At 64.8% G+C, this 115,343-nt stretch carries 98 protein-coding genes (2 of these 98 only partly in view); 33 read left to right on the top strand and 65 right to left on the bottom strand.

The genetic code is table 11. The features are described from left to right. The 5 genes from MB901379_RS10180 to MB901379_RS10160 form a co-directional block, all read right to left on the bottom strand. Positions 1–418, bottom strand: partial view of a DUF58 domain-containing protein gene (locus tag MB901379_RS10180; RefSeq protein ID WP_158019071.1) — the start only. 494 nt of this gene lie to the left of the window's left edge; 418 of the gene's 912 nt are visible here — the first part of the coding sequence; its start codon is at positions 416–418; its stop codon lies off the left edge, out of view. Between the two features lie 59 nt (positions 419–477). Further along, a complete protein-coding gene (gene moxR1 / locus MB901379_RS10175; RefSeq protein WP_158016597.1) occupies positions 478–1,593 on the bottom strand; it encodes a chaperone MoxR1 in 1,116 nt (371 codons plus the stop codon). A gap of 199 nt (positions 1,594–1,792) precedes the next feature. Then, a complete protein-coding gene (gene ripB, locus MB901379_RS10170; RefSeq protein ID WP_158016596.1) occupies positions 1,793–2,512 on the bottom strand; it encodes an NlpC/P60 family peptidoglycan endopeptidase RipB in 720 nt (239 codons plus the stop codon). Positions 2,513–2,537: 25 nt separating this feature from the next. Further along, positions 2,538–3,956: an NlpC/P60 family peptidoglycan endopeptidase RipA gene (gene ripA, locus MB901379_RS10165; protein WP_158016595.1), complete on the bottom strand. Its 1,419-nt coding sequence runs from the start codon at positions 3,954–3,956 to the stop codon at positions 2,538–2,540. Positions 3,957–4,190: 234 nt separating this feature from the next. Next, positions 4,191–4,769: an Rv1476 family membrane protein gene (locus tag MB901379_RS10160; protein WP_158016594.1), complete on the bottom strand. Its 579-nt coding sequence runs from the start codon at positions 4,767–4,769 to the stop codon at positions 4,191–4,193. Positions 4,770–5,005: 236 nt separating this feature from the next. On the opposite strand from MB901379_RS10160, the gene MB901379_RS10155 reads away from it, so the two are divergent. Both MB901379_RS10155 and MB901379_RS10150 read left to right on the top strand, forming a co-directional pair. Then, positions 5,006–7,837, top strand: coding sequence for an aconitate hydratase (locus MB901379_RS10155; RefSeq protein WP_158016593.1), 2,832 nt, complete (start codon positions 5,006–5,008; stop codon positions 7,835–7,837). Between the two features lie 9 nt (positions 7,838–7,846). Further along, on the top strand, positions 7,847–8,410 hold the full coding sequence (locus tag MB901379_RS10150) for a TetR/AcrR family transcriptional regulator (RefSeq protein WP_158016592.1): 564 nt from the start codon (positions 7,847–7,849) through the stop codon (positions 8,408–8,410). 64 nt (positions 8,411–8,474) lie between these two features. Here the strand turns inward: MB901379_RS10150 and MB901379_RS10145 are convergent, their stop codons facing one another. The 6 genes from MB901379_RS10145 to MB901379_RS10120 form a co-directional block, all read right to left on the bottom strand. Further along, positions 8,475–8,666, bottom strand: coding sequence for a helix-turn-helix domain-containing protein (locus tag MB901379_RS10145; RefSeq protein WP_158016591.1), 192 nt, complete (start codon positions 8,664–8,666; stop codon positions 8,475–8,477). 84 nt (positions 8,667–8,750) lie between these two features. Further along, the gene (locus tag MB901379_RS10140; protein WP_158016590.1) at positions 8,751–10,388 is read right to left on the bottom strand and encodes an ABC-F family ATP-binding cassette domain-containing protein; all 1,638 of its coding nucleotides are present in this window, start codon (positions 10,386–10,388) and stop codon (positions 8,751–8,753) included. A gap of 24 nt (positions 10,389–10,412) precedes the next feature. After that, on the bottom strand, positions 10,413–11,222 hold the full coding sequence (locus tag MB901379_RS10135; RefSeq protein WP_158016589.1) for an enoyl-CoA hydratase: 810 nt from the start codon (positions 11,220–11,222) through the stop codon (positions 10,413–10,415). Positions 11,223–11,306: 84 nt separating this feature from the next. Further along, a complete protein-coding gene (gene trxA, locus MB901379_RS10130; protein WP_158016588.1) occupies positions 11,307–11,636 on the bottom strand; it encodes a thioredoxin in 330 nt (109 codons plus the stop codon). Positions 11,637–11,710: 74 nt separating this feature from the next. Continuing rightward, positions 11,711–12,067, bottom strand: coding sequence for a thioredoxin family protein (locus MB901379_RS10125; RefSeq protein ID WP_158016587.1), 357 nt, complete (start codon positions 12,065–12,067; stop codon positions 11,711–11,713). Positions 12,068–12,180: 113 nt separating this feature from the next. Continuing rightward, positions 12,181–14,154 carry a heavy metal translocating P-type ATPase gene (locus MB901379_RS10120; protein ID WP_158016586.1) on the bottom strand — a complete coding sequence of 658 codons (1,974 nt, stop codon included), beginning with the start codon at positions 14,152–14,154 and terminating at the stop codon, positions 12,181–12,183. A gap of 330 nt (positions 14,155–14,484) precedes the next feature. Between MB901379_RS10120 and MB901379_RS10115 the strand changes: the two genes are divergently transcribed. Together MB901379_RS10115 and MB901379_RS10110 are read left to right on the top strand one after the other, a co-directional pair. Beyond that, positions 14,485–15,582 carry a PE family protein gene (locus MB901379_RS10115; RefSeq protein ID WP_158016585.1) on the top strand — a complete coding sequence of 366 codons (1,098 nt, stop codon included), beginning with the start codon at positions 14,485–14,487 and terminating at the stop codon, positions 15,580–15,582. Positions 15,583–15,696: 114 nt separating this feature from the next. After that, positions 15,697–17,538: an acyl-CoA dehydrogenase gene (locus MB901379_RS10110; RefSeq protein ID WP_158016584.1), complete on the top strand. Its 1,842-nt coding sequence runs from the start codon at positions 15,697–15,699 to the stop codon at positions 17,536–17,538. Positions 17,539–17,680: 142 nt separating this feature from the next. Here MB901379_RS10110 and MB901379_RS10105 read toward each other — a convergent pair whose 3' ends face one another. From MB901379_RS10105 to MB901379_RS10075, 7 genes are read right to left on the bottom strand one after another with little or no spacing between them, the layout of a single operon-like run. Further along, a complete protein-coding gene (locus MB901379_RS10105; RefSeq protein ID WP_158016583.1) occupies positions 17,681–18,028 on the bottom strand; it encodes a metal-sulfur cluster assembly factor in 348 nt (115 codons plus the stop codon). Next, positions 18,021–18,518: a Fe-S cluster assembly sulfur transfer protein SufU gene (gene sufU, locus MB901379_RS10100; RefSeq protein ID WP_158019070.1), complete on the bottom strand. Its 498-nt coding sequence runs from the start codon at positions 18,516–18,518 to the stop codon at positions 18,021–18,023. Before sufU ends, MB901379_RS10105 begins: the two co-directional genes overlap by 8 nt. Continuing rightward, positions 18,515–19,768 (bottom strand): cysteine desulfurase, encoded by a 1,254-nt coding sequence (locus MB901379_RS10095; protein WP_158016582.1) that lies wholly within the window; start codon positions 19,766–19,768, stop codon positions 18,515–18,517. Before MB901379_RS10095 ends, sufU begins: the two co-directional genes overlap by 4 nt. Before the next feature lie 3 nt (positions 19,769–19,771). Beyond that, complete coding sequence (sufC, locus tag MB901379_RS10090; RefSeq protein ID WP_158016581.1) at positions 19,772–20,542, bottom strand: Fe-S cluster assembly ATPase SufC; 771 nt, start codon at positions 20,540–20,542, stop codon at positions 19,772–19,774. Then, on the bottom strand, positions 20,539–21,723 hold the full coding sequence (gene sufD, locus MB901379_RS10085; RefSeq protein WP_158016580.1) for a Fe-S cluster assembly protein SufD: 1,185 nt from the start codon (positions 21,721–21,723) through the stop codon (positions 20,539–20,541). The genes sufC and sufD overlap by 4 nt, the downstream gene beginning before the upstream one ends. Further along, positions 21,720–23,165, bottom strand: coding sequence for a Fe-S cluster assembly protein SufB (gene sufB, locus MB901379_RS10080; protein WP_158016579.1), 1,446 nt, complete (start codon positions 23,163–23,165; stop codon positions 21,720–21,722). Before sufB ends, sufD begins: the two co-directional genes overlap by 4 nt. Beyond that, positions 23,162–23,953 carry a helix-turn-helix transcriptional regulator gene (locus tag MB901379_RS10075; protein ID WP_158016578.1) on the bottom strand — a complete coding sequence of 264 codons (792 nt, stop codon included), beginning with the start codon at positions 23,951–23,953 and terminating at the stop codon, positions 23,162–23,164. Before MB901379_RS10075 ends, sufB begins: the two co-directional genes overlap by 4 nt. Before the next feature lie 133 nt (positions 23,954–24,086). On the opposite strand from MB901379_RS10075, the gene mptB reads away from it, so the two are divergent. The 4 genes from mptB to MB901379_RS10055 all read left to right on the top strand — a co-directional run bounded on the left by mptB (position 24,087) and on the right by MB901379_RS10055 (position 28,555). Next, positions 24,087–25,784, top strand: coding sequence for a polyprenol phosphomannose-dependent alpha 1,6 mannosyltransferase MptB (gene mptB, locus MB901379_RS10070; protein WP_158016577.1), 1,698 nt, complete (start codon positions 24,087–24,089; stop codon positions 25,782–25,784). Continuing rightward, positions 25,781–26,731 carry an ABC transporter ATP-binding protein gene (locus tag MB901379_RS10065; RefSeq protein ID WP_158016576.1) on the top strand — a complete coding sequence of 317 codons (951 nt, stop codon included), beginning with the start codon at positions 25,781–25,783 and terminating at the stop codon, positions 26,729–26,731. The genes mptB and MB901379_RS10065 overlap by 4 nt, the downstream gene beginning before the upstream one ends. A 77-nt stretch (positions 26,732–26,808) precedes the next feature. Then, the gene (locus MB901379_RS10060; RefSeq protein WP_408632374.1) at positions 26,809–27,519 is read left to right on the top strand and encodes an ABC transporter permease; all 711 of its coding nucleotides are present in this window, start codon (positions 26,809–26,811) and stop codon (positions 27,517–27,519) included. A gap of 109 nt (positions 27,520–27,628) precedes the next feature. Then, positions 27,629–28,555, top strand: a complete 927-nt coding sequence (locus MB901379_RS10055) for a COX15/CtaA family protein (RefSeq protein ID WP_174237084.1) — start codon at positions 27,629–27,631, stop codon at positions 28,553–28,555. On the opposite strand, the gene MB901379_RS10050 is transcribed toward MB901379_RS10055, so the two are convergent. Beyond that, the gene (locus MB901379_RS10050; RefSeq protein ID WP_158016574.1) at positions 28,505–29,359 is read right to left on the bottom strand and encodes an ATP-grasp domain-containing protein; all 855 of its coding nucleotides are present in this window, start codon (positions 29,357–29,359) and stop codon (positions 28,505–28,507) included. The two genes, MB901379_RS10055 and MB901379_RS10050, sit on opposite strands and share 51 nt — an antisense overlap. A 19-nt stretch (positions 29,360–29,378) precedes the next feature. On the opposite strand from MB901379_RS10050, the gene MB901379_RS10045 reads away from it, so the two are divergent. Next, the gene (locus MB901379_RS10045) at positions 29,379–30,380 is read left to right on the top strand and encodes a quinone oxidoreductase family protein (RefSeq protein WP_158016573.1); all 1,002 of its coding nucleotides are present in this window, start codon (positions 29,379–29,381) and stop codon (positions 30,378–30,380) included. 64 nt (positions 30,381–30,444) lie between these two features. Here the strand turns inward: MB901379_RS10045 and MB901379_RS10040 are convergent, their stop codons facing one another. Then, entirely contained in the window at positions 30,445–31,686 is a 1,242-nt protein-coding gene (locus MB901379_RS10040) for an Rv1453 family transcriptional regulator (RefSeq protein ID WP_158016572.1), read from the bottom strand. A gap of 204 nt (positions 31,687–31,890) precedes the next feature. Between MB901379_RS10040 and MB901379_RS10035 the strand changes: the two genes are divergently transcribed. Beyond that, complete coding sequence (locus MB901379_RS10035) at positions 31,891–32,241, top strand: PE family protein (RefSeq protein WP_158016571.1); 351 nt, start codon at positions 31,891–31,893, stop codon at positions 32,239–32,241. Between the two features lie 301 nt (positions 32,242–32,542). Here MB901379_RS10035 and otsB read toward each other — a convergent pair whose 3' ends face one another. From otsB to MB901379_RS10020, 3 genes are all read right to left on the bottom strand, one after another. Beyond that, entirely contained in the window at positions 32,543–36,226 is a 3,684-nt protein-coding gene (gene otsB, locus MB901379_RS10030) for a trehalose-phosphatase (protein ID WP_158016570.1), read from the bottom strand. 241 nt (positions 36,227–36,467) lie between these two features. Next, on the bottom strand, positions 36,468–36,650 hold the full coding sequence (locus MB901379_RS10025; protein ID WP_158016569.1) for a hypothetical protein: 183 nt from the start codon (positions 36,648–36,650) through the stop codon (positions 36,468–36,470). A gap of 115 nt (positions 36,651–36,765) precedes the next feature. Continuing rightward, positions 36,766–37,740: a heme o synthase gene (locus MB901379_RS10020; protein ID WP_158016568.1), complete on the bottom strand. Its 975-nt coding sequence runs from the start codon at positions 37,738–37,740 to the stop codon at positions 36,766–36,768. A 263-nt stretch (positions 37,741–38,003) separates the two neighbouring features. Between MB901379_RS10020 and tkt the strand changes: the two genes are divergently transcribed. The 6 genes from tkt to MB901379_RS09990 all read left to right on the top strand — a co-directional run bounded on the left by tkt (position 38,004) and on the right by MB901379_RS09990 (position 44,979). Continuing rightward, on the top strand, positions 38,004–40,097 hold the full coding sequence (tkt, locus tag MB901379_RS10015; RefSeq protein WP_158016567.1) for a transketolase: 2,094 nt from the start codon (positions 38,004–38,006) through the stop codon (positions 40,095–40,097). Positions 40,098–40,113: 16 nt separating this feature from the next. Then, entirely contained in the window at positions 40,114–41,232 is a 1,119-nt protein-coding gene (gene tal / locus MB901379_RS10010) for a transaldolase (protein WP_158016566.1), read from the top strand. Then, positions 41,229–42,773 carry a glucose-6-phosphate dehydrogenase gene (gene zwf, locus MB901379_RS10005; protein ID WP_158016565.1) on the top strand — a complete coding sequence of 515 codons (1,545 nt, stop codon included), beginning with the start codon at positions 41,229–41,231 and terminating at the stop codon, positions 42,771–42,773. The genes tal and zwf overlap by 4 nt, the downstream gene beginning before the upstream one ends. A gap of 102 nt (positions 42,774–42,875) precedes the next feature. Then, entirely contained in the window at positions 42,876–43,787 is a 912-nt protein-coding gene (opcA, locus tag MB901379_RS10000) for a glucose-6-phosphate dehydrogenase assembly protein OpcA (protein ID WP_158016564.1), read from the top strand. After that, positions 43,784–44,527 (top strand): 6-phosphogluconolactonase, encoded by a 744-nt coding sequence (gene pgl / locus MB901379_RS09995; RefSeq protein ID WP_158016563.1) that lies wholly within the window; start codon positions 43,784–43,786, stop codon positions 44,525–44,527. Before opcA ends, pgl begins: the two co-directional genes overlap by 4 nt. Positions 44,528–44,580: 53 nt before the next feature. Then, complete coding sequence (locus MB901379_RS09990) at positions 44,581–44,979, top strand: ATPase (protein WP_158016562.1); 399 nt, start codon at positions 44,581–44,583, stop codon at positions 44,977–44,979. 148 nt (positions 44,980–45,127) lie between these two features. Here the strand turns inward: MB901379_RS09990 and ppc are convergent, their stop codons facing one another. Beyond that, the gene (gene ppc / locus MB901379_RS09985; RefSeq protein ID WP_158016561.1) at positions 45,128–47,935 is read right to left on the bottom strand and encodes a phosphoenolpyruvate carboxylase; all 2,808 of its coding nucleotides are present in this window, start codon (positions 47,933–47,935) and stop codon (positions 45,128–45,130) included. A 69-nt stretch (positions 47,936–48,004) separates the two neighbouring features. Between ppc and secG the strand changes: the two genes are divergently transcribed. Then, positions 48,005–48,238 carry a preprotein translocase subunit SecG gene (gene secG, locus MB901379_RS09980; protein WP_158016560.1) on the top strand — a complete coding sequence of 78 codons (234 nt, stop codon included), beginning with the start codon at positions 48,005–48,007 and terminating at the stop codon, positions 48,236–48,238. 87 nt (positions 48,239–48,325) lie between these two features. Here the strand turns inward: secG and MB901379_RS09975 are convergent, their stop codons facing one another. Further along, a complete protein-coding gene (locus MB901379_RS09975) occupies positions 48,326–49,033 on the bottom strand; it encodes a GntR family transcriptional regulator (RefSeq protein ID WP_232022030.1) in 708 nt (235 codons plus the stop codon). A gap of 182 nt (positions 49,034–49,215) precedes the next feature. On the opposite strand from MB901379_RS09975, the gene MB901379_RS09970 reads away from it, so the two are divergent. Together MB901379_RS09970 and MB901379_RS09965 are read left to right on the top strand one after the other, a co-directional pair. Further along, entirely contained in the window at positions 49,216–50,625 is a 1,410-nt protein-coding gene (locus MB901379_RS09970; protein ID WP_232022029.1) for an APC family permease, read from the top strand. After that, complete coding sequence (locus tag MB901379_RS09965; RefSeq protein WP_158016558.1) at positions 50,622–53,561, top strand: aminotransferase; 2,940 nt, start codon at positions 50,622–50,624, stop codon at positions 53,559–53,561. The genes MB901379_RS09970 and MB901379_RS09965 overlap by 4 nt, the downstream gene beginning before the upstream one ends. 37 nt (positions 53,562–53,598) lie before the next feature. Here MB901379_RS09965 and tpiA read toward each other — a convergent pair whose 3' ends face one another. Genes tpiA through gap form a run of 3 tightly spaced genes read right to left on the bottom strand, consistent with a single transcriptional unit; the run spans position 53,599 to position 56,638 of the window. Then, entirely contained in the window at positions 53,599–54,384 is a 786-nt protein-coding gene (gene tpiA, locus MB901379_RS09960) for a triose-phosphate isomerase (protein ID WP_158016557.1), read from the bottom strand. After that, positions 54,381–55,616, bottom strand: coding sequence for a phosphoglycerate kinase (locus MB901379_RS09955; RefSeq protein WP_158016556.1), 1,236 nt, complete (start codon positions 55,614–55,616; stop codon positions 54,381–54,383). The genes tpiA and MB901379_RS09955 overlap by 4 nt, the downstream gene beginning before the upstream one ends. Positions 55,617–55,618: 2 nt before the next feature. Continuing rightward, on the bottom strand, positions 55,619–56,638 hold the full coding sequence (gene gap / locus MB901379_RS09950; RefSeq protein ID WP_158016555.1) for a type I glyceraldehyde-3-phosphate dehydrogenase: 1,020 nt from the start codon (positions 56,636–56,638) through the stop codon (positions 55,619–55,621). Positions 56,639–56,992: 354 nt separating this feature from the next. Here gap and MB901379_RS09945 point away from each other — a divergent pair, with 354 nt between their 5' ends. Continuing rightward, positions 56,993–57,727, top strand: coding sequence for a beta-xylosidase (locus tag MB901379_RS09945; protein ID WP_158016554.1), 735 nt, complete (start codon positions 56,993–56,995; stop codon positions 57,725–57,727). Between the two features lie 55 nt (positions 57,728–57,782). Here the strand turns inward: MB901379_RS09945 and MB901379_RS09940 are convergent, their stop codons facing one another. The 3 genes from MB901379_RS09940 to MB901379_RS09930 form a co-directional block, all read right to left on the bottom strand. Next, positions 57,783–59,204: a phytoene desaturase family protein gene (locus MB901379_RS09940; RefSeq protein WP_158016553.1), complete on the bottom strand. Its 1,422-nt coding sequence runs from the start codon at positions 59,202–59,204 to the stop codon at positions 57,783–57,785. Beyond that, positions 59,201–60,958, bottom strand: coding sequence for a DUF3556 domain-containing protein (locus MB901379_RS09935; RefSeq protein WP_158016552.1), 1,758 nt, complete (start codon positions 60,956–60,958; stop codon positions 59,201–59,203). Before MB901379_RS09935 ends, MB901379_RS09940 begins: the two co-directional genes overlap by 4 nt. 442 nt (positions 60,959–61,400) lie before the next feature. Further along, positions 61,401–62,663: a PucR family transcriptional regulator gene (locus MB901379_RS09930; RefSeq protein WP_158019067.1), complete on the bottom strand. Its 1,263-nt coding sequence runs from the start codon at positions 62,661–62,663 to the stop codon at positions 61,401–61,403. 243 nt (positions 62,664–62,906) lie between these two features. Between MB901379_RS09930 and MB901379_RS09925 the strand changes: the two genes are divergently transcribed. From MB901379_RS09925 to MB901379_RS09915, 3 genes are read left to right on the top strand one after another with little or no spacing between them, the layout of a single operon-like run. After that, the gene (locus tag MB901379_RS09925; protein ID WP_158019066.1) at positions 62,907–63,647 is read left to right on the top strand and encodes a lysophospholipid acyltransferase family protein; all 741 of its coding nucleotides are present in this window, start codon (positions 62,907–62,909) and stop codon (positions 63,645–63,647) included. Between the two features lie 3 nt (positions 63,648–63,650). Next, positions 63,651–65,273 carry an acyl-CoA ligase FadD12 gene (gene fadD12, locus MB901379_RS09920; RefSeq protein ID WP_158016551.1) on the top strand — a complete coding sequence of 541 codons (1,623 nt, stop codon included), beginning with the start codon at positions 63,651–63,653 and terminating at the stop codon, positions 65,271–65,273. Further along, positions 65,270–66,550, top strand: a complete 1,281-nt coding sequence (locus tag MB901379_RS09915) for an alpha/beta hydrolase (protein WP_158016549.1) — start codon at positions 65,270–65,272, stop codon at positions 66,548–66,550. The genes fadD12 and MB901379_RS09915 overlap by 4 nt, the downstream gene beginning before the upstream one ends. Positions 66,551–66,573: 23 nt before the next feature. Here the strand turns inward: MB901379_RS09915 and MB901379_RS09910 are convergent, their stop codons facing one another. From MB901379_RS09910 to MB901379_RS09870, 9 genes are all read right to left on the bottom strand, one after another. Further along, positions 66,574–67,953 (bottom strand): WS/DGAT/MGAT family O-acyltransferase, encoded by a 1,380-nt coding sequence (locus tag MB901379_RS09910; RefSeq protein ID WP_158016547.1) that lies wholly within the window; start codon positions 67,951–67,953, stop codon positions 66,574–66,576. A 141-nt stretch (positions 67,954–68,094) separates the two neighbouring features. Further along, positions 68,095–69,072 carry a DNA-binding protein WhiA gene (whiA, locus tag MB901379_RS09905; protein ID WP_158019065.1) on the bottom strand — a complete coding sequence of 326 codons (978 nt, stop codon included), beginning with the start codon at positions 69,070–69,072 and terminating at the stop codon, positions 68,095–68,097. After that, complete coding sequence (locus MB901379_RS09900) at positions 69,069–70,154, bottom strand: YvcK family protein (protein ID WP_158016546.1); 1,086 nt, start codon at positions 70,152–70,154, stop codon at positions 69,069–69,071. Before MB901379_RS09900 ends, whiA begins: the two co-directional genes overlap by 4 nt. Further along, positions 70,151–71,071 carry an RNase adapter RapZ gene (gene rapZ / locus MB901379_RS09895; protein ID WP_232022028.1) on the bottom strand — a complete coding sequence of 307 codons (921 nt, stop codon included), beginning with the start codon at positions 71,069–71,071 and terminating at the stop codon, positions 70,151–70,153. Before rapZ ends, MB901379_RS09900 begins: the two co-directional genes overlap by 4 nt. After that, positions 71,068–73,011: an excinuclease ABC subunit UvrC gene (uvrC, locus tag MB901379_RS09890; protein WP_158016544.1), complete on the bottom strand. Its 1,944-nt coding sequence runs from the start codon at positions 73,009–73,011 to the stop codon at positions 71,068–71,070. The genes rapZ and uvrC overlap by 4 nt, the downstream gene beginning before the upstream one ends. A 678-nt stretch (positions 73,012–73,689) precedes the next feature. Further along, on the bottom strand, positions 73,690–74,148 hold the full coding sequence (locus tag MB901379_RS09885; protein ID WP_232022101.1) for a PH domain-containing protein: 459 nt from the start codon (positions 74,146–74,148) through the stop codon (positions 73,690–73,692). A gap of 8 nt (positions 74,149–74,156) precedes the next feature. Continuing rightward, positions 74,157–74,639 carry a 6,7-dimethyl-8-ribityllumazine synthase gene (ribH, locus tag MB901379_RS09880; protein ID WP_158016540.1) on the bottom strand — a complete coding sequence of 161 codons (483 nt, stop codon included), beginning with the start codon at positions 74,637–74,639 and terminating at the stop codon, positions 74,157–74,159. Further along, a complete protein-coding gene (locus MB901379_RS09875; protein ID WP_158016538.1) occupies positions 74,636–75,922 on the bottom strand; it encodes a bifunctional 3,4-dihydroxy-2-butanone-4-phosphate synthase/GTP cyclohydrolase II in 1,287 nt (428 codons plus the stop codon). Before MB901379_RS09875 ends, ribH begins: the two co-directional genes overlap by 4 nt. A gap of 197 nt (positions 75,923–76,119) precedes the next feature. Then, entirely contained in the window at positions 76,120–76,737 is a 618-nt protein-coding gene (locus MB901379_RS09870) for a riboflavin synthase (protein WP_158016536.1), read from the bottom strand. A gap of 110 nt (positions 76,738–76,847) precedes the next feature. Here MB901379_RS09870 and MB901379_RS09865 point away from each other — a divergent pair, with 110 nt between their 5' ends. Together MB901379_RS09865 and MB901379_RS09860 are read left to right on the top strand one after the other, a co-directional pair. Beyond that, positions 76,848–77,552, top strand: coding sequence for an LppX_LprAFG lipoprotein (locus tag MB901379_RS09865; RefSeq protein ID WP_408632343.1), 705 nt, complete (start codon positions 76,848–76,850; stop codon positions 77,550–77,552). Next, positions 77,549–79,126, top strand: coding sequence for an MFS transporter (locus tag MB901379_RS09860; RefSeq protein ID WP_158016533.1), 1,578 nt, complete (start codon positions 77,549–77,551; stop codon positions 79,124–79,126). Before MB901379_RS09865 ends, MB901379_RS09860 begins: the two co-directional genes overlap by 4 nt. Here the strand turns inward: MB901379_RS09860 and ribD are convergent. From ribD to fmt, 4 genes are read right to left on the bottom strand one after another with little or no spacing between them, the layout of a single operon-like run. Next, the gene (gene ribD, locus MB901379_RS09855; RefSeq protein ID WP_158016531.1) at positions 79,107–80,126 is read right to left on the bottom strand and encodes a bifunctional diaminohydroxyphosphoribosylaminopyrimidine deaminase/5-amino-6-(5-phosphoribosylamino)uracil reductase RibD; all 1,020 of its coding nucleotides are present in this window, start codon (positions 80,124–80,126) and stop codon (positions 79,107–79,109) included. The genes MB901379_RS09860 and ribD overlap by 20 nt on opposite strands. A gap of 40 nt (positions 80,127–80,166) precedes the next feature. Beyond that, positions 80,167–80,865 carry a ribulose-phosphate 3-epimerase gene (gene rpe, locus MB901379_RS09850; RefSeq protein ID WP_158016529.1) on the bottom strand — a complete coding sequence of 233 codons (699 nt, stop codon included), beginning with the start codon at positions 80,863–80,865 and terminating at the stop codon, positions 80,167–80,169. A 57-nt stretch (positions 80,866–80,922) separates the two neighbouring features. Further along, positions 80,923–82,332, bottom strand: coding sequence for an RsmB/NOP family class I SAM-dependent RNA methyltransferase (locus tag MB901379_RS09845; RefSeq protein WP_158016528.1), 1,410 nt, complete (start codon positions 82,330–82,332; stop codon positions 80,923–80,925). Next, entirely contained in the window at positions 82,329–83,267 is a 939-nt protein-coding gene (gene fmt / locus MB901379_RS09840) for a methionyl-tRNA formyltransferase (RefSeq protein WP_158016526.1), read from the bottom strand. The genes MB901379_RS09845 and fmt overlap by 4 nt, the downstream gene beginning before the upstream one ends. 206 nt (positions 83,268–83,473) lie before the next feature. Between fmt and MB901379_RS09835 the strand changes: the two genes are divergently transcribed. Then, positions 83,474–84,298 (top strand): class I SAM-dependent methyltransferase, encoded by an 825-nt coding sequence (locus MB901379_RS09835; protein WP_158016524.1) that lies wholly within the window; start codon positions 83,474–83,476, stop codon positions 84,296–84,298. 70 nt (positions 84,299–84,368) lie between these two features. On the opposite strand, the gene MB901379_RS09830 is transcribed toward MB901379_RS09835, so the two are convergent. Next, complete coding sequence (locus MB901379_RS09830; RefSeq protein ID WP_158016522.1) at positions 84,369–84,851, bottom strand: MarR family transcriptional regulator; 483 nt, start codon at positions 84,849–84,851, stop codon at positions 84,369–84,371. 290 nt (positions 84,852–85,141) lie between these two features. On the opposite strand from MB901379_RS09830, the gene MB901379_RS09825 reads away from it, so the two are divergent. Beyond that, complete coding sequence (locus tag MB901379_RS09825; protein WP_158019063.1) at positions 85,142–85,909, top strand: class I SAM-dependent methyltransferase; 768 nt, start codon at positions 85,142–85,144, stop codon at positions 85,907–85,909. A gap of 15 nt (positions 85,910–85,924) precedes the next feature. Here the strand turns inward: MB901379_RS09825 and MB901379_RS09820 are convergent, their stop codons facing one another. Then, the gene (locus MB901379_RS09820) at positions 85,925–87,880 is read right to left on the bottom strand and encodes a primosomal protein N' (protein ID WP_158016520.1); all 1,956 of its coding nucleotides are present in this window, start codon (positions 87,878–87,880) and stop codon (positions 85,925–85,927) included. Between the two features lie 108 nt (positions 87,881–87,988). Then, positions 87,989–88,726: a lysoplasmalogenase gene (locus MB901379_RS09815; protein ID WP_158019062.1), complete on the bottom strand. Its 738-nt coding sequence runs from the start codon at positions 88,724–88,726 to the stop codon at positions 87,989–87,991. On the opposite strand from MB901379_RS09815, the gene MB901379_RS09810 reads away from it, so the two are divergent. Together MB901379_RS09810 and MB901379_RS09805 are read left to right on the top strand one after the other, a co-directional pair. Then, on the top strand, positions 88,725–89,699 hold the full coding sequence (locus MB901379_RS09810; protein WP_158016518.1) for an alpha/beta hydrolase: 975 nt from the start codon (positions 88,725–88,727) through the stop codon (positions 89,697–89,699). The two genes, MB901379_RS09815 and MB901379_RS09810, sit on opposite strands and share 2 nt — an antisense overlap. Before the next feature lie 25 nt (positions 89,700–89,724). Beyond that, entirely contained in the window at positions 89,725–90,696 is a 972-nt protein-coding gene (locus tag MB901379_RS09805) for an alpha/beta hydrolase (RefSeq protein WP_158016516.1), read from the top strand. A gap of 72 nt (positions 90,697–90,768) precedes the next feature. Here MB901379_RS09805 and MB901379_RS09800 read toward each other — a convergent pair whose 3' ends face one another. Then, complete coding sequence (locus tag MB901379_RS09800; protein WP_158016514.1) at positions 90,769–91,803, bottom strand: helix-turn-helix transcriptional regulator; 1,035 nt, start codon at positions 91,801–91,803, stop codon at positions 90,769–90,771. Between the two features lie 74 nt (positions 91,804–91,877). On the opposite strand from MB901379_RS09800, the gene MB901379_RS09795 reads away from it, so the two are divergent. From MB901379_RS09795 to MB901379_RS09785, 3 genes are all read left to right on the top strand, one after another. Next, positions 91,878–93,275, top strand: coding sequence for a cytochrome P450 (locus tag MB901379_RS09795; RefSeq protein ID WP_158016512.1), 1,398 nt, complete (start codon positions 91,878–91,880; stop codon positions 93,273–93,275). Beyond that, positions 93,272–94,756 carry a flavin-containing monooxygenase gene (locus MB901379_RS09790; RefSeq protein ID WP_158016510.1) on the top strand — a complete coding sequence of 495 codons (1,485 nt, stop codon included), beginning with the start codon at positions 93,272–93,274 and terminating at the stop codon, positions 94,754–94,756. Before MB901379_RS09795 ends, MB901379_RS09790 begins: the two co-directional genes overlap by 4 nt. Positions 94,757–94,843: 87 nt before the next feature. Next, entirely contained in the window at positions 94,844–95,419 is a 576-nt protein-coding gene (locus MB901379_RS09785) for a pyridoxamine 5'-phosphate oxidase family protein (RefSeq protein ID WP_158016509.1), read from the top strand. 19 nt (positions 95,420–95,438) lie between these two features. On the opposite strand, the gene metK is transcribed toward MB901379_RS09785, so the two are convergent. From metK to pyrR, 12 genes are all read right to left on the bottom strand, one after another. Further along, the gene (metK, locus tag MB901379_RS09780) at positions 95,439–96,650 is read right to left on the bottom strand and encodes a methionine adenosyltransferase (RefSeq protein ID WP_158016507.1); all 1,212 of its coding nucleotides are present in this window, start codon (positions 96,648–96,650) and stop codon (positions 95,439–95,441) included. Between the two features lie 129 nt (positions 96,651–96,779). Continuing rightward, the gene (gene coaBC, locus MB901379_RS09775; RefSeq protein WP_158016505.1) at positions 96,780–98,021 is read right to left on the bottom strand and encodes a bifunctional phosphopantothenoylcysteine decarboxylase/phosphopantothenate--cysteine ligase CoaBC; all 1,242 of its coding nucleotides are present in this window, start codon (positions 98,019–98,021) and stop codon (positions 96,780–96,782) included. 15 nt (positions 98,022–98,036) lie between these two features. Then, positions 98,037–98,369 carry a DNA-directed RNA polymerase subunit omega gene (gene rpoZ, locus MB901379_RS09770; RefSeq protein ID WP_158016503.1) on the bottom strand — a complete coding sequence of 111 codons (333 nt, stop codon included), beginning with the start codon at positions 98,367–98,369 and terminating at the stop codon, positions 98,037–98,039. A gap of 73 nt (positions 98,370–98,442) precedes the next feature. Next, on the bottom strand, positions 98,443–99,036 hold the full coding sequence (gene gmk, locus MB901379_RS09765; RefSeq protein ID WP_158019061.1) for a guanylate kinase: 594 nt from the start codon (positions 99,034–99,036) through the stop codon (positions 98,443–98,445). A gap of 167 nt (positions 99,037–99,203) precedes the next feature. Continuing rightward, on the bottom strand, positions 99,204–99,521 hold the full coding sequence (mihF, locus tag MB901379_RS09760; RefSeq protein WP_015355818.1) for an integration host factor, actinobacterial type: 318 nt from the start codon (positions 99,519–99,521) through the stop codon (positions 99,204–99,206). 429 nt (positions 99,522–99,950) lie between these two features. Continuing rightward, entirely contained in the window at positions 99,951–100,784 is an 834-nt protein-coding gene (pyrF, locus tag MB901379_RS09755; protein WP_158016501.1) for an orotidine-5'-phosphate decarboxylase, read from the bottom strand. Then, entirely contained in the window at positions 100,781–104,155 is a 3,375-nt protein-coding gene (carB, locus tag MB901379_RS09750; protein WP_158016499.1) for a carbamoyl-phosphate synthase large subunit, read from the bottom strand. Before carB ends, pyrF begins: the two co-directional genes overlap by 4 nt. A 76-nt stretch (positions 104,156–104,231) precedes the next feature. Beyond that, entirely contained in the window at positions 104,232–105,350 is a 1,119-nt protein-coding gene (gene carA, locus MB901379_RS09745) for a glutamine-hydrolyzing carbamoyl-phosphate synthase small subunit (RefSeq protein WP_158016497.1), read from the bottom strand. Positions 105,351–105,505: 155 nt separating this feature from the next. Further along, complete coding sequence (locus MB901379_RS09740; RefSeq protein WP_158016495.1) at positions 105,506–106,018, bottom strand: PH-like domain-containing protein; 513 nt, start codon at positions 106,016–106,018, stop codon at positions 105,506–105,508. Continuing rightward, positions 106,015–107,319 (bottom strand): dihydroorotase, encoded by a 1,305-nt coding sequence (locus MB901379_RS09735; RefSeq protein ID WP_158016493.1) that lies wholly within the window; start codon positions 107,317–107,319, stop codon positions 106,015–106,017. The genes MB901379_RS09740 and MB901379_RS09735 overlap by 4 nt, the downstream gene beginning before the upstream one ends. After that, positions 107,316–108,278, bottom strand: a complete 963-nt coding sequence (locus MB901379_RS09730) for an aspartate carbamoyltransferase catalytic subunit (protein ID WP_158016491.1) — start codon at positions 108,276–108,278, stop codon at positions 107,316–107,318. Before MB901379_RS09730 ends, MB901379_RS09735 begins: the two co-directional genes overlap by 4 nt. Then, the gene (pyrR, locus tag MB901379_RS09725; RefSeq protein ID WP_158016490.1) at positions 108,275–108,847 is read right to left on the bottom strand and encodes a bifunctional pyr operon transcriptional regulator/uracil phosphoribosyltransferase PyrR; all 573 of its coding nucleotides are present in this window, start codon (positions 108,845–108,847) and stop codon (positions 108,275–108,277) included. The genes MB901379_RS09730 and pyrR overlap by 4 nt, the downstream gene beginning before the upstream one ends. A 254-nt stretch (positions 108,848–109,101) precedes the next feature. Here pyrR and MB901379_RS09715 point away from each other — a divergent pair, with 254 nt between their 5' ends. Then, on the top strand, positions 109,102–109,743 hold the full coding sequence (locus MB901379_RS09715) for a class I SAM-dependent methyltransferase (RefSeq protein WP_158019060.1): 642 nt from the start codon (positions 109,102–109,104) through the stop codon (positions 109,741–109,743). 3 nt (positions 109,744–109,746) lie between these two features. On the opposite strand, the gene MB901379_RS09710 is transcribed toward MB901379_RS09715, so the two are convergent. From MB901379_RS09710 to MB901379_RS09690, 5 genes are all read right to left on the bottom strand, one after another. Further along, positions 109,747–110,739, bottom strand: a complete 993-nt coding sequence (locus MB901379_RS09710) for a sulfotransferase domain-containing protein (RefSeq protein WP_158019059.1) — start codon at positions 110,737–110,739, stop codon at positions 109,747–109,749. A gap of 10 nt (positions 110,740–110,749) precedes the next feature. Then, positions 110,750–111,658, bottom strand: a complete 909-nt coding sequence (locus MB901379_RS09705) for a sulfotransferase domain-containing protein (RefSeq protein WP_158019058.1) — start codon at positions 111,656–111,658, stop codon at positions 110,750–110,752. 110 nt (positions 111,659–111,768) lie between these two features. Next, positions 111,769–112,950, bottom strand: a complete 1,182-nt coding sequence (locus tag MB901379_RS09700; RefSeq protein ID WP_158016486.1) for a type III polyketide synthase — start codon at positions 112,948–112,950, stop codon at positions 111,769–111,771. Further along, the gene (locus tag MB901379_RS09695; RefSeq protein WP_158016484.1) at positions 112,947–114,416 is read right to left on the bottom strand and encodes a fatty acid desaturase; all 1,470 of its coding nucleotides are present in this window, start codon (positions 114,414–114,416) and stop codon (positions 112,947–112,949) included. Before MB901379_RS09695 ends, MB901379_RS09700 begins: the two co-directional genes overlap by 4 nt. A 272-nt stretch (positions 114,417–114,688) precedes the next feature. Next, a protein-coding gene (locus MB901379_RS09690) for an LppX_LprAFG lipoprotein (RefSeq protein ID WP_158016482.1) crosses the window boundary here: on the bottom strand, positions 114,689–115,343 show its 3' portion. Its footprint extends 218 nt past the window's final position; 655 of the gene's 873 nt are visible here — the last part of the coding sequence; the start codon falls outside the window, past its right edge — the gene reads right to left on this strand; its stop codon occupies positions 114,689–114,691.

Below are 115,343 nucleotides of genomic sequence, written 5' to 3'. Positions count from 1 at the left end.
CCGGCACCCGGGTCAGATTTGCGCCGTTGGAGACCAACGCCCCAAGGCGGTTGCCACCACCGCTGTTGAGATAGGAAATTGCCGCGGCCGCCGCCACCGCGAGGTCCCGCTTCTCGCACACCGCGGTGCCGAAGTCCAGGCTGGCCGACATGTCGACCACCAGCCAGGTTTCCAGTTCCCGGTCCGCGATCATCTGGCGGACGTGCGGCGTGGTGGTGCGAGCGGTGACCGACCAGTCCATCCGGCGCACGTCATCGCCGGGCTGGTAAATGCGGGACTCCCCGGGCTCGGTGCCCGGACCTGGCAGCAGGCCCAAATGGTCGCCGTGTAGCACACCGTCCAGCTTGTGACGCACAGTTAGCTCAAGCGTCTTCAGCGCCGCCGCCAGCTTGGGATCGTTGATGTCTCCGCGCTGCATCGACGGCGGATGAACGGCAGCTGGCCCCACCGCCTCCTGGGCCACCGGGCCCGAATCGCTCACCGACCGCCAGCCGCGGCGGCGGCCTGCATCACCGGGGGCACCGAATGACCTTGCTGGGGTACGGCATTCACCTGCGGCAGGGCAACCGTCTGCAGGACCCGGTTGATGACAATCTCCGGTGAGATCTCGTCGGCCAACGCGTCGTAGGTGAGTACCAGGCGATGCCGCAGCACGTCCGGCACCACCTCGATGATGTCCTGTGGGATTACATAGTCGCGACCGCGGACCAGGGCCAATGCCCGGGAGGCGGCGATGATGCCCAGCGACGCGCGCGGGGAAGCGCCGAACGCGATCCAGGTCTTGACGTCGTTCATGCCGAGTTGCTCGGGCTGGCGGGTCGCCATCACCACCCGAACCACGTAGTCGACCAGCGCATGGTGCACGAAGTTGTTGGCCGCGATGCCCTGCAGCCGCAGTAGGTCACCCGGGTTCAGGATCTGTTTGGGCTGAGGTGGGGTGACCCCCATCCGGTAGATGATCTCCCGCTCCTCTTCGGGTGACGGATAGCCGACGTTGATCTTGAACAGGAAGCGGTCTCGCTGCGCCTCGGGCAGTGGGTACACGCCTTCCTGTTCGATCGGGTTCTGGGTCGCCATCACCAGGAACGGGTTGGGCATCGGGAAGGTCTTGCCGCCGATGGACACGTGGCGTTCGGCCATCACCTCGAGCAGCGCCGACTGCACCTTTGCCGGCGCACGGTTGATCTCGTCTGCGAGCAGGAAGTTGACCACCACCGGGCCGAGCTCGGTGTCGAATTCCTCTTTGCCCTGCCGGTAAATGCGGGTACCGACGATATCGGTGGGTACCAGGTCGGGCGTGAACTGAATGCGTGCGAATGACCCGCCGACCACCCGGGCGAAGGTTTCCACCGCCAACGTTTTGGCGACCCCGGGAACACCCTCGAGCAGCACATGCCCTTTGGCCAGCAGGCCCACCAGCATCCGCTCCACCAGCTGGTCCTGGCCGACGATGATGCGCTTGACCTCGAAGATCGCCCGCTCGAGGGTGTGTACCTCGGCAGCCAGCCCGTCCGGGCCACCTGAAGGCGCCTCATGGGCCGGGGGACTTGACTGCCCACCCGGACCCGAGTAACCGCCACCTGCTGATGTCATCAACAACCCTCCACCGCTCGATCAGACACGACTGCTGACACGACAAAATCGCGGTAGCGACGACGTGCCCGCGTTCAACTATTCCAGGCGTCCTGGATTCCGTCGACGCCGCGGTTCCCGCCCGGCTCACCTGGCCGGACGACCACACCTCGCTACGTCCCAAGCGTCCGGCCCGTTGCCCGAGCCGACACACCTGGCTTTAGTACTCGATGATCCTAGTCACGAACGGCGTCATTCCCGCCTTGCGCACCGGACTGACCGTGACTTTGCCGGCGAGGCTGCTTGCCTCGAGCATCTGCCCATTGCCCAGGTACATGGTGACGTGTTGACTGCCGTTCGGCCCGTAGAAGATCAGGTCGCCACGCTTGGCCTGGTCGGGTGGAATATGCTGGCCCGCGTTGTACTGGTCACCGGAGTAGCGCGGGATCAGCACTCCCACCCCGGCAAAGGCGTATCGCATCAGACCCGAGCAGTCGAAGCCGACGGTATTGGCCCCGGAGTCGACGCCCTTGCTGGGACCCTGCAGGCTGCCGCCACCCCAGGAGTACGGAACCCCCATCTGCGAACCACCCCGGCGGATTACATACTCGATCGCCTGGCGGCCGTAGACCCGCGGGATCCGGCTTGCGCCGGTGTTGGCGGCGCTGGGGGCGGGGTTGCCCCCCAGGTTGATCCCTAGCCCGCCCAGAAATTGCCGGCCCAGGTCCAGCGTGGTCTGGGTGGCCTGGGCGGTGGCCTGTAACGACGCGTTGGCCATGGCCAGCGCATCGCCAGGGGCACCCGCACTGGCGGTTGCCGGCAAGGTCGGATCCCACGGTCCGGGGTCGGCATCGGCCGGCGCCGCTACCGCCAACAGCAGCCCGGTGGCGATCGCGATGATCCAGGCGAGGTTGATCAGGCGAAATCGTTTGTGACGCATGGTACCTCGATAACTACTCATCTTCTTAGTACTCGATGTAACGGACCACGAAGGGCGTCATGCCGCTGGTCCGCACCGGCGCAACGCGGACCTTCAAACCGATGTCGGGAGCCTCGAGCATCTGGCCGTCGCCGAGGTAGATGGTCACGTGCTGGCTGCCGCCCGGGCCGTAGAAGATGACGTCGCCGCGGCGCATCTGTGCGGTCGGGATCTTGCGGCCCAGGTTGTATTGCGAGCCGGAGTAGTGCGGCAACTTGATGCCTACCCCGGCGAACGAATACAGAACCAGCCCGGAACAGTCGAAGCCGGTGATACTGGCGCCGGAATCGATTCCTTTACTGGGGCCGGCGGCGTTGCCGCCACCCCACGAGTAGGGCACTCCGATCTGCGACATGCCGCGACGGATCACATATTCGGAGGCTTGCCGCCCATAGACCCGGGGAATCCGTCCCGAAGCCGAACCTGCCGCAGCGTTGGTGATACCGGTGTCGGTGGGCTGCAGGATGCCCAGCTGCTCCAGAAACTTGCGCCCCATGTTCGCGGTGACCTGCGCCGAAGTAGCCGAGATCCCCAACACCTGGTTCACCACCGCAATCGGGTCGCCCGGGATGTTGGCGCTGGGAATCATCGGCAGCGTGGGGTCCCAGCCATCCCAGCGGCGCCCGCCTCCCGGCCCCGATGCGGGGTCCCACATGCCGTCCGATGGCGGCGCACCTTGCCCACCGGCCGACGTCCAGGCGACCAGCCTGGCCGCCTGGAGCTTTGCTTGCGCCTCGTCGCGCTCGGCGGCCAGGCGATTGACCTCCTCACGCTGTTCGTCGAACTTCCGTTGGGTGTCGGTGAGCGCCGCCACCGCCGCATCCTGGCTGGCCTGGGCGTCGGCGGCGGCCCGGTCGGCATTCTGCTTGGCTAGCCGCGCCGCCGACTCCTTGTTCACTTGTTCGGTACGGGCCCGCGCCAGGTTGGTCATCACGGCCTGGGCGCTAGCGGCCAAAGTCTTGGCGGCAGTTGCCGCGGCGATGATCTCGTCCGGGCTGGTGGCGGTCAGGTAGCTGTCGGAGGGGCCATTCATATAGGTGGCCGCCGCGAACGTATCGAACCGATGTTGCGCCGCGCCAATGGCAGCGTTGGCATCCTGGACCGCCTGCTCGCTGACCTCTAGCTGGTGTCCGGCGGCAACGGCCTGCTCCCGGGCGGTCTCGACTTCGACCATCGCCTTGTTGACGCTCTCTTGCTCCATCTCGACGGTGGCGCTCAGATCCTCTAACCGTTGATTGGCCCTCGCGACCTCCGCGATCAGGGACGCGATGGTGTCGGTACCCGGGTCCGCGGTGCCCAGTCCGGGGGTCGAAACCAACATCGCCACACTCAAGACCGACGGAATGGCCGGCCGCACCAACCTCGCGGCCGATCGTGAAGCAGAGCCACGGCGGGTCCGTCTCATTCGACTCAGGTCTCCTAGGGCTTAAACCGGACGGACGGCGCCCGTTTTTACCGAAAGCGCCAATGGCATCAGAAGCATCATTTGCACCGTACGTCACACTCGACGCTAAAGAAACGTATGTCACAAAGTGCACCCGGTACGTGCAATGAATGTGACCGAACGGTTACCTGACGCGTTTGCCAACCGTGCACACCCCGGCCGGTGCGCCAACACCGTCCGGGTGCCTCTACCTGGTCAGACTGACCGATCAGGCCGTTCTGGCGGCACTTCGGCGTCGCCGGCAGATGTTGCTGATTGCCGGGCGCGGAGCTGCATGAACCGGGTGCCGACGGCGGCGGCGAGCACACCAATCAGCAGGAAAATGGTCAACCCAGTCCAGGGAAACTCGGGGGTATTGAGCTCGTGTAAAAAGTTCTGCGCCGACTGCACCGGGTTACCGGTCTTGGAATGATCTTCGCCCGCCTCGAGCGTGACACGCGGGAACTGTGCGCTGTAGCTGCCGACAAAGTTCGGGCTGAGCGCCAACACCGTTGCGTCCGGGTAGTCGGCGCCGACGACGGTCGCAATGTCCCGCAAGGGAGTGTCGTTGGGAGGATTGTGGTCGAGCAGCACAATCTTGAGGTTGATGCCCTCGTGATGAGCGTGACTGACCACTTCGACGAGTCCCGGCAGGGCTGGCTCCGGCGCGCTGACCCCGATGGCGGCCACCTCAGCTTTCACTGCCGTCATATCGACGTCTTGCGGAATGTAGGCCGGCAGGAACGGGATCGTCTGGGGTAACGGCAGCTGGCTTGCGGCGTCGTGCCCGGTCATGGCGTCCTCCTCTCACACCTCGGTGCTACAGGCACCGTACGCGAGGGCAAGCACTCCTGTGCACCACCCGCCGGCAAGGGGTTCCCCCACGCGCCGGGCACGACAAGACTGACCCATACGGGTGCCGTCACAATGCAGGACAAGCGTACTGTTAAAGTGGCTGCAGTTGTAGAAGGTCGTTTCACGCACCGTCGACACGGCCCGTCGGCGGAAGAACTTAATCCTCGGGAGTTGATGTGACAAACAAAGATTCGGTGAACTCATTCGGAGCCCGCGACACGCTACAAGTCGGCGACAAGAGTTACCAGATCTATCGTCTCGACGCCGTCCCCAACACGAAGAGACTTCCCTACAGCCTCAAGGTCCTCGCCGAGAATCTGCTGCGCAACGAGGACGGCAGCAACATCACCAAGGCTCACATTGAGGCCATCGCTAACTGGGATCCACAGGCCGAGCCCAGCATCGAGATCCAATACACCCCGGCGCGGGTCATCATGCAAGATTTCACCGGCGTGCCCTGCATCGTCGACCTGGCCACCATGCGTGAGGCGATCGGCGATCTCGGCGGCAAGCCGGACAAGGTCAACCCGTTAGCGCCGGCCGACCTGGTGATCGACCACTCGGTGATCGCCGACTTGTTCGGCCGGGCCGACGCCTTCGAGCGCAACGTCGAGATCGAATACCAACGCAATGGCGAGCGCTACCAGTTCTTGCGCTGGGGCCAGGGCGCTTTCAATGACTTCAAGGTGGTGCCGCCCGGCACCGGAATCGTGCACCAGGTCAACATCGAATACCTGGCCAGCGTGGTGATGGTGCGTGATGATGCCGGAACGGCGACCGCCTATCCCGACACCTGTGTGGGCACCGACTCCCACACCACGATGGTCAACGGCCTCGGCGTTCTCGGCTGGGGCGTGGGTGGCATCGAAGCCGAAGCCGCCATGCTCGGTCAGCCGGTTTCCATGCTGATCCCGCGGGTGGTTGGCTTCAAGCTGACCGGAGAGATTCAGCCAGGCGTGACAGCCACCGACGTCGTGCTGACCGTCACCGAAATGCTGCGCAAGCACGGCGTTGTCGGCAAGTTTGTCGAGTTCTACGGGGAAGGCGTCGCTCAGGTGCCATTGGCCAACCGCGCCACCCTGGGCAACATGAGCCCTGAATTCGGTTCTACCGCAGCAATTTTTCCGGTCGACGAAGAGACAATCAACTATCTGCGGTTCACCGGCCGCTCGGCCGAGCAGGTGGCGCTGGTCGAGGCCTACGCCAAAGAGCAGGGCATGTGGCACGACCCGGAGCACGAGCCGGTGTTCTCCGAATATCTCGAGCTGGATCTGTCCGACGTGGTGCCGTCCATCGCCGGGCCCAAGCGTCCGCAGGATCGAATCATGTTGTCGGAGGCCAAAGCCACGTTCCGCGAACAGATTACCCACTACGTCGGCGACAGCTCCCCGTCGCACGACGCGCACTCCAAGCTCGACGAAGTGGTGGAAGAAACCTTCCCTGCCAGCGACCCCGGCCAACTGACCTTCGCCGACGACGACGTCGCGGTCACGCACTCGGCCGCCGCGCACGCCGATGGCCGGGTGAGCAAACCCGTCACGGTGAAGTCCGACGAACTCGGGGAATTCGTGCTCGACCACGGCGCTGTCGTGATCGCGGCGGTGACCTCGTGCACCAACACCTCCAACCCCGAGGTGATGTTGGGCGCCGCCCTGCTGGCCCGCAACGCTGTCGACAAAGGCTTGACCTCCAAGCCGTGGGTCAAGACCACCATGGCTCCGGGCTCGCAGGTGGTCAACGACTACTACGACAAGGCCGGACTGTGGCCGTACCTCGAGAAGCTCGGCTTCTATCTGGTCGGCTATGGCTGCACCACCTGCATCGGCAACTCCGGCCCGCTACCCGAGGAGATTTCGAAGGCTATCAACGACAACGATCTGTCGGTGACCGCGGTGTTGTCGGGTAACCGCAACTTCGAGGGCCGGATCAACCCCGACGTGAAAATGAACTACCTGGCGTCGCCGCCGCTGGTGGTCGCCTACGCGTTGGCCGGCACCATGGACTTCGACTTCGATACTCAGCCGCTTGGCCGGGACAAAGACGGCAACGACGTCTTCCTGCGTGACATCTGGCCATCGCAAAAGGATGTCTCCGACACCATTGCCTCGGCGATCAATCAGGAGATGTTTACCAAGAACTACGCCGATGTGTTCAAGGGCGACGAGCGCTGGCGCAACCTCCCGACGCCCAGCGGCAACACCTTTGAGTGGGACCAGGATTCGACGTACGTGCGCAAACCGCCCTACTTCGAGGGCATGACGGCCGAACCCGAGCCGGTCACCGACATCACCGGCGCCCGAGTGCTGGCCCTGCTCGGCGATTCGGTGACCACCGACCACATCTCCCCTGCCGGCGCCATCAAGCCGGGCACCCCGGCCGCCCAATACCTGGATGCGCACGGGGTGGACCGCAAGGACTACAACTCCTTCGGTTCGCGGCGGGGCAACCACGAAGTGATGATTCGCGGTACGTTCGCCAATATTCGGCTGCGCAACCAATTGTTGGACGACGTTTCCGGCGGCTACACCCGCGACTTCACCCAAGACGGCGGCCCACAGGCGTTCATCTACGACGCTGCGCAAAACTATGCGGCACAAAATATTCCGCTGGTGGTCCTGGGTGGCAAAGAATACGGGTCGGGTTCGTCGCGGGACTGGGCCGCAAAGGGGACTCTGCTGTTGGGGGTGCGAGCGGTCATCGCCGAGTCGTTCGAACGCATTCACCGCTCCAACTTGATCGGCATGGGCGTCATCCCGCTGCAGTTCCCCGAGGGCGAGTCGGCGTCGTCGCTGGGGCTGGACGGCACCGAAACGTTCGCCATCACCGGCATCGACGCACTCAACAGTGGCAAGACGCCCAAGACGGTGCATGTCAAAGCCACCAAGGACTCGGGCGGGCCCATCGAGTTCGACGCGGTCGTGCGTATCGACACCCCCGGTGAGGCGGACTACTACCGCAACGGCGGCATCCTGCAGTATGTGCTGCGCAACATGCTGAAGTCGGGCTAGCCCCGAACCGTGCCCAAGGTCAGCGAGGACCATCTGGCGGCCCGCCGCCGCCAGATCCTCGACGGCGCTCGCCGCTGCTTTGCCGAGTTCGGCTACGACAAGGCCACGGTCCGGCGTCTGGAAAAGGCGATCGGTATGTCGCGCGGCGCGATCTTCCACCACTTCCGGGACAAGGACGCGCTGTTCTTCGCGCTGGCCCACGAGGATGCCGAGCGGATGGCCGATGTCGCGGCCCGTGAAGGCCTCATCCAGGTGATGCGCGACATGCTTGCCGCGCCAGACCAGTTCGACTGGCTGGCCACCCGGCTGGAGATCGCCCGCAAGCTGCGCAACGACCCGGAATTCAGCCGGGGCTGGGCGGAGCGCTCCGCGGAACTGGCCGCGGCAACCACCGATCGGCTACGTCGGCAGAAGCAGGCAAACCGGGTGCGTGACGACGTTCCCAGTGAGGTGCTGCAGTGCTACCTGGACCTCGTGCTCGACGGCCTGGTGGCCCGGCTGGCCTCCGGCGAAGACCCGCAACGGCTTACCGCGGTACTCGACCTGGTGGAGAACTCGGTGCGCCGCAGCTGATTTGGCGCGCGAGCAGACCGCGATAGCAAGACCGACGAGGTCTGGGCGGTGGCGCTGGGAGCGCTCAGCGCAGCCGGGACCGGTGATTGGGTCCGCCGCGGCTGCGCATCGCGGTACCTGATTCACGCAGCATGCTATGGACGGATCCGTAGCTTCGGCCGGTGGTGGCCGCCAAATTGCGAATGCTGGCCCCGGCCTCATAGGCGTTGCGCAGCTCATCCAACAGCTGGTCGCGTGTCTTCTTTGACTTTCGCATCGGTACCTCCATCGACCCCAGGCACCTAGCGTAAGAACCCACTGCCACCAAGGGGCTGCTTTGGGCGAAATCGCCTGCGGTTATTCAGGCCAGCTCGATGAGGTCCCGGTACTCCTGCGACCAATAGTCCTCGGTGGCGTCGGGTAGCAGCACGACGCGTTGCGGATCGAGCGCCTCGGCCGCACCGGGATCGTGTGTCACCAACACCACTGCGCCCTGATAGCTGCGCAGCGCGTCGAGGACCTGTTCACGCGAGGCGGGGTCGAGATTGTTGGTCGGCTCGTCGAGCAGCAAGACGTTTGCCGTGGAGGCCACCAAGCCGGCCAATGCCAGCCGGGTCTTCTCCCCGCCGGACAATGTGCCCGCCGTTTGGTCGAGCTGCGCGCCGCTGAACATGAACGCGCCCAATAGACCCCGCAGATCTTGCTCTCCGGATTCGGGTGCAGCGTGGCGGATGTTCTCCCAGACGGTCGCGTCGTTATCGAGCGTGTCATGCTCCTGCGCGAAATAGCCGATCCGCAAGCCGTGTCCGGGTTCCAACGCTCCGGTATCAGGTTGCTCGACGCCCGCCAACAGCCGCAGCAGTGTGGTCTTGCCCGCGCCATTGAGGCCGAGCACCACCACGCGCGAGCCCCGATCGATCGCCAGATCCACTCCGGTGAACACCTCGAGTGACCCATACGTCTTGCTCAGCCCCTTAACCACCAGCGGTACGCGACCGCAGGCAGCCGGAGTAGGGAATTTGATCCGGGCCACTTTGTCGGCCACCCGGTCTTCGTCGAGGGCGGCCATCATCCGATCGGCACGACGCAACATGTTTTGGGCGGCAACGGCCTTTGTGGCCTTGGCGCCCAATTTGGCGGCCTGGGTGCGCAGGGCGGCGGCCTTGCGTTCGGCGTTGGCACGTTCCCGGCGACGGCGCTGCTCGTCGGTGGCCCGGGCGTCGAGGTACTTGTGCCAGCCCATGTTGTAGACGTCGACCTCGCCGCGCACTGCGTCCAGGAACCACACCCGATTGACGACATCGGCGAGCAGCTCCACGTTGTGACTGATGATGATCAAGCCCCCGGTGTGCGAACGGAGGAAATCTCGCAGCCAGCCAACCGAATCCGCATCAAGGTGGTTGGTCGGCTCGTCGAGCAACAAGACCGCCCCGGAACCTGAGGCACCAGCGCCTCCCTCGGACGCGGCGAACAGAATACGCGCCAACTCGACACGGCGGCGCTGGCCACCGGAGAGGGTATGTAACTGCTGTGTCAGCACCCGCTCGGGCAAACCGAGGCTGGCACAGATCCGGCTGGCTTCGCTTTCGGCGCCATAGCCACCCAGGGCAACAAACCGCTCCTCCAGTTGGCCGTAGCGGCGGATGGCCCGGTCGCGGGCATCGTCGTCAGCAACCTCGGCCATGAGTGCCTGCTGCTTTTCCAGATCGGTGAGCAAGACGTCCAGTCCACGAGCCGACAGCACTCGGTCGCGGGCCAGCACATCCAAATCACCCTCTTTGGGATCTTGTGGCAGGTAGCCAATTTCACCGGATCTGGTGACCGAGCCGGAATAGGGTTCGCTTTCACCGGCCAGGATGCGCAAGGTTGTGGTCTTGCCCGCGCCATTGCGACCGACCAGGCCGATGCGATCGCCGGGCTGCACCCGCAAATCGGGGCCGTCAGGTGAGAGCAAGATGCGCGCGCCAGCGCGGACTTCGAGGTCCGTGGCCGTGATCACAATCTCTCTCCTGTGTTGCGGATGCTACTTATCGTCGGTGAACACCGGCGGCCGCTTCTCGGCGCGCGCGGCAACTGCTTCTTCGAAGTTTTGGGTCAGCAGGCGCACAAAAAGTTGTCCCAGACCCTCGGCCTGCATGTGCCCTTCCAGGCTAGCGGCGTCTAGTCCACTCCATAGTGTGCGTTTGGTCAACTCTATTCCCGGGCGCGAGAACGCCGCCATGCGCGCGGCGATGGCATAACAGGTATCCAGCAGCTGGCCATCAGGCACCCGGCAGGACACCAATCCGATGCGCTCGGCTTCATCCGCGCTGACGTCACGTCCGGTCAGCATGATCTCGAACGCGCGCGAGGATCCGATGGCCCGGGGCAACAGGTAGCTCAACCCCAATTCGCTCGCGGTCAGCCCGTTGTTAATACCGGCGGCTCGGAAGTAGGCGCTAGTCGATGCCACCCGGATGTCTGCGGCCAGCGCCAGACACAGCCCTCCGCCGATCGCCGGCCCGTTGACTGCGGCGATCACCGGCTGGTGCAACCGCCGCAGCATCAAAATGATGTCGTCGAGCAGTTCCATCGAACGCAGCGCATACGTGGGCCGAGTCAAACCCTCAACGTGCGGTACGACTCCGGCGGACTTGTGATCCGCCCCGGAGGAAAAACCCCGACCCGCCCCGGTCAGCACCAGCACCCGCACGGAGTTGTCGTGGGTTACCTCCGCAAGGGCCTCTTTGAGCGGCACCATGACGTCGAACGCCATGGAGTTCATCCGCTCTGGCCGATTCAGGGTGATGAGCGCAATTTCCGGGCGCGGGTGTTCGAGCAGGACCAAAGTCACTTGTGCACGGTATCGCGGACGGTTCCGATACCGCGTTGCAGCGCCGCGATCGCAACACTAGGCATAGTGAATGCCTAGGAACACCTACGCGACTTCGAAGGATTTGAGCTGTTGCACCAGGTCCTCTAGGGCCGCCGGCGGCAAGGCGCCGGGCTGATTGAACAGCAGCTGGCCCTTCTTGAAAGCCATCAGCGTGGGGATGGACTGGATCTGGGCGGCCGCGGCCAATTCTTGTTCGGCCTCGGTATCGACTTTGGCATAGACGATGTCGGGGTGTTTCTCCGACGACGCCTGAAATGTCGGCGCAAACGAACGACACGGGCCGCACCAGGAGGCCCAGAAGTCGATCAGCACCATGTCGTTACCGGTCACGGTCTCGTTGAACTGGTCAGCGGTCAAGTCTTGGGTTGCCATGTTTGCCATAACGACACACACCGGTGTCTTTGTTCCGCCCGATTTCTGTGCCGATTTCTGCGCGGTCAAGCCGTCTAGAGCAGACCCCGCCGGCTCGCCGGTGATGGCACGTTCCACACCCGGAGGTGTCCCACCAAGTCGTCCATAACGTTGGGATTGGCGATGCCGGCCTGTTTGAACACCAGCTTACCCTTTTTGAACGCCATCAATGTTGGCAAGTGCTTGACCTGAGCCATCGAAACCAGCTCTTGCTCGGTTTCGTAGTTGACTTTGCCATACACGATGTCGGGATATTTGTCCGACGACTCTTCGTAGGTCGGCGTGAACACGTCGCACGGGGCGCACAACGGCGCCCATACGTACACCAGCACGTTGTCGTTGCCGTACACAGTCTGCCGGAAATTCGCGAGGGTGAGATCTTGGGTAGCCACCTGTCCTCTTTACGTCCTCGCCGCGTGCCCTGCCTGGCACCTACGCTCGTCGTCGACCCGGCGAAGTCGAGCGTACGTCGCATGCCGCAGAATCGCCGGCGATTTCTAAGGCCTCAACGCACACCGGACGCGGCGGTACGCCAGGACCGGTTGGTCAGCAGCCGCATACCGTTGAGGGCGACGAGCACCGTAGACCCTTCGTGACCGGCCACGCCCAGCGGTAGTGGCAACGTCCCGAACAGATCCCACAACACCAAGACGGTGATGAAAGTGCCCGCGATGATCAGGTTGGCGGTCACCACGCGCCGAGCCTGCCGAGCCAGCCCGATGATCGTCGGAATCGAATGCAGTTCGTCGCGTACCGTGACGCCGTCGGCGGTCTGCAACGTCAGGTCGGCACCGGCGCCCATCGCGATCGACGTGCGGGCTGCCGCCATGGCCGGGGCGTCGTTGACGCCGTCTCCGACCACGAGCACTCGGTGGCCGCTTTCCTGCAGTGCGCGAACCGCCTGCACCTTTTGCTCGGGGAGCAATGCGGCACGCACATCGGTAATCCCGGCGTGCTGGGCCACCCGCCCGGCCGCGCATTGGTTGTCGCCGGTGAGCAACAGTGGCGGTGCGACTGTCAGCGTGGCCAACGACGCCACGGATTCCGCGGCATCAACCCGCACCTGATCGGTGAGTCCAAGCACTCCGACGGCAACGCCGTTCAGCATGACCACGGCGGCCGTGGCCCCCGCCGCCAGGATCGGTTCAAGTTCGGACAGGGGTGCACCCCGATAACTGTGCGGGCTGCACACCTCGACAAAGTCTCGCCCCACGATGGCCCGAACCCCGCGGCCGGGCAGTGCCCGGAAATCGTCGGCGACCGGGATGACGATGCCGCGCCTACGGACTTCTTCGACGATGGCTCGTCCAAGCGGGTGTTCGCTGGATTGTTCTGCAGCAGCCGCCAATTGAAGCAGTTTGCGGACCCCGACCGCTTCGGGTCTGAGCGGCTCGACCATGGTCAATTGTGGTACGCCACAGGTCAAGGTGCCGGTCTTGTCCAGCGCGACGACGCTGGTGGCGGCGAGGTGTTCAACGACGACAGCGGATTTGACCAAGACTCCGTGCCGGCCGGCGTTGGCGATCGCCGACAGCAACGGCGGCATGGTGGCCAGCACGACCGCACACGGGGACGCCACGATCATAAACGTCATGGCGCGCAACAAGACTGGCTGCAACGGGGCACCCAACATCAGCGGAATGGCGACCAGCGCAAGGGTGGCTGCCACCACGGTAATGGAGTAACGCTGCTCAATCTTTTCGATAAATAATTGAGTCTTGGCCTTGGTAGCCGAAGCTTCGGCCACCAGTTCAACGATTCGAGCAACCACGGTCTGGGACGGGTCGCGGGTGACCAGTACCTGCAGGACGCCTGACCCGTTCACGGTGCCGGCAAACACCTCGTCGCCGCGGCTCTTGGCCGCCGGCATGGACTCACCGGTGATAGAGCATTGGTCGACCTCAGAAAATCCGGAGAGCACGGCACCGTCGGCGGGTATCCGCTCCCCCGGCCGGACCACCACCCGGTCACCTACCACCAGCTCGCCGGCGGCCACCACCCGCTCGGTGCCATCACCGTCGAGCACCACGGCCCGATCCGGCGCGAGGTCCAGCAGGCCCTTGACCGAGTCCTCGGTGTGTTTGGTGGCGACGTCATCGAGCGCACCCGATGTCGCAAAGATCACGATCAACAGCGCACCATCGAAGATCTGCCCGATGGCCACTGCGCCGATCGCTGCCACGATCATCAACAGATCGACGTCAAGTGCCTTGTTCCGCAAGGCTTGTGCGCCTGCCCACGCCGAACCCCAGCCACCGGCGAGGTAGCAGGCCAGATACAGCGACCACCACACGACCTGCGGGGCGGCATTGAGCTGAGTGACCAGTCCGGCCAGGAACAACGCCAGCGCGACTGCTGCCCAACGCACGGACATCACCGACCACAGCGCGGCACGCCAACTCAGCGGTCGCGCGATAGGGCTCGAAGCACGGTCACAAGAAGTCTCGGACGCACTTACTTCGAACGTGGTCAGGGTCATTCGGCGGCCTCCCAGGGGCTAGTGGGCGTTGGTTGGGCTGAACCGAGTTTAGGGACGCAGGGATCGCCTAAAATCTCGATTGCGTTGCGGTATGCGATTGAATTGGTCACTGGCACAAGGCAAGCCGGAGCACCTCAGCAACGCTCGTGTGGCGGCGGTCCCGACCTCTGCCGGTTCTTAGGGCAGCCTGGGTTGCTCCGTCCGGGGGGCATCGAATTCTGCACGTGTGCAGATAAATTCACCCGAGGACCTGGGAAAATTGGGCAACCAGAACTGCGGAATTTGCGATAAAATTCATCGGCCGCTGACGCGTCACACTGGAGGTGCGCGATGTCTTTCGTTATTGCAGATCCGCAGTTTGTGTCCCAAGCGGCCGGGAATCTGGCCCGCATCGGTTCGGTGATCAGCGAGGCGAACTCCGCGGCGGCAGCGGAAACAACCGCCGTGGTGGCCGCCGGGGCCGACGAGGTATCGGCCGCCGTAGCGGCGTTCTTCGACGCACACGGCTTGGGTTACCAGGCACTGTCCGTGCAGGCCGCGGCCTTCCACGACCAGTTCGTACAAAGACTGTTCGGCGGTGCGGCCGCGTATGCCAGCGCCGAGGCCGCCAGCGCCAACCCCTTGCAGGCGGTGCTCGACTTGATCAACACACCCACTCAGGTGCTGTTCAACCGTCCGCTGATCGGCAACGGTACCGACGGTACGGCGGCCAACCCCAACGGCGGGGGCGGCGGGCTGCTGTTCGGCAATGGGGGCAAGGGCTTCTCGTCCTCCACCGCCGGGGTCGCCGGCGGCGCCGGTGGAGCCGCGGGGCTATTCGGCAACGGCGGCGCCGGTGGGACGGGCGGAGGGGGTGCGCTCGGCGGCAACGGCGGCACGGGCGGGCTGCTGCTCGGCAACGGCGGCGCCGGCGGTATGGGCGGCACCGGCAGTACCGCCGGCGCCGGCGGCTCTGCCCTACTGATCGGCATGGGTGGCGCCGGCGGCACCAGCGGTCTGGCTGGGATCGGTGGCCCCGGCGGCAATGGCGGGCTGCTGCTGGGCAATGCCGGTGATGGCGGCAGCGGTGTCTTTGGCGGTGGCAGCGGCGGCCGGGCGTGGCTATTTGGCAACGGTGGCGCCGGAGGGGGCGCGAGCTCCATGGGGAACTCTGGCAATGGCGGTAACGCCGGGTTCTTCATCGGCAACGGCGGCACCGGCGGCACCGGCGGGTCGAACGCCAACGGCGGGATCGGCGGTCAGGCCGGCCTGATCGGCAACGGAGGGGCCGGTGGTGATGGCGGAGGCGTGAGCGGAAACGGGGGCAATGGCGGCAACGCGTTGTTGGTCGGCAATGGCGGTCACGGCGGCACTGGCGGCGGAACCGGCACCGACGGCCTCGGCGGAACGGGCGGGCTGTTGTTCGGCCAGGCCGGCGCCAACGGCTAGTGGTAGCGGCAGGTCAGTCCGCCCCGCCGCGGGTTACGGTTGCGTACGTTTTGCCCACTCGGAGAGACTGATCCCCGAGGTAAGCGCCGCTCAGCCCAACTGAAGGGAACTGCATTGGGGCACTACATCGCCAACGTCCGTGATCTTGAGTTCAACATTTTCGAGGTCCTTGATGTCGGCGCCGTCCTCGGCACCGGACGCTACAGCGAACTCGATACCGATACCGTCCGGACGATCCTGTCCGAAGCGGCTCGATTGGCCGAGGGGCCGATCGCCGAATCCTTCGCCGCCGCCGACCGCAATCCGCCGGTGTTCGACCCCGCTACACACTCCATCAGCGTGTCCGACGAATTGGCCAAGACCGTGCAGGCGATCAAAGACGCCGAGTGGTGGCGGCTGGGCCTGGCCGAGGAGATCGGCGGTATGCCTGCGCCCCCGCCACTCACCTGGGCGGTCAACGAAATGATCTTCTGCGCCAACCCGTCTGCCTGCTTCTTCCTCCTGGGCCCGACGATGGCTCAGTCCCTCTACGTCGAGGGCAACGAGCTGCAGCGGCAATGGGCCGCGATGGGAGTCGAGCGCGGGTGGCAAGCCACCATGGTGCTCACCGAACCCGACGCCGGCTCCGACGTCGGGGCCGGCCGGGCCAAAGCCATCGAACAACCCGATGGCACCTGGCACATCGAAGGAGTGAAGCGGTTCATTTCCGGTGGCGACGTGGGCGACACAACTGAGAACATCTTCCATCTGGTGTTGGCCCGCCCCGAAGGCGCCGGACCAGGTACCAAGGGGTTGAGTCTTTTCTACGTGCCCAACTACCTGTTCGATCCCGACACCGGCGAGCTCGGGCCGCGCAACGGCGTCTATGTCACCGGCCTGGAACACAAGATGGGCCTGAAGTCCTCCCCCACCTGCGAGGTGACCTTCGGCGCCACCGATGTGCCCGCGGTTGGTTACCTGGTGGGCGGCGTGCACAACGGGATCGCGCAGATGTTCACCGTGATCGAACACGCTCGGATGACCATCGGGGTCAAGTCCTGCGGCACATTGTCCACGGGCTACCTCAATGCGCTCGCCTATGCCAAGGAGCGGGTGCAGGGTGCGGATTTGACCCAGATGACCGACAAGACCGCGCCGCGGGTCACGATCATGCACCACCCCGATGTGCGCCGCAGTCTCATGACTCAGAAGGCCTACGCCGAAGGCCTGCGGGCGCTCTACCTCTACGCGGCGGCACACCAGGATGATGCTGTCGCACAACATGTTTCGGGCGCAGACCACGACATGGCGCATCGTGTGGACGATCTGTTGTTGCCCGTGGTCAAAGGGGTCGGCTCGGAACGCGCCTATGAAATCCTTACCGAATCGCTGCAGACCCTGGGCGGTTCGGGGTTCTTGTCGGACTACCCGATCGAGCAGTACATCCGCGACGCCAAGATCGATTCCCTCTATGAGGGCACCACCGCCATCCAGTCGCTGGACTTCTTCTTCCGCAAGATCGTGCGCGACCACGGTCAGGCGCTGCAGTTTGTGACCGCTCAAATCAGCCAGACCATCGACAACATCGATCCGGCGCTGAAACCACAAGCCGCGCTGCTGCAGACCGCGCTCGACGACGTCACCGCGATGACGGGAGCGCTGACCACATACCTGATGTCGGCCGCGCAACACCCGACAGACATCTACAAGGTGGGGTTGGCGTCGGTGCGATACCTGCTCGCGGTGGGCGACTTAATCATCGGTTGGCGACTATTGGTGCAGGCCGGCGTCGCGCACGCCGCGCTGGCCGGCCCGGACACCAAGGACGACCCGAACGGTGACACCGCCTTCTACCAGGGCAAGATCGCCGTGGCGGCCTTCTTCGCCAAGAATATGCTGCCGAAACTATCCGGGGTGCGCACCGTCATCGAGTCCATCGACGATGAGATCATGCGCGTTTCCGAAGACGCCTTCTGAGGCGTCCGTCTGCGGTCGGCGCCGCACCGATGCCCGCCAAATCCGCTGCCGCCGAGGGCAACCTTGCCTTCGGCCGCGACGCCGCATGGCCGGTGGCGACCCCCCGGGGGGGCCTCGAAGTCCGGGCGCCGGTGGGCAGGAGCTAAACGGTAAAGCCGAGCGCGCGAAGTTGCTCGCGCCCGTCATCGGTGATCTTGTCCGGACCCCAGGGTGGGTTCCATACCCAGTTGATGCGGATCTCGTCGACCAGGCCGCTGCCCACCAAGGCACTGCGCGACTGATCCTCGATGACGTCGGTCAGCGGGCAAGCCGCCGATGTCAAGGTCATGTCGATCAGTGCGACGGTCCCGTCGTCGCAATCCGCCACGTCAACCCCGTAAACCAGTCCCAGGTCCACGACGTTGATCCCCAGCTCCGGGTCGACGACGTCATGCATCGCCTCCTCGACGTCGGCGAGCAACTCCTCGTTGGCAGCAGTGGTTTCACTCATTGGTGGCCTCCTCCAAATCTTCACCGTCGTCGACCAGCGCCGATGCCGCAATGGCTTGGACCAGCGCGTCTTTGAAAGCCATCCAGCCCAGCAGCGCACACTTCACCCGGGCCGGATATTTCGCGACTCCCGAAAACGCCACTCCGTCGCCCAGAACGTCCTCATCGCCCTGCACAGTTCCGCGTGAGGACACCATCTCGCTGAAGGCATCGATGGTCTTCATTGCCACTGGCACCGTTTGGCCGATCACTTGCTGGGTCAATACCGAGGTCGATGCCTGGCTGATCGAGCAACCTTGACCATCGTAGGAAACATCGGCCACCGTCGTCCCGTCGTTCGACAGCGCGACCCGCAGGGTGATCTCGTCGCCGCAGATCGGGTTCACGTGGTAGACCTCCGCGCCGAACGGCGCCCGCAACCCGCGATGCTGAGGGTGCTTGTAGTGATCGAGGATCACGTCCTGATACATCTGCTCCAGTCGCAACTTCAGGATCTCCCAAAGAAGTTCAGCGAACGGCGTATGCCGGCCAGCAAACGCTCAACCTCATCGACGGTGTTGTACACCGCGAAAGACGCCCGCGCCGTCGCGGCCACACCAAACCTGCGATGCAGGGGTAACGCGCAGTGATGACCGACCCGCACGGCAACGCCGTCATCATCGAGCACTTGACCAACGTCATGGGCATGCACACCATCGACGACGAATGACACCGGCGACCCCCGGTTCTCCATCGATGTGGGCCCGATGATGCGCACACCGTCGATACCGGATAGTCCATCGATGGCCGCCGCGACCAGCTCACGCTCATGGGCTTCCACGGCGTTCATGCCAATGGCACTCAGATAGCGTGCCGCCGCTGCCAAGCCGACCACCTGGGAGGTCATCGGGGTACCCGCCTCGAATCGCTGCGGTGCCGGGGCATAGGTACTGGCTTCCATGGCGACGGTCTCGATCATCGAACCGCCGGTGAGAAACGGGGGCATCTGGGCCAGCAGCTCACGACGGCCGTACAGCACACCGATTCCGTTGGGGCCCAGCATCTTATGTCCGGAGAATGCGGCGAAATCGACACCCAGCCCCGGAAAGTCGACCGGCTGGTGCGGTACCGACTGGCAGGCGTCCAACACGGTATGCGCGCCCACCGCCTTGGCCCGCGACACCAATTCGGCAACCGGAGCCAACGCACCGGTCACATTCGAATGATGGGTGAACGCAACGACCTTGACACGCTCATCGAGCCGCAGTGAATCCAGATCGATGCGCCCCTCATCGGTTACGCCATACCAGCGCAAGGTGGCCCCGGTGCGCCGGGCCAGCTCCTGCCAGGGAATTAGGTTGGCATGATGCTCCAGCTCGGTGGTGACAATGACGTCACCCGGCCCGACCGCAAGCTCGAAACGACTGTCCCCAAACACATAGGACACCAGGTTCAGCGACTCCGTGGCATTCTTGGTGAACACCAGCTCGTCAGGTTGGGCCCCGACGAACGTCGCAATGTCGGCGCGCCCCTGTTCATAGGCGTCGGTCGCCTCCTCCATCAGCTGGTGTGCACCGCGATGGACGGCACCGTTGCACGTGGTCAAAAATTCGCGCTCGGCGTCGAGCACCTGCAGTGGGCGTTGAGACGTTGCGCCCGAATCCAAGTACGCCAACGGGTTTCCGCTGCGCATGATGCGCTTGAGGATCGGGAAGTCAGCACGGATCGCGGCAAGATCCAGCGGAGTGACGGAAGCAGTCATGGGTCAGACCCCGGTGGCCGCCGTCTGGGTGAAGCGGACGTAGCCGTTCTGCTCAAGTTCGTCGGCAAGCTCGGGCCCGCCGGACTCGGCGATGCGGCCGCCGACGAACACGTGCACGTATTCCGGATGGATGTAGCGCAGGATGCGGGTGTAGTGGGTGATCAGCAGGATGCCACCGTGCTCTGCTTCGGCATAACGGTTCACGCCCTCGCTGACCACGCGCAGTGCGTCCACGTCCAGGCCGGAGTCGGTTTCATCGAGGACGGCGATCTTTGGCTTAAGCAGCTCTAACTGCAGGATCTCATGGCGCTTCTTTTCTCCGCCCGAGAAACCTTCGTTGACGCTGCGCTCGGCGAACGACGGGTCGATGTCCAAGGCGGCCATGGCAGCCTTGACCTCTTTGACCCAGTGCCGCAGCTTCGGCGCCTCGCCCCGGATGGCCGTCGCCGCCGAGCGCAGGAAGTTCGACACCGAGACGCCGGACACCTCGACGGGATACTGCATCGCCAGAAACAGTCCGGCCCGCGCGCGCTCGTCGATACTCATCGCCAGCACATCCGCGCCGTCCAGCGTGATCGAACCCGAAGTCACCTGGTACTTGGGGTGACCGGCAACGGCATAGGACAGGGTGGACTTGCCGGAGCCGTTGGGACCCATCAAGGCATGTGTCTCACCGGATTTCACGGTCAGGTCTACCCCGTTGAGGATCGGGATCTCGGTGGCGTCGGGGCTTTCGACGCTCACGTGCAGGTCTTTGATTTCCAGAATGGTCATGAGGCGGTTGTCTTCTCCGTTGCCTTTGCTTCTGTGATGGCCAGTTCGTGTTCGATGGCTGCGGTCAGGCGCTCGCGTATCTCGGGCACCGCGATCTTGGAGATGATCTCGCCGAAGAAGCCCCGGATCACCAGCCGGCGAGCCTGCTCTTCCGGGATGCCGCGCGAGCACAGATAGAACAGTTGCTCGTCGTCGAAGCGGCCAGTGGCGCTGGCATGTCCGGCACCAGCGATTTCTCCGGTCTCGATCTCCAGGTTGGGTACCGAGTCGGCACGGGCGCCGTCGGTGAGCACCAAGTTGCGGTTCACCTCGAAGGTGTCGGTGCCGGTGGCCGCGGCACGAATCAGCACGTCCCCCACCCAGACGGTGTGCGCGTCGGGTAGTGACGACGCCGGATCCCCTTGCAGCGCACCCTTGTACAACACGTTGGACTTACAGTCGGGGTGCGCGTGGTCCACCAGCAGCCGCGACTCAAGGTGTTGGCCGTCGTCGGCGAAATACAGGCCCAGCAGTTCGGCATCGCCACCGGGCCCGGAGAACCGCACGTTGGCCGACATCCGCACCACCTCACCGCCCAACGTGACAGAGATGTGGCGAAGCACCGCGTCCTTGCCGAGGCGAGCGTGGTGTGCGGTGAGGTGCACCATGTCGTCGGCCCAGTCGGCGATCCACACAACGGTGAGTCGCGCCGCGTCGTCAACGACGAACTCGACGTTGTCGGCGTAGGTTCCACTGCCCCGGAGGTCGATCACCACCACGGCCTCGCCGAGTTCTTCGACCCTGATCTGCAGGTGCCCGTAGGCCACCGCACCGTCGCCGGGCCCGGTGACCGTGATGTTCACCGGATCCGCAATCTGCGTGTCCCGGCCGACGGTGACCAGCGTCGCGGCGTTGAACGACGAGAACGCTTGGGCTGCAACCCGGTCGGCGGGCACACCGCCCTGACCCAGGCGATCGTCACCACGGCGGACGGTCTCGGTGCGCAAGCCGGGGTGCTCGCTGACGGTGATCTTGGCCGCACCGGTGGCGAGCGCGGAACCGTCGTGCAGGCCGCGCAGTCGCTTCAGCGGGGTAAAGCGCCAGAGTTCATCGCGTCCATGTGGAACCTCGAAAGCCTCAACGTCGAAGGATGCGAAAAGTTCGCCCTTGTTGAGTGCGGCATTGGCGGGGGCGGACGTCATCCGACCGCGCCCTCCATCTGCAGCTCGATCAGCCGGTTGAGCTCGAGCGCGTATTCCATGGGGAGTTCTTTGGCGATCGGCTCCACGAAGCCGCGCACCACCATCGCCATGGCCTCGTCCTCGGTCAGACCGCGACTCATGAGGTAGAACAGCTGGTTCTCGCTGACCTTCGACACGGTGGCCTCATGGCCCATCGTGACGTCGTCTTCGCGAATGTCGACGTAGGGATAGGTGTCGCTGCGGCTTATCGTATCGACCAGCAGCGCATCACATTTCACGCTGGACTTGGAGCCGTTCGCGCCTTTGTTCACCTGAACCAGACCTCGATACGAGGTACGGCCGCCGCCACGCGCCACCGACTTGGACACGATGTTGCTCGAGGTGTTGGGCGCCAGGTGCAGCATCTTGGCCCCGGTGTCCTGGTGCTGGTCTTCGCCGGCGAACGCCACCGACAGCACTTCGCCTTTGGCGTGCTCACCGGTCATCCACACCGCCGGGTATTTCATCGTCACCTTGGACCCGATGTTGCCGTCGATCCATTCCATGGTGGCGCCCGCCTCGGCGCGGGCCCGCTTGGTCACCAGGTTGTAGACGTTGTTCGACCAGTTCTGGATGGTGGTGTAGCGAACGCGCGCATGCGGCTTGACGACGATCTCGACCACCGCCGAGTGCAGTGAGTCCGACTTGTAGATCGGCGCGGTACAGCCTTCGACGTAGTGCACGTAGGAGCCTTCGTCGGCGATGATCAACGTCCGCTCGAACTGGCCCATGTTCTCGGTGTTGATCCGGAAGTAGGCCTGTAGCGGGATGTCGACGTGCACCCCGGGCGGGACATAGATAAAGCTGCCGCCCGACCACACCGCGGTGTTCAACGCCGAGAACTTGTTGTCCCCGGCGGGGATAACGGTGCCGAAGTACTCCTTGAAGATCTCTGGGTGTTCCCGCAGACCGGTGTCGGTGTCAAGGAAGATGACGCCTTGGGCCTCCAAATCCTCCCGGATCTGGTGGTACACCACCTCGGACTCGTACTGGGCGGCCACGCCCGCAACCAGACGCTGCTTCTCGGCCTCCGGGATGCCCAGCCGATCGTAGGTGTTGCGGATGTCTTCGGGCAGATCGTCCCAGCTCGCGGCCTGCTTCTCGGTGGAGCGAACAAAGTATTTGATGTTGTCGAAGTCGATGCCCTCGAGGTTGGAACCCCACTTGGGCATGGGCTTGCGGTCGAAGATGCGCAAGGCCTTGAGTCGGGTTTCCAGCATCCATTCGGGTTCGCTCTTCTTGGCGGAGATGTCGCGGACAACCGCCGCTGAAAGACCTCGCCTGGCCGAGGCGCCGGCGACATCCGAGTCCGCCCAACCGTAGCCGTACTTACCCAGCGAAGCGATGGCCTCTTCCTGGGTCAACGGCTCGGCCGCGGTCTTGGCCTCTGGTGTGAGTGTCATGCGGACGCTCCTCTGGTGCTCGTGATGTGTTGGCGCGGGCTGGGCGCCGGCGTTAGTGGCACATGGGTTGTGCAGGCACAGTCTCCGTTGACAATGGTCGCCAACCGCTGCACGTGGGTACCGAGCACCTCGGCCATAGCCTCCTGCTCGGCTTCACACAACTCCGGGAATTCCTCGGCAACATGGGAAACCGGGCAGTGATGCTGGCAGATTTGCACACCGTGGATCGGCAAGCCCACCCGGGTGGTGGTGGCGACGTAGCCAGCGCTGGTCAACGCAGTGGCGATCCGGTCGGCCGCGGCTTCCAGGGCGGCGTCGTCGGGACCGTCAGCCGCCGTGACATCGGCCAGAATCGCATCGATCCGGCGCCGCGCAAACGTGCGGACCGCATCCTCGCCGCCGATTTCTCGCAGTTGCCGCATCGCCGCGGCGGCCAGATCGTCGTAGGCGTGGTCTAGTTTGGCCCGGCCGCCCGCGGTCAGTCGGTAGCGTTTCGCGGGCCGTCCCCGGCCCGCTTGCTGCCACGGCGCCGCAGCCGCGGACTCCGCGTCGCCCGCTTCGATCAATGCGTCGAGGTGACGCCGTACGCCGGCGGCCGACAGGCCCAGCCGGTCGCCGATCTCGCCGGCGGTGATGGACCCGGATTCCAGCAGAAGGCGCACGATGGCGCGGCGAGTGTGACCATCCGAGCCCGCAGCGGTCGCCGGGGCAGCCTCGTGGGCAGCCGCTAGCTCCGATCGGATTTTCACAACACTAGTGTGACGCAATTCCGGGAATCGGTCCAGCAAGCGAGGTCAGGTGAGGGGTTGCATCCGTCACACATCGACCACACAACCACGACACATCGACTACGCGGAGATCGCTTGCCCGATCGCACCGCTCCGCGGCGGGCCGCGTCGTCGCCGGGGCTAGGCTGCTCTGATGGCAGCCCGCCACCACACGCTGAGCTCATCGATCGCCAGCTTGCATGGCGACGAGCAGGCGGTGGGTTCGCCGCTGAATGCCGCCGAACTCAGCGCACTGCGGCGCACCCGGTTGTTCGGCGCCACCGGCACCGTCCTGATGGGCGTCGGCGCGCTGGGCGCGGGGGCCAGGCCGGTCGTACAGGATCCCACCTTCGGCGTCCGGCTACTGAATCTGCCATCGCGAATCCAGACGGTGTCGTTGACGATGACGACCACCGGGGCCGTCATGATGGCCTTGGCCTGGCTGATGCTGGGCCGGTTCGCGCTGGGCAAACGTCGCATGTCGCGCGGCGAACTGGATCGCACCCTGCTGTTGTGGATGCTGCCGTTGTTGGTCGCCCCGCCGATGTACAGCAAGGACGTCTATTCCTACCTGGCCCAAAGCCAGATCGCACGCGACGGGCTCGACCCCTATCGGGTGGGGCCGGCATCCGGGCTCGGCCTAGGCCATGTCTTCACATTGTCGGTGCCCAGCCTGTGGCGGGAGACGCCGGCACCCTACGGTCCCCTGTTTTTGTGGATCGGTCGCGGAATCTCCCACCTCACCGGGGAGAACATCGTCGCGGCCGTGCTCTTCCATCGGCTGGTGGTATTGATCGGGGTGGCGTTGATCGTCTGGGCAACGCCGCGTCTTGCCCAGCGCTGCGGGGTCGCCGAAGTGAGCGCGCTATGGCTCGGCGCGGCCAATCCGCTGCTGTTCATGCACCTGGTCGCCGGCATCCACAACGAAGCGCTGATGCTCGGGATGATGCTGGCCGGCGCCGAATTCGCGTTGCGTGGCCTAGATGCCCCCCAACTGCTACCCACGTCGTGGCGGGTCAAGGCGCTCGCGCAATGGGAACCCCTGGGCATGCTGGCGGCGGGGTCGATCCTGATCACGCTGTCATCGCAGGTAAAGCTCCCCTCGCTGCTGGCACTGGGCTTTATCACCATGGCACTGGCATACCGCTGCGGTGGCACCATCAAGGCGCTGCTACTCGCCGGTGGTGCGATGGCCGGCTTGGCCGTGTCGGTGATGGCGATTGTCGGTTGGGCCAGCGGACTGGGGTTCGGCTGGATGTACACACTGGGCACCGCCAACGTGGTGCGCAGCTGGATGTCACCGCCGACGCTGCTGGCACTGGGCACCGGGCAGGTGGGGATCTTGCTGGGCCTCGGCGATCACACCACCGCGGTGCTGTCCCTGACGCGCGCCATGGGTGTGCTGATCATCATGGTGATGGTCAGCTGGCTGTTGCTGGCGGTCTTTCGCGGCCGACTGCACCCGATCGGAGGCCTTGGAGTGGCACTCGGTCTCACCGTGTTGTTGTTCCCCGTGGTGCAGCCCTGGTATTTGCTCTGGGCAATCATTCCGCTGGCCGCCTGGGCGACCCGCACGGGATTCCGGGTGGCAGCCATCGTCGTTACCCTCATCGTCGGCATCTTCGGCCCCACGGCCAATGGTGATCGCTTCGCGTTGTTCCAGATCGTGGATGCCACGCTGGCCAGCGCGATCATTGTGCTGGTGCTGATCGCACTGACCTACCAACGGTTACCGTGGCGCGGACTACCCGCTGACGCCGCGGAACAAGACCAACCAGCGGCGCCGGCGACTGAGCCTGCGGTGACCCGGCGTCCGACGTCGGCACCCGACGCCTACGCTGACTCCACGTGAGCTCGGCGCCCAGCGAACCCCCGGCCCCCGAAATCGTGGTGCGGCTCCGTGGGGTCGGTAAACACTATGGATCGCTAAATGCCGTCACCAACCTCGATCTCGAGGTACACGCCGCAGAGGTGCTGGCGCTGCTAGGTCCCAACGGGGCCGGCAAGACGACGACGGTGGAAATGTGTGAGGGTTTCGTACGCCCGGACACCGGCACCATCGAGGTATTGGGGCTGGACCCGATCGCCGACAACGCGCGCCTGCGCCCGCGTATCGGCGTGATGCTGCAGGGCGGCGGCGGCTACCCAGCGGCGCGCGCCGGCGAAATGCTCGACCTCGTCGCGGCCTATGCGGCCGATCCGTTGGATCCGCGTTGGTTACTCGACACCTTGGGCCTCACCGACGTCGCAAACACCACCTTCCGCCGGCTCTCCGGGGGGCAGCAGCAACGGCTTGCGCTGGCCTGTGCCCTGGTGGGCCGTCCTGAGCTGGTATTCCTCGACGAACCCACCGCGGGCATGGATGCCCATGCCCGCCTCCTGGTGTGGGAATTGATCGACGCCCTGCGACGCGACGGCGTGACCGTGCTGCTGACCACCCATCAACTCAAAGAGGCGGAAGAGCTTGCCGACCGGTTGGTGATCATCGACCACGGCGTCACGGTGGCAGCGGGTACGCCGTCGGAATTGATGCGCAGCGGGGCCAAGGACCAGCTGCGGTTTACCGCACCGCCGCGGCTGGATCTGTCGTTGTTGGCCACGGCATTGCCGGAGGATTACCAGTCCAGCGAGATCACGCCCGGTGAGTACCTGGTCGAAGGTCCAATCACCCCACAAGTGCTGGCCACCGTCACCGCCTGGTGTGCTCGCATCGACGTGCTCGCCACCGATATGCGGGTCGAGCAGCGCAGCCTTGAGGACGTCTTCTTGGACATGACTGGCAGAAAGTTGCGACCGTGACGCAAAGCAAGACCGACGGCCCCCTGTTTCCCCCGGGCACCTTCGCCCCTGACCCGCGGCCCAATGCCGTGTCCCGAATGCTGGCCGCCCAGTTCAGCCTGGAGCTGAAGCTGTTGCTGCGCAACGGCGAGCAGCTGCTGCTGACCATGTTCATCCCGATCACGTTGTTGGTCGGGATGACGCTGCTGCCGCTGGGCTCCTTCGGACCGCACCGCGCCGCTACGTTTGTTCCGGTCATCATGGCACTGGCGGTCATCTCCACCGCGTTTACCGGACAGGCCATCGCGGTCGCGTTCGATCGCCGGTACGGAGCGTTGAAGCGACTGGGGGCAACCCCATTGCCGGTCTGGGGCATCATCGTCGGCAAGTCCCTGGCCGTGGTTGCCGTGGTGTTCCTGCAGGCGGTCATCCTGGGAGCCATCGGCTTTGCGCTCGGTTGGCGTCCGGCGCCGGCGGCCTTGGCGTTGGGCGCGGCCGTTATCGCATTGGGCACCGCGGGATTTGCCGCCCTTGGCCTGCTGCTCGGCGGAACCCTACGGGCCGAGATCGTTTTGGCGGTGGCCAACCTGATGTGGTTCGTGTTCGCCGGATTCGGCGCCCTGACGCTGGAGACGGACATCATTCCGACGGCGGTCAAGTGGGCCGCTCGTCTTACTCCGTCGGGCGCACTCACCGAGGCGCTCTCACAGGCGATGACCCTGTCGATGGACTGGTTCGGCGTCGTTGTCCTGGCGGTGTGGGGAACGCTGGCGGGGCTCGCGGCGCGCCGCTGGTTCCGATTCACCTGACCGGTCGGCACACCTGGCCTGGAATCTCGGCCCGACGCCCACTTCTACTACGCGGCGTAGTTATCGCTACGATCGGGCGGTGACCCTCGGACGAGCCGTGTTGCGGTGGGTGGATCTGCTCCCCGATCCCAGCCTGCGTGTGCAGCGGATTATTGCCGCGGCCGTCATCCTGACCCAGGGGGGCATCGCGGTCACCGGCGCGATCGTCCGCGTTACCGCATCGGGCCTGGGATGCCCCACCTGGCCGCAATGTTTTCCGGGCAGCTTCACACCGGTGGCGGTCGCGGAGGTGCCACGCATCCACCAGGCCGTCGAATTCGGCAACCGGATGATCACCTTCGCGGTGGTCATCACCGCGGGGCTGGCCGTACTCGCCGTCACCCGGGCACGCCGGCGGACCGAGGTTCTGGTCTATGCGTGGCTCATGCCGGCTTCGACGGTGGTGCAGGCGGTGATCGGTGGCATCACGGTGCGCACCGGGCTGCTGTGGTGGACGGTGGCCATCCACCTGCTGGCGTCGATGACGATGGTGTGGTTGTCGGTGGTGCTGTATGTCAAGGTCGGCCAACCCGACAATGGGGTTATTCGGCAGCTGGTGGCCGGGCCGCTGCGTGCACTGACGGTGGTGAGCGCATTGAATCTGGCTGCGGTCCTGGTCACCGGCACCCTGGTAACCGCGGCCGGCCCCCATGCCGGCGACAAGAGCCCAAGCCGAACCGTGCCGCGACTAAAAATCGAAATCAACACCCTGGTGCATCTGCATTCGTCGCTGCTGATCTCCTACCTGGCATTGCTGATCGGGCTGGGATTCGGGCTGTTGGCCGTCGCCGCCGGCCGGCCAACCATGAGCCGGCTCGCAGTGCTACTCGCCTTGGTCTTTGCCCAGGCCGGTATCGGCACCGTGCAGTATTTCAGCGGTGTGCCCGCGGCCCTGGTTGCCATCCACGTGGCCGGGGCCGCCGCGTGCACGGCGGCGACCGCGGCGCTATGGGCGTCGATGCGAGAACGGGCCCAGCCCGAGGCGCTGCAAAGCTGACTCCACGCACAGCGCAAATTCACGCTGGCCCCGTTCACGGGTATCCGCGTCTAGCCGGCGCCAGCCCAGCGACGGGTCCACCAATTGCAGCTCAAGCAGCTCGCTTCCGACCAGATGCACTCGCGCATAAAGCAATTCGCCGAAGGCTACCCTCACCTGCGCCATCGCCGCGGCCAGGGCCGCGGCCCCCACGTCCCAGACTTCAAAGTCGGGCTCGCCCTGGCGCACGGCGTTGCCCTGGGTGGTAAATGCGTGTGACGGCCGTCCGCCAAGAAAAATCAACACCGTTTCGGGTAGCGACCCGCCGGCGCGTACCAACACCGTCTGTCCGCATTCGTGCAGTTCGGCGACGTGCACGGCGGCCGCCGAGTGGTCACTAAAGCGACGCGTTCCGGAGCCGAGGGCTGGGCTGACAAAGACGTGACCGGAACCCGGCGGCCGAAGCGGCTCCCCCGGCTCACACTGCTGGCCGGGCAGCATAGGCACTCCCCGATCCGCCAGGTCATCGAGATAGCGCCGGTCGGCATTCCACGCCACGACGGCGGGAGGATTCAACACGTTGGCGAGGCCGGTCGTCCACGGCAGAAACTCGTCCAGCCGGCGCGCGTAGTCGCGGGTGGCGCGCAGGATCACCAGGTCCGCGTCGCCGACGTCGGGATCGTCCCAGGACGCCCAATGGGCCGGCAAACCACGGCGGCGCAAGGCCGCAACCAGCCCAGCGTCGTCTCCGTCGCCGGTGGGATGGCGCGGCCAACCGGCCAGCACGACCCGCGGATGGAAGACGTCCGGTCGGGCAAGCTTCATGGTCGGGCATGATAGCCAGGTGCATGCAATCGAAGTCAGCGAAACCGGCGGCCCCGACGTCCTACGTTATGTCGACACGCCGCAACCCCAACCCGGGCACGGCGCACTGGTGATCAAGACCGAGGCGGTAGGAGTCAACTTCATCGACACCTATTTCCGCTCCGGAAGCTACCCCCGGGAACTGCCCTTCATCATCGGTTCAGAGGTGTGCGGCACGGTGGCCGCGTTGGGCGATGGAGCGGAGACGGCCCCGGCTGGCACGGCAGGAAGCGGCATCCGGGTGGGTGATCGGGTGGTCAGCGCTTCGGCGAACGGCGGATACGCCGAATTCTGCACTGCGCCGACCATGTTGACCGCCAAGGTGCCGGAGGGCGTCACCTCAGAAGTGGCGGCGTCGGCGATGCTCAAGGGCCTGACCGCGCACTACCTGCTGAAGTCGGTATATCCCGTGCAGAGCGGCGACACCATCTTGGTGCACGCCGGCGCCGGAGGCGTCGGGCTGATCCTGACACAGTGGGCAACCCATCTCGGTGTGCGTGTGATCACCACCGTCTCAACTCCCGAGAAGGCCACATTGTCCAGGGATGCCGGTGCGGTCGAGGTGCTGGACTACCCCAAGGACCCGTGGGAGTTCGGCGGGAAGGTTCGCGCGCTGACCGATGGCGCGGGTGTGGCAGCGGTGTACGACGGCGTCGGGGCCACCACGTTCGATGCCAGCCTGGCCAGCCTGGCGGTGCGTGGAACGCTGGCGCTGTTCGGTGCCGCCAGCGGTCCCGTTCCGCCGGTGGATCCCCAGCGACTCAACGCCTCCGGATCGGTCTATCTGACTCGTCCGTCGCTGTTTCACTTCGTCCGAACAGGCGAGGAATTCAGTTGGCGGGCAGCCGAATTGTTCGACGCGATCGGCAGCGGTGCGATCACCGTCGAGGTCGGCGGCCGCTATCCGCTGGCCGAGGCGGCTCGCGCGCATAGGGACTTGGAGGCCCGCAAGACCGTGGGCTCGGTCGTGTTATTGCCCTAGCCTGAACCGGAGTCGATCGTCGGCGCGGTGCGGTCGGCTGTGCGGCGTGCCGGCGAACTTCCGCTCAATGTTGCTTGGCGGAGTCGCCAGTTTGCCTAGCTCGCCAACGCAGGGCCTCGAGCGCGACGGCAACGCGGACCGTGGAATCGTCGAGTGGCCGCGGCAACAGCCGTTGAGCGGCCTCAAGCCGATTCATCAAGGTATTGCGGTGCGTGTAGAGCAAGCGCGCCGCACGAGACGCATTGCATTGCTGGTTGATGAAGGTCAACAGGGTGGATTGCAGAACGGGGCTGGCCGCCTCGAATTCCCCGAGCGTTTTCGCGATGAAGTCATCTGCGCTCACGGCGTTTTCGGTTAACAGCGCAACCATGTCGACATCAGCGAAAAAGGCGAAGCGTTGCGGCGACCTCAACCGGATCATCATGCGAGCTGTGGTAAGAGCATCGCCGTGGCTGCGGCGGAAACCGTCGATTCCCGGCACAGTGGTTCCGACGGCGATGCGTACCTGCGGTGCATTGTGTAGCAACTGGCGAATGTGGTCGCCATCGAGGGCATCGACGTCTCGCAGCCAGACCCAGCGCGTAGCGGTGCTGGCTACGACGGCAAGTGCGCTCGGGCATCCGACAGCGTGGTTGAAGGCATCGACGACCCGGTCCAACATGTCGGAGTCGGCGTCGGGCTGGTCACTCCAAATGATGGCGGCAGTGTGTGACCGGTCAAGGGGATAGCCCAACCGAGCTTCGGCGTACTCGCGGTTAACCGGCGCACCGTCGAGTAGCAATTCGACTATCTTGCGGCGCTCGGCGCGGATGTTGCGGGTCAGCTCGTGGTGCTCCAACTCCATCTGCGTGGCGATGCCGGCAAGGGTGGTGTCAATGAACGCGGTGGCCGCCCGAAATGGCACGTTGAGCAGATCGCGCAGCTCTTGAGGGTCAGAAGTCAGTCCGAACGCGATGTCAGTCCAGCGCTGCCAGGCCACGTTTTGCCCGACGCGATAGACGTCAGGAGTCAGCGTTTCCAGACCCAGGCGTACTAAATCCCGAGCCATGCGCAGCGGCTCGGTACCCAAATTTGCTGGAACCGGCTCGCCGGGATTTCGCAAATTGGCGGCAGCAAAGTGGCGCAGGTTCGCGCGATTGGAGCTCTTGATGACGGTGGCCAAGTCTGGGTTGTCTGCGATCGGTGGTGCCGCGGCCAGCGTAGCGCGGTCAAATTCCTCAAGCCACTGCTCACTGGGATTGAGTGCGACACGTGCCGCTTCGCGGATCAACTCGCGTACGCGCGTCGAAGGTTCCCGGGATGCCACAAGCAGATCCTAAAGCAATCGCGCACATTGCATCGCTCAATTGCAGTGGACCCAGGCGATTTGCACCCGCAAACGCTGCGAAGCGGAACTAATAGTCGTTAGAGCGCCCGGATACTGCAAACACCTTGGCGTCCGCAGAGATCGACATAACGTGCGATTACAGCGATCGTCAAGTGTGGACCGGTATGGTTGCTGGGACCTGGCATGTCGTTCGCGAACGTGGCCCCCGAATTTGTGGTCACAGCGACATCGGATCTGGTATCAATCGGGTCGGCAATCAACGCTGCCAATGCGACCGCACCGCCGATCACTCAGTTGCTGGCGACGGCGCAGCACGAAGTGTCGGCGGCGATTGCGGCGGTCGGCGGAGCCCACGCCCAGCAATATCAGGCGCTGAGCGCCCGCGCGGCAGAAATTCCTGGTCAGTTTGTGCAGGGGTTGACCCGTGATGTGCCGAACGCGCCCATCCTGCCGTTGTTTGGGATGCCCGTTGATCGGCACCGGCCGGTGGGGCCGGCGCCCACTCCGGCGCCACCAGCATGCAGGCCGTCATGATGAGGCCGGTTGCGGTGACCGACGTCATAGCACGACGACCGCCACTCCACCGACCCATGGGTTTCCCGGCGGTCGGGTGGATGGGCGACAACGGTGGACCGGTTGATAGAGCGGTACCGGCGGCACGACGCTGTGAGCGCCGCCGACATCAGCACCAAGAACGGTGGCGTGAGCGAGAGGCGCTGGCGGAGTCGGTAGGGCCGGTGGTACGGGCTGGATTTTCGGCTCCGGCGGCACCGAAGGCTCCGGTCCGGCATCAAGGCGGGCGGCACCTATCAGGTGGCCATCCGCCACCAACGTCCTAGCCAAACCGGACGACGCTGCCGGGCGTCAGCCGCTCCACTCGCCCATGGCATTCGACTTCTACCGGTGGTACATCGCGTGGTTCCACGCTAATTTCCGCGCCCTTCCCGCTCACCCGCAGGTGTAGGTGGTTACCGCGATAGTGAATCGGAAACCCGAGTGCACCAAGATATTCCGGCCAATGCGGGGATAGCACGATGCGGTCGTCACGAATCTCAAGACCGGTGAAGCAGCGCTGCACGAAATCGACACTGCCGGCCATCGCGGCCAGGTGGACGCCCTCCGCGGTGGTACCCCCTTGGATGTCGGCGACATCGGATTCGAGCACCTGCTGGAAGAACTCCAGGGCACGATCCCGATTGGCCCTGGCCAGCACCCAGCCATGGACCGCGGCGCTCAGCGTCGACCCGTGCGACGTACGCGCCATGTAGTAGTCCACCATCTCTGGGATCTGACCCGAATCCATGTGGTAGCCGAGCCGGTTCAAAAGCTCAACCAGTTCATTGGCCGACAACAGGTACAGCAGCATGAGCGCGTCGGCCTGTTTGGACGCCCGATATCGGTTGACGTCGTCGTTCTCGGCTTCCAGGATGCGGTCGAGCCGCTGGATGTTGCCGTACTTGCCCCGATACGCAGCCCAGTCCAGTTCCAACAGTTGTTGGTAGCCGTCGAACTGGCTGATCACACCGTCGTGGAACGGAACGAACATGCGTCTGCTGACGTGGTCCCAGCCGGCGAGTTCGTCGTCGGTCAAACCGAGTTTCTCGTAGAGATCCAGCCGGTTCGGCAACGGCATCAGACTCAGCGCATCGATCGCCCGCAGGATTGCCCAGGCCGCCATCACGTTGGTGTAGGCGTTGTTGTCCACGCCGTCGTATGGGCGGTCCGGGTAACCGGAGTGGAATTCGTCGGGCCCGATGACGCCGTTGATGCTGAACCGATCCGTCACGGCATCATAGGTGGTCCTGCTCACCCAGAACCGAGCAATCTCGGCCATCATCTCGGTCCCATAGTCGATCATGAAAGCCAAATCACCCGTTACTTGATAGAACTGCCACACGTTGTAGGCGACGGCGATGCCGATGTGGTGCGCGCGGTGACTCGCATCGGGTATCCAACGACCCGACCTCGGATTGAGGTGCTGTTCCGGGCTTTCCTCGCGCCCGTCGCTACCGGACTGCCACGGATACATGGCGCCGCGGTAGCCCGCCAACTTCGCCGCGCGCCGCGCCTCCATCAGTCGCCGATACCGATACAGCAGCAGTGATCGGGTCACCGTTGGCAGTCGCAGGTTCAGTACTGGGAAGATGAACAGCTCGTCCCAGAAAATGTGTCCGCGGTAGGCCTCACCGTGCAATCCACGGGCAGGTACCCCGACATCAAGATCGGCGCTGTTGTAGGAGACCGTCTGCAGCAAGTGCAGCAGATGTAACCGCAAGACCCGTAATTCTTCTGTGTGATTGGAGAATTCGATCGATAACCGTTCCCATAGGTGTGCCCAGGCAAGCCGGTGGGCGGCACAGATCTCGGCGAATCTTCCCTGACGGCCCAGCCGACGCTCGGCACCGATCGCCGGGTGCGAGGTGGCCACATCGCGCCCGCTCACCAAGGCGACAACCTTCTCCACGGTCAACGGCTGACCCTGCCTGGCTTCGGTGAAGATCTCGTGGCCGATCTCGAATTCTTCATCGAGCAACCGATACGTCGCCGAGACTGGCTCGTCACCGTGCCACAAGCTGGTCCGCACGGCGATCGCGACCGGAATCTTCGACTGGCTGGTCTCGACCGCCATTAGCACCGAATTCTCGGACAACACAGTCTTTTTCAGGCCCTGCAGGTGGTTGCCCGCCAAGTTTCGATAGCGCTCGACCCCGGAGTTGCGCACGTTGCCATCGACTGCCGACCGGATCTCGATGGCGCCCGACCAATCTTCGGCCACGACGGTGGTTTGCAACGCTGCCACATGCGCCTGGTCCATCGACACGAACCGATGCTGGGTCACCGAGGTGGTGCGCGCGGCGCCGTCCCGGAAGCTCAGCTCCCGGGTCAACACCGCACCTCGCAGGTCAAGGGCCTGGCGGTAGGACAGCAACGTCACTTCGTCGATGTCGAACCAATCACCGCCATCGATGCGGAAGGTCAATGGAAGCCAATTGGGCAGATTCACCAGGCTTTCGTGTGCGGTACGGGTACCGCCGATCAGGTCATCCAGCCTGTTGTACACACCGCCGGAATACGTTGCCGGGTAATGCACTTGGCCAGCTTTCGATTCGGGGGCTGCACCGCGGGTGGCAAAGTAGCCGTTACCGACGGTGCACAGCGCTTCGCGCAGCTTCTCGTTGGGCGGATCGTAGCCCTCGAATATGAAAGTCCATCCACGAGAATGCGTTTCGCGACCGCGCTGCAGCCAGGCAGCGCCACGCCGAATGAAATCACGGACCTCGGTTGGGTTTCGCAGCTTAAAGTTGGCTGCGGTCGGGCGATCACCGTCCTCGTCGTGGCAGACCACGATCCCGATGCCGCTGAACCGCAGCGCGTCGAAGGCGTCCTCGTCGGTGAGGTTGTCACCGACGTAGATCGGCAATACCCGATCGGACCCGAAGATGAGCGTGCGAATCCAGGCCAGGGCGGCGCCCTGGTGCCAGTCAAGGTCGGGCCGCAGCTCGATGACTTTGCGCCCGCTGGTCACCCGAAGGCCGTGCCGGCGGCCGTGGCGGTGCGCTGCGGCGATGACCTGGGCCCGCTGGTCGCGCGCCACATTGCGGAAGTGCACCGCGACGGCAAAGTGCCTGTGTTCGACCCGCGCGCCCAGAAGCTGGGACAGTTCGTCGCCCAAATCGCTGGCCGCACGGGCAAGCGCGGCTGTCGCCGCGCCCGCCGCCTCATGCTGGTGGTGGGTACCGTCGGGCGCGACCAGTTCGAAGCCGTGGCTGCCGGCGTACCAGATACCCGGCACCCCCACCCGTTCGCGGATATCGGTCAGATCGCGTCCGGACAAGATGGCGACCGGGCACTGCTTCGACAGGTGTTCGAGCGCCTCGGCGGCGCCGTCGACGAGCAGCGCGCTATCGGGGTCCGACACGATTTCCGAGAGCGTGCCGTCGTAGTCAAGACAGACCAATAGCTGCCGACCGGCGGCCATCCCGATTACCTGCCCGTAGGAATCCAGCGCGTTGGGGCGCTGCGACAAACGCTCGTCGCCGGTACGCACAGTGACTTCTACGAGGCTGGCGGCGACGACGTCGGCGCCGCATTGCTGCAGTGGGCCGGCGCATCCGTCCCGGTCCAGGCCGATGACGAGGGCGAAGCCGCACGCACGGGCCGCCGCCACTCCGGCAGGTGCTTCGGCGATGACCGCCGATCGCTTAACGTCCACTCCCAGCTCCGCGGCGGCGGTCAATAGGCCCTCCCGGTAGGGCTTCGCGGGCGAGCCAGCGACGCTGACCGATGCGTCGATCCGAGTGCCAAGAGGTTCGGCAAGTCCGGCCGCCTCCAGCACCCGTACCCTCCGGCTTGCCGGCCAATAGGCTGCGGTTGCCACCCCGGCCGACCAGAGCTGGCGGACCAGCGCGCCGATGGGTTCCCAGGCCGAGCCCGTGGTGTCCACAACCTCGGCCGCGTCTCCTTCGAGCACAAGGATCACCCCGTCGTGCAGACGCGGGTCGACGGTGACGAACCTCATCGTGGCAATCCCCTAGCCCGAATATTCCGAACAGGTAGTCACCCAATCGTTGCGCGCGCCCCCAGCGAAATGAACCTCTCCACAGCCCTCGGAGCATTTCGGCGCCTGACTGGTGACAAAGGTCCCGCCGCACGGAAGCCCACTCTGCTTGCGGCCGTCGATCCGCCTGCGGCCGTTAGCGGGTAGCTCTTGAGGAATCGCATGCACAACTCCGAAGAGTCGGTGACGCTGAAGACATCCGTCATGACGAAAGCGTGGCGAGCACCTCGGGAAGCCTCGGATCGACGCGGTGGGCGATGGTGTCCTCGCGCCGCACGACATAACGCTCGGTGCGCCCCAAAACCGGCGGCAGCACCAACGCGCTGGTGACCGTTTCGCCGGTCATCGGTAAGACCGACGATCGCAGTTCATCAGCGAGGCTCACGGTGGTGCGGTCCCCTCCCACCGCAGGTGCTCGACCACCCGCGACGGTGCCGTGCGGGCCGTGGAGAAAACGTGAATGGCTCCCGAATGTACTAGTCAGGGCCGGTGGACGGTCGTCATCCGAGCAGCGTGGGCAGCCCTATCGCCGAGTCGATCGCCAACGCGCAAAAAACCAGCGCCAAGTAGTTGTTCGATTGCAGGAAAAGCCGCAGCGGCTTGACCGGTTCACCAGCACGAACGCCGGTGTAGAGCTGATGCGCCATCGCCAGGAACCAGACTCCCGCAACCGCGGCGACCACGGCGTACAACCACCCCGTCGCCACCGCCAACACCATGGTGGCGGCCACGGTAAGCCAGGTGTAGATCAGGATCTGCTTGGTGACTTGTTGCTCTGTGGCCACGGCCGGCAGCATCGGTACGCCGGCCACTTTGTAGTCCTCCTTGTACCGCATCGCCAATGCCCAGGTATGCGGCGGGGTCCAGAAGAAGATAATCGCGAACATCACCAGCGCCGGCCAGGCGACCGTGCCGGTGATTGCCGACCAGCCGATCATTACCGGCATGCAGCCGGCCGCGCCGCCCCACACCACGTTTTGTGAGGTCCGGCGCTTGAGTAGCAATGTGTAGACGAAGACGTAGAACGCGACGGTGGCCAGCGCAAGCAAGCCGGACAGCAGATTCGTGGTCCACCACAGCCAGAAGAACGAAACCACGGTCAGCGCCAACCCGAGGGCCAGCGCGTTCCTGGTCGGCACCGCTGCGCGGGCAAGCGGCCGTCGCGCCGTTCGCTTCATCACCTTGTCGATATCGGCGTCGGCGACACAGTTGAGCGTGTTGGCGCCGCCGGCGGCCATCATGCCACCGATCAGCGTGTTGAGAATAAGCAGCGGGTGCACGGCGCCTCGATCGGCAAGCAACATCGCCGGGATCGCGGTGACCAGCAGCAACTCGATGACCCGCGGCTTAGTCAACGCCACATAGGCCAGCACCGTATCCAGCGCCCGGCTTCGCCACGAGACGCTGCGCGGTCGACTACTCCGCCGGGCGGCGCCAGTTATCCGGCCCGGCGCGACGCGCCCGTCAACGCTCACGCAATAACTCCTCGGGGAATCGCAGCCGCGCACAGCTTCTACTACGCACGATGGTAGACGGCACCGCATGGACCTTAGCGCCGCGGGTCAATTCACAGTAATTTCCCCGGCCGTGCGGCACTGATGACAAAGCGTTAACAGTCGACACGATATTTTCAGTTGGGCCCCGATGGGTATCCGAGATCGAGGCCTGCAACCGCCTGTCATCCCCCACTAGGGTGGGATTGATCAGTTTGATGATCTGAGGATTGAGGACTGAATTTGTGACCACACTCGAAGAGATCTCCGCGCTCACCCAACCGCGCCATCCCGACGACTGGACCGAGATCGATTCGGCTGCGGTCGATACCGTCCGGGTGCTGGCCGCCGATGCGGTGCAGAAGGTCGGTAACGGCCACCCCGGCACGGCGATGAGCCTGGCGCCCCTGGCCTACACCCTGTTTCAGCGCGCGATGCGCCACGATCCCAGTGACACCACCTGGCTTGGCCGCGACCGGTTCGTGTTGTCCTGCGGGCACAGCAGCCTGACCCTCTACATACAGCTCTACCTGGGCGGCTTCGGGCTGGAACTGTCCGACATCGAGTCGCTGCGGACCTGGGGATCCAAAACTCCGGGCCACCCGGAGTTCCGGCACACCAAAGCCGTGGAAATCACCACCGGGCCGCTGGGACAGGGGTTAGCGTCGGCGGTCGGGATGGCGATGGCGGCACGTTATGAGCGTGGCTTGTTCGACCCAGACGCCGAACCGGGAACCAGTCCCTTCGACCACTACATCTACGTGATCGCCTCCGACGGTGACATCGAAGAAGGGGTGACCTCCGAAGCCTCGTCGTTGGCCGCCGTCCAGCAGCTGGGCAACCTGATCGTGTTTTACGACCACAACCAGATCTCGATCGAGGACGACACCAACATCGCGCTCTGTGAGGACACCGCGGCTCGCTACCGCGCATACGGCTGGCATGTGCAGGAGGTGGAGGGCGGCGAAAACGTGGTCGGGATCGAAGAGGCCATCGCCAAGGCGAAAGCCGAAACCGATCGGCCGTCGTTCATCTCGTTGCGCACCATCATCGGCTACCCGGCACCGAACTTGATGAACACCGGCAAGGCGCACGGCGCGGCCCTGGGGGACGACGAAGTGGCGGCCGTGAAGAAGATCCTCGGATTCGATCCCGAGAAGACATTCGAGGTTCGTGCGGACGTCATCACCCACACCCGGGGTCTGGTTGCCCGGGGCAAGGAGGCACACGACAGCTGGCAGGTGCAATTCGATGAGTGGGCACAGCGTGAGCCGGACCGCAAAGCCTTGCTGGACCGACTGACGGCCCAGCAGTTGCCCGAGGGCTGGGACGTCGATGTGCCGCACTGGGAAGCCGGGTCCAAGGCACTGGCTACCCGCGCGGCGTCCGGTGAGGTGCTGGCCGCTGTCGGGCCGAAACTGCCCGAGTTGTGGGGCGGTTCGGCCGACCTGGCGGGGAGCAACAACACCACCATCAAAGGTGCGGATTCCTTTGGCCCGCCGTCGATCTCGACTAAGGATTACACCGCACACTGGTATGGACGCACGCTGCACTTCGGTGTTCGCGAACACGCCATGGGTGCCATCCTGTCCGGCATCGCGCTGCACGGCCCCACCCGAGCGTACGGTGGCACCTTCCTACAGTTCTCCGACTACATGCGCCCGGCGGTGCGCCTGGCGGCGTTGATGGATATCGACACCATCTACGTCTGGACACACGATTCGATCGGGCTGGGTGAGGACGGCCCCACCCATCAGCCCATCGAGCATCTTTCGGCGCTGCGGGCGATCCCCCGGCTCTCGGTGGTGCGTCCGGCCGACGCCAACGAGACTGCGTATGCCTGGCACACCATCTTGGCGCGGGGCAACGGCAGTGGCCCGGTCGGCTTGATCTTGACCCGACAAGGCGTACCCGTGCTGGAAGGGACCAACGCCGAGGGCGTTTCGCGCGGCGGCTACGTGCTTGGTCGCGAGCCGGAGGGAGAAGAGCCCGACGTCGTGTTGATCGCCACCGGTTCCGAGGTACAGCTCGCGGTTGAGGCGCAGAAGCTGTTGGCCGACAACGACATCATCGCGCGGGTGGTCTCCATGCCATGTGTGGAGTGGTTCGAGTCCCAGCCGGAGGACTATCGCGACGCCGTGTTGCCACCCGCGGTATCGGCCCGAGTGGCCGTTGAGGCCGGCGTCGCGCAGTGCTGGCACAAACTGGTCGGCGACACGGGCGAGATCGTCTCGATCGAGCACTACGGGGAATCCGCCGACTACAAGACGCTGTTCCGCGAGTACGGCTTTACCGCTGAAGCCGTTGCCGCCGCCGCGGAGCGAGCACTGGAAAACTGAGAAAGGGCTATTGAAGATGAGTCAAAACTCCAACCTAGCCGCGCTTAGCGCCGCGGGAGTATCCGTTTGGCTGGACGACTTGTCGCGCGACCGTCTGCAGTCCGGCAACCTGCAGGACCTGATTGACACTATGAGTGTGGTCGGCGTGACAACCAACCCGTCCATCTTCCAAAAGGCGCTCTCCGAAGGGCATGCCTACGACGCGCAAGTGGCCGAGCTGGCCGAGCGCGGCGCCGACGTGGACGCCACCATCCGCACGGTCACCACCGACGATGTGCGCAACGCGTGCGACGTGCTCGCGCCGGCGTGGGAGTCCTCCGCCGGAGTCGACGGTCGGGTATCGATCGAGGTCGATCCGCGGCTAGCCCACGAGACCGACAAGACGATCCAGCAGGCCATCGAGCTGTGGAAGATTGTTGACCGGCCCAACCTGCTGATCAAGATCCCGGCAACCAAAGCCGGCTTACCCGCCATCACCGCCGTTCTGGCGGAAGGGATTTCGGTCAACGTTACGTTGATCTTTTCCGTCGAACGACACCGCGAGGTGATGGACGCCTACCTGGCTGGAATGGAAAAGGCCGCCAAGGCCGGCCATGACCTGTCCAAGATTCATTCGGTGGCCTCGTTTTTCGTGTCCCGGGTGGATACCGAAATCGACAAGCGGCTGGAAAAGCTCGGGTCACCGGAAGCGCTTGCGTTGCGCGGTCAGGCCGGTGTGGCTAATGCCCGTCTGGCCTATGGCGCCTACCAGGAGGTTTTCCAGGTCGGTGACCGTTACCAGGCACTGAAGGCCGCCGGCGCCCGGGTGCAACGCCCACTGTGGGCGTCGACCGGCGTCAAGAACCCGGACTATTCCGACACCCTGTACGTCACCGAGCTGGTCGCTCCGCACACGGTGAACACCATGCCGGAGAAGACCATCGACGCCGTAGCTGACCACGGCGTGGTCCGCGGAGACACGGTCAGTGGCACCGCATCGGACGCCCAGGACATCTTCGACAAACTCGCGGCTGTCGGAATAGACCTCGCCGACGTGTTCGTCGTCCTGGAGAACGAGGGCGTGGAGAAGTTCGAGACGTCGTGGAATGAGCTCCTCAAGGAAACCCAGGCACAGCTCGACAACGCCGACAAATGAGCCCAGCCACCGCGGCCACCCAATGGCATAACCCGCTACGCGACAAGCTGGATAAGCGGCTGCCCAGAATCGCCGGCTCATGTGGCATGGTGATCTTCGGCGTTACTGGCGACCTGGCCCGCAAAAAGGTGATGCCGGCGATCTACGACTTAGCCAACCGGGGACTGCTGCCGCCCACCTTCGCACTGGTGGGTTTTGCCCGCCGAGACTGGGACACCCAGGATTTCGGCAAGGTGGTCTATCAAGCGGTCAAGGAGCACTGCCGGACCCCCTTTCGACAGCAGAATTGGGACCGGTTGGCGGAGGGATTCCGCTTCGTGCCAGGCTCGTTCGACGACGATGCGGCGTTCGCCCGGCTCGCCGAGACGCTGGAGAAGCTGGACGTGGAACGCGGTACCGGCGGCAATCACGCCTTCTATCTTGCGATCCCGCCCAAGTCCTTCCCGGTGGTGTGCGAGAAGCTACACAAGTCCGGGTTGGCCCGCCCGCAGGGCGACCGGTGGAGTCGCGTGGTCATCGAAAAGCCGTTTGGGCACGATCTGCAAAGCGCCCGCGACCTGAACAAGGCGGTCAATGCGGTCTTTCCGGAAGAATCGGTCTTCCGTATCGACCACTACCTGGGCAAAGAAACGGTGCAGAACATCTTGGCGATGCGGTTCGCCAATCAGCTCTTCGATCCGATCTGGAACGCGCACTACGTCGACCACGTGCAGATCACCATGGCCGAAGACATCGGACTGGGCGGGCGAGCCGGCTATTACGACGGCATCGGCGCCGCCCGGGACGTCATCCAGAACCATTTGATGCAACTGCTGGCGCTCACGGCGATGGAGGAGCCGGTCAGCTTCAACCCCGCATCCCTGCAGACCGAGAAGATCAAGGTGCTGTCGGCCACCCAGCTTGCCGAACCGCTCGATGAGACCACCAGCCGCGGCCAATACGCCGCCGGCTGGCAGGGCGGGGAGAAGGTGGTCGGACTACTCGAGGAGGAAGGGTTCTCCAAGGACTCCACCACCGAAACCTTCGCGGCGATAACGCTGGAGGTGGACACCCGGCGCTGGGCGGGTGTGCCGTTCTACCTGCGCACCGGAAAACGATTGGGCCGCAGGGTGACCGAGATCGCCCTGGTCTTCAAACGTGCCCCGCATCTTCCTTTCGACGCCACCATGACCGACGAGCTCGGTGCCAACGCCATGGTGATCCGGGTGCAGCCCGATGAAGGGGTCACGTTGCGATTCGGTTCCAAAGTTCCGGGTTCGGCAATGGAAGTGCGCGACGTCAACATGGATTTCTCCTACGGCTCAGCGTTTGCCGAGGATTCGCCGGAGGCCTACGAAAGGTTGATTCTCGACGTGTTACTCGGCGAGCCCTCCCTTTTCCCGGTCAATGCGGAGGTCGAATTAGCTTGGGAAATATTGGATCCCGTCCTGGACAACTGGGCACGGAATGGCAAACCCGAACCCTACGAGGCGGGCACCTGGGGCCCGGAGTCAGCGTTTGAGATGCTGCGCCGCACCGGCCGGGAATGGCGGCGGCCATGATCCGCGCCGACAACGATGCAGAGCGAAGCGATGAGGAGGAGCGGCGCTCATGATCCGCGCCGACAACGATGCAGAGCGAAGCGATGAGGAGGAGCGGCGCTCATGATCGTCGATTTGCCTGACACCACAACCACCGCGATCAACAAGAAACTCGACGAACTCCGCGAAAAGATTGGCGCCGTCACGATGGGGCGGGTGCTGACGCTGATCATCGTGCCGGATAGCGATGCGATGTGTGAAGAGGCGATCGACGCGGCCAACGATGCCAGCCATGAGCATCCCAGCCGGATCATCGTCACTATGCGGGGCGACCCATACGCTGACGAACCGCGGTTGGATGCACAACTGCGGGTGGGTGCGGACGCCGGGGCCGGGGAGGTCGTGGTACTGCAGCTGTCCGGCCCGCTCGCCGGTCATGCCGACAGCGTCGTTACCCCGTTCTTGCTTCCCGATATTCCGGTAGTGGCGTGGTGGCCCGACATCGCTCCCGCAGTGCCCGCCCAGGATCCGTTGGGTAAGTTAGCAATTCGTCGTATTACTGACGCGACGAACGGCATCGACCCGTTGTCGGCAATCAAGAGCCGGCTCCCGGGGTACACCGCGGGAGACACCGATCTGGCGTGGAGCCGCATCACCTATTGGCGGGCGCTGCTGACCTCCGCCGTCGACCAGCCACCCCACGAGCAGATCGAATCGGCGCTGGTTTCCGGTTTGAAGACCGAGCCGGCACTGGACATCTTGGCTGGTTGGCTGGCCAGTCGGATCGAGGGTCCGGTGCGCCGCGAGGTCGGCGAGCTTAAGGTGGAGCTGGTCCGGAAGAGCGAAACCATCTTGCTGAGCCGGCCCCAAGAGGGCATTACCGCCACGCTGAGCCGAACCGCCAAACCCGACGCCTTGGTTCCCCTGGCGCGCCGGGTAACCGGGGAGTGTCTGGCCGAAGATCTGCGTCGGTTGGATCCGGACGAGATCTACTTCGCCGCCCTCGAGGGCATCAAAAAGGTGCAGTACATATGAGCCTGGACGTCGAGGTCTTCCCCGATAGCGACGCCTTGGTCGGGGCCGCGGGTCAGCGGCTGGTGGATGCCATCGGTGGCGCGGTGGCCGCACGTGGGCAGGCGCTGATCGTGTTGACCGGCGGCGGCAACGGCATCGCGTTGCTGCGCTATCTCGGTACCCAAGGGCCACGAATCGACTGGTCCAAGGTTCATGTGTTCTGGGGCGACGACCGCTACGTGCCTGGCCACGACGACGAGCGCAACGACAAACAGGCACGCGCGGCGTTGCTCGATCACGTGGACATCCCGGCGAACCAGGTGCACCCGATGGCCGCCAGCGACGGCAACTTCGGAACCGACCTCGACGCCGCGGCACTGGCCTACGAACAGGTTCTGGCGGCCAACGCCGCACCTGGTCAACTGGCACCGAATTTCGACGTCCACCTGCTGGGCATGGGGCCCGAAGGCCACATCAATTCGCTTTTTCCGGACACTCAGGCCGTGCGGGAGACCACCCGGCTCGTGGTCGCCGTCGAGGACTCCCCCAAACCACCGCCACAGCGAATTACCCTGACGCTGCCGGCAATCCAACGTTCGCGCGAAGTCTGGTTGATGGTATCCGGCCGCGCCAAGGCCGACGCCGCCGCAGCTGCCATCGCCGGCGCCGACCCGGTGGCGTTGCCCGCGGCCGGTGCCGTCGGGCGCGAGAAGACACGCTGGCTGCTGGACCGCGATGCCGCGGCCCGGCTTGCTGGCTGATCGGACGCCGCCCGCCCGGGGGGGGGGTGTTGCCCCTCGACAAAGGGGCCATAATGACCGTCATGGCAGATAGAACCGGCCGCCCGACGCCAGCGCGACAACGAATGAAGACCCTCACCCAGGCGGCGTTGAACGCCGATAAGACGGTGGAGCAGGTCGAAGACGTCCTCGACGGGCTGGGCAAGACTATGAATGACTTGAACAGTTCGCTGTCGGCCCTCAATGCCACGGTGGAACGCCTCGAGGGCGGCCTGGACCACCTCGAGGGCACGCTGTCCAGCCTGGACGATCTGGCCAAGCGGCTTATCGTGCTGGTCGAGCCGGTGGAGGCCATCGTCGATCGGATTGACTACATCGTGAGCCTGGGTGAAACGGTGATGTCCCCGCTGTCGATCACCGAACACACGGTTCGCGGCTTCCTGGACAAGCTGCGGAACCGAACGGCGCGCTAACGGAGCCGCTGCTGGTTTCGCTACATCGAACCGATTTTGCGACGACCAACGAACTGGACTGAACCGGTGCAGGTGGTACCGGCGGTCCCGGAGATGTTGACCGCGACGGCACCGGCGCGGGTGCCCCCGGCCATCAATGCGCCACCCATCAGCCGCTGTTTCTCAGCGCACTCGCCAACCCGTTCATCGTCAACAGAATGCCCCGTTGCACGATTTCGTCGTCCTCACCGCTGCGGTACCGACGCAGCAGTTCCACCTGAAGGTGGTTCAACGGCTCCAGGTAGGGAAAGCGGTTGAACACCGAGCGCGCCAGGGCCGGGTTGTCGGCGAGCAGGTCGTCTTGTCCGGTGATGCGTTTGTACATGGTGATCGTACGGTGGTGTTCGTCGGCGATCTTGTCGAACACTCGGCGGCGCAACGCTTCATCGGCCACCAGTTCGGCGTAACGGGCCGCCAATCCCAGGTCACTCTTGGCCATTACTTGCGCCATGTTGGACAGCACGCTGCGAAAAAACGGCCACCGCTGATACAGGTCGTGTAGCACTGCGAGCCGCTCGGCTGCGCTTTCCGGCCCCGCGGCGATCCACTGCTCGAACGCCGACCCGGTGCCGTACCAACCGGGCAGCATCACCCGCGACTGGCTCCAGGCCAGTACCCACGGGATGGCGCGCAGGTCCGCGATAGACGCGGTCGGCTTGCGCGAGGTTGGCCGGCTACCAATGTTCAGCGCGCCGATTTCACTGACCGGGGTTGAAGCCTTGAAGTACTCAACGAAACCCGGTGTCTCGTGCACTAATTCGGCGTACGCACGTTGCGCCAGGGCCGCTACCTCGTCGAGCACCGCATAGGCCGGTGCCGCCGTGTCACCTAGCCCCTCGACGTCCAGTAGCGTCGATTCCAGGGTGGCGGCCAGCAAGCTCTCCAGATTGCGCCGCGCCATCTGTGGTTCGGCGTACTTGGCCGCGATCACCTCGCCCTGCTCGGTGAGCCGCAACGAGCCGCTTACCGCGCCCGGTGGCTGGGCCAGGATGGCTTGGTAGCTGGGGCCGCCGCCGCGGCCGACGGTGCCGCCGCGCCCATGGAAGAGGCGCAACCGGATTCCGGTCTTGCGCGCCGCTTCCACCAGCGCAAGCTCCGCGCGGTACACCGCCCAGTTGGCCGCCAGATACCCGCCGTCCTTGTTGGAATCCGAATAGCCGAGCATCACCTCCTGGCAGCCACCCCGGGCTGTCACCAACGCTCGATACAGCGGCAGATCCAACATCGCCTGCAATATGGTCGCCCCATTGTGCAGATCTTCGATCGTCTCGAATAGCGGCGAGATGCCCACCGGGCAATAAGGTTCCGACTCGGAAGCATCCAGTAGGCCAACCTCTTTGAGCAGGATCGCGGCTTCCAGCATGTCCGAAACCGACTGGCACATCGAGATGATGTAGTTGGGCACCGCCGCAGCGCCAAAGGTCCGGACCGCATGGGCGGCTGCCGCCAGGACATCGAGCTCGCTGCGAGCCAGATCCGACAGCGGCGCGCCATCGCGGATCAGCGGCCGGCGGGTGCTCAGTTCGGTGGCCAGCAGCTCCACCCGCTCATCTTCGGTCAGCGAGCTGTAGTCCGGGTGCACACCCGACCATGCGAATAGCTCACTGACCACCTCTTCGTGAACGTCGGAATTTTGCCGCATATCCAAGCCGGACAGGTGAAAGCCGAAGACGTGCACCGCTTCACGCAGCCGGGCTAGCCGGTCGTCGGCCAGCAGCCCAGCGCCGTGCGTGCGCAGTGAGGCATCGATGGTGTCAAGATCGGCCCGAAGGTCGTCGTGCCTGGCATATGGCGGCAGGCCCAAGGCAAGCGTGTGCTGCGGCTGCTGGTCCAGGACTTGGGCCGCGGTCGCACTGAGCCGGCCACGGACCACGTGTAACGCCCGTCGGTACGGCTCGTCCGGCCGGGCACCCTCGGGACACGCCTCGGCAAGGGCGGCCAAGTCAGGTGTGACGGTAATCAGTCGCGCCGACATCGACAGTTCTTGTGCGAGTGCCGTCAGTTCGGCCAGGTAATGCTCCAGCGCGGCGAAGGCGGCGCTACCGGTGGCCAGCCGGACCACGTCGGCGGTGACATTGGGGTTTCCATCCCGGTCGCCGCCGATCCAAGATCCCGGGCGCAAGATGGGTTCGACAAACAGCTCGGCATCGGGCCAGCGAGCCCGCAACGCCTCCCGAACCTCGGCGTTGACCTGCGGGATCACTTCGAAGAGCGCGGCCGGGTAGTACCGCAACCCCACCTCGATCTCGTCGGAGATCTGCAAGCGGAACAGCCGGATCAGCGCGGTCTGCCACAACCTCAAGACCTGGCGGCGCAATTCGACTTCGATGCCGCGGCCGTCGTCCGTCTCGGTGTGTCCTTCCGCGTGCAGTCGCATCAACTGGGTGATTCGGTGCTGGGTCTCGAAAATGGTGCGACGCCGGGTCTCGGTCGGATGCGCGGTGATCACCGGAGACACCAACGCACCCTGCAGAGCCTCGGCGATGGTTGACGAATCCAACTGGGCCGCATCGAGTTTCATATACGTGGCGGCCAGACTGCTATCTTGTGGTGGCTCGCCGGCGGCGACGTGAATGCTGCGACGACGTTCGCGGTGGATGTCCTCGGCCACGTTGGCAAGCAGTGCGAAATGACTGAACGCGCGGATGATGGGGATGGCTTGGTGGATGTCGATGCCCTCGAACATGCGAGCCATTTCGGCGCGGTCGATCTCGGAGCGCCGCACTCGGAAGGCCTCCACCCGAGCTCGCTCCACAAGATCGAAGACCTCGTCGCCGTTCTGCTCACGCACGGTATCGCCGAGGATGGTGCCCAGTAGCCTGATGTCGGCGCGCATGGGTTCGGTCGCCTCGCGGCCGATCCGGGTCCGGTGGACATCGCCGATGGGCTCCAGCGCGGTATCGGAAACCTCAACCATGCGTCCCAGTATTAAGGACCAGCGCGCCCGGCGCCTGTTGTCGATCGGTTGTTCGGTAGGCTGCTGGCCATGGAGTTGGCACTGCAGATCACGTTGGTGGTCACCAGCGTGCTGGTGGTGTTGCTGGTGCTGCTGCACCGCGCGAAGGGTGGTGGCCTGTCGACACTGTTCGGCGGCGGTGTGCAGTCATCGCTGTCCGGGTCCACCGTTGTGGAGAAGAATCTCGACCGGTTAACCCTGTTCATCACCGGGATCTGGCTGGTATCTATCGTCGGCGTGGCATTGCTGATCAAGTACCGCTGACCCACCAGCCCGGGCCGGGTTTGGGGGGAATCGCCTCCCGATGCCGGCTGCCGACTGGCCGACGCGAGGCTCACAGCCAGCGCATTGTTAGCTGGCGACAATGCGGATCAGGATGTCGCGGTTGACCCGAAGATGCTCGGAGATGAGCTGCGTCGAGCGTCGCTCGTCGCGTTGGTGAAGCGCCTCATAGATGGCTTTGTGTTCGCTCAAAGCCTTTTCCGCATCGGTCTTGTACTCGCCTTCGCTGGCCTCGAGAATGGCTAACGCATAGAGCATCTCGGCCTCGATCGCGGCAAAGAACCGATCCACGCGCGGGCTGTCCAGCAGGCCGATGATCGCAGCGTGGAAATCGAGGTCGGACTTGACGATCAGCCCGGAATCGCTCCCACGCGAGGCCTGCTCCAGCCGACCGAGCGCCTCGGTAAGGCGTTCGAACCGGTAGGCGGAGTCCACAGCGCCCGCCGCACACCACCGTTTGGCGGCATCTAGTTCGAGGACCTCGCGCGAGCGGTACATATCGGTGATATCGCCAGCGCTGAAGTCCACCACGGTCGACCCCTTATGCCGCTGATGGCGAACCAGCCCGTCGGACTCCAAGACTCGCAGCGCATCTCGAACCGTACGACGGGAAACCTGATAACGGTCGGCAATCAATTCCTCGCGAAGTGCAGCACCGCGCTTCGCCTCGCCGGACAGGATCGACTCCCGTATCAGATCCGCGACCTGTTCGCCAATGGTGCCGCGAGCCGGTAACCGCCCGCGTGTCTGATCTGGACCATCCGCCCTTGGTGCCACCACCACTTCTTTCTGAGCATTCTTCGTCTCGCAACATTGTTACCACGCCTGTTTGCACCGCTTTCGACACGCGCTGCATGGTCGACCGACAACATCGGCTCGCACATACCCAGATCGACGCGTATGGTCAACGAGCGAATCGTGTCATTGTGACATTGGTGACCAATATTGGATGAGAGCGAATGCACTCGCGTCTAGGTAGGGGGCCGACCATCGAAGGCGAACCCCGGCTGCGCCGGGCATTGGGCGTTGCCGGGCTGGTTGCGTTCGGCTTGGCCTACATCGATCCGCTGGCAATGTTCGACACGTTCGGCGTCGTCAGCCAGACGACCCACGGTCACGTGCCGACCGCTTACATCGTGACATTTCTCGCGATGCTGATTACCGCCGCAAGCTACGCCGTGCTCGTGCACGCCTACCCCAGCGCCGGGAGTGCCTATACCTTCGCGCGACGCGCGTTCGGCGGCAACGTCGGCTTTCTGACCGGCTGGGCATTGATGCTCGACTACCTGCTGTTGCCCCTGGTCAACTATCTATTGATCGGGATCTACCTCAACGCGCAGTTCCCGGCCATCCCGCGACCCGTGTTCTGCTTGGGCGCTATCGCCCTGGTGACCACCGTCAACATTGTCGGCGTCGTCATCATGAACCGGCTCAATTTCGTGCTAGTCGGTTTGCAATTGCTGTTCGTCGTGGTCTTCATTGCGGTGTCAATGCTGTTTCTGCGTGACCACCCGGACGCGTCGTTGCTGCAGCCGCTCTACAGCGCCGGATTTCAGGGCGGTGACATACTCGGTGGGGCGGCCGTCGTCGCCTTGAGCTTCGTCGGCTTCGACGCGGTATCGACGATGGCCGAGGAGGCACGTAACCCGCGCCGCACGGTTCCGCTGGCAATCATCCTTACGGTGCTCATCGGCGGTGCCATCTTCTTGGCGGTGTCCTACTGCGCAACCGTGGTCGAGCCCGACTATCGCGCAATCACCGCCCCCAACGCGGCCGCCCTGCAGATAGTGGTCGCTGCCGGCGGCAATTCGCTGCAGACGTTTTTTGTCGTCGCCTACATGTGCGCATGCAGCGCCGCGGCGCTGTCGTCGCAAGTCAGCGTCACCCGCGTGCTCTATGCCATGGGACGCGACGGTGTGCTGCCCCATGCGGTGTTTGGCCGGGTCAGCCAGCGATTCCACACGCCGATCGGAGCGGCCCTTGTCGTCTCGGTCATCTCCACGCTGGCACTGATCGCCGACCTCGAGACGATGGCATCGATCGTCAGTTTCGGCGCGTTGGCGGCCTTCACGCTGGTGCATCTCGCGGTGACCAAGCACTTCCTGATCGATCGGCGCCGACGCGGGTGGCGTAACTGGGTGTTGTACGCGGCAATGCCCGCCGTCGGGGTCGTCTTGACAGGCTGGCTGTGGACCAACCTTTCCGTTGGCGCCTTCGCCATCGGGTTTGCCTGGCTCGGGATCGGCGCCGCCTATCTGGCGGCGCTGACGCGCGGATTTCGCGGGCCAGCGCCTGCAGTGGACTTCGACGCCGATGCGGCACCCATCGATACCCACGTTGCTCTGACCAAAGAAGGGACCCTGCAGTGAAATCCGTGAAAGCCCCGACGGGCTTCGACTTCTTCGCCCATCCCGAACTGCCGGCGCCGCCGGTCACCGAGGGCGATGCCGAGAAGTTCGTCGTTGAGAACTACGGAACCACCGCTCAAGCAACGAATCTGGGAAGCCAGCAGGACGCCAACTTCCTGATGACAGATCCCCACGGCAACACCGTCGGGGTGCTGAAGGTGGCCAACGCGGTGTTCGGCACCGACGAGATCGGTGCCCAGGTCGAAGCCGTTGAATGGGTGGCTGAACGCGACAGCGCACTACGACTCCCCCGCGCCATCCCGGACCGCCGGGGCCAGCAACACACTCTCATGTCGATCGGGCAACAAGCGCTGGGAACGGCGCGCCTGCTGACCTTTCTGCCGGGCGGCACCTTATCGCAGTCGGGATATCTCGCACCCAGCGTTCTCGCCGGCATGGGGAACCTGACTGGCCGTGTCAGCCGGGCGCTGGCGTCATTTGATCATCCCGGGCTAGACCGTGTGCTGCAGTGGGATCCGCGCTTTGCGGGCGAGGCCGTCGACGCCCTCGTCGGTTATGTGACCGACCCCGCGGAGGCCCACCGCGTCTCAGTTGCCACCTCCACGGCGGTCAACACCCTTCAGCGCTTGAACCCGCAACTGCCCCGACAGGCTGTTCATCTCGACATCACCGACACCAACACGGTGGGGTCCCTGGGGCACGACGGGCGCCGCCACCCCGATGGCGTCATCGACTTCGGTGACCTGACCACGACCTGGGCAGTCGCCGAGCTGGCCACCACCGTCGCCGCCTGCCTACATCACCCGGGCGCCGAACCGGCCGCGCTACTTCCACTCATCGCGGCGTTTCACGCAATTCGTCCCCTCAGCGGCGACGAGGTCGAAGCGCTGTGGCCGATGGTGATCGCGCGGGCGACCGTGCTACTGGTCAGTGATCTCCAACAGGTCGCCATCGACCCCGACAACGAATACGCGGCCAACACCGTCCAACGCGAACGGGCCATCCTCGACCAGGCTCTACTCATACCGGTCCCCGTGATGACCGGCCTCATCAATGACCGGCTAGGCATCCCCCAACGGCCGCGCCATCGCCTTCCCACACCGCGGCGGACGATCGTCAACTTCGACCCGAACTCCGTTGCAACGCTGGATCTTTCGGTGGAGTCCGACATGGCGGACCGGGGTGCCTGGCTCGATGGCGCCCCGGCCGACCAACTGGCGCACGCCGTATTCGCGTCCCACACCTGCGCCGCAGCGACTCGCTACGCGGCCACCCGGATGGACTGCATCGACCCGCTGCACCCGCAGAGCAGCCCCACCATCGCCACCGGCATCGACTTCTGGCCGCGCGACGACGCTGACATCTTTGCGCCGTGGGACGGAGACGTCGTTGGCGGCTCTGGGACCATCACCCTGCGCACCGCCTCCCACGACCTACACCTAACCGGTGCGCGGCCGCTGCCGACGAGTGGCCCACGGGTTAAAGCGGGCCAGCCATGGGCCAAAGCAGGCGCTGGACAACGCATTCACCTCGCGCTACGCCAGACTGGAACGCCAGTCGCGCCCCACACGGTACGCCCGGAATACGCACCCGGCTGGTTGGCTATCACCGAGGATCCTGCCGTGCTATTGGGGTTGGAGCCAGTCGCCCGGGCGGCACCCGACGTGCTGGAACGGCGAGCCGCCTCGTTCGCCGACGTCCAGGAGCACTATTACGACGACCCGCCGCAGATCGAACGAGGCTGGCGGCACTACTTGCTGTCCACCGATGGGCGCAGCTATCTGGACATGGTCAACAACGTCACCGTTCTGGGTCATGCGCATCCCGATGTCGCCACGGCGGCAGCGCGCCAACTGGACCGGCTCAACACCAACTCGCGATTCAACTACGCGATCGTGGTGGAGTTCTGCGAACGACTTACCGAGCTGCTGCCGGATCCCCTCGACACCGTATTCCTGGTCAACTCCGGTTCGGAGGCCGACGACCTCGCATTGCGGCTGGCGATGGCGGCCACCGGCCGACACGACGTCGTCGCGGTTGGCGAGGCTTATCACGGCTGGACGTACGCCACCGACGCGGTATCCACGTCCACCGCGGACAACCCCAACGCATTGAACACCCGGCCATCCTGGGTGCACACCGTGGAGTCCCCGAACAGCTTCCGCGGAAAGCATCGCGGCACCGCCGCATCCCAGTACGCCCGCGATGCCGTCACCGTAGTCGAGGGCCTCATCCGCTCGGGTCGCGCCCCCGCGGCGTTCATCTCCGAAACCGTCTACGGCAGCGCCGGAGGAATGGCTCTTCCCGACGGCTATCTGGACGCGGTCTACACCGCTATCCGCGCCGCAGGCGGACTGGCCATCGCCGATGAAGTCCAGGTCGGATACGGCAGGCTTGGGAAGTGGTTCTGGGGATTCGAGCAACAGGGCGTCGTCCCCGACATCGTGACCATCGCCAAGGCGACCGGCAACGGCCATCCCGTCGGCGCCGTCATCACCAGCAGGGCCATCGCACAACGGTTCCGCTCGCAGGGCTACTTCTTCTCGTCCACAGGTGGCAGCCCGCTATCGAGCGCAGTCGGGATCGCGGTACTCGACGTGCTGAAAAGCGAGCGGCTGCAAGACAATGCCCTGGCGGTCGGCAATCACTTGGTCGCCCGCCTGCATGACTTGGCCGCCAAGCACCCCCTCATCGGAACGGTGCATGGCTGCGGCCTCTACATCGGCGTGGAGTTGGTCCGTGACCGGAACACTCTGGAGCCGGCAGCTGAAGAGACCGCCGCCATCTGCGACCGGATGCTCGAACTCGGAGTCATCATCCAGCCGACCAGCGAGCGGATGAACGTCCTGAAGACCAAGCCACCGCTGTGCATCGACATGACCGCGGCGGACTACTTCGTCGACATGCTCGACCGAGTGCTAACAGAGGGGTGGTGAGCACTCGCGTGACCGATCGCTGAGCGTGCGCCCACGATTACGGCAGCGGCCCCCCGGCAGCGATGGCCGCTAGCGTGGCAAACTGCTCCCCGTCCAGCGACGCCCCGCCGACCAGGCCACCGTCGATGTCCGGCTGGGCCACCAGGTCGCCGACGTTCTTGGCGTTCACCGACCCGCCGTAGAGTACCCGCACGGAGTCGGCTATCGCCGACGACGCGAGCGACGCCAGCTCACCGCGGATCGCCGCGCAGACCTCCTGGGCGTCGGCGGCGCTGGCCACGCGTCCGGTCCCGATCGCCCAGACCGGCTCATAGGCGATGACCACCGAAGCGATCTGCTCGGTGGAAAGGCCGGCCAACGAGCCGCGTAGTTGTTCGACGTTGTGCGACACGTGATTTCCGGCTTCGCGGACGTCGAGGTGTTCGCCAATGCAGACGATCGGCGTGAGACCATGCTTGAGCGCGGAGGCCGCCTTGGCGGCCACCAGGGCGTCATCCTCGTCGTGATAGGTACGCCGCTCGGAGTGCCCGACGACAACGAAGCTGCAGCCCAGTTTGGCCAGGAATGCCCCACTGATGTCACCGGTGTAGGCCCCGGAGTCGTGTTGCGATAAGTCCTGCGCCCCATAGGTCAGCCGCAGCTTGTCACCGTCGACCAGGGTTTGCACACTGCGCAGGTCGGTGAACGGTGGGATCACCGTGACATCAACCTTGTCGTAATACTTGTCCGGCAAGGAAAAAGCGATCTTTTGCACCAGTGCGATCGCCTCGAAATGATTGAGGTTCATCTTCCAGTTGCCCGCGATCAGCGGCTTGCGGCTCACGACTTCCCTCCACTCGGCTGCTCACGACCCAACACCTCGATGCCGGGAAGCGTCTTACCTTCAAGGTATTCCAGCGACGCACCGCCACCGGTGGAGATGTGGGAGAACGAACCCTCCGAGATGCCCAGCGTGCGAACCGCGGCCGCGGAGTCGCCGCCGCCGACCACGCTGAAAGCGCCTTTGGCGGTCGCGGCGACGATTGCTTCGGCGACACCTTCGGTGCCCGCCGCATACGCCGGAAACTCGAACACGCCCATCGGACCGTTCCAGAAGATGGTCCTGGCGTTGGACAGCAGCGTGGCGAACCGCTTGATCGATCCCGGTCCGATATCCAGCCCCATCAGACCGTCCGGGATCTCATCGGCAGCAACGGTTTGCGGCGGCGAATCGGCATCGAATTTCTCGGTCACCACGATGTCGACGGGCAACCGCAGCACATCGTGATAGGTGTCGAGCAGCCTACGACACGTCTCGATCATCTCTTCTTCCAGCAGCGATGCCCCCACCGAATAGCCCTGTGCGGCAAGGAAGGTAAAGCACATGCCACCGCCGATCACGATACTGTCAGCCTTGGTCGCCAGCGACTCGATCACGCCGAGTTTGTCGGAGACCTTCGATCCGCCGAGTACCACCGCATAGGGCCGCTCGGTCGAGCTGGTCAACTGCTCCAACACAGAAATCTCGTCCGCCACCAACGTGCCGGCGTAATGCGGCAGCAACGTCGCGACGTCGTACACCGAGGCTTGCTTGCGGTGCACCACCCCGAACCCGTCCGAGACGAAAGCACCTCCCGGCCAGACCAATTCGGCGAGCTGCTTGGCCAGGGCAAGGCGCTCGCTGTCGTTTTTGCTGGTCTCGCGCGGATCGAAGCGGATGTTCTCCAACAACAGGATGTCGCCGTCGGTCAGGCCTTCGGCGCGGGCCAGGGCGTCGGTGCCGACGACGTCACCGGCCAATTGCACATGCCGGCCCAGCTGTTCGCCCAGCGCCGCGGCCACCGGCGCCAGGGACAATTGCGGGTCGGGACCATCCTTGGGACGGCCTAGGTGCGCGGTGACCACGACTTTCGCGCCGGCATCCACCAGTGCCTTCAGGGTTGGCACCGACGCGGTGATGCGCCCCGCGTCGGTGATCGTGCCGTCCTCGAGCGGGACATTCAGATCGGAACGCACCAGCACGCCACGGCCCGAAACACCTTCGTCTAGAAGGTCTTTGAGGTTGAAAATGGACACGGTTAGAGCGACTTGCCAACCAGCGCGACCAGATCAACGAGGCGGTTGGAGTATCCCCATTCGTTGTCGTACCAGGACACCACCTTGGCTTGGTCGCCGATCACCTTGGTCAGGCCGGAGTCGAAGATCGAGCTGTGCGGGTCGGTGACTATGTCGCTGGAGACGATGGGCGCGTCGTAGTACTTCAGGATGCCCTTAAGCCGGCCCTCGGCCGCAGCCTTGAACGCCGCATTGATCTCTTCGGCGGTGGCCGACTTGGCCAGGTCGGCCGTCAGGTCGGTGACCGATCCGGTCGGGATCGGTACCCGCAGCGCGTAGCCGTCGAGTTTGCCTTGGAGCTCCGGCATCACCAGGCCGATTGCCTTGGCCGCGCCGGTCGAGGTCGGCACGATATTCAGCGCGGCCGCGCGGGCACGACGGAGATCTTTGTGTGGACCGTCCTGCAGGTTTTGGTCCTGGGTGTAAGCGTGGATGGTGGTCATCAGACCCTTAACGATGCCGAACTCGTCATGGAGGACCTTGGCCAACGGCGCAAGGCAGTTGGTGGTGCACGAGGCGTTGGAGACGATGTTTTGGCTGCCATCGTATTTGTCGTCGTTGACGCCGAGGACGATGGTCAGATCGGGGTCGGTAGCGGGCGCCGAAATGATCACTTTCTTGGCACCGGCTTCCACGTGGCCTTTGGCCTTGGCCGCGTTGGTGAACAGGCCGGTGGATTCGACCACCACGTCAACGCCGAGGTCCCCCCACGGCAGTGCGGCGGGGCCCTCCCGCACCTCCAGTGCCTTGATCTTTGCGGTGCCGACCACAATCGTGTCCTCGCCCTCGAGGGTGACCTCGTAGGGCAACCGGCCCAGGATTGAGTCGAATTTGAGCAGGTGGGCCAGTGTGCTGTTGTCGGTGATGTCGTTGACGGCCACCACCTCGATGTCAGCGGTCCCTTGCTCTTGCTGAGCCAATAAGGCCCGGTAAAAGTTGCGGCCGATGCGACCAAAGCCGTTGATGCCTACCCGGACCGTCACTTGCCTCTCCCTGCCTTTCCCTGTCCGCTTATGCGCGCTTGTCGTCAGCCTAGATCAGGTACCACCACCGCCGCCCTGCCGGTAACGGTGCCGCAACTCGGCAGCGGCGAAATGCCAGGTTCGGCCGAGTAGCGGCCGCGACGAACCTGCGCGATAGACGATTTGACGGGCAGCGATGGCCCCCACCAGGGTGGCGCCTTGACGGAATTGTGACGGCCGAACGTCACCATTTGGACACGGCGCGGTGCGGCGTGCCGCGTGTTGCACATCAGCTGCTGACAATTGTGCCGGTCGGCTAGACACGAGTGCAGTAAAGCCCACACGGTTGGGCGTTTTAGGAAAGAGGAGTCGGCGGTGACGACGGTCTTTGATCGGTTCAGCTTCAAAGTAGTGGCCTGCGCCGGGTTGTGCGGGGCTGCCCTGGCGTTGAGCCCGGATGCGGCAGCCACCCCGCTGAAAACCGACGGCTACGCGTGCATCCAGGGGATGGCGGGCGAAGGCGGCGCGCCGGCGGCCGGCGGACCCGCTGCCGCCGGCGGTCCGGCGGCCACCGGCGGGCTATGCAAAGCTAGCGCCCCGCTCACTGACATGGCCGGTGTTCCGATGGCTGTGCCGGGGCCTGCCCCGGTGCTGCCGGCCGGCGCCCCGCTGATCGACCTTGGGCCGGCGGCCGCGGCCGCCGCCCCCGTCCCCATCCCGGCCGGCGCCCCCGTCCCCATCCCGGCCGGCGCCCCCGTCCCCATCCCGGCCGGCGCCCCCGTCCCCATCCCGGCCGGCGCCCCCGTCCCCATCCCGGCCGGCGCCCCCGTCCCCATCCCGGCCGGCGCCCCCGTCCCCATCCCGGCCGGCGCCCCCGTCCCCATCCCGGCCGGCGCCCCGGCATTGGTTCCGATGCCAGCAGGTGTCCCGTTGATCGCTCTTGGGCCGGTGGCGGCGGGAGCCCCGGTGGGTGCGCCGCTACCGGTTGGCGCTCCAATCACGGAGATGTCTGGGACCGGTAAGGGTGCGCCGACTGGCCCGGCCCCGGCCGGCGGGCCGGTGGTCGGTGAGCCGGTTGCGCCCGGTCCTTCCGGCGCGGGCGGAAGCTGAACCTCTCCGCACCGTTCCGGGCGCCCAACCGCCTCATCGAGCGCAAGCGGCGCCTTCAGCGCCGCTTGCGCAGCCACCGCAACGCCGATTCGGCGGCGTGGTAACCGCACAGCCCGTGAATGCCGGCACCCGGCGGAGCCGACTGCGAACACAGGTAAACGCCCGGCACCCCGATGCGGTAGGGGTCAATGGCCACCCGCGGCCGGAGAACGACCTGAAGCCGGTCGTTGGCACCGCCGATAATGTCCCCGCCGATAAAGTTGCGGTTGTAGGACTGCAGTTCGCCCGTCGACTTGCTGACGGTGGCGATGATGCGGTCGCGGAAGCCGGGGGCGAATCGCTCGATTTGGTCAACCACGGCCCCGGTGGCATCACCGGTATAGCCGAACGGAACGTGCGCATAGGCCCATATTGGATTGAGGTTGTCCGCTGACCGCGACGGGTCGGCCAGATACTGCTGCCCCACGAGCACGAAGGGGCGCTGCACCATCTTGCCCTGTGCGCGTTGACGTTCGGTATCTGAGATCTCGGCGAAGCTGCCCCCCAAGTGGACCGTGCCGGCCCGCCCACAGTTGGCGTTGGTCCACGGAATGCCGCCCTCGATGGCGAAGTCGACCTTAAACGCCGACGAACCCTGGCGATAACGCCGATAGGACCGTTTGACCAGGCCCGGCATGAGATCGCCATAGATCGCTAGCACCTGTGACGGGCTGAGATCAAGCATGACGATGTCGGCGTCGGGGATGTCACTGCGGCTGGTGACGGTCACACCGGTGGTGATGCTGCCGCCATGCGCCGCCACGGCGGCGGCTAGGGCCGCCGTGATCGACCCGGATCCGCCCTGCGCAACGGGCCAGCCGTAGCGGTGCCCGCTGGCCAGGATCATCAGTCCCAGCGACGCCGTCAGCGGCCGGTCCAGTCGGGTGTACACGTGTGCGGCCGCACCACCGAAGAGCGCGCGGGCCTGCTCAGTGCGGAACCAGCGCGCCGCCACGGTGGCCGGCAGCGCCGCACGCGGGCCGAAGGCAGCAAGCCGGATCGGATGTCGCGGAACGTTGATCACGGGGCGGAGCAAGTCGCTTGCTAGTTCATCGAATCCGGAAGCGAGGTCGCCCACCGCCCTGCGCCATCGGGTGCCGTCCGGTCCCAGCTGCGCTGCGGTCGCATCGATCGACTGCAGCAGCACCCCGGCGCTGCCGTCGTCGAGCGGGTGCGCGCAGTCCACCTCCGGCCACTTCCACGTCAACCCGTACCGCTGCAGATCGATCTCCTTCCAGAACGGCGAACCGACGCCGAGCGGATGAAAAGCCGAGCAGTGATCGTGGATGAGCCCCGGCCTGGTCAACTCGCCCGAGCGCGCTCCCCCACCGACGGTGTCGCTGGCCTCAAGCACCTGCACGTCCAGACCCTGGCGAGCCAGGTGAATGGCGGCAGCCAGGCCATTAGGCCCGGCCCCGACCACGACCGCGGTCGTCACGGCTGTCCGGGCACCGCGCGTTGGGTCGTGACATGAACGGGGAACTCGTCATCCGGCTCGGGCCACGGCTGTCGCGTCAACATGTCCTTGACATCGACATAACCCGCCTCGATCAACCCGGTTTTGGCATCAACAATGCGATACCACTGCTTCTGGACGTGGATCGGCTGACCTTCCAGGATTATGACGCGGACGTCCCCGTCGGCGAAGTTGCATCGCCGTTGCACGGCCTCCACCAGCTGCTCGTTGTGCAGGTGCCCCTCACCGAAATTCCACCCCACCAACGGCCCGGCCACGATCTCGCCCTCTCGGATTTTGTAGTCGGCTTCGTTGTCCACCGCCCGGGGCAACAGACCGTTGAGCGCCCTGCCGTGAGTGTGCATTGCCCGGAACGCGGCGGTCTTGTCGGCCATGATTTCGGCGGTCTTGGCGTCGTACAGCTTGCCCAATTGATTGACCACCAGCGCCGAGCTTTTGACGACGTTTTCCTCGATCTTGTCCTCGGCAGCCGCGCGGAAGCACCACACGCTGGTGGCCCAGTTCCCGGCGTAATAGCGCATCGCCGGCAGGAACGAAATCTTCTCCGGGAAAAGGTTTCCCGCGATCACGACAAGCACCGCGGCGAGCACGATGACCAGCAGCAGTGGCGACCGCAGGTCGGTGGCTTGGATCGAGCCGTAGTGCCCGAACAGGTAGAACAGCGAGAAGATGAAGAACACATTCCATTCCAGCGGGACTCCCATGGGGAGGTTGGACAAGATGTTGAGGTGGAAGATCACCATGAATCCAATCAGGAACCACCGCCAGGGCTGATCACCGGCGACAAATACCAGAATCGACGGAACCAGAAATTCCGCGGTGGTCCCGCCGACGTGTGCCATGATCTTCGGCAGCCAGGACGGGCGCAAATCATTCACGTGATCCAGGTAGAGCAGGTGCTTGATCGGGTTGAACAGCCTGCCCCGCAGCAGGGCATTATTGCTGGTCATCACCGAGACCACGTACGGGAAATGGTGGTTGACCTTGGAGGTTGCCGCCCCCCACCACAACGCCAGCATGATGAGCTTGAAGGCCGCGATCTGGTCGGTGAATGGGAAGAAGAACACGAACAGCTTCAACCAATAGTGTTCGCCACGAGCGGCCAGGAAAATTGTCTTGTCCCGTAGGCCCAACAGCGCCAGGGCGACGATCGTCGGGATGAGCAGGACCGGGTTGATCAGACCCACATCGCCATCGGCCGTAACCGGTCCACCACGCCCTGGCGACAGCAGCGCCCAAACCCCGCCGATCAACACGATCGCATAAAGAGCGACATCGATCAGAGCGCGGGAATCCCCGCGGGTGAATGGCACCTTGTCCGGCCATGCCGGCAATCGAATTGTGTTGGGCCGCAACCAGTAAAGAAATCCGCCAATCGGCGGCATGAACCGCCCGGTCAAAGGACCCGATCCACAACCAAAACCCAACACCTCAAACAGCAGCGTGAAGATGATGACCTTCTGGTACACGATCGGCTGTGTCCACCAGTCGGCGATATGGGCCAGTCCGCCTAGGCCGGGGGTCAACGCGATGATCGCCGCCGGCGCGGCCACATACACACCGATCTTGATCAAGTAGAGCAGATACACCGCATACGGCGTCCCGAAGCCGTGCTCCGCCCAGTGCCGAGTGACGATTTGCAGTCGCGTGGCCCGTGGCAGGGTCTGCCAGCTGTCGTGATCGACGTCCGGAAGCTCCGGTGACATGAATCCCATGACGGCCTTCCTACGATTCGGTGCGGTACCGCTGGCCCCCAGTTTCCTTCACAAGCGATGCTTGCATCAATATTCGAAGCAGTCGATCGCGCGGTTGCCTTCGGCCGGGCAGAGATTCCCGGAGCGCGGCTATTGCTCGTCGGGCGCGGTCGATCGGCCCGGATCTGCGCCGAGCGGCGCCCTCCGCGCGACCCCTCATCGCACACGGATGGCTGCCCGAGTTTCCCAGTCGACCGATTGTCGTCCTAGCGGACCACAAACCCGCGCCCGCCGAGAGCACGGTGGGACCTTGCGGAGGCGCACAGGTCTGCCGTCACTGTCGCTCGCCTCGTTTGTCCCTTGACGTGCACAAACGTAACTTCCAGCGCCGCCGGACACCATATGAGCGGAAACCGAAAATCGCCATCGGCTTTGTGCGCACAGCACGAACAGCCAAGCCCCGCTACGTGGGTGTGCGCAGCACCGCCGGAGCCATCCATCGGCAGACCTCCAACGCGGTCTGCACCTTGAACACCGCATCCGGATCGTCGAGACTCTGATCACAGAGCTCCATCGCCTGAGCAACACGATATTGAATAGTGTTGCGATGCAGCGTCATTGCCTCGGCGGTTGCCACATAGCTCCGGTTGCGGATCAAGAACTCGCGCAGGGTCTCGCGCAACCACTCGGTGCGCTCATCGGCAATGCTGAGCTGGCCGAGCACATCGGCGACGAAGCGCCGCAGCTCATCCAGATCCGCGGCCATTAGCGCCACCGGCGCGACCTCGGTGTAACAGACAACGCGGGCGCCGCGGGCCCCACCGGCGTGCGCCACCGCCTTGACCAGCTCAGCCTCGTTCAACGAGGCCCGGAAGCCGTGCAGTCCGTGACCCACCCGACCGCACGCCAGCCGTGCCGGGAGACCTGCCGTCTCGAATGCAGCACACAAACGGGACGGGTCGGTCGGTACCCCTTCGCGAGGCGCAGCAACGGAAAACCATAGGCGTACCTCATGTTCATCGGTCGGCACCATCAATGAGCCGGTCACCTGATCCAGTTCGTCGGCCACCAACAAGCGGATACGATCGAACAGCGACACCACGTCACCGACCGGCACGGTCGTATCCGCCCACGCCAATGCCGCGAGGTGCGCCCCGTCCAACCGGTAGCCCAGCACCCGTTCCGCGCGTTGTGCGTCGACCGGGGTACCCGCGAGCACCTGGCCGACCCACTGTTGCTGCAGGCCGCTGCGCCGACTCAACCAGCGATCGTGTTCCTCTTCGTAGGCGATAATCAGCTGGTCGGCCACCATGTCGATGACCCGCGACGAGCGATTCACCAACTCGGTGATGGTCGGCACTTGCTGCGCCGGCTCCAATAGCGACACGTACTGCATCGCCACCTCGAGGAATCGCGCATGACCGAGTCGATGTGCCCTCACCAACGGCGCCAACGGCACGTCGCGTTGCGCCGAAGCCCGGGCGTACGCCAAGGCGGCCGCCGGTGCTTCGAGCACCGAGCTGGGTGTATCGCGATCCAGATAGTGGATGGCAGCGAGATAGTTTTCGGTAAGACTCGCCCGCCACAGGTCCAGCATGCGGGCGTCGTGGTTGAGCCCGCGAATCTCGTCCTTCATCATGGCGAACAACCCCGCGATGAACTCGTCGCGGATCGTGTCCATCTGCCGGGCAATCACCGAGATGCATCCGCCTGCGACTTCGGCCACCTGCACGTCCCTTCTGGGCTGGGCTCCGATCAGCACCAATGATCACCTTGCCCGCCCACAGGCCAACGCGGGAGGGTTTCGGCCCGATGCCGCCACGTCGCTTCCGCTTCGGTCGTTACCATCGAAAGACTCGACGGCAACGGAGCCGCGAGGACGGCGCGAGGGAGGAACGTGAGCACCGATAGCCCGGATATCGGAGATCCCGAGATCGGCAAGTGGGACCCAGGCCTAACCAAGCGCTTGATGGATGTGATGCGCCCAGTTTTGAAAACCTACTTCCGATGCGAGGTGCATGGCCTGGATGCCTTTCCGCCGGGCGGAGCACTGGTGGTCGGTAACCACTCCGGCGGAATGTTTCCGATGGACGTCCCCATCTTCAGCGTCAGCTTCTACGAGAAATTCGGCTACGACCGACCGGTCTACACGCTTAGCCACGACATCCTTTTCATGGGCTTGACCGGACAGCTTTTCCGGCGCACCGGCTACATCCGGGCCAGTCGGCACAACGCCGCCAAGGCCCTACGGTCCGGCGGCGTGGTCATCGTGTTTCCCGGTGGCGACTACGACGCGTACCGACCTACCTTCTCCGAGAACATCATCGACTTCAACGGTCGCAAGGGATACGTCAGCACCGCGATCGAGGCCGGCGTGCCCATCGTTCCCGCGGTGTCGATAGGCGGCCAGGAGACGCAGTTCTACCTGTCACGGGGCACCTGGCTGGCCGAGCGGTTGGGCTTAAAACGCTTGCTGCGCAGCGATATCCTGCCGCTGTCATTCGGATTTCCGTTTGGGTTTAGTGCCGCGATACCACCCAACCTGCCGCTGCCGACCAAGATCGTCACCGAGGTGCTCGATCCCATCGACATCACCGGGCAGTTCGGCGAGAATCCCGATGTCGACGAAGTCGACGCCCACGTTCGGTCGGTGATGCAGGAAGCCCTCAACCGGCTGGCCGCTACGCGACGTTTCCCGATCCTGGGGTAAACCATGTCAACTCGTATCAACCAGGCTTTCGATCTGCTCGCAACGTTACGGCGGGCCCGGATGATCGCACCGATGCGGCCGGACCGATACCTGAAGATCGCCGCCGCGATGCGTCGCGAAGGCATGAGCTTCACCTCCGGGTTTTCCGGTGCGGCGCAGCGCTGCCCGGACCGGCCTGGGTTGGTGGACGAGCGGGGCACCTTGACCTGGCGGCAGCTCGACGAGCGTGGCAACGCCTTGGCCGCTGCGCTGCAGGGGCTTCCCGGCGGAGCGCCGAAGAGCGTTGGCATCATGTGCCGCAACCATCGTGGTTTCATCGATGCACTGTTAGCGGCCAACAGGATTGGCGCCAATGTTCTTTTGCTCAACACTTCGTTCGCCGGACCGGCGCTGGCAGACGTGGTGGCCCGCGAAAGCGTTGACACCGTTATCTACGACGAGGAGTTCGCCGCCACGGTAGACCGCGCATTCGCGGATCAACCCGGTACTACCCGCATCGTGGCGTGGACCGACGCGCAGCACGAACTGACCGTCGAAGGGCTGATCGCTGACCACACTGGGCAACGACCGGTCCGTCCCGGCACCAAGGGCAAGGTGATCTTGCTGACCTCCGGCACCACTGGAACACCTAAGGGCGCCAAGCACTCTGGCGGTACCAGTGGATTGGGCACCCTCAAGGCGATTTTGGACCGCACGCCGTGGCGGGCCGAGGAGTCCATTGTGGTGGTGGCGCCGATGTTCCATGCCTGGGGCTTCTCTCAGTTGGTTTTGGCTGCGTCGATGGCCTGCACGATCATCACCCGCCGCAAGTTCGACCCGGAGGCCACACTGGACCTCATCGACCGCCATCACGCGACGGGGTTGGTGGTGGTGCCAGTGATGTTCGACCGGATCATGGAGCTGCCCACCGAAGTGCGTAATCGCTACAGTTGCCGGTCACTGCGATTTGCCGCAGCATCGGGATCCCGGATGCGGCCCGATGTCGTGGTCGCGTTCATGGACCAGTTCGGCGACGTGATCTATAACAACTACAACGCCACCGAGGCCGGCATGATCGCCACCGCTACGCCCGCGGACTTGCGGGCGGCGCCCGATACCGCGGGTCGGCCGGCGGACGGAACGGAAATCCACATCCTGGACCCGGAATTCAATCGGGTACCCACCGGCGAAGTGGGGACCATCTATGTCCGCAACGACAGCCAATTCGATGGCTATACCTCGGGCAGCACCAAAGACTTCCACGACGGTTTCATGTCGTCGGGCGACGTCGGCTACCTCGACCACGCCGGACGATTGTTCGTGGTCGGGCGCGACGACGAGATGATTGTCTCGGGCGGCGAAAACGTCTATCCGATCGAAGTGGAAAAGACGCTGGCCGGCCATCCCGGGGTGGCCGAGGCGTCGGTGATCGGCGTGGATGACCAGCAGTATGGCCAGCGGCTGGCGGCGTTCGTGGTGTTGGAGCCCGGCGGATCGGCCACGTCGGAGACCCTCAAGCAACATGTCCGCGACAACCTGGCCAACTACAAGGTGCCCCGCGAAATCACCATCCTCGATCAGCTGCCGCGCGGCAGTACCGGAAAGATCCTGCGGGCCGAACTGCACTCGATGGTCAACGGATCATGAAGGCACAGCGCCTATTACGGCTAGCGCGCCGGCCCCGGCCGCTGACCCGCGCAACGCTGGAATTCACCAACGCCGCCAATGGCTTGCGCCCGATTACTCGTAACCCCTACGCGGCCCCCGCGGTGTTCTGGTTCGGCTGGCCAACCTCCGAGGTGCCGGGAATCTACCTGACCGCTTCGCTGGTCGACGCGGTGCGCCGCGGCCGCCGCGGTGACTTCGCCGGGCCGAAGGGAAGGACGGCGTTGGCATTGACGGTTGCAGCTTGGGCGATACTGGGGGTGATCCGCCACCGCGGGATCACCACCCCCGGGCCGGTGCTGGAAGCGGGGCTCAACGAGGGACTCGGGCCCGACTACGCACAGGAGCTGGCGGCTCTCCCCACCGAGCCGACGAAGCGTGGTCGACGCAATTTGCCCCTGCGCACGACGGTGGCGCGGCGGCGCTACGTCGCAAAGAGCAACATCGTGGCGTATGGCCCGCATCGACGCGCCAACTTGGCCGACATCTGGCGTCGCCGTGACCTGCCACGCGACGGCAAGGCACCGGTGCTGGTCCAGGTGCCGGGCGGCGCGTGGGTACTCGGGTGGCGACGCCCGCAGGCGTATCCACTGATGAGCCACCTGGTTTCGCGTGGCTGGGTCTGCGTGTCGCTGAATTATCGGGTCTCTCCCCTGCACACCTGGCCCGCCCACATCGTCGACGTCAAACGCGCGCTGGCGTGGGTGAAGGAAAATATCGCGGCCTACGGAGGGGATCCGGATTTCGTGGCGATCAGCGGCGGCTCCGCCGGCGGGCACCTTTCGGCCCTGGCGGCGTTGACCCCCAACGAGCCCCGGTTCCAGCCCGGCTTCGAGGACGCCGACACCTCGGTGGTGGCGGCCGTCCCCATCTACGGTCGGTACGACTGGTATTCCACCGACGCCGACGGACGGCCCGAGTTCGTCGAGCTGCTGGAGCGGTTTGTGGTGAAGCAAAAATTCAGCACCCACCGGCAGATCTTCCTCGAGGCGTCACCGATCCACCACGTGCACGCCGACGCACCACCGTTTTTCGTCCTGCACGGCCGAGACGATTCCCTCATCCCCGTCATAGAAGCCCAGGAGTTCGTCGACGAACTGCGGGCGGTATCCAAATCTCCGGTGGCCTACGCGGAACTACCCAACGCTCAGCACGCTTTCGACATCTTCGGTTCTGCACGCGCGCATCAGGCGTCCGAAGCCGTGGCCCGATTCCTGTCCTGGGTCTACGTCACGAAGAGCCGGGAAGCCGAACGCTAGGAATCGGGTCCCGTTCTGGCCCATTACAAACCCGCGGCACGCTCGAGTTCGGCCAGCGCCGGCTCGATGAGGTCTGCCATCTCGTCGATGTCGTTGGCCACTTCGGGAGTCGTCACAAACCCGAAGTCCAGATGCTCCTGGTAGGAAAAGCAGGTGATGTTCAGCGCGACATCCATCACCGGCGGCCCGAGCGGTACCAAGGAGTCCAGCCGTGCGCCGGCCATATACAACGGGAACTGCGGACCGGGGACGTTGGAGACCACCAAATTGATGGGTGCCAGGTTCTGCGACAGCCCGGTGACCGTATAGGCGCGGGCGGCCAGCTGCAACAGACCTGGCGGGGTGGTCTCGGTAAGCCCCATGATCTGGTGCGCCGAGAGTGCCTTGGCCATTTCCTTGGCACTGCGGGTGCTTTCGTGAATGGCCGCCACCCGCTTGGCGGGGTCCTCGAGATGGGTTGCCAGCGACGCGGTCATCGAGCTGATCTGATTACCGACGTCGGCCTTCGTTTCGTCGGTGCGGGTGGACACCGGAATCTGCGCGATGAGCGGCTTGACGGGCAGCTCGTCACGCTTCTTCAGGTATTCCCGAGCGGCACCCGCCACCATCGCCAGCACGACATCGTTGAGCTTGACCCCGAAGGCGTCCTTGACGGCCTTGACCCGCGCCAGTTCCACGCGGCAACCGGTTACCCGACGATGCGGCGACACGTGCGCATTGAACCGCGTCTTGGGTGCGTCAAAGTACCGCGGTGGTCGGCGCAGGCCTAGAGCTGCGATCTGCTGACGCACCGTCTGTTCCACCAACCGTGCGATCCGGAACGGCGTCATTATTCCGACGTTGATCAAGGCGCCCACCGCGCGTCTTTCCAAGCGAGGAATGGTGGAGCCCACAAATCCCACCGTTTCCTCCTGTGGCGGTCTCGGTTCGGGCGTGATATCCAACAGGATCTCTCCCAGCCCTGCACCGGAGACGCCGTCGACAATGGCATGGTGCATCTTGGTCAGCGTCGCGATACGGCCGTCCTCGACGCCCTCGATGACCCACAGTTCCCACAGGGGCCGAGAGCGGTCCAGCTTGTAGGACATGAGTCGGCCGACCAGCTCCTCAAGTTCGCGCCGTCCGCCAGGAGCGGGAACGCCGATCCGACGGACGTGGAAGTCGACGTCGAGATCCTGATCCTCAACAAACCACGGCCGGTCCAACCCGAGCGGGGCACCGGTGACCTTCCAGCGCAGCTGCGGGAGCTCCGGCAATCGTTCGATGAGCAGTTCGCGCAGTCGCTGAAAGCTGTAGTCGGGCGCGTCGGTGGGGTCGCATATCGCCAGGGCACCGACGTGCATGTGCCATCCCGCAGTTTCCGCAGACCAAAACGCCGCATCAACACTTGAAAGCCGCCTCATGACACTCGACGCTAGCCCTAGGCCATTGGCCGCGCGCAGCTATCCCCAACAAAGCCTGTCGATGACGACCGAGCCTGACGTCTCGACAGCCCGCGGCCCGATCGGTGACCATCGATGGCTCAAGGTTCGGCGGGGACCCAGTTAGGCGTCTTCGAGCAGGTCTGGAGTCACCGCCGACTCGGTGTCGGGGATGCCTTCCACCTTCGCCTTGCGATCGGCCATCGACAGCAACCGTCGAATCCGGCCTGCCACAGCATCTTTAGTCATCGGCGGATCGGCCAGTCGTCCCAGCTCCTCCAGCGACGCCTGCCGATGTTCGACGCGAAGTTTGCCGGCCGACGCTAGATGGTCGGGCACGGTATCGCCGAGTATTTCCAGGGCACGCTCCACCCGGGCGGCCGCGGCGACCGCCGCCCGCGCCGAACGCCTCAGATTGGCATCGTCGAAGTTGGCCAGCCGGTTGGCGGTCGCGCGCACCTCGCGCCGCATCCGGCGCTCCTCCCAAACCAGCCGGGTATCCTGGGCCCCCATTCGGGTCAGCAACGCCCCGATCGCTTCTCCGTCGCGCACCACCACGCGGTCAGCGCCGCGCACCTCGCGGGCTTTGGCGCTGACCCCGAGCCGGCGTGCGGCACCCACCAGCGCCAGCGCCGCCTCCGGGCCGGGGCAGCTGACCTCCAACGCCGAGGAGCGGCCCGGCTCAGTCAGCGACCCATGTGCCAAAAACGCTCCCCGCCATGCCGCTTCGGCATCGGCGATACTGCCACCGACCACCTGCGCCGGCAGCCCCCGCACCGGGCGCCCTCGCATGTCGAGCAGTCCGGTCTGGCGCGCCAATGCTTCGCCATCATTGGCGACCCGCAGCACGTACCGGGTGTTCTTGCGTATCCCGCTGGCCGACAGCACATGCACAACAGCGTTGTAGCCGTACAAATCGAAGATGTCCTTGCGCAGCCGGCGGGCAATGCTGCCCAGATCCACTTCGGCTTCCACGACGACACGACCGGCCACTATGTGCAGGCCGCCGGCGAATCGCAACAGAGAAGTAACCTCGGCGCGTCGAGCACTGACCGCTTTGACCACCAGACGACTCAGCTCGTCCTTGACTTCGGTCGTCATCGCCACGCGTCGTCACCCCTCGGTCCGTTGCCGCCCGGCTGCTGCGCGCCGGTCTGTTGACGTCCACCTTCGATCGGTATCTCCTGTGTATTCGTCACCGGAGCCGCCGGGCCCCTGTCACGCGCCCGCACTGCATCCAGTGCGGCCGCCAATTTGCCCGGGTCATGTAAAGGTGTACCAGGTCTGGCCACATCAGCGAAGTGGACCTCGGCCTTCAGCAGCGTCGCAGTGCGGCGCAGTTGCTCGCGCTCCCGCTCGCTGGGCACTCGCTCAGCATCGATGATGATGTCGTGCACCGTAAAGCCCGGGGCATGCTGGGCCAAAACGTGCAGGTGACGCTCGACCGAAAAACCCGCAGTCTCCCCCGGTTCGGCCACCAGGTTCAATACCAGCGCTCGACGGGCCGAGGAGTTCTGCAGCGCCGTGAACAGCCCGGGCACCAGCACGTGCGGAATCACACTGGTGAACCACGAACCCGGCCCAAGCACCACCAAATCGGCCGCCATGATGGCGTCGACGGCTTGCCGGGTAGCCGGCGGATCTGCGGGCAGCAACCGCACCCGCCGTACCTTTCCCGGCGTGGTCGCGATCGCCACCTGGCCGCGAATCACGCGGAACATCCGCGGGTCAGACTCGAGGCCGGACACGTCGGCCTCGATCTGCAGGGCGATCGGACACATCGGCAACACCCTGCCCTTGACACCCAGGATGCGTCCGAGTTCGTCGAGCGCCGCAACCGGATCTGCGAGCACCTCGGACAGGCCCGCGAGCAGCAGGTTGCCGATCGGATGTCCGGCCAGCGCCCCACTACCGCCAAAGCGGTGCTGCATGATGGTCGCCCACAAACGACCGTACGGGCTGTCGGATGCCAGGGCCGCCAAGGCCATTCGCAGATCTCCCGGCGGCACCACCTCGAGTTCGTTGCGCAACCGGCCAGAGGACCCACCGTCATCGGCAACGGTCACTATCGCGGTGACGAGGTGAGTTAGCCTCCGAGCCGCGGACAACGTCGCGTACAACCCGTGTCCGCCGCCCAGGGCAACGATGCTTTGGCTGACCGGCGGGCTGGTCGGTGAGTTCATTCGCGACCCAGATCCCGATGCAGCACCCGCACCGATAGTCGCGAATTCGACCGTAGTAGCCCCATCAACGCCTCCGCGATCGCGACGCTACGATGCTTACCTCCGGTGCAGCCAATGGCTACGGTCATGTAGCGCTTCCCCTCTCGGCGATAGCCGTCGACGACCAGGGACAGCAACCGATGGTAGGTTTCCAGAAATTCAGCGGCGCCAGCCTGGCTTAGCACGTAATCGCTCACCGGCCCATGCTGGCCGGTGAGCGGCCTAAGCTCGTCCACCCAGTGCGGATTGGGTAGGAATCGCACGTCCATCACCATGTCGGCGTCCATCGGCAGGCCGTATTTGAAGCCAAAGGACTCCACGGTGACGCTTGTTGTGGCGCCGCCGTCGCTCCCGAAGGCGCGCTCGATACTCTCGCGCAATCCGCGCACCGACAGGGTCGAGGTGTCAATGATCAGGTCCGCCGTCGCCCGCACCGGAGCTAGCATCTTGCGCTCGGCGGCGATGCCCTCGGCCAGCGTGTGCCCACCCTGCAGGGGGTGGCTGCGGCGATTCTGTTCATAACGGCGCACCAGCATGTCGTCGGATGCCTCCAGGAACACCACGCGGGGCCTGATGTTGCGGGTGGCCAGTTCGTTGCGCACCGAGTCGAGGTCGCCGGTGAACCCGCGCGAACGCACGTCCATCACCACCGCCAGCTGCGTAATCCGCGATCCGGCCGTCAGCCCGAAATCCACCATGCGAGTGATCAGCTGAGGTGGCAGGTTATCCGCGACATACCAGCCCAAGTCCTCGAGCACTTTCGCCGCAGTACCGCGCCCGGCACCGGACAGCCCGGTCACCAGAACAACGTCGATGTCAGCGGGAACGTTGTTTTCGGGGCCCGGCGGATTCGGGTCATTGGCAACGTGGTTCGTCATTCCGGGGCTCCCGGGTTGTCAGGTCGCAACGCCTCCAGCACGGCGGTCGCCGTGGCCACGCCAATTCCTGGAACGGCGGTGATCTGGTCGACGGTGGCCTCCTTGATGCGGGCTAATGATCCGAAATGGGTTACCAGTGCTTTGCGACGATGCTCTCCCAATCCAGGCACCGCGTCCAGCGCTGAGGCGGTCATCCGCTTGGATCGCTTGCTCCGATGGTAGGTGATGGCGAAGCGGTGCGCCTCGTCGCGCACTCGCTGCAAGAGGTACAGGCCCTCGCTGTTACGCGGCATGATGATCGGATCGGGTTCCGACGGAACCCACACCTCTTCTAGCCGCTTGGCCAGGCCGATCACCGCAATGTCGGTGACTCCCAGCTCTTCCAGAACGGCGCTGGCGGCATTGACCTGAGGTGCACCACCATCGACGACGTACAGATTGGGCGGATAGGCGAACCGGCGAGATTTTCCTTCCCCGGAAAGCAGATTCGGATCGTTTTGTTCACTCAGATGGCGCTGGAATCGACGTCGAGTCACTTCTGCGATGGACGCGACATCATCGGAACGCCCCTGCCCGGCGGCCACCCGAATGCCGAAGTGCCGGTAATCGGATTTGCGCGGCAACCCATCCTCGAATACCACCAGCGAGCCCACCACATCGGTACCCTGCACATGACTGATGTCAATGCACTCGATGCGCAGTGGCGCATCGGCCAATCCGAGCGCCTCCTGAATGTTCTGCAATGCAGCGGATCTTGCAGTGAAGTCACCTGCCCTCTTTAGCTTGTGTTGCTGTAACGCCTCTTTCGCGTTGCGCTGTACGGTTTCAGCCAGGGCGCGCTTGTCGCCGCGGCGCGGAACCCGCAAGGCAACCCGTGCACCCCGCAGGCCGGAAAGCCAATCGGACAACTCATCGGCGTTGGATGGCAGACACGGCACCAGCACCTCGCGGGGAACGGGATTGACGGATTCGTCTGCCGCGCCGCCCAACTCCGCCTGGTCGCCGTAGAACTGCGTCAGGAATTGCTCGACCAACTGTTCTTCACCGGAATCACCAGGACCGCTTGGCTTTTCAACAATCCAGCCGCGCTGGCCCCGAACTCGGCCGCCGCGCACGTGAAACACTTGCACCGCTGCTTCCAGTTCGTCGTCGGCGAATGCCACCACGTCAGCGTCGGTGCCGTCGCCAAGCACCACGGCCTGCTTTTCCATCGCCCGCTTCAGTGCGGACAGGTCGTCACGCAGGCGAGCGGCTCGCTCGAAGTCGAGTCGCTCGGCCGCACCGTTCATCTGCTGTTCCAGCTCACGGGCATACCGGTCAGTCTTGCCGGACAGGAAGTCGCAGAAATCCTCCACAATACGGCGATGCTGCTCAGCGCTGACCGTACCGACGCAGGGAGCCGAACACTTGTCAATGTAGCCGAGCAAGCATGGACGGTCGATCTGCTTGTGCCGCTTGAATACTCCAGCGGAGCACGTTCGCGCCGGGAATACCCGGGTGAGCAGGTCCAACGTTTCACGAATCGCCCACGCGTGCGAGTACGGCCCGAAATAGCGCACACCCTTGCGTCGCGGACCGCGATAAACCATCAACCGGGGAAATTCCTCGTTGAGGGTGACAGCCAATACCGGATATGACTTGTCGTCGCGATAGCGGACATTGAAGCGCGGATCGAATTCCTTGATCCAGTTGTACTCCAGCTGCAGCGCTTCGACCTCGGTATTGACGACCGTCCACTCGACCTTGGCCGCAGTGGTGACCATCTGCCTGGTCCTGGGATGCAGATGTGCGACGTCGGCGAAATATGACGTCAGCCTGCTGCGCAGGCTCTTGGCCTTGCCGACGTAGATGACCCGGCCATGCGGATCCCGGAATCGGTACACGCCGGGCTCGACCGGGATGGACCCGGGAGCGGGGCGATACGTCGCGGGATCTGGCACGTACCCAGGCTAGTAGCCGCCAAAAGGGCGCCTAGAAAGGCGGGGGCTCGTCGGGTTCGGATCGCCGGTCTGCAGTGTCGTACGCACCGATTTGGACCGACTGAGTCAGTGCAGCTTGGGCGGCACGGCGATTTTGTCGGAGTTCGGCGTTGATGCAGTTCGCCCGGTTTGGCGCACCGGTACGACCGCGTGTGGGCATCATCACCGCACGGCCTTAGCAGCGCGTGTCGGGATTGCCCGGTGGTGCCGATGCCAGGTCTGCGGTTGGCGAATACCCTTCCCACCTCGGGCAGCCGATCGCGCATCGCCATGGCGTAGTGCGGATAGCTCAAGTCCATCGCACAATGGTCCGCCGCGCGGCTGCCACCTGTGCCGCCACCGCCTCCCAGGTGTCGGTGGCCCAGTCCGCAGGCTCACCGGAATCACGGCATCGCAGCATCAACAGTTCGCCGACCGCGACCAACCGCTGGGCGGGCGGCCTGCGCTTCCGTGCGCGCCGCGCCTCGCACCCGGTCCAGCAGCGCTTTCGACTCCGACGGGGGGCGCGACGCATACCACGATTCGAACATATGTACGGACACTGCCGGGCCGGGCTGACATAGCGGTGCCGGGAAAGCGACCCCGTCGTCGACCGATGCTCGCCTGCTGGCGACCCGGGCGCCAATCGTGCACCGCGGCTTAGCTTGTGTGCAGGTCCGGCCGGTATCGGGTCAGCAGCGAGCGCACCGTGTCCATCGAGTCCACCGCACGTTCCTTGTCCACGGCCTGAATGGCCATCACCGGGATGTACTCGTCATCGGGCAGGTCGATTCGCGCCCAGCGGCTACCCGAGGGAAACGACACGCCCATCACCTCATGCCATGGGATTAGCTTGTATCCCAACAAATTGCGTACCGAAAGGCCGGTGGCGCCCACCCGCAGTCGAGGCCGGGTGAACAGCAGCACAGTGCCGGCCAGGACCAGGCCCAAAACAGCCATCGCCACTTGATCGGCGGTCTGAAAAACCACCCCGCTGGAGCCGACCTTGAGCAGCAGACCACCGGCAACGTGCGCCAACGCGATCAGGAATGCCGCACCACAGGCAAAGATGGGCGTCCAGTAGGGACGTACCACCACGTCCCAGCCGTCCCGCTGCAGTTCCGCAGTCACGGCCCAGTACGCAAGTCGCGCAACGCGAGCGCGGTAGTGAGCGCTGCCGCGGTCGCCTGCGCGCCCTTGTCTTCGGCGGACGTCGGAAGCCCGGCCCGATCCAGCGCCTGATCTTCGGTATTGGTGGTCAATACCCCGTTGGCGACCGGGGTCGAGGCGTCCAGCGAAACCCGGGTCAGCCCTTGGGTTACCGCATCGCAAACGTAGTCGAAATGTGGTGTCTCACCGCGGATTACCACGCCAAGGGCCACGACCGCGTCATGATTGCGGGCCAACTCTTGTGTCATGACTGGAATTTCGATCGCGCCGAGCACGCGGACCACCGTTGGGTTGGCGATGCCGGCCTCGGCAGCCACTTTGCGGGCGCCGGCCAGCAGCGCCTCACAGATCTTGCTGTGCCACGTGCTGGCGACGATAGCCAGCCGCACATCGGACGCGTCGACCACCGGGATGTCCGGAACTCCGGCACCACCGCTCACAGAGCACCACCGAATTCGCCTGGAAGATTGACAGACTCGTGGAAGTCGCTAAAATCGTCCAGCCCGACTAGGTCGTGACCCATCTTGTCGCGTTTGGTCATCAAATAGCGAATGTTCTCTGCGTTGGCACGCACCGGCAATGGCACGCGCTCGATGATATGCAATCCGTATCCGTCCAGTCCCACCCGCTTAGCCGGGTTGTTAGTCAACAATCGCATCGACCGCACCCCGAGGTCGACCAAGATTTGCGCGCCGGTCCCGTAATCCCTTGCGTCGGCCGGTAATCCGAGCTTGAGGTTGGCATCCACGGTATCCGCGCCGGCATCCTGCAGCTGATATGCCTGCAGTTTATGCATCAGACCAATGCCTCGCCCCTCGTGCCCGCGCATGTAGAGGACCACACCACGCCCCTCGCGCGCAACCAACGCCATGGCGGCATCCAACTGAGGCCCGCAGTCACAGCGGCGGGAGCCGAACACATCGCCGGTCAGGCATTCGGAGTGCACCCGGACCAGCACATCATCGCCGTCTGCGTTGGGTCCTGCGATCTCGCCCCGCACCAGCGCCACATGTTCGACGTCCTCGTAGATGCTGCTGTAACCGATCGCGCGAAACTCGCCATGGCGGGTCGGAATTCGGGCCTCGGCGATGCGCTCGATGTGTTTCTCGTGCTTGCGCCGCCATTCGATCAAGCTGGCAATGGTGATCAGCGCCAAGTCGTGTTCATCGGCGAACACCCGCAACTCGTCGGTCTGGGCCATCGCGCCTTCATCTTTTTGGCTCACGATCTCGCAGATCGCGCCCGCAGGCTGTAACCCAGCCATCCGGGCCAGGTCAACGGCCGCCTCGGTGTGGCCGGGGCGCCTCAGCACGCCGCCATCCTTGGCCCGCAACGGAACGACATGGCCGGGACGGCTGAAGTCCTCGGCAATACTCGCCGGATCGGCCAGCAACCGCATGGTGGTGGCCCGGTCGGATGCCGAGATCCCGGTTCCCACACCCTTTCGCGCGTCCACGGTAACGGTGTAGGCGGTGCCGTGTTTGTCCTGGTTGACCGCGTACATCGGCAACAGGCCCAGCCGGTCGCAGACAGCGCCATCGAGAGGCACACAGAGGTATCCCGAGGTGTAGCGAACCATGAAGGCCACCAGTTCCGGGGTAGCCTTCTCCGCCGCGAAGATCAGGTCGCCCTCGTTCTCGCGATCCTCGTCGTCAATGACGACGATGGCCTTACCCGCTGCAATGTCGGCAACCGCCCGCTCGACGGAGTCAAACCTCGTCATGCTTGCTACCTTGCTGTCAGACCGGCTAACACGAGAAGCCCCCGTGTTGCAAACAGTATGAACCACGGCACGGCAGTTCTTGCCATCGCTTTGCCACGCTGGGTGCGTGATCCCACGCCCGGACCGCCATCAAGACCCCCCGGGGGGGTCTTGATGGCGGTTGAGCCGCTAGCCGCATTCGGCGCAACCGCGACCGCTCACGACGGCTTGGGGGGTGCGGTCTGCAGCAGCCGTTCGACATATTTGGCGATCACGTCCACTTCGAGATTGACCTGCGTGCCCACCGGGGCTTTACCCAGGGTGGTCAGCTCCAGCGTGGTGGGAATCAGCGAGACCTCGAACCAGTCCCGGGGTTCGGCACCAAGACCGGAAACGGTGAGCGAAATACCGTCGACGGTGATCGACCCCTTCTCCACGACATAGCGCGCCACCGTTACGGGCATCTGGACCCGCACAACCTCCCAGTGCTCCGAGGGCTCCCGAGCCACGATCTGTCCGGTTCCATCGACATGCCCCTGCACGATGTGGCCACCGAGCCGGCTGTTGATCGCCGCGGCACGCTCCAAATTGACCCGGCTGCCGACCTGCAACTCACCCAGGTTGGACCGGTTGAGCGACTCGGCCATGACATCAGCGCTGAATTGACCGTCGGGCGACACGTCGACCACCGTCAAGCAGACGCCGTTGACGGCAATGGAATCGCCGTGGCCGGCGTCGGCGGTAACAACGGGACCGCGGATCGTGAGGCGTGCGGCGTCGGCAAGGGCCTGCCGACCCGTGACCTCTCCCAGTTCCTCGACTATTCCGGTGAACATTGCACCAGGCTAATTGGCCCCTGGTCGGACACGACATAGACCGTCGCCGGGCGGCGCCGGGCACCCCACGTTGCCGAACCCAGTCACGGGCACCCTCTACGATGCAGGGTATGCAAATCCGCCGTCGTCTATTCGCTGTCCTCGCCACCCTGAGCATCGCCACCGCTCTGGTCGCGGCCTGCTCGTCGGGCACCAAGGACAGCGGCGGACCGTTACCCGATGCTGCCCCCCTGGTCACGCAGGCAACCGAGCAAACCAAGAACCTCAAGAGTGCGCACCTGGTCCTGACGGTCAACGGCAAAATCCCCGGGCTTTCCCTGAAGACGCTTTCCGGCGATCTCACCACCAAACCCACGGCCGCGAAGGGAAACGTCAAGCTCACCCTCGGCGGCTCGGACATCGACGCCGACTTTGTGGTCATCGACGGGAACCTGTACGCCACCCTGACGCCCAACAAGTGGAGTGATTTCGGTCCGGCCGCGGATATTTATGACCCGTCACAGATCTTGAACCCGGACACTGGGCTGGCCAACGTGCTGGCCAACCTCAAGGACGCCAAGACCGAGGGACGGGACACGATCAACGGACAAAGCACCATCCGCGTCAGCGGAAAGGTCACGGCCGACGCGGTGAATCAGATCGCACCGCCATTCAATGCGACAGATCCGGTACCCGGCACGGTGTGGATTCAGGAGGGCGGCGATCACCAACTGGCACAGGCCAAATTGGATCGCGGTTCGGGCAATTCGGTCGAGATGACCTTGTCTAACTGGGGCGAGCAGGTGCAGGTAACCAAGCCCCCGGTGAGCGGATGAGCACGCTGACCGGGCGCCGCGTCGCAATCAGCGCGGGCAGCCTCGCGGTACTACTGGGGGCCCTCGACACCTACGTCGTGGTCACCATCATGCGCGACATCATGCAGAGCGTCGGCATTCCGATTAACCAGCTGCAACGAATCACCTGGATCGTCACCTGGTACCTGCTGGGCTATATCGCGGCCATGCCGCTGCTGGGCCGGGCCTCGGACCGGTTCGGCCGCAAGCTGATGCTGCAAGTAAGCCTGCTCGGTTTCGCCGCTGGTTCGGTGGTCACCGCGCTGGCGGGACATTTCGGCGATTTCCATATGCTGCTCGCCGGGCGCGCAATCCAGGGTGTGGCCAGTGGCGCGTTGCTGCCCATCACGCTGGCGCTGGGCGCGGATTTGTGGGCGCAACGAAACCGCGCCGGTGTGCTGGGCGGAATCGGTGCCGCGCAGGAGCTCGGCAGCGTGCTAGGCCCGCTTTACGGGATTTTCATCGTCTGGTTGTTCCACGACTGGCGTGACGTGTTCTGGATAAACGTCCCGCTCACCGCGATCGCCATGCTGATGATCCAATTCAGCCTGCCCGCACACGACCGCAGCGCCGAACCGGAAAGGATCGATCTGGTCGGCGGTGCGCTGCTGGCGGTCGCGCTGGGGCTCGCCGTGATCGGGCTGTACAACCCCAACCCCGACGGCAACCACGTGCTACCCAGCTATGGGCCTCCGGTGCTGGTCGGAGCCATCGCGGCGGCCGTGGCGTTCTTTGTCTGGGAGCGCTTCGCTCGCACGCGGTTGATCGAACCTGCCGGTGTGCACTTCCGGCCGTTCCTTTCCGCTCTGGGGGCCTCGGTCGCGGCCGGCGCGGCGCTAATGGTGACGCTGGTCAATGTGGAGTTGTTCGGCCAAGGCGTGCTGAGTATGGACCAAACGCAGGCCGCCGGAATGCTGCTGTGGTTTCTCATCGCGTTGCCGGTGGGCGCGGTGACGGGCGGGTGGATCGCCACCAAAGCCGGTGATCGTGCGGTGACCTTCGTGGGACTGCTCATCGCGGCCGGCGGCTACTTGCTGATTTCCCACTGGCCGGTCGACCTGCCGGACTATCGGCACAGCATCTTCGGGCTGTTCACGGTGCCCGCCATGCACGCCGACCTGCTCGTAGCCGGCCTCGGTCTTGGCCTGGTGATCGGGCCGCTGTCATCGGCCACCCTGCGGGTCGTCCCGCCGGCGCAGCACGGCATCGCCTCGGCCGCAGTGGTGGTGGCCCGGATGACCGGCATGTTGATCGGGGTGGCCGCGCTCAGCGCCTGGGGCCTATACCGGTTCAACCAGATCCTGACGGGGTTGTCGGCGGCGGTACCACCCAATGCCACCCTGATCGAGCGCGCAGCGGCGATCGGAGCGCAATACCAGAAGGCGTTCGCGCTGATGTACGGCGAGATATTTACGATCACCGCGATTGTGTGTGTCGTTGGAGCGGTGCTGGGTCTTCTGATCAGCGGCCGCAAGGACCACCCCAGCGAACCGGATGCGGCCGGACGCGAGGCGGTCTCGCGTCAGGCTGGTGCCGCTACCGCGCCACCAGGCTGAGCAACAGGTCCGGACCACACCGTTCGACACCGTCGAACTGCCAGCGCAATGCGTGGGCGATGCTGGACACCCCCACATCATCGACGGCAGTCACCGGTCCACCCAGCAGAATCGGTGCGACGTAGGCCACGATCCGGTTGATCGCCCCGGCCCGTAAGAAGGCGCCGGCGAGGGTGGGACCACCTTCCAGCAGGACATCGGTGCGGTCCAGCAACGCCCGGAGTACTTCCACAGGCTCGTGGGTACGGATCACCATTGTGCGTGCATCGTCATTGAGAACCTTTGCCTCCGATGGTATTTCGCGGTTGCCCACCACCACTCGCAACGGTTGTTGCGCCGCTAAGGATCCATCGGGCAGTCGTGCGGTCAGGACCGGGTCGTCCGCGAGGACGGTGCCGGTGCCAACCACGATCGCGTCCGCAATGGCGCGTCGACGATGCAGGTCAGCGCGCGCCGCTTCACTGGAAATCCACTGGCTGGAGCCGTCGGCGGCGGCGCTGCGACCATCGACGCTGGTGGCGTACTTCCAGGTCACGTGCGGCAGCCCGGTGCGTTGCTTGTGGAGCCACTCCCGCAACGGTCCGGCCGTAATCGCATCCGCCAGCACCCCGGAACGCACCTGCAAGCCCGCTGCCGATAGCCGACCAGCACCGCCGCCGGCGATACCGTTGGGGTCGGCAACGCCGTAAATCACTGTCCCGACTCGGGCTTCGATCAGCGCATTCACACAGGGCGGGGTCTTGCCGTAGTGGTTGCACGGCTCCATGGTGACCACCGCGATGCCACCGGCCGCCAGGCCACCGGCCCGGCGCAGCGCTACCACCTCGGCATGATCCCCGCCGGAGGGCTGGGTACCGCCAACTCCCACAACCCGCCCCTCGGGGTCGACGATGACGGCCCCGACCGGCGGGTTGGGATACGTCGTGCCCTTGACCAGGAAGGACTGCTCGATGGCAAGACGCATAGCCTCTTCGAGGCTCTTGACTTGTTCGACGCTCATGTGCCGCTCACCGCCCCCTCGCCGGCTGTGCACCGGCCCCTCATCGGCCGCAGCGGGGTGACACCGCACCCGCCTGTCGCCGGAGCGCCTTTACCGCGGCGGCGGGGTCCTCCGCTCCGTACACCGCCGACCCGGCGACAAAGCAGTCGACACCGGCCTCGGCGGCCTGCTCGACGGTGTCGGCGTTGATACCGCCGTCAATCTCGATCAGGATCCTCAACTCGCCCGAATCAACCAATTTGCGCGCCGTGCGTACCTTGCTCAGCACCTCGGGAATGAAGCTTTGGCCACCAAAACCCGGCTCCACCGACATGATCAGCAGGGTGTCGAAATGCCGCAGGATCTCCAGGTACGGATCCAGTGGCGTGCCAGGCTTCACGCTGATTCCCGCTTTGGCGCCCGCCGCGCGGATATCGCGGGCCACCCCGACCGGATTGTCGGTGGCCTCGGCGTGAAACGTGACGTTGTAGGCGCCTGCTTCGGCATATGGCGGAGCCCACCGGTCCGGATTGTCGATCATCAGATGGCAATCCATCGGGATGTCGCTGGCCGCCAGCAGGCTCTCCACCACTGGCAAGCCAATCGTCAGATTCGGCACGAAATGGCCGTCCATCACATCGACGTGCAACCAGTCGGCGCCGCGCACGGCCGCCGCGGCGTCGGCGAGTCGGGCGAAGTCAGCGGCCAGGATCGAGGGCGCGATCATGGGTTCCCCCGTGCTGCATACCATAGGCGACACACTACTGAGCCCTGCCGCAGGTGCGCGCGATGTAGGGCGGCGATTCGCCGTCGGGGGTCACGCCCGGCGCTGCAGCGCCGCGGCGAACATGGCATCGGTACCGTGTCGGTGCGGCCACAACTGGACGTAGGGCCCCTCCCCCAGTCCGGTTGCAACGGGCTCGAACAGCGGCCTGGCATCCACTGTGTGCACCGGATGGCGGCGCAGTGCGTCGCCGACCACCCCAACGGTCTCGGCCAGGTGGGGCGAGCAGGTCGCGTAGAACACGACGCCACCCGGCCTGGTTAGGGCGATCGCGGCCGCGAGCAGCTCACGTTGCAGCTTGGTCAGTGTTGGCACGTCGGTCGGCAGTCGCCGCCAGCGCGCCTCCGGCCGACGACGCAACGCCCCCAACCCGGTACACGGCGCATCGACCAACACCCGGTCGAAGCCCGGCTCCAGATCGGTGTGCCGTCCGTCACCGCGCACGATGTCGACCGGAAGCCCGCGGGTGTTGTCGGCCACCAGGTCCGCGCGATGTTGCGACGGCTCCACAGCGGTCACGCGTGCCCCGGCCGCCACGCTCAAGCCAGCCAACAGCGCTGTCTTACCCCCCGGTCCGGCGCACAGATCCAGCCACCGTCCGGTGTCGTCCTCGACCGGCGCCAAGGTCAACGCCCGAGCCACCAACTGGCTGCCCTCGTCCTGAACCAGGGCTTGGCCTTGGCGCACCGATTCCAACCGTCCGGGGTCCCCGCTCGGCAGGTACACGGCGTACGGCGAGTAGCGCCCGACCGTGCCATTCACCGCGTCGGCCAGTTCCGCGGCGGTCAGCACCCCGGGCCGGGCGGCCAAGTGCACCCGTGGTCGTTCGTCGTCGCTGGCCAGCACCGCGTCGAGTTCACCGGCCGCCGAACCCAGTGCGTCTACGAATGCCTGTGCGATCCAACGTGGGTGGGCGTGTACAAACGCGGCGTGCCCGACGGGGTCGGCGCGTGGGTCTGGCGCCAGCTCCGTCAGCCAGCTGCGCTCGTCTCGATCGGCGATGGTTCGCAGCACAGCATTGACGAAACCGGCTCTGGCCGAGTCGAATTCGATGCCCGCCTGCTCGACGGTGGTGGACACCGCAGCGTGCGCGTCAACCCTAGTGCGCAGCAGCTGATAGCTGCCAAGCCGTAGCAGATCGAGCAAGACCGGATGGATCGCCTCCGGTGAGCGCCCGGCCGCAGCACCGATGATCGGGTCGAGCAGACCCAGGATCCGGCAGGTGCCGTAGGCCAACTCGGTGGCAAACGCGGCGTCACGTCCGGCGATACCGCGTTCGCGCAGTAGCGCGGGTAACGCCAGGTTTGCGTAGGCGTTGCGCTCACTGACCGCACGCAGCACATCGAACGCCGCCCGGCGCGCCGGGTCCAGCGGTCGCCGACGGGGACCCTTTCGCTGACTTGGGCCGCCCTTCCGTTGGGGCCGTTGCGGCTTCGAGGTCATGATGCCCGCGCACCAGGATCGAGCCGGGCGCCGCGCGCCCAGTCGATCGCGTTCATCACCTTCTTGCCGGGCGGCTGAATCTCCCCCAACCGCACCGGTTCTGATCCGGTGCCGATCCAGACGTTCTTGCGGTCCACATGGATAGCCCCGGATGTCAACGGATCTGGGGGCTTAGGGGCGCCGTCGACGTGTACGGGTCCAAGCTTGACCCGCAAGTCGCCGATGAGCGTCCAAGCACCCGGATTTGGCGTGACCGCGCGGATCCGACGTTCAATTACCGGCGCCGGCAGCTCCCAGCGCACCCGAGCCTGCTCGACGGTGATTTTGGGCGCCAGGCTGACCCCATCGGCCGGTTGCGGTCGTGGCGCCAAGGATTGATCAGCGATGCCGTCCAGCGTGGCCGACAATAGCGCAGCGCCCGAAACCGCAAGTCGCTTAAGCAGTTCACCCGCCGTGTCGGTCGACTGGATAGTCTCGGTGACTACACCGTAAACGGGTCCGGAGTCTAGGCTCGGCTCGATCTGGAAGGTCGTGGCCCCGGTGACCGTATCCCCCGCGGCAATCGCGGCCTGTACCGGAGCGGCGCCCCGCCAGGCGGGCAGCAGCGAGAAATGCAGATTGACCCAGCCGCGCGACGGAACCGCAAGCAGCGCATCGCCAAGCAGCGCCCCGTAGGCGACGACCGCGCAGCACTGCGGGCCCAGCGCGGACAGTTCAGCAACGAATTCTGCGGAATTAGGTCGCGGCGGCCGCAACACCGGAATTCCACGCTCGAGCGCAGCACGGGCCACGGGCGACGGCTGCGGCTTGCCACGCCGTCCGGAAGCGGCATCGGGCCTGGTCAGCACCGCGACTACCTCGTGACGTGGCGAGTCGATGAGGCTGCACAGCGCGGGCAGCGCGGGTTCTGGGGTGCCGGCGAAAACAAGGCGCACCGCCATAGTCTAAGAAAGCCTCAGAAAGCCGCATTAACGTGTCGCAGAACACAATCCCGACGGCCAGATTCACAGCGACTTACAATCTTGCTATTGCATACTATGTCCGGCGGATACGTTCTGCACGGCAGTCGAATTTGCCGCCGCGCCTGCGACGACGAGGTCGAAGTACGCAGCCATATCCCTTTTCATTTCAGGAGCTCTGAATGACTATCGACATACCCGTCCGTGAGGACGTCACGCTCGCGGCCACGCACCGGGCTCTGTGGGCACTGGGCGACTACGCCCTGATGGCAGAAGAAGTGATGGCCCCACTCGGCCCAATCCTGGTCGATGCGGCGGGCATTGGGCCCGGCGTCCGGGTACTCGACGTCGCAGCCGGCTCTGGCAACATCTCGCTTCCCGCAGCGAAAGCGGGCGCCACTGTCGTGTCCACCGACCTCACACCGGAGTTGCTGCAGCGTTCTCAGGCACGAGCCGCAGCACAGGGTCTGACCCTTCATTACCAGGAAGCCAACGCCCAGGCATTGCCGTTCGGCGACGGTGAGTTCGACGTCGTGATCTCGGCGATCGGTGTGATGTTCGCACCGGACCATCAGTGTTCGGCCAACGAGCTGATTCGGGCCTGCAAGCCGGGCGGCACGATCGGTGTAATCAGCTGGACCCCCGAAGGATTCTTCGGTCGGATGCTCGCTGCCATCAGGCCATACCGGCCGAGCCTTTCCGCGGCACTACCTCCCTCGGCGCTATGGGGACGGGAAGCCTACGCCCGCGGGCTGTTCAAGGATCGAACCACCGATATCCAAACGCGTCGCGGAATGCTGGAAGTGAAGCGATTCGAGACCGCACAAGCGGTGCACGACTACTTCAAGAATCACTACGGCCCGACGATCGAGGCCTACGCAAACATCGGTGACAACGCCGTGCTGGCCGCCGAGCTCGACACTCAACTGGTGGAGCTGGCCGCGCAATACCTGACGAACGGCGTCATGGATTGGGAGTACTTGGTTCTCACCGCGACAAAGCTGTGAGTTGACGCCAGCCCATGCCAGGCCCGCCGTTGCGCAGGCGGCCTGGCATGGGCTGGCGGCCAGGAGATGCCTAAAGATCCATCTCGACGTTTGCGTCGGGCTCACCACCGGCGGCGGTGAACGCCGTGAGGGCACGCACCAACCCCTGTCGTTCCGCTGGCGCCATCTGTCCGACAATCCGAGCGATTTCTTCACGCCGGTGCGCGGTGACCTGACGAACCAGATCCCGGCCTCGCTTGGTCAGCACGGCAAGCAGTTCGCGCCGTGACGTCGGGTGCGCTTGGCGGTCGATCATGCCGGCGCCAACGAGCCGATCCACCATCCGGCCCGTCGCCGATGGCTGAACCCCGAGCAAGTTCGCCAGCGTCGCCAGATTGACCGGACCGCGGTTGGACAGAATCACCAGTGTCCGGAACTGCGGGATGGTGATGTTCTCGTCGACCTGCGCGATCGAATTGGCCGAGATGCCTACCAACAGCCGGGATGCCGTCAGTAGCGCATCGGTGATCATGTCTACTGAGTCTTCAGCTGCCGTTGCATTCTCGGCGGACATAAATGGCCCCCTTCCCCGGGTTCGACCGGTCTTCAACACCGTTTTTCAACATCGTTGTGACACTAACCGGTCCACAGCAAGAGAAAAGTCTAGCAGCGCCCTACAATCGTAGGCTTTGATTGTTGCCCGCGTATACAATTGCGTCCCGGGCAACTATCGCACTTGCCGCGCAGCCGCCTGCCCGCTGCCGACGATGAGGTCGTATCTGAGTCCGCGTCCGGCAGGAGGTCGGGTTGCCCATCGACACCACCCCCGGCGACTTCAAAGCCCCGGTAACCACGCACCGGGACATGTGGGCGTTGGGCGACTATCCCGCCATTGCGGACGGGGTCTTGGCTTCACTTGGCCCAACTCTTGTGTCCGCCAGCGGTGTTCGCCGCGGCGACCGCGTGCTCGACGTGGCCGCCGGGTCCGGCAACGTGTCGATCGCCGCCGCAATGACCGGGGCCCATGTCGTCGCCACCGACCTGACGCCCGAGCTGCTACGCCGTGCTCAGCAACGAGCCGCCGCCGCGGACCTGACGCTCGGCTGGCGGGAAGCCAACGCGGAAGCCCTACCCTTCGGCTTCAACGAGTTCGACGCGGTGCTGTCGACGGTGGGGGTGATGTTCGCCCCTCGCCACCAACGCGCGCCCGACGAGCTGGCCAGGGTTTGCCGGCGCGGCGGCAAGATCAGTGTGTTGAGCTGGACCCCAGAGGGCTTTTACGGTCAACTACTCTCCATCATCAGGCCCCGTCAACCGACGCTTCCGACCGGGGCGCCGCATGAAGTGTGGTGGGGCCGTGAGCCCTACATCAGTAGCCTGTTCGGCGACCACGTCTGCGACATCCGCACCCGGCGCGGCGCACTGACAGTGGACCGCTTCGAGCAGCCGGAACAGTGCGTCGACGAGTTCAAAGAACGTTACGGGCCGACGATCAATGCCTACCGCAACATCGGTGGCGACCCCCGGCGGGTGGCCAGGCTGGACACCGAACTCATCGAACTCAGCCGCGAACACCTCGTCAGCGGTGTAACGCATTGGGAATACCTGATTTTCACCGCACGCAAACGGTGATAGCCGTTCTCCGGGCTAGCCGATGTGCAGCGGATCGATCTGCACCCGAACCGGATCGTGCGTCTGGCGAGCGCTGAGCACGCTGACGCCTCGACGCAGCGAGGCCGCCAGCTCCAGGCCCTGCTCACGGCGGACCCGCACCAACATTCGGGTGACGGTCGCACCCGTGGGGAAGCCCGCTGGGCGGCGCACGGCTGCCGGCAGATCGACCGGGCCCAGCAGTTCGGCGTCGTCCGGCAACCTGGCCTGTTCGAGCAGTGCCATGACCGCGGCGCCGATGCCATCAAGAGCGGCGATGTGCACGCTCGGGGGCAGACCGACGTCGCTTCGGGCCGCCAGTTCGGCCTCGGCGTGGCCGACCGGATCCCAACGAATCAGCGACTGCACCGTCGAGATGGACGATTCGGCGACCACCGTCACCACACCGCCGTCAGCACGCGACCGCACCAACGCCCCGGCCGCCATCCAGCGACACAGGGCGTCTTCGGCTGCGCGCAGATCCTGTCGGCCCAGCAACGCCCAGGTATCCAGCAGCAGCGCCGCACCGTAGCCACCGCAAGCCCTGGGTTCGGCGCCGGGTGTAGCGACCACCAATGCCGGACGGGCACCGACCTCGCTCACGATGGCATCACCGGACGAGGTGATCACCGCCGTGCCAGGAAAGGCCCGGCCGAGTTCCTCGGCGGTGCGTCGGGCGCCGACAACCACCGCACGCACCGCCTCCGACCCGCACCGAGCGCACCGAAGCGTCGGGTCGGCCCGGCCGCACCAGCGGCACGTCACGCCCGGTCCGCCGCCATCGTCGAGCGACTGCAGCGATAACGGGCCCGTGCAGTGTCGGCAGCGGGCAATCGCCCGGCAGCGACCACAGGCCAGCGACGGCAAATACCCGCGCCGCGGCACCTGCACCAGCACCGGCGCTCCGGCCTGCAACGCCGACCGGGCGGCACGCAAGGCGATGGAGGGCAGCCGCGCCGTGCGAGCCGCCGGGTCGCGCTCGTCGGCGTATCCACTGTCGTCCAGCGCGACGACGCGTGGGCTGCGGGCGCGCACCACCGGTCGAACGGCCACGATGTCGTGTGCCCATCCACTGCGCACCAACGCATGTGCTTCGGCGGTGCGCGCATAGCCGCCGATCAGCGCCGCGCACCGAGCCTGGTGGGCGCGCAGCATCGCCACCTCCCGGGCATGCGGGTAGGGCGCCCGGGGTTCGGCCAAGCTGTCGTCGCCGTCGGCCCACACCATGACCAGACCCAGGTCACTGAGCGGGGCGAACACCGCGCTGCGGGTGCCGATCACCAGCCGCGCGGTGCCGCGCAACGCGGACAGCCAGCGCCGATATCGCGCGGCGGGCCCCAGGCCGGCCGACAGGGCCGCCACGCTGGTCTGGTCGAGGCGCGTCGTGGCCGACTGCCACAGCGCGTCCAGGTCTCGCTGATCAGGCACGATCGCCAGCACCGAGCGGCCCGCCCGTACCATTTGAGCGGCGGCCTCGGCGAAGCGCTCCGTCCACAGCTCGCCGGGCAATGCCTGCCAAACGGCACGGGCCGCTCGCGTCTCGGCTAGCGCCGCCAAGAACTGGCCGCCACGGCCGTAGACCTCCCACCCCGACGGATCGATCGCGGCGACATCCGACACCTCCTTGAGCACCGCGTGTTCTCGTTCCACCCTGGCGTGGCGGGCCGGCACCGCCAGCCGCAACACGTCGGGCCTGGTACCCGCGTAGCGCGCGGCCACCGCGTCGACCAATCGGCGGATTTCCGGTGTGAGCACGGGTTCAGCGGATACAACACGTTCCAGCCAGCCCAGCTTGCCCTGATGCTCGGTGTCGTTGCGGCGCTCGAGCACGAAACCATCGACCAGCCGGCCGTGGAACCGCACCCGAACCCGCACGCCCGGCTGGGCATCGTCGGACTGCTCGGCGGAGACCAGATAGTCGAATTCGCGATCCAGGTGGGGTACCGACAGCATCGGCAGCACCCGGGCGATCGGCTCGACCTCGATAGGTGTACGGGCGGATCCGCGGGATGGTTTGCCAGACAATAGTTGTTGCCCCGCTTGCGCTTCCGGCGCGGTCCGTTAGCTGTCGCCAGCCTCGGCGGCGCCATCCACCAGTTCGCGACCGAAAAAGAACCCGGCCGTGATCAGGATCTCCGCCGCCGCATACGACCACCAGATTGGCACCGCCAGAGCCTCGTTGCCGAGGACGAACCGGCTAATCGCGATCATGGAGTCCGAAGCCGCAAAACTGAGCGCCCCCACCGCAGTCCATATGGTCGGCAGGCGCGCGAGAAACGCCGCGCAGACCATCGCGGTCAGCACCACGATGTATAGCGTCACCGGAATCGTCAGCTTCTCCTGAGCCAAGTGGGGCCAAAACCAGACCAAGAGCCCGACAGAGGCCGCACACATCAACGCGGCGGCAGCGATCCGCGGCCGCGAAGGCGCCGAACCCCATGCCAGCGGCCGCAATGCACCAAGAAAACACAAGTGCGCCAACAAGAATGAGCCGAGCCCTAAGACAAAGGACTGGGTCAACCATGGGATGGCCAACAACCAGTCACCGGTCGCGGAGAACAACAAGGCCGGCACCAACCACCGCCGCTCACGCACGATCGGATGAGCAAGCGCCGCCAGGGCCAGCAACACCGCCATCGATGCTTTGAACGCCGGCTGCAGAATCCAATGTCCGGTCAGCTCGGTGCCCGGCGGCCGGCGCATGGCAATCACCGTCAAATACACGCCGTAGGCTAGGCCGGCCCAGCCAGCCACCACCCAACCTCCGGCCACCAAACGAGGTGCGTACGGTACGTCCATGCCCAGTTTGGACAACACCGCCGACGAGAAACCCGCTATCGACCCCATCCTGCAGAAGGTACTGGATGCGGTTCCGTTTCGGCTATCTACCGAGGACGGAATCGACGCGGTGCGCCAGCGGTTGCGGGACCTACCACGCCGGCCGGTACACACCGAGCTGCGAGTCGAGGATCGGGCCATCGACGGGCCAGCCGGGCCTATCCCGATCCGGATCTATTGGCCACCAACCAGTCCCGCCTTGACTGATGCGCTACCGGTGGTGGTGTTCTTCCATGGCGGCGGGTTTGTCATGGGTGACCTTGATACGCACGACGGCACGTGCCGTCAGCACGCCGTTGGCGCCGACACATTGGTGGTGTCAGTCGATTACCGGCTTGCCCCGGAACACCCCTACCCCGCTGCCGTCGAAGACGCTTGGGCCGCAATGCTATGGGTTGCCGAGCATGGTGCCGCACTCGGAGCGGACACCACCCGAGTGGCCGTAGCAGGAGATTCGGCAGGCGGCACCATCGCCGCGGTGATCGCACAGTACGCCCGTGACCAGGCCGATGCCGGCGGACCACCGGTCAGGTTCCAACTGTTGTGGTATCCCTCCACGATGTGGGATCCTTCGTTGCCGTCGTTCACCGAAAACGCCAACGCCGAGGTGCTTGACGCCAAGGCCATTGCCGACTTCTCTCGTTGGTACGCGGGCGATGTCGACCTGTCCAACCCACCCGCGGGCATGGCTCCGGGCCGCTCAGAGAACTTGGTGGATCTTCCACCCGCCTATATCGGGGTAGCCGGCCACGACCCGCTGCGCGATGACGGCATTCGGTATGGCGAACTGCTCGCCGACGCCGGCGTTCCCGTAGAGGTGCACAACGCCAAAACCATGGTGCACGGGTACGTCGGCTACGCCGGGGTGGTGCCCGCCGCCACCGCCGCCATGAATCGTGGGCTGGCGGCATTGCGCGTGGCGCTGCACGGTTAGCTAGCGCGGTGCGTACCGTAGGACCATGACGGAGCCGATCATCACCCGCCCCGGCATCGATCCCATCCTCAAGATGATGCTCGACGCTATTCCGATGACTTTTTGCGCAGCTGACGGCGTCGAAGTTGCCCGACAGCGGCTGGCTGCGCTCAAGGTGCCCCCGGAACTGCTCCCCGACCTGCGGATCGAGAACCGCACGGTGGGGTACGGAGGGCACACCGACATCCCGGTCCGGATCTATTGGCCCCCCGAAGCTGCCGACCAGGATTTGCCAGTGGTCGTGTACTACCACGGCGGCGGCTGGGCGCTGGGCGACCTCGACACCCATGACCACGTCGCGCGCGCCCACGCGGTAGGCGCTGAGGCGATCGTGGTCTCCGTCGGCTACCGGCTGGCACCGGAGCATCCCTATCCGGCTGGGATTGACGACAGCTGGGCCGCACTGCGGTGGGTCGGTGAGCACGCCGCCGAGCTCGGCGGCGATCCCACCAGAATCGCCGTAGCCGGCGACTCCGCAGGCGGCAACATCTCGGCGATCATGGCGCAGCTGGCTCGGGACCACGCCGACAAGGGCGGTCCCAGCCTGGCCTTCCAACTGCTGTGGTATCCGTCCTGCATCGGCGACCTCACGCTGCCGTCATTCACCGAGAACGCGACGGCACCGATCCTGGATCTCGAAGTCATCGACGCCTTTCTGTCGTGGTACGTGCCCGGGATCGATATCACTGACCACTCGTCGCTGCCCAGCACCCTTGCTCCCGGCAACGGAGACCTGTCGGGGCTGCCTCCGGCCTTCATCGGCACCGCCGAGCACGACCCATTGCGCGATGACGGGGCCCGCTACGCCGAGCTGCTGGCGGCCGCAGGGGTCCCGGCCGAGTGGTACAACGAGCCGAACCTGGTGCATGGCTACGTCAACTTCGCGTTGGTGGTGCCCACCGCGGCCGAGGCGACCGACCGAGGTTTGGCCGCACTGCGCAAGGCGCTGCACCCGTAGCCGAATTTCGGACACCTGCGGGTGATACCGGCGCCCGAGATTGCCACCCCCGCGGCTTCGGGCACTCGGCGCCTAGGCCCGGCGCAAATACCGACTGGGCGAAGATCCATACCAGCGTTTGAAGGCGTGCGAGAAGGTCGACACCTCGGTGTAGCCCAGCCGGGTAGACACCTCTTCCACGGTCAATCCGACGTTGCACAGTAGGTCGACCGCCACGGTGGACCGCGCTTCGTTCACCAACGCCCGAAACGACGTACCTTCCTCGGCAAGGCGGCGCCGCAGCGTGCGCGGATGCAGGTCGAGTTCGGCGGCGACGTCGCGCAGCGTCGGAACGACCCGATAATCGCGGAATATCTTGGTGCGAACCAGCGCCGTGATCCCCTGGCGTCGTTCATTGCGCTGCATCAGCACGTCGCACTGCGCCATGCACGTCTCCAAGGTGTGGCGATCGGCCTGCGGCAGCGGCTCGTCGAACATCGCCCGCGGAAAGTGCAGCCTGTTGTGCGCCCGCCCGAACGCGACGTCGTGCACCGGAACAACCCCGAGCAACGGACGCATCAACTCTTCGTCGACCGCCAACTCCGCCGATACCTGATCGGCATACCGCTCCGCCAGGGGCAGGGTGAAACTCATTGTCGTGGTGATTATTCCGGCGATATCACGCTCGATGAAAAACCTCCGCACATCGGCGGGCAGGTGGCCGGCGTCCAGTTCGAAAAGGCAGTCGTCGGCGGTCTCGAACAACCTGATGTCGATGTGCAACATGGTCAGCGCGAAATACCGCATGGCGATGGTGAACAACTCACGAAGGTTGGCGCACGACATCACGGCAAACCCGAACAACCCGAAGTGCGTAAGCGTAAACCGGCTGCCCACGTCGATCCCGACACCGGCGTCATCCGGCAACCGTGCCAGCATCCGGCGTACCGCCACCACTTCGTCGAACCCGCTGACTACTGCGTTCGGATCGTTGAGATCGGCCGGTTCGATCGCGGTGCCCGCCAGCACATCATTGGTGGACACCCCGCGCTCGTTGGCCACCTCGCACAACACCCGGGTCGCATACACCGGATGTCGTATTTCGGCCGGCGGCGGCGCGTTTCCCATGATTGTCCTAAACTCCCAACTCTGTGTCCCATTGTCTCATTACGGGCCCCCCTCGTCAGCCATACAGTGGAGCCATGGGCAGTCTCACCGCCGAGCGGCCCCTGCGGGGACCGGCTAGCAGGCTGGGTACCTGGACGATGACACGAGAAGCACTCACCATCGGGTTCGACGTCGGAGACGGTTTCCTGGGCCGGTCCCGCGGCCATGACATCACCAGGTTTCGTTGCGCTGGAAGACGTTTCGTCTCCCTTAGTCATCCGGAGTATATCGACCACGTGCTACACCAGGCACGGTTGAAGTACGTCAAATCCGACGAGTACGGACCGATCCGAGCCGCCGCGGGCCTCAATCTGCTCACCGACGAGGGTAGTTCCTGGAGCAGCCACCGCAGCGCCTTGAACCCGACGTTCGCGAGACGCCACCTCGACGAACTCGTAGACCTGATGATCGATCCCATCGCGAACGTCACCAACACATTGGTCGGCGGTGAGAGCTTCGACATACATCAGACGATGGTCGAGGCAACTTTGCGGGTGGTGGCAAATGCGCTGTTCGGCCAGGACTTCGGGCCCTTGGTCCAGTCCATGAACGATCTCGCCACCCGCGGACTGCGCCACGCCGAAAAGCTGGAGCGACTCGGCCTATGGGGTTTGATGCCCCGCCGGGTCTACGACCTGCTGATGTGGTGCACCTACTCGGGAGTGCCATTGCCTCCGCCGCTGCGGGAGATACAGGACATCACCCTGACGCTGGACCATGCGGTCAACTCGGTGATTGATCAGCGGCTGTCGGAGCCGACCGATCGCGCTGACCTGCTCAACGTGCTACTGCACGCCGACAACGGCACCTGGCCGCGCCAGCGCGTCCGAGACGAGGCGCTGACCTTCATGCTCGCCGGCCACGAAACGACCGCCAACGCCATGTCCTGGTTCTGGTACCTGATGGCCGTCCACCCCACGGCGCGCAACCGGATGCTCGCCGAGGTCGACGACGTGCTGGGAGCGCGCCGCCCGGCGGCCGAGGACTTGGGCAAGCTGGTATGGACCACCGCATGCCTGCAGGAATCGCAACGCTACTTCTCCTCGGTGTGGGTCATCGCGCGGGAGGCGATCGAAGACGACGTGGTGGACGGGCATCACATTCGCCGCGGCACCACCGTGGTCATCCCGATCCACCATGTTCACCATGACCCGCGCTGGTGGCCCGACCCGGAAAGATTCGATCCCGAACGGTTCCTGTCGGCTGCCAAGACCCGACCGCGCTCCTCGTACCTGCCGTTCGGCGGTGGCCGGCGCATTTGCATCGGGCAGGGCTTTGCACTCATGGAGATGGTGCTGATGGCGGCAATCATGAGTCAACGCTTCACCTTTGACGTGCCGGTTGGTCCACTCCGGAATCCGGTCAAACTTGAGGCGACGCTAACGCTGCGGCCCAAGTACGGAGTTCATGTCATCGGAAGTGAGCGCCAATGACGACCTTGCCGGATTACCACACAGCGATCGTCGGCGCCGGATTCTCCGGCATCGGCGCCGCCATCAAACTCGACAAAGCGGGATTTAGCGACTACGTGGTGCTCGAAGCCGGCGACGGAGTTGGCGGGACGTGGTTTTGGAACACCTACCCCGGTATTGCCGTGGACATTCCGTCCTTTTCCTACCAGTTCTCCTTTGAGCAGAGCGCACGGTGGTCACGGACCTATGCGCCCGGACGCGAGCTCAAGGCATATGCCGAACATTGCGTCGACAAATACCGCATCCGATCGCGGATCCGATTCGACACCAAAGTGCTTGGCGCCGAATTCGATGAAAAACTCGGCCTGTGGCGACTACACACCGACCCTGGCGGCGAACTCACCGCCAGATTCGTCATCAACGCCAGCGGCGTGCTGACGGTGCCCAAGCTTCCCGACATTGACGGTGTCGACGACTTCGGCGGGGTGACCATGCACACCGCACGCTGGGATCACAACCAGGATCTGACCGGCAAGCGCGTCGGGATTGTCGGCACCGGCGCCTCGGCTGTCCAGATCATCCCGGAAATCGCGCCAATAGTTGAACACCTCACCGTATTTCAGCGTACCCCAATCTGGTGCTTCCCCAAGCTCGATGTGCCGCTGCCGGCGCCGGCGCGCTGGGCAATGCGGCTTCCGGGCGGCAAAGCCGTCCAGCGAATCCTTAGCCAGGCTTTCGTGGAAGCGACGTTCCCGATTTCAGCGCACTACTTCACGGTGTTTCCGCTGGCCCGCTGGAGCGCCTCACTGGGGCGGCGTTATCTGCGCCAACAGGTCAACGACCCGGTAGTGCGCGACCAACTCACCCCGCGCTATGCCGTGGGCTGCAAACGGCCGGGATTCCACAACACCTATCTGGCCACGTTCAACCGCGACAACGTGCAGCTGATTACCGAGCCGATCGAGCAGATCACACCCGCCGCGGTGGCCACCACCGATGGCACCAGCCACGAGGTCGACGTCCTGGTTCTCGCCACCGGCTTCAAGGTGCTAGACACCGACGACGTACTCACCTACCCCGTCGTCGGTCGTGCTGGCCGGTCCTTGAGCCAGTTCTGGGACGACCACCGAACACAGGCATACGAGGGCGTCAGCGTTCCGGGCTATCCGAACTTCTTCGCGGTGTTCGGCCCGTACGGCTACGTCGGGTCGTCGTATTTCGCCCTGATCGAGACGCAGACACATCACATCCTGCGTTGCCTGAAGCGGGCCCGTCGCGAGGGCGCGACCCGCGTCGAGGTGACCGAGGAAGCCAACGATCGCTATTTCGCCGAGGTCATGCGCCGCCGTCACCGCCAGGTCTTCTGGCAGGACAGCTGTCGGCGAGCCAACAGCTACTACTTCGACAAGAACGGTGACGTCCCGTTGCGACCGACGACGACAATGGAGGCCTATTGGCGCAGTCGCCGCTTTAGCCTGGACGACTACCGGTTCACCAGTTAGCGGTCGGCGACCGAGACAAATCTCACTCCGGCCAACCTCGTTGGCCAGCGCTAGGCTCGAACATTGAATGCGCAGGAGGAGATCTCGATGTCCAAAGAGTTCGCACACATCGACGAATCGCTCCGCGACTTCATCGGTCAGCAGGCCATGTTCTTTGTTGCCACTGCGCCGTCAAATGGAGGTCGAGTCAACCTCTCCCCCAAGGGATACCGGGACACATTTGCCGTGCTCGACGACCACACCGTCGCCTACATCGACCTGTTCGGCAGTGGCGCTGAGACAATCTCGCACCTACGCGACAACGGCCGAATCACCATCATGTTCTGCTCGTTCACCCACAACTCACGAATCCTGCGACTGTTCGGCACCGGGCGTGTCGTGCGCCCGGATGACACCGAGTTCGAGCTTGTCAGAACGCATTTCAAGACCTTGCATGCAGGAACACGGGCCGCCATCGTCGTCGACGTCGACCGGATCGCCGACGCGTGCGGATTTGCGGTGCCCTACTACGAGCTTGTCGACGAACGGCCGGTGCTCGACCGCTACCACCAAAAGGCTGCCGACGATACCTACGTGCGCATGATCGGTCGCAACCAGCACAGCATCGATGGCCTGCCCGGGTTGGACGCCGACCATCCGCTACCGCCCAGCGCGGCCCGCTGAACGGGCCGGTGCGCCAGAACTAGATGGCGCGCTTGAGGTCCTCGACCTTGTCGAGCCGCTCCCACGGCAGGTCGACATCGGTGCGGCCGAAGTGCCCGTAGGCCGCCGTCGGTGCATAGATCGGGCGCAGCAGCCGCAGGTCGCGGATGATCGCACCGGGTCGCAAATCGAATACCTCGCCGATGGCCTTCTCGATCTTGAGCGGGTCAACCGCCTCGGAGCCGAAGGTCTCCACAAACAGGCCGACCGGGGCCGCCTTGCCGATTGCGTAGGCCACCTGCACCTCGACCCGTTCCGCCAGCCCGGCTGCGACCACGTTCTTTGCCACCCAGCGCATCGCGTACGCCGCCGACCGGTCCACCTTGGACGGATCCTTTCCGGAGAAGGCGCCGCCGCCGTGACGGGCCCAGCCACCGTAGGTATCGACGATGATCTTGCGGCCGGTAAGACCAGCGTCTCCCATCGGTCCGCCCAGGACGAACTTGCCCGTCGGGTTCACCAGCACCCGCACCGAGGAAGCATCCAGCGTTTCGTGGGCCAGATCGTTCAACACGGTCTTTAGCACGTGCTCGCGGATGTCGGGATCCAGCGTCTTGTCCAAGTCGATGTCGGCCGCGTGCTGAGTGGAGATGACCACCGTGTCCAGCCGCACCGGAACCCTGTCCTCGTAGGCGATGGTGACCTGCGTCTTGCCATCGGGACGCAGGTAGGGCAGCACACCGTTCTTGCGCACTTCGGTCAGCCGCCGCGACAGCCGGTGGGCCAGCGCGATCGGCAACGGCATCAGTTCCGGGGTGTCGTTGATCGCGTAACCGAACATCAGGCCCTGGTCGCCAGCGCCCTGAGAGTCCAGTGGGTCCGCGGCGCCCTCAACGCGCGCCTCGTGGGCACTGTCGACACCCTGCGCGATGTCGGGCGACTGCGCACCGATGCCGATGTTCACCCCACATGACATCCCGTCGAAGCCCTTGTCCGACGAGTCGTAACCGATGTCGAGGATCCGCTGGCGGACCGTGTTAGTGATGTCGGCGAATGCCTCTTTCGCCGTCGTCGTCACCTCACCGACCACGTGCACCTGCCCGGTGGTGACCAACGTCTCGACCGCAACACGTGAGCGCGGGTCCGCAGCCAGAAGCGCGTCCAGGACCGAGTCGCTGATCGCATCACAGATCTTGTCGGGATGTCCCTCTGTCACCGACTCACTGGTAAACAGTCGACCCTTTTCGCTCACAATCTTGCTTCCTTCCGATAATTAGTTAGCCGAATTATATCCTCAGGCATCAATTTGCGCCCGTCCACTCGGGCAAGGCATCGCTCAGCACCTGTTCAGGCGCCGCACAGCACCCGGCCCATGGATGGGCTACCCGCTACTGCCATCCAAGAACGTGACGATCGCATCAACGATACGACTCGCCATCAACGTCTTCGAGCCGTGCTGCAACGCCGACTCGGTCCCGTCGGCAGCCAACAGCCAACCATCGTTGTTGTCTACCTCAAAGGCCCGGTCACCGCCCACGGCATTGACGACCAACAGGTCGCAACCCTTGCGCCGCAGCTTTGCCCGGGCGTGAAACAGCACGTCACCATTGGCGTCTCCGGTCTCGGCCGCGAAACCGACGATGGCCCGCATGTTGGGCAACTCGCCGTGCTGGCGGGCACGTACCGCGCCGGCCAGCACATCGTCATTGCGCAGCAGTTCGATGGTCGGTGGACCTTCGGCGCCCTTTTTGATCTTTGCGGCGGAAACCTGCGCTGGCCGGAAATCGGCAACGGCCGCGGCCATCACCAGGACGTCGGCCTCGGGGGCATGCTTGGAAACCGCGTCGCCGAGTTGCTGCGCCGAGCTGATGTGCACCACTTCGACTCCGGCCGGGTCAACGAGCCCGGTGGTATGCCCGGCGATCAAGGTGACCTCCGCACCGCGTTGGGCGGCGACCCGCGCGACCGCGTAGCCCTGCTTGCCCGAGCTGCGGTTGCCGACAAAGCGCACGGGATCGATCGCCTCGCGGGTACCGCCGGCGGTCACGAGCACCTTGCGGCCGGCCAGGTCGTAGGGCAGAGCGTCGTGGCGCTCTAACAGCAACTGCGCCAAGGTGGTGATCTCCTCGGCCTCCGGCAGGCGCCCGGCACCACTGTCACTGCCGGTCAGGCGCCCGGATGCCGGCTCGAGCACCACCGCACCACGGTGGCGCAGCGTTGCGACATTGTCGATCGTTGCCGGATGTAACCACATCTCGGTGTGCATCGCCGGGGCGTACATCACCGGGCACCGCGCCGTGAGCAGCGTCGCCGTCAGCAGGTCATCCGCGCGACCGGCGACGGCCCGCGCCAACAGGTCAGCGGTGGCCGGTGCGACGACGACCAGGTCGGCCTGCTGGCCGATCTGAACGTGCGGCACGGCCGGCACGTCGTCGAAAACGCCGGTATGCACCGGCTCTCCGGAGAGCGCTTCGAAGCTAGCGGCACCGATGAACCGCAAGGCGGATTCGGTAGGGATAACCCGGACGTGGTGACCGGCCTCGGTCAGCTGACGAACGACGGTGCACGCCTTGTAAGCGGCGATGCCCCCAGAGACGCCGACGACGATCCGCTTACGGTCCATCCGGGGCCTGCCCTGTTACTCGCCCTCGGTGTGCTCAAGCAGATCGGAGTGGATCTCGCGCATAGCGATGGACAGGGGCTTTTCCTGCAGCCCGGGCTCGACCAGCGGCCCGACGTACTCCAGAATCCCCTCGCCGAGCTGGTTGTAGTAATCGTTGATCTGCCGAGCACGCTTTGCCGCATAAATCACCAACGCGTATTTGCTCGAGACGCGGTCAAGCAATTCGTCGATGGGCGGGTTGGTGATGCCCAACGGGGTGTCGTAGGCGCCCACCCCGCCCGACGAAGGATCGAACTGATCCACGGCAGTAACAGCGGCCAACGACGCGTCGGACTGCGGAATACTCACTTAAGACTTTCTCCTGGCGGCATAGAGCGGTGCGAACGGTTAAAATTTTGATTCTTTAATTCTGGCTGGTTGCTCATGCAGAGCCAGGCGCAGTTCTCACCAGCAAGGATACCAATTCGTCGCATGCAGACTCCAATCGACTGTTCACTACGACCGTGTCGAAGTCGTCTTGGGCAGCGAGTTCGGCTCGTGCGGTCTCCAAGCGGCGGCGAATCACCTCAGCGGTTTCGGTGCCCCGGCCCACCAGCCTGGCCTTGAGATCCTCCCAGCTGGGCGGCGCCAAGAATACGGTCAAGGCCTCGGGCAGCGCTTGCTTGACCGACCTGGCCCCCGCCAGATCAACCTCGATAAGCACCGGAACTCCAGATCTGATGGCCGCCCGAACCGGCTGCGCCAACGTGCCCGACCGGTGCAGCCCACCGTGGATGTCGGCCCACTCCAGCAGTTCGCCCCGGTCGATCAATTGCTGGAAGCGAGCGGCGGAGACGAAATGGTAGTCGACGCCGTCGACCTCACCCGGCCGTGGCGCCCGCGTCGTGGCCGAGACACTGAAATGCAGGTTCGGGATGCGATCCCGAAGGCAGCGGACCACCGTCGACTTGCCGACCGCGGAGGGACCGGACAGCACGACAACGCGTGCTGATTCCGGTCCTCCGCCGGCGCTCATCAGCGCTCCTGGGTCCGCACCCCCCGCAGGCCGTTCGGCTTGCATCCGTGGGTACTGGTGTGGGTGCTGGGCCTGACTGCCCGCCTCGCCCCCGCCATTCGGCGGGGGCACCTCCCCGTGGGGGCGCACCCCCAGCTCAGGCCTGCCGGCCCGCATCGCAGGGTGGGTTAGGCGGAGCCGAACTTTTCCAGCAGGGCCTTGCGCTGACGATCACCGAGCCCGCGCAGACGACGAGTCGGCGCGATTTCCAGCTCGGTCATGATTTCCTGCGCCTTGACCTTGCCCACCTTCGGCAACGCCTCGAGCAGCGCAGAGACCTTCATCTTGCCCAAGACCTCGTCGGTCTCGGCGTCCTTGAGCACCTGGGTGAGGTTGGTGCCGCCGCGCTTGAGCCGATCCTTGAGCTCTGCTCGCGCTCGACGTGCGGCAGCAGCCTTCTCCAACGCGGCCGCGCGCTGCTCGTCGGTCAACTGGGGAAGGGCCACGATTCCTCCGTCTCTCATCGATGTCAATCGATCTTTGTTTGGTCTTGGCCGGGTACTCCAGCCAGCGGAGACGACCGTACTCACGCTTCGGAACGAAATCTAACCCGACCCCCTGGTTAGGGCGTTAAATCCCCAGCGTGGGCCCGCCACGCGACGCGGCTGGACGTCGCCCGCAACCGCCCGACACCCGCCCGGGCGTCAGCCAAAAGGGAAGCCGGCAGCTGGAGTATCTCGACTCAGAAAACCTCGCCTAGCTGCACTTTTCGTGCGGCGGAGGCACCCAACCCGCAAGGTCGTCGGACCACCACGGCTGGGGGCGACCCGCGGCGAACGCCACCGCAGACGTGCGGTGCCGTGCATCACGCATTTTGGTCGCGCGTCGCGCGTGTCGCGCACTGGCCACGGGAAACGGCAGACGTCGACCAGCGACTACGCAGACAGGTAGGCGACAGCGTCCAGCAGGCGCTGGCCCGCGGCCCGAACCTGCGCGACGCCGGGGCCGGCCCGCAGCACCTCGCGGGCCGCCGCGGGCAACAGCTGCTCCGGTGCCGCCCCACCCAGTCCGGCCAGCGCCTCGGGCCGCCCACCCTGCACACCCACACCCGGCACCAGCACTGGCCCGCCCAGCTCGCCCAGGTCAGGGGGCTGCGCCACGGTCGCACCGACGACCACACCGACGGATCCACGCGCGGGTTCGGCGGGCCCGACCACCTCCCGGTTGAAAGATGTCACCTCATCGACGACCAACTGGGCAACCGTGCGGCCACCGGCATCAGCGCGCTGCACCGCGGCGCCCTCGGGGTTGGAGGTCGCCGCCAACACGAACACACCCCGGTCATGGGCCACCGCGACGTCCAGCAGCGGCCGCAGCGAGCCAAAACCCAGATAGGGCGAGGCGGTCACGGCGTCGGCGGCCAGCGGCGATTCGCCGGCCCACGCCGCGGCGTAGGCGGCCATCGTCGAGCCGATGTCCCCGCGCTTGGCGTCCGCCAGGACCAGCACGCCGTCTGCGCGTAGTGCGGCAATGGTGCGTTCCAGTACCGCGAACCCCCCCGCGCCGTACACCTCGAAAAACGCCACCTGCGGTTTGACCACGGCAAAACCGGCGTAAGCCTGAACGCAAACGTCACAGAACGCGGCCAGCCCATCGACGGTGTTGGGTAGATCCCAGGCCGCCAGCAGTTCGGGATGCGGATCGATGCCCAAGCACAGCGGCCCGCGGCGCGCCCTGGCCTCAGCCAACCGCGCACCGAAACCGGTCACCTGGCCTCGCGATCCGCCGAACTCGGCTGCCCCAGGGCGCGGTGCAACTCTTGCAACGACCGCACACCGATATCGCCACGAATTCCAGCTTCGATTCCTTGCACAGCGGCCGATGCGCCCTGCACCGTTGTGACACAAGGGATGTTGACGCCCACAGCAACCGATCGGATCTCATAGCCATCGACCCGCGGCCCGGAATTGCCATAGGGTGTATTGATCACCATGTCGACTTCGCCGGCGCGGATCGCCTCCACGGCAGAAATCTCTGGGCGCCCCGGCTGGGGTGACTCGAAATGCTTGCGCACCTCATCACAAGGGATTCCGTTGCGACGCAGCATTTCGGCGGTTCCCTCGGTAGCTAAGACCCGAAATCCGAGGTCGGCCAGGCGCTTGACGGGGAACACCAGCGAGCGTTTGTCCCGGTTGGCAACCGAGACGAACACGGTCCCCTGCGCCGGCAGCGAGCCATAGGCGGCCGCCTGACTCTTGGCAAAGGCACTGCCAAAATCCCGATCGATCCCCATTACCTCGCCCGTCGATTTCATCTCCGGGCCCAGCAACGAATCGATGGCGGCCCCGTCGGCACGGCGGAACCGATGGAAGGGCAGCACAGCTTCTTTGACCGCGATGGGAGCGTACGGGTCAGCGTTGGCACCGTCACCCGTGGACGCCAGCATTCCTTCGCTACGCAGCTGGGAAATGCTGGTGCCCAGCATAATTCGAGCACACGCCTTAGCAAGCGGGATAGCGGTTGCTTTGGAGACGAACGGCACGGTGCGGCTGGCGCGCGGATTAGCCTCCAGGACGTAGAGAACGTCGTCTTTGAGTGCATACTGCACATTGAGCAGACCCACCACGCCGATGCCATGGGCGATGGCTTCGGTGGCCCTGCGCACCTTTTCAATGTCGCTGCGCCCCAAGGTGACCGGTGGTAGTGCACACGCCGAATCACCGGAGTGGACGCCCGCCTCCTCGATGTGCTCCATGACTCCGCCGATATAAACCTCGGTGCCGTCGCATAGCGCGTCGACGTCGATCTCCACGGCGTCTTCAAGAAACCGGTCGACAAGTACCGGGTGCTCGGGCGAGAGCTCGGTGGCGCGCGTGATGTAGCCCCGGAGTGTCTCTTCGTCGTAGACGATTTCCATGCCTCGACCGCCGAGTACGTAGGAAGGACGCACCAATACCGGGTAGCCGATTTCTTCGGCGATGCGGCGGGCCTGCGCGAAAGTCGTTGCGGTGCCAAACTTTGGAGCCGGCAAGCCCGCCGCGTTCAGGACATCGCCGAAAGCGCCACGGTCCTCGGCGAGATCAATGGCCTCCGGCGGGGTACCGACGATCGGTACCCCGGCATCAGCGAGGCGTTGCGCCAGCCCAAGTGGGGTCTGACCGCCGAGTTGCACGATCACCCCCGCCACACCCGCCGCCGCGGACCCGCCCGCCGCGGACTGCTCCTCGGCATGGAACACCTCTAGGACATCCTCGAAGGTGAGCGGCTCGAAATACAGCCGATCGGCAGTGTCGTAGTCGGTGGACACTGTCTCCGGATTGCAGTTCACCATGACCGTCTCAAAGCCAGCCTGGCTCAAGGTGGTTGCCGCGTGTACGCAGCTGTAGTCGAATTCGATGCCCTGGCCGATGCGGTTTGGCCCGGATCCCAGAATCAACACCTTGGGCTTCTCGGTTTGCGGAGCCACTTCGCTCTCGGCAGCCGGGTCGAGTTCGTAGCTGCTGTAGTGGTAAGGCGTCTTGGCCTCAAACTCGGCGGCGCAGGTATCGACCGTCTTGTACACCGGGCGGATGCCTAGTCGCTCACGCAGCGATCGCACACCGTTCTCGCCCGCCAATTCGGGTCGCAGCGCGGCGATCTGGCGGTCCGATAGCCCACTGTGCTTGGCGTGCCGGAGCAGACCGCCATCGAGCACAGGAGCGTCCACAAGCTCCGCGCGCAGTGCCACCAACTCGTCGATCTGCGCAACGAACCATGGGTCGACACCGCTGGCCTCGGCCACCCGGTTTACCGATGCACCCAACCGCAAGGCCAGTTCGATGTCGTAGAGCCGACCTTCGGTCGGGGTCTGCAACCGGGTGAGGACCTCGTCGACATTGCCCTCGGGATCCGGACCAGTCCAGAACCCGGCGCGGGTCGTTTCCAGGGACCGCATCACCTTGCCAAGCGCTTCGACAAAGTTGCGCCCCAGCGACATTGCCTCACCCACGGATTTCATCGTGGTGGTCAGGGTGGGATCGGCGCCAGGGAACTTCTCGAACGCGAACCGCGGTGCCTTAACCACCACGTAGTCGAGCGTGGGCTCAAAACAGGCCGGGGTTTCCTTAGTGATGTCGTTGACGATCTCATCAAGCGTATAGCCGATGGCCAGCTTGGCGGCGATCTTGGCGATCGGAAACCCAGTAGCCTTGGACGCCAACGCGCTTGAGCGCGATACTCGCGGGTTCATCTCGACAACGATCAACCTTCCGTCACTCGGGTTGACCGCGAACTGAATGTTGCAACCACCGGTGTCCACACCGACCTCGCGCAGAATCGCGATGCCTAGGTCCCGCATCCGCTGGTATTCCCGGTCGGTCAGCGTCATCGCGGGCGCGACAGTCACCGAGTCTCCGGTGTGCACGCCCATCGGGTCGACATTCTCGATCGAGCACACCACCACCACGTTGTCGTGGCCGTCCCGCATCAGCTCTAGTTCGAATTCTTTCCAGCCGTAGATCGATTCTTCGATCAGTACATTTGCGCTGGGCGAAGCTGCCAGCCCGGCGCCCGCCATCCGGTCAATTTCCGCCGCAGAGTGCGCCAGACCCGAGCCCAGCCCGCCCATGGTGAAGCTTGGCCGCACCACCACCGGCAGACCCAGTTCAGCAACCGTCTCGCGGACCTCGTCCATGCTGAAACACACTCGGCTGCGGGCGGATTCGCCGCCGACTTTGTCAACGATGTCCTTGAACCGCTGCCGGTCCTCGCCGCGTTGGATCGCATCGAAATCAGCACCGATGAGTTCCACTCCGTAGCGCTCCAGCGCCCCGTTTTCATATAGCGCAACCGCGGTGTTGAGTGCGGTCTGCCCGCCCAAGGTAGCCAGCAGCGCGTCAATCTTGTTACCGCGCTCCGCCTGCTGCGCAATTACCCGCTCGACGAACTCGGGAGTGATCGGCTCAACATAGGTGAAGTCGGCGTACTCGGGGTCGGTCATGATGGTGGCTGGGTTGGAATTGACCAAACTGACCTGCAGCCCCTCGGAGCGCAACACCCGGCACGCTTGGGTGCCGGAATAGTCGAACTCGCAGGCCTGTCCAATGACGATCGGCCCCGAGCCAATCACCAACACGTGGCGCAAATCGGTGCGAAGCGGCACTAGCACCCTCCTTTCCGGGCGCGAGTATTCGCAGTCGTACGCCCATTGCGGCGTGTCACACATGCACTCGCGGTCATCAGTCTTTTCCTGCCATTAGGTCGACGAATTGATCGAAAAGGTATGCCGCATCGTGCGGTCCGGCGGCCGCCTCAGGGTGGTATTGCACCGAAAAGGCCCGTCCGTCAACCAGCCTGACACCCTCGACCACACCGTCGTTGGCGCAGGTGTGGCTCACTGTCGCAAGACCGAACGGCGTATCGAACGACTGGCCCGCCTCACCTTCCAAAGCAAAGCCGTGGTTCTGCGCGGTCACCGCGACCCGCCCGGTGGCGTGGTCGATAACCGGAATGTTGATCCCACGGTGACCGAACACCATCTTGTAGGTCGACAGCCCTAACGCCCTACCAAGAATCTGATTTCCGAAACAGATTCCGAACAACGGGATTCCGGCGCCCAGCACCTCCCGGGTCAGCGCCACGACGTGATCAGCGGTGGCCGGGTCACCTGGGCCATTGGATAGGAACACGCCGTGCGGCTTGAGGTCGCTGATCTGATCAAATGTTGCCGACGAGGGCAGCACATGGCTGCGGACCCCGCGCTGGGCAAAGTTACGCGGTGTGTTGGTCTTGATGCCAAGATCCAGCGCAACCACGGTAAACCGCTGCGGTCCTTCGGGTTCAACAACATAAGCCTCGGGTGTGCTCACCTCTCCTGCGAGATCGGCCCCCAACATCGGCGGCTGAGCACGGACCCGCTCAACGAGCTCGTCAGGCTCGGCGAGCGCCGCACCCGAGAACACCCCCGCTTTCATCGAGCCTCGACTGCGCAGATGACGCACCACAGCTCTGGTGTCGATACTGGCGATACCGACGATCTGCTGGCGGATCAGCTCGTCTTCCAAGGTGCCGGTGGCGCGCCAGTTGGAGGCACGCGGCGACGGGTCTCGCACGGCATAACCGGCGACCCAGATCTTGTCGCCGCGGCTCTCGCCATCCTCACCATTCCAGCCCGTGTTGCCAATCTGTGGTGCGGTGGCCACCACGATCTGGCGGTGGTAACTGGGATCGGTCAACGTTTCCTGGTAACCGGACATGCCGGTGCTGAATACGGCTTCCCCGAGGGTTTGGCCGATCTGCCCGAACGGGGTTCCGGTGAAGACCCGACCGTCTTCGAGTACCAGTTGGGCTTTGCTCATCGGCGCCGCTCCTCCCCATCGCTTCGCTCTGCATCGTCGTCCGCGCAGCTCATCGGCGCCGCTCCTCCCCATCGCTTCGCTCTGCATCGTCGTCCGCGCAGCTCATCGGCGCCGCTCCTCCCCATCGCTTCGCTCTGCATCGTCGTCCGCGCAGCTCATCGGCGCCGCTCCTCCATTCCAGGCTCCAGCCAGTGGTCGTATTCATCGCGGTTGTCGGCTTGGAATCCGGTGTCGATCTCGGTGCCCGACGGCAACCGCCACCGGATCGCCAGTATTCCGTTGCGGGCGGCCACCTTACCGGCGATGCCATGCTCGGTTCGGACGGCGGCAATGGACTCCTGCGGAATCCAGATCGGCCGAGCGCGAACCCGCTCCACTAAAATCCCTTCCGGATAACGGGTCAGCACCGCCTTGCCGCGGTAGCCGAGGTCACCGAACGCGACCCTGTCGTTCCAGGCCGGCGACAATGTGCATCCGACATACGTGCCGCGCGTGCTGATGGTCGCCCCGCCCACCCGCTCGGGCATATCGGGCAAAGCGCCAATCAACTCCGCCTGACGCTGCGCGCGGCGGCGCCAGCCGCGCATCATCAGCTGCATCACGACTGCGATCAACACCACCAGCATGGCTGCGAAGATCAGCGAGCCGATCAGCGTGCCAGAGTTCATGCCGGGCTCTTCCCGTCCCGTGCGGTGATCTTCCCGCGCAGCAGCGTCACTGTGACGGTGACGGGCAATGTCATTGCCTCATAGGGCGTGTTGGCCGACCGACTGGCCAACTCGCCGCCCGCGACCAGCCAGGTGGCGTCCGGGTCCACCACGGTCAGGTTGGCCGGCTCCCCCACCGCCAGCGGGCGGCCATGGTCAGGCAGGCCCACGATCTGCGCGGGATTCTCACTCATCACCCGCGCGACGTCGCGCCAGGTCAACAGGCCCGGGTTCACCATGGTCTGCGCCACCACCGACAACGCGGTCTGTAACCCGAGCATGCCAGGGCGCGCAGCGGAAAACTCGACGCACTTCTCGTGCTCGGCGTGCGGGGCGTGATCGGTTGCCACACAGTCGATGATCCCGTCGGCCAGCGCCTGGCGCAGCGCGCTGGCGTCGGAGGCTTCACGCAGCGGCGGGTTGACCCGATTGACTCCGTCGTAGCTGGCCAACCTGGCATCGTCAAGCATCAAGTGGTGGGGGGTGACTTCGGCGGTGATCGAAATGCCTTGTTCTTTAGCCCATCTCAATATCTCAACGGTGCCTGCGGTAGAGGCATGGCAGATGTGCACGCGGGCGCCCGCATCGCGGGCAAGCAGGGCGTCCCGAGCAACGATCGATTCCTCGGCCGCTCTGGGCCATCCCGCCAGGCCCAGCCGTGCGGCGGCCGGGCCCTCGTGCGCAACCGCACCTTCAGTCAGCCGGGGCTCCTCGGCGTGCTGAGCGATCAGCACACCCAGGCCGGTGGCATATTCCAGGGCGCGGCGCATCACCAACGGGTTGTGGACACACAGGCCGTCATCGGAGAACATGCGCACCCCGGCAGCACCGGCGTTCATCATCCCCATCTCGGTGAGCTCGACACCGGCCAACCCGACGGTGACCGCGCCGACGGGGTGCACATCCACCAGCCCTACCTGCTGGCCGCGATGCCAGACGTGTTCGGTGACCACCGGACTATCCGCCACGGGGTGCGTATTGGCCATCGCAAAGACCGCGGTATAGCCCCCCAGAGCCGCTGCGGCCGAACCAGTTTCAATATCCTCCGCATATTCACGGCCGGGTTCTCGCAGGTGCGTGTGCAGATCGACCAATCCGGGCAACAGCACCTGCCCGGTAGCATCGATAACATCTGCGGTATCCGGAATGGCAAGTCCAGGACCGATATCAGCGATCTGGCCCTCATAGCCGGGACCGCCGACCAGCACGTCGACCGGTTGTCCCTCACCATAGAGCCGGACGCCGCGCAGCAGCACGCTCATGCCGCACCTTCTTCCCCGGCCGAGTCCGTGCCAACCAGGACATGGAACAACACCGCCATGCGAACATGCACCCCGTTGGAAACCTGTTGCAGCACCGCCGATTGCGACGAGTCGGCAACCGATGATGCAATCTCCATCCCGCGCAGCATCGGTCCGGGATGCAGCACCACTGCATGGCCGGGAAGCATCGCCTGGCGACGATCGGAAAGCCCGTACCGAGTCGAATACTCACGCACCGAGGGGAAGAAGCCACCATTCATCCGCTCGGCCTGGACCCGCAACATCAGCACCGCGTCGGCGGCCGGCAGCTCCGCGTCGAAGTCGTGGGAGACGGTGACCGGCCAATCGCCAACACCCACCGGCAGCAACGTGGGCGGCGCCACCAACACCACCTCGGCACCCAACGTGGCCAGCAGCATGACGTTGGAGCGCGCCACCCGGCTATGCAGAATGTCGCCGACGATGACCACACGCCGGCCGGCAATGTCCCCGAGCCGCTGCCGGATGGTCAGCGCGTCCAGCAACGCCTGGGTTGGGTGCTCGTGGGTGCCGTCACCGGCATTGATCACCGATGGGCCGCCGCCGGACGGACTCGCAGTCCAGTCGGCCAGTAGCCGCGCGGCGCCCGATGCCGAGTGTCGGATGATCAGCGCGTCCGCCCCGGCCGCGTGCAGCGTCAACGCGGTATCCCGCAGCGACTCGCCTTTACTCACCGAAGACCCGGTCGCGCTGACGTTGATCACGTCAGCGCTCATCCACTTGCCGGCCACCTCGAAGGACACCCGGGTTCGCGTCGAGTTCTCGTAGAACATCGTGACCACCGTGCGACCGCGCAGCGTAGGTAGCTTCTTGATCTCGCGACCCACCAAGGCCTGGGCGAACCGGTCCGCGTCGTCGAGGATTGCGGTGGCGTCGTCGCGACTCAAGTCGCCTGCGGCCAGCAGATGCCGCGGGGTCATCGGGAGATCACCACGCCGTCGCGATCGTCGTGCTCGCTGAGCAAAACATGCACGCTCTCACTGCGTGAGGTCGGAACGTTTTTGCCCACATAATCGGCGCGCACCGGCAGCTCCCGGTGGCCGCGGTCGACCAACACGGCCAACTGCACCACGCTGGGCCGGCCCACATGCCGCAACGCGTCCAAAGCGGAGCGCACCGAACGCCCGGAGTACAGCACGTCGTCGACCAGAATCACCAGCGCGTCGTCGACTCCGCCGGCGGGAATGGACGTCTCCTCCAGCGGCCGCGGCGGCTTGCTCATCAAATCATCGCGGTACAGGGTGATATCCAGCGCTCCGTGGCCGACCTCAATGCCGCTGTATTCGCCGATATTAGTTGCCAGCCGATCGGCCAGAATTACGCCGCGGGTCGGGATGCCCAGTAGCACCACCCGCGGCGCGTCGGGGGCATCCAGCGCGGTTTTTTCGATGATCTGATGCGCAATGCGAGAAATGGTCCGACCAACATCGGCCGCGGACATCAATTCTCGCGAATCCCGGCCACTGGCCGCATCACCGGCAGCACCCATGCGAGGCCTTGACCTCCTTCTCCGCCTCTCCGGACGGATCGTTAAAGGATGTCGACTGTCCGGGAGCGTAACACTGGTGACCGCCGTGGCGGCGATCCGGGTCACGTGGCGGAGGCGTCGGGGTGACTCCTGCCACAGCGGCCACAGGGGTCCAGCCGCGACCGGTGCGGCACAACCCGCCGGCACCAGCCTCGGCAATCGGCTATACCCTGGCCAAGGTGACCGGCTCACCGTCCTCGGACTTTCCCGCCGACTTGCAGCGGATAGATTTCGATGCGCTGTACCGCGGTGAGAGCCCTGGCGCCGGTATCCCGCCCATGTCTAAGCCACCCTGGGATACCAAGGCGCCCAAAGACAACGTCATTGCGTGGCAGAACGGCGGTTGGGTCCACGGGAACGTTCTGGACGTGGGCTGCGGACTCGGCGACAACGCCGTCTACCTAGCTCAGCACGGGTATTGCGTGACCGCCTTGGATATCTCACCCACCGCGCTCACCACCGCCCAACGTCGCGCCAGCGACGCCGGGGTCGACGTGACATTCGCGGTGGCCGACGCCACCATGTTGCACGGGTACACCGACGCATTCGACACCGTTATCGATAGCGGGATGTTCCACTGTCTCGACGACGACGGCAAGCGCAGCTACGCCACCGCCGTGCACCGAGCCACTCGGGCCGACGCCACCTTGTTGATCAGTTGCTTCTGCGACGCCAACCCGGCGCACGAGGATTGGCCCCGACCGGCGGTGTCCGAGCAAACCCTACGAGCCGTGCTCGACGACACAGGGTGGGATATCGAGTCGCTGGAGACGGTGACTGTCCGCCGCGAAATCGACGGAGCCGAAACAGAAATGGCGTTCTGGTACGTTCGCGCCCGACGCCGCGCCGCGGTCTGAACCTTAGCCGGCGGGGTCGCATCCTTCCCGCCCCTCGTGCGCCCAGGCGAGCAGATCCGGCGGGGCCAGCTGGTTGATCCGATCGTAGTAGCGCCGGTAAACGCGTTCGTTGAAAAACTCCTGCCACTCCCCACTGGCACCGGCCCGAAAAAACCGTTCATTGCTGCGCCAAATACCTTCGGTGGACTCGGGCGCGAGATCCGCCGCGCGGGCCCGCATCGAGTCCAGCGTGGCATGTCGCGACAGTTGCTCGGCGCGTTCACGACCGATTTCCATACCGAGGACTCGCGCCAGCCGGAGCAGCTCAGCGACCAGGTCCACCCGGTAGTCGGCATAGTGGAACATGGCCACGTTGGGCAGCTGACGTCGCGACCAGATCGTGCCGAAGTGGTGCAAGATGTTGGCGAGCGAGCCCATGTGCTTGACGGGCGGCATCTCGTCCCGCCCGTTGGGCGCCATGAATCCCCTGCCCTGCGGCCGCAAACCCGCACCCTGGGGCGGCATGATCGGACCCTCCATCCAGTCCCGGAACGCTTCGACGGGGGCACGGTCGCCAGCCGGAGCAATCCCGGTGGCCGCCCGATCGAGGGGCTGCACCCGATTCAGGCTCATGTGGTTCATGTTGTCCCACTGGAACAGTTCGGACATCGCGGCATCGCGTGGATCGCGGCCCACTCCGATATAGGTCACGCGATCGTCGAGCCTCAAGCCGTCCAGCGGCGTATGGGTTTTGATGAACCGTCGATGGCGTTGGGCGGCGAGGGTGTCCACGACCTCATCGATCGGCACGATCGTCCGATCCAGCCAGGGTGAGACCGTCGACATGGGGCCGGGCAAATCCGGTCCGTCGAAAACGAGCAGTGAAACCAGCCGCTGGGTCCAGGTGACGCCACACTTCGATGGCGCCGAAATGACGATGTCGCCGTCGCGCAATTCCAGCGCATCCCACCTCAGGTTGTCGCTGATCCAAGAGCGGTACAGGGCCCGGCCGGTCATCAGGCCATCCCTACCCGGCGGGGTCATAGCCCCTCCGTCCCTCGTGCGCCCAGGCGAGCAGCTCCGGCCCGGCGAGCTCGGCCGCACGGTTGGGATAGCGTTCGTGCTCGGCCTCAGTGAATATCTCCCACCACTGGCCGCTGCCACCGGACCGGAAAAACGGGTCGTTGTGGTGCGGTTCGGCCTTCGGTCGGATGCCGGCGGTAGCCCTCGGGGCGAGCTCGGGGGCGCGGGCTCGCATGGCGTCGAGACTGGCGTGCACCGCCAGCTCGGCGGCGCGGTCACGATCTAGGTCCCTACCTAGGACAGCCGCCAGGCGGACGAGCTCCCCGACGAGGTCGACCCGATAGTCGGTGTAGTGAAACATGGCCACGTTGCACAGGTGGCGACGGTCCCATGCGGTACCGAAGTGGTGCAGGATGGTCGCTAGCGACGCTATCCCCTCGGTGGGCGTGACGGGTCCGTCCATCCAGCGGCGCAGCACGTCGAGCGGGGTGAAGTCGCCATCGAAATCGAGCCCAGGCGGGGCGAATCGCTGGCCGGCCGGCCCGGCCGCCTCGTGCAGCGCCCGCATCCGGTCCTGGTCCATCAGCATCGAGACCGCGGCATCGCGCGGATCACGGCCCACCGCGATATAGCTGACGCGATCATCGAGCTCCAGGCCGTCCAGCGGCGTATGGGTCTTGATGAACCGCCGGTGCTGCTGCGCGGCAAGAGCGGCGGCTACTTCCTGGATCGGCTGGGCGGTCAGGTCCAGCCATGGGGACATCATCTGCATCGGCCCCGGCAAGGCGGGCCCATCGAAGATCAGCAGGGACACCAGCCGCTGCGTCCAGGTGGTGCCGCACTTCGGAGGCGCGGAGATGATGATGTCACCATCGCGCAGCTCCAGCGCGTCCCATCGCAGGTTGTCGCTCATCCAGGAGCGGTATGCAACGCGGGGGACCGAGCGGTAGACGCCCTCCTTGCCGGAAATCACAGCCACGACTTCTCCTGTTCAATAGCGTTGGCCCATTGGGGGTTTGCTGCTCACCGCCGGACAATGTCGAACAACATGCCTTCAATGGTGACGCCCGGAGCGAACGCGAAAGCCACACCTGTCGAAATGGGTTTATCCGACTCCGCCTCCCGCACCATCATTTCCAGCACGAAGATCAGCGATACGCTGAGCATGTTGCCGAATCTAGCGAGTACATCCCAGCTCTGAGCGGCCAGCTCTGCGGGAATCCCCAGCGACCGCGCCGACTGCTCGATGATTCTGGGCCCGCCCGGATGGATCGCCCACAGATCGACATCAGGTTTGCACAATCCGTTGTCCCGCAACATCTCTGCGACTACCGGACGGACTCCACGGTAGATATAGTCCGGAAGATTTTCCGACAGCTCGCAGGTGATGCCGTCGTGGTTGACACCGAGCACGATGCCGTCTTCGGCACCGTCAAGCAGCTCGGAAAAACTGCTGCGGATCACCACGCTGCCTGCGGGAAGTGGCTGCCGAACCTGGCTGGCCCCGATTACCATTGCCGCGCACCCGTCACCAAACAGACTGTGTATCACCACATCATTGATGTCGTCAGCGAAAACGGCGTTCACCGATGACAATTCGATACACACCACCAGCGCCTTCATGCTCGGGTGGGCACGAACGTAGTTCGTCGCGGTGCGGATGGCGTTCATTGCGGCCGCACACCCCATGAAGTTGACTACGACGCGCGATATCGAGCGAGACAGTCCAAGCTTTTTGACGATCGCGACGTCGACGCCCGGAGCGATGAACCCGGTGCTGGTGACGAACACCAGCATCCCGATCTCCTCCGGCCCGTAGGGAAGAGTCGCGAGCGCCCGCCCGGACACTTCGACGGCGAGCGGTACGGCGTGCTGAAAAAACAGGTTCATCCGGTCGCGGACGGTTGCCGATTCACGTCGGAACGCCTCGAACTCGGCGTCGAGCGGGTCCACAGCCATCCTGCGGGTATCTATCCGTGTCTTCTGGTAAACCCGTGGAATCCGTTCGCGCTGGTGTGGATCAGCGAACAACTGGGCTACACACGCGGCCGCATCGGATTGACTGACCACCCGTTGCGGCGCGCCGGTCGCCATGCCTTCGATAACGCCGACCGTGGTCGGTGGGGCCGGCGGCAGCTGGGCGAGATCATACTGTGGCTGGTAGTCGGTGCGGCGCACTGCGCCGCCCTCGGCCGCGGCGCTCATACCGACCCGATTCCGACGAAGCCGGCCACCACATAGCCGACGCTGGCTTTCCACGCTGCCGGCGAGCAGTGTTCGCGCAGCAAGTCCCAGTTCTTTTCCCGGGCAAGACGCGACGGCGCCAGCAGATACGTGCGGCACAGCTTGGGCAGCCGGTCGGTGACAAAGCTCCTGGCGGGAAGCCACTCGACACCGAATTTTGCTGACTCCTCGCGTAGTACGTCCTCGGTGACGATGTTGGCGAACCCGCTGCGCTGGAACGGCAATACGTGGTGGACGCGGTGCGAACTCAGACCGGCCGACAAGAAGCAGTCGACGTAGCGATTTCCAATCACTTTCAAGTCGTTGGCGTGCACGACTTGATCTACACCCCAGTCGTTACCCTCGACCACCTCGTCTTCACGGTCATCCTCGAACTCGTGGCTGGCTACCACCAGGAAGGTGCTGACCCACAGCGTCGCGACAAATTGCAGTGCCCACGCCCAGAAATCCCCGGCCAGAACAAAGACCAGCAGCTCGGTTACCAGGAGCAAACGCACGCCGGAGGAACCGAGAAAGTGCGGCAGCGCGACGCGCCAACTGCCGTAGGCCTGCTCGACGCCCGCCTTGCGCGTGACACGGCAGACGTCGGCAATCCGGATAGCCATGCCACTGAACATGTGACCAAACTTGTGAATCGTATGCAGGGGAACGCGATACAACCGCGGCAGTTGCATCATCATAGTGAACACGTTCTTCTTGATGTCGACATCGCTTTGCGTGTACGGGTGATGCAGCAGCGTGTGTCCGTCCGCGGTGACCAGGGACAGCGCCACGTAGTTCATGTCGAAGCTGTTTCCCAGGACCCTGTTGATGCCCCGCTGGGCGCGATGCAGTGCGTAGTGGCCAAATCCGGCAAGCGAGCTGCGCAGCACCACCATCGCAATGACAAAGGCCGGCAGCGGCATCCATCGAGGGTCGCTCAGCCGTAACCCTTGCACCGCAAGGTATGCGACAGCCAATGTCGCGACAATAACGTTGAAGAGCGTATCCATCCGCTTGATGCGGGCGGCTAGCGCGGGCTCACTCAGACGCGCTTTGACGCGGTGCATCAAATCGTTCTTGTCATCAAAGCGGTACTGCGGGATATCGCGCCAGCTGTTGAAATCCTCTTTGAACAGAAACGCTGGGGCGTTGTGCTTTGGATGGATGTCCTTCGGAGTTGCGTCGCGTCCCAACGCGTACCGCCGCTGCAGGATCCGCTCGACCTTGGCTGGATCGCGGTGGTAGGCCGCGATGACGGCGGTGATATCGCGGTTCTTGGTTCGACCGATGAAGAAGGCACCACCGGGATGCTTGGATATCCAGTCACTAAGGTCGTAGGCCCGTCCCTTGTAGACCCATACGTCTGACATCGGCGGCCCACCCGGAGGAGGAGCAGGGCGTGGACCTGGGCCACGCTCGCGAACTTCTGGGAGGTCGTTCGTCATTCGTATTCCTCCAGGTCTGGTCAATGAGATCGGTTGCTAGCCGTCGTTTCCGGCGAAGTGACCCAATGGTGGAGGGACGGTCTTGGAGGATTCTCAAAGGAATTCCAGGGAATTCCGGATCGCCGAATTGCGGTGTCCGCCATGACGCTGCACCAGATCCGTTGCGCGCAGGAAAAACAGCGGACGAGAACCAACCCGGAGACTATCGAGCGTCCATGCCACGCCGCAGCAGCCGCGGGCTGGTTCCCAATCCGAAGTTCACCTCGCGGCTGCTACCCGGTCGGGTTGGGGATGGTGACCGGCGCCCCCCAATTGGACAGCGTTATGTCCACGTTGCCTTGGTCTTTGTTGACAACCATCCGAACCAGGTTCGCCGCAGCGCTGGGTGCTGGCGCAGGCGATTGGGCGGTTGAACTCGCCGGGGTCTGCACACTGGTGTCAACGATCCACAAAGTGACCGGCAGGGTGCCCCCGCCTTTGCCCAGTTGCGGCACGATCGGATCGATCACCGCGGCGTCGATGGTGCCAGACAGCTTGATCGTGGCTATGCCGTCGACCGTTTCGTTTCCCTCCATCTTCGGGTTCTGCACCTGCGCGATGACAGCGCCCAAGCCGCGGTCTTTGTCCAGGATGATGCCCGGGTCATAAATTCTCTCCGCCGGGCCAACCGACGTGTAGGTGCCGTCCTGCTTGGTGTACATGGTCTTGTTGGTGACCAGGAATTCGGTAGCGACTGCCGGAGTGTCTGGCTTCATTCGAACCTTCGCATTGCCCACCGCCTGACCATTGCCCTGCGGCTGATTGGTCACATCAGCGTTGACGCTCTCGAAAGGCAAAGTGGGAAGATCGGTGACGTTCACCGCCACGTGAACGGAATGTAGGCCTTTGGTCGCCTTGGAGCTGTCTTGCAGGATCTGTTGGGCTTGC

Source organism: Mycobacterium basiliense (genome assembly GCF_900292015.1).
In the GTDB taxonomy this organism is placed as follows: Bacteria; Actinomycetota; Actinomycetes; order Mycobacteriales; family Mycobacteriaceae; genus Mycobacterium; species Mycobacterium basiliense.
Note: the sequence above shows the minus strand (reverse complement) of the source record. Positions and strands in the feature narration are given on the sequence as shown.

Excerpts from the sequence above, each read along its gene's own strand:
- moxR1 (WP_158016597.1), bottom strand. The coding sequence starts at position 1,593 with ATGACATCAGCAGGTGGCGGTTACTCGGGTCCGGGTGGGCAGTCAAGT.
- ripB (WP_158016596.1), bottom strand. The coding sequence starts at position 2,512 with ATGCGTCACAAACGATTTCGCCTGATCAACCTCGCCTGGATCATCGCG.
- ripA (WP_158016595.1), bottom strand. The coding sequence starts at position 3,956 with ATGAGACGGACCCGCCGTGGCTCTGCTTCACGATCGGCCGCGAGGTTG.
- MB901379_RS10160 (WP_158016594.1), bottom strand. The coding sequence starts at position 4,769 with ATGACCGGGCACGACGCCGCAAGCCAGCTGCCGTTACCCCAGACGATC.
- MB901379_RS10145 (WP_158016591.1), bottom strand. The coding sequence starts at position 8,666 with ATGCGAAAGTCAAAGAAGACACGCGACCAGCTGTTGGATGAGCTGCGC.
- trxA (WP_158016588.1), bottom strand. The coding sequence starts at position 11,636 with ATGGCAACCCAAGACTTGACCGCTGACCAGTTCAACGAGACCGTGACC.
- MB901379_RS10120 (WP_158016586.1), bottom strand. The coding sequence starts at position 14,154 with ATGACCCTGACCACGTTCGAAGTAAGTGCGTCCGAGACTTCTTGTGAC.
- MB901379_RS10115 (WP_158016585.1), top strand. The coding sequence starts at position 14,485 with ATGTCTTTCGTTATTGCAGATCCGCAGTTTGTGTCCCAAGCGGCCGGG.
- MB901379_RS10105 (WP_158016583.1), bottom strand. The coding sequence starts at position 18,028 with ATGAGTGAAACCACTGCTGCCAACGAGGAGTTGCTCGCCGACGTCGAG.
- MB901379_RS10095 (WP_158016582.1), bottom strand. The coding sequence starts at position 19,768 with ATGACTGCTTCCGTCACTCCGCTGGATCTTGCCGCGATCCGTGCTGAC.
- sufC (WP_158016581.1), bottom strand. The coding sequence starts at position 20,542 with ATGACCATTCTGGAAATCAAAGACCTGCACGTGAGCGTCGAAAGCCCC.
- sufD (WP_158016580.1), bottom strand. The coding sequence starts at position 21,723 with ATGACGTCCGCCCCCGCCAATGCCGCACTCAACAAGGGCGAACTTTTC.
- sufB (WP_158016579.1), bottom strand. The coding sequence starts at position 23,165 with ATGACACTCACACCAGAGGCCAAGACCGCGGCCGAGCCGTTGACCCAG.
- mptB (WP_158016577.1), top strand. The coding sequence starts at position 24,087 with ATGGCAGCCCGCCACCACACGCTGAGCTCATCGATCGCCAGCTTGCAT.
- MB901379_RS10060 (WP_408632374.1), top strand. The coding sequence starts at position 26,809 with ATGCTGGCCGCCCAGTTCAGCCTGGAGCTGAAGCTGTTGCTGCGCAAC.
- MB901379_RS10050 (WP_158016574.1), bottom strand. The coding sequence starts at position 29,359 with ATGAAGCTTGCCCGACCGGACGTCTTCCATCCGCGGGTCGTGCTGGCC.
- MB901379_RS10035 (WP_158016571.1), top strand. The coding sequence starts at position 31,891 with ATGTCGTTCGCGAACGTGGCCCCCGAATTTGTGGTCACAGCGACATCG.
- otsB (WP_158016570.1), bottom strand. The coding sequence starts at position 36,226 with ATGAGGTTCGTCACCGTCGACCCGCGTCTGCACGACGGGGTGATCCTT.
- tal (WP_158016566.1), top strand. The coding sequence starts at position 40,114 with ATGAGTCAAAACTCCAACCTAGCCGCGCTTAGCGCCGCGGGAGTATCC.
- zwf (WP_158016565.1), top strand. The coding sequence starts at position 41,229 with ATGAGCCCAGCCACCGCGGCCACCCAATGGCATAACCCGCTACGCGAC.
- opcA (WP_158016564.1), top strand. The coding sequence starts at position 42,876 with ATGATCGTCGATTTGCCTGACACCACAACCACCGCGATCAACAAGAAA.
- pgl (WP_158016563.1), top strand. The coding sequence starts at position 43,784 with ATGAGCCTGGACGTCGAGGTCTTCCCCGATAGCGACGCCTTGGTCGGG.
- MB901379_RS09990 (WP_158016562.1), top strand. The coding sequence starts at position 44,581 with ATGACCGTCATGGCAGATAGAACCGGCCGCCCGACGCCAGCGCGACAA.
- ppc (WP_158016561.1), bottom strand. The coding sequence starts at position 47,935 with ATGGTTGAGGTTTCCGATACCGCGCTGGAGCCCATCGGCGATGTCCAC.
- secG (WP_158016560.1), top strand. The coding sequence starts at position 48,005 with ATGGAGTTGGCACTGCAGATCACGTTGGTGGTCACCAGCGTGCTGGTG.
- MB901379_RS09970 (WP_232022029.1), top strand. The coding sequence starts at position 49,216 with ATGCACTCGCGTCTAGGTAGGGGGCCGACCATCGAAGGCGAACCCCGG.
- MB901379_RS09935 (WP_158016552.1), bottom strand. The coding sequence starts at position 60,958 with ATGGGATTCATGTCACCGGAGCTTCCGGACGTCGATCACGACAGCTGG.
- MB901379_RS09925 (WP_158019066.1), top strand. The coding sequence starts at position 62,907 with ATGGATGTGATGCGCCCAGTTTTGAAAACCTACTTCCGATGCGAGGTG.
- fadD12 (WP_158016551.1), top strand. The coding sequence starts at position 63,651 with ATGTCAACTCGTATCAACCAGGCTTTCGATCTGCTCGCAACGTTACGG.
- MB901379_RS09915 (WP_158016549.1), top strand. The coding sequence starts at position 65,270 with ATGAAGGCACAGCGCCTATTACGGCTAGCGCGCCGGCCCCGGCCGCTG.
- MB901379_RS09910 (WP_158016547.1), bottom strand. The coding sequence starts at position 67,953 with ATGAGGCGGCTTTCAAGTGTTGATGCGGCGTTTTGGTCTGCGGAAACT.
- whiA (WP_158019065.1), bottom strand. The coding sequence starts at position 69,072 with ATGACGACCGAAGTCAAGGACGAGCTGAGTCGTCTGGTGGTCAAAGCG.
- MB901379_RS09900 (WP_158016546.1), bottom strand. The coding sequence starts at position 70,154 with ATGAACTCACCGACCAGCCCGCCGGTCAGCCAAAGCATCGTTGCCCTG.
- rapZ (WP_232022028.1), bottom strand. The coding sequence starts at position 71,071 with ATGACGAACCACGTTGCCAATGACCCGAATCCGCCGGGCCCCGAAAAC.
- MB901379_RS09875 (WP_158016538.1), bottom strand. The coding sequence starts at position 75,922 with ATGACGAGGTTTGACTCCGTCGAGCGGGCGGTTGCCGACATTGCAGCG.
- MB901379_RS09870 (WP_158016536.1), bottom strand. The coding sequence starts at position 76,737 with ATGTTCACCGGAATAGTCGAGGAACTGGGAGAGGTCACGGGTCGGCAG.
- MB901379_RS09865 (WP_408632343.1), top strand. The coding sequence starts at position 76,848 with ATGCAAATCCGCCGTCGTCTATTCGCTGTCCTCGCCACCCTGAGCATC.
- MB901379_RS09860 (WP_158016533.1), top strand. The coding sequence starts at position 77,549 with ATGAGCACGCTGACCGGGCGCCGCGTCGCAATCAGCGCGGGCAGCCTC.
- ribD (WP_158016531.1), bottom strand. The coding sequence starts at position 80,126 with ATGAGCGTCGAACAAGTCAAGAGCCTCGAAGAGGCTATGCGTCTTGCC.
- MB901379_RS09845 (WP_158016528.1), bottom strand. The coding sequence starts at position 82,332 with ATGACCTCGAAGCCGCAACGGCCCCAACGGAAGGGCGGCCCAAGTCAG.
- MB901379_RS09835 (WP_158016524.1), top strand. The coding sequence starts at position 83,474 with ATGACTATCGACATACCCGTCCGTGAGGACGTCACGCTCGCGGCCACG.
- MB901379_RS09830 (WP_158016522.1), bottom strand. The coding sequence starts at position 84,851 with ATGTCCGCCGAGAATGCAACGGCAGCTGAAGACTCAGTAGACATGATC.
- MB901379_RS09825 (WP_158019063.1), top strand. The coding sequence starts at position 85,142 with ATGTGGGCGTTGGGCGACTATCCCGCCATTGCGGACGGGGTCTTGGCT.
- MB901379_RS09820 (WP_158016520.1), bottom strand. The coding sequence starts at position 87,880 with ATGCTGTCGGTACCCCACCTGGATCGCGAATTCGACTATCTGGTCTCC.
- MB901379_RS09810 (WP_158016518.1), top strand. The coding sequence starts at position 88,725 with ATGCCCAGTTTGGACAACACCGCCGACGAGAAACCCGCTATCGACCCC.
- MB901379_RS09815 (WP_158019062.1), bottom strand. The coding sequence starts at position 88,726 with ATGGACGTACCGTACGCACCTCGTTTGGTGGCCGGAGGTTGGGTGGTG.
- MB901379_RS09805 (WP_158016516.1), top strand. The coding sequence starts at position 89,725 with ATGACGGAGCCGATCATCACCCGCCCCGGCATCGATCCCATCCTCAAG.
- MB901379_RS09800 (WP_158016514.1), bottom strand. The coding sequence starts at position 91,803 with ATGGGAAACGCGCCGCCGCCGGCCGAAATACGACATCCGGTGTATGCG.
- MB901379_RS09795 (WP_158016512.1), top strand. The coding sequence starts at position 91,878 with ATGGGCAGTCTCACCGCCGAGCGGCCCCTGCGGGGACCGGCTAGCAGG.
- MB901379_RS09790 (WP_158016510.1), top strand. The coding sequence starts at position 93,272 with ATGACGACCTTGCCGGATTACCACACAGCGATCGTCGGCGCCGGATTC.
- MB901379_RS09785 (WP_158016509.1), top strand. The coding sequence starts at position 94,844 with ATGTCCAAAGAGTTCGCACACATCGACGAATCGCTCCGCGACTTCATC.
- coaBC (WP_158016505.1), bottom strand. The coding sequence starts at position 98,021 with ATGGACCGTAAGCGGATCGTCGTCGGCGTCTCTGGGGGCATCGCCGCT.
- gmk (WP_158019061.1), bottom strand. The coding sequence starts at position 99,036 with ATGAGCGCCGGCGGAGGACCGGAATCAGCACGCGTTGTCGTGCTGTCC.
- carA (WP_158016497.1), bottom strand. The coding sequence starts at position 105,350 with ATGAGCAAAGCCCAACTGGTACTCGAAGACGGTCGGGTCTTCACCGGA.
- MB901379_RS09740 (WP_158016495.1), bottom strand. The coding sequence starts at position 106,018 with ATGAACTCTGGCACGCTGATCGGCTCGCTGATCTTCGCAGCCATGCTG.
- MB901379_RS09735 (WP_158016493.1), bottom strand. The coding sequence starts at position 107,319 with ATGAGCGTGCTGCTGCGCGGCGTCCGGCTCTATGGTGAGGGACAACCG.
- MB901379_RS09730 (WP_158016491.1), bottom strand. The coding sequence starts at position 108,278 with ATGACCCCGCGGCATCTGCTGGCCGCAGGCGACTTGAGTCGCGACGAC.
- pyrR (WP_158016490.1), bottom strand. The coding sequence starts at position 108,847 with ATGGGTGCTGCCGGTGATGCGGCCAGTGGCCGGGATTCGCGAGAATTG.
- MB901379_RS09710 (WP_158019059.1), bottom strand. The coding sequence starts at position 110,739 with ATGACCGGCCGGGCCCTGTACCGCTCTTGGATCAGCGACAACCTGAGG.
- MB901379_RS09705 (WP_158019058.1), bottom strand. The coding sequence starts at position 111,658 with ATGAGCGACAACCTGCGATGGGACGCGCTGGAGCTGCGCGATGGTGAC.
- MB901379_RS09700 (WP_158016486.1), bottom strand. The coding sequence starts at position 112,950 with ATGAGCGCCGCGGCCGAGGGCGGCGCAGTGCGCCGCACCGACTACCAG.
- MB901379_RS09695 (WP_158016484.1), bottom strand. The coding sequence starts at position 114,416 with ATGACGAACGACCTCCCAGAAGTTCGCGAGCGTGGCCCAGGTCCACGC.